The sequence below is a fragment of the Aggregatibacter sp. oral taxon 513 genome, from assembly GCF_018128305.1.
Classification (GTDB): domain Bacteria; phylum Pseudomonadota; class Gammaproteobacteria; order Enterobacterales; family Pasteurellaceae; genus Aggregatibacter; species Aggregatibacter segnis_A.
This window is the reverse complement of the sequence record NZ_CP072381.1, coordinates 1,324,195-1,439,537: the sequence shown is the minus strand read 5'-3', so window position 1 is coordinate 1,439,537 and position 115,343 is coordinate 1,324,195. Positions and strand designations below refer to the sequence as shown.

General features: G+C 42.7%; 102 protein-coding genes, 10 tRNA genes and 1 other annotated feature (2 of these 113 only partly in view). Of the genes, 63 read left to right on the top strand and 49 right to left on the bottom strand.

The window, feature by feature from the left end:
* Positions 1-817 carry the final stretch of a cation-translocating P-type ATPase gene (locus J5A60_RS06875; RefSeq protein ID WP_212509887.1) on the top strand. It extends 1,343 nt beyond the left edge of the window, so 817 of the gene's 2,160 nt are visible here — the last part of the coding sequence; its start codon lies off the left edge, out of view; the stop codon is at positions 815-817.
* Between the two features lie 44 nt (positions 818-861).
* On the opposite strand, the gene clpX is transcribed toward J5A60_RS06875, so the two are convergent.
* The 3 genes from clpX to J5A60_RS06860 all read right to left on the bottom strand — a co-directional run bounded on the left by clpX (position 862) and on the right by J5A60_RS06860 (position 4,533).
* Positions 862-2,109: an ATP-dependent protease ATP-binding subunit ClpX gene (clpX, locus tag J5A60_RS06870; RefSeq protein WP_212509886.1), complete on the bottom strand. Its 1,248-nt coding sequence runs from the start codon at positions 2,107-2,109 to the stop codon at positions 862-864.
* 9 nt (positions 2,110-2,118) lie between these two features.
* Positions 2,119-2,700: an ATP-dependent Clp endopeptidase proteolytic subunit ClpP gene (gene clpP / locus J5A60_RS06865; RefSeq protein WP_006719109.1), complete on the bottom strand. Its 582-nt coding sequence runs from the start codon at positions 2,698-2,700 to the stop codon at positions 2,119-2,121.
* A gap of 225 nt (positions 2,701-2,925) precedes the next feature.
* Positions 2,926-4,533 (bottom strand): phosphoethanolamine transferase, encoded by a 1,608-nt coding sequence (locus tag J5A60_RS06860; protein WP_212509885.1) that lies wholly within the window; start codon positions 4,531-4,533, stop codon positions 2,926-2,928.
* A 238-nt stretch (positions 4,534-4,771) separates the two neighbouring features.
* Here J5A60_RS06860 and gshAB point away from each other — a divergent pair, with 238 nt between their 5' ends.
* The 6 genes from gshAB to mfd all read left to right on the top strand — a co-directional run bounded on the left by gshAB (position 4,772) and on the right by mfd (position 14,586).
* Positions 4,772-7,045, top strand: a complete 2,274-nt coding sequence (gshAB, locus tag J5A60_RS06855) for a bifunctional glutamate--cysteine ligase GshA/glutathione synthetase GshB (protein WP_212509884.1) — start codon at positions 4,772-4,774, stop codon at positions 7,043-7,045.
* Positions 7,046-7,226: 181 nt separating this feature from the next.
* A complete protein-coding gene (locus J5A60_RS06850; protein ID WP_212509883.1) occupies positions 7,227-8,330 on the top strand; it encodes a PhoH family protein in 1,104 nt (367 codons plus the stop codon).
* Between the two features lie 55 nt (positions 8,331-8,385).
* Positions 8,386-8,850: an rRNA maturation RNase YbeY gene (ybeY, locus tag J5A60_RS06845; protein ID WP_212509882.1), complete on the top strand. Its 465-nt coding sequence runs from the start codon at positions 8,386-8,388 to the stop codon at positions 8,848-8,850.
* A complete protein-coding gene (locus J5A60_RS06840) occupies positions 8,847-10,784 on the top strand; it encodes a tRNA(Met) cytidine acetyltransferase TmcA (RefSeq protein ID WP_212509881.1) in 1,938 nt (645 codons plus the stop codon). The genes ybeY and J5A60_RS06840 overlap by 4 nt, the downstream gene beginning before the upstream one ends.
* A gap of 51 nt (positions 10,785-10,835) precedes the next feature.
* The gene (locus J5A60_RS06835) at positions 10,836-11,012 is read left to right on the top strand and encodes a DUF5363 domain-containing protein (RefSeq protein WP_005701444.1); all 177 of its coding nucleotides are present in this window, start codon (positions 10,836-10,838) and stop codon (positions 11,010-11,012) included.
* A gap of 124 nt (positions 11,013-11,136) precedes the next feature.
* Positions 11,137-14,586 carry a transcription-repair coupling factor gene (gene mfd, locus J5A60_RS06830; protein ID WP_212509880.1) on the top strand — a complete coding sequence of 1,150 codons (3,450 nt, stop codon included), beginning with the start codon at positions 11,137-11,139 and terminating at the stop codon, positions 14,584-14,586.
* 144 nt (positions 14,587-14,730) lie between these two features.
* Here mfd and J5A60_RS06825 read toward each other — a convergent pair.
* The 3 genes from J5A60_RS06825 to J5A60_RS06815 all read right to left on the bottom strand — a co-directional run bounded on the left by J5A60_RS06825 (position 14,731) and on the right by J5A60_RS06815 (position 17,904).
* A tRNA-Ser gene (locus J5A60_RS06825) sits at positions 14,731-14,820 on the bottom strand.
* Between the two features lie 92 nt (positions 14,821-14,912).
* Positions 14,913-17,771: a ribonuclease E gene (gene rne, locus J5A60_RS06820; protein WP_212509879.1), complete on the bottom strand. Its 2,859-nt coding sequence runs from the start codon at positions 17,769-17,771 to the stop codon at positions 14,913-14,915.
* A complete protein-coding gene (locus J5A60_RS06815; RefSeq protein WP_006719091.1) occupies positions 17,752-17,904 on the bottom strand; it encodes a hypothetical protein in 153 nt (50 codons plus the stop codon). Before J5A60_RS06815 ends, rne begins: the two co-directional genes overlap by 20 nt.
* A 333-nt stretch (positions 17,905-18,237) precedes the next feature.
* Here J5A60_RS06815 and rluC point away from each other — a divergent pair, with 333 nt between their 5' ends.
* Positions 18,238-19,197, top strand: a complete 960-nt coding sequence (gene rluC, locus J5A60_RS06810) for a 23S rRNA pseudouridine(955/2504/2580) synthase RluC (RefSeq protein ID WP_032998194.1) — start codon at positions 18,238-18,240, stop codon at positions 19,195-19,197.
* Between the two features lie 108 nt (positions 19,198-19,305).
* Here rluC and trxA read toward each other — a convergent pair whose 3' ends face one another.
* The 3 genes from trxA to J5A60_RS06795 all read right to left on the bottom strand — a co-directional run bounded on the left by trxA (position 19,306) and on the right by J5A60_RS06795 (position 21,854).
* Complete coding sequence (trxA, locus tag J5A60_RS06805) at positions 19,306-19,629, bottom strand: thioredoxin (RefSeq protein WP_006719089.1); 324 nt, start codon at positions 19,627-19,629, stop codon at positions 19,306-19,308.
* A gap of 96 nt (positions 19,630-19,725) precedes the next feature.
* Positions 19,726-20,721: a 2-hydroxyacid dehydrogenase gene (locus J5A60_RS06800; protein WP_006719088.1), complete on the bottom strand. Its 996-nt coding sequence runs from the start codon at positions 20,719-20,721 to the stop codon at positions 19,726-19,728.
* A 23-nt stretch (positions 20,722-20,744) separates the two neighbouring features.
* A complete protein-coding gene (locus J5A60_RS06795; RefSeq protein ID WP_006719087.1) occupies positions 20,745-21,854 on the bottom strand; it encodes a methionine biosynthesis PLP-dependent protein in 1,110 nt (369 codons plus the stop codon).
* A gap of 239 nt (positions 21,855-22,093) precedes the next feature.
* On the opposite strand from J5A60_RS06795, the gene J5A60_RS06790 reads away from it, so the two are divergent.
* The 3 genes from J5A60_RS06790 (at position 22,094) to J5A60_RS06780 (ending at position 22,368) form a co-directional block, all read left to right on the top strand.
* Positions 22,094-22,169, top strand: a tRNA-Gly gene (locus J5A60_RS06790).
* A 7-nt stretch (positions 22,170-22,176) separates the two neighbouring features.
* Positions 22,177-22,250: transfer RNA gene (locus tag J5A60_RS06785), tRNA-Cys, on the top strand.
* 31 nt (positions 22,251-22,281) lie between these two features.
* Positions 22,282-22,368, top strand: a tRNA-Leu gene (locus J5A60_RS06780).
* 163 nt (positions 22,369-22,531) lie between these two features.
* On the opposite strand, the gene lysC is transcribed toward J5A60_RS06780, so the two are convergent.
* The 3 genes from lysC to J5A60_RS06765 all read right to left on the bottom strand — a co-directional run bounded on the left by lysC (position 22,532) and on the right by J5A60_RS06765 (position 25,946).
* Positions 22,532-23,884, bottom strand: a complete 1,353-nt coding sequence (lysC, locus tag J5A60_RS06775; protein WP_212509878.1) for a lysine-sensitive aspartokinase 3 — start codon at positions 23,882-23,884, stop codon at positions 22,532-22,534.
* Between the two features lie 119 nt (positions 23,885-24,003).
* The gene (proA, locus tag J5A60_RS06770; protein WP_212509877.1) at positions 24,004-25,266 is read right to left on the bottom strand and encodes a glutamate-5-semialdehyde dehydrogenase; all 1,263 of its coding nucleotides are present in this window, start codon (positions 25,264-25,266) and stop codon (positions 24,004-24,006) included.
* Positions 25,267-25,274: 8 nt separating this feature from the next.
* Entirely contained in the window at positions 25,275-25,946 is a 672-nt protein-coding gene (locus J5A60_RS06765) for a trimeric intracellular cation channel family protein (RefSeq protein WP_212509876.1), read from the bottom strand.
* Between the two features lie 211 nt (positions 25,947-26,157).
* Here J5A60_RS06765 and J5A60_RS06760 point away from each other — a divergent pair, with 211 nt between their 5' ends.
* Positions 26,158-26,964: a hypothetical protein gene (locus J5A60_RS06760; RefSeq protein WP_212509875.1), complete on the top strand. Its 807-nt coding sequence runs from the start codon at positions 26,158-26,160 to the stop codon at positions 26,962-26,964.
* A gap of 73 nt (positions 26,965-27,037) precedes the next feature.
* Here J5A60_RS06760 and J5A60_RS06755 read toward each other — a convergent pair whose 3' ends face one another.
* Together J5A60_RS06755 and fbp are read right to left on the bottom strand one after the other, a co-directional pair.
* Positions 27,038-28,783 carry a YadA C-terminal domain-containing protein gene (locus J5A60_RS06755; protein ID WP_212509874.1) on the bottom strand — a complete coding sequence of 582 codons (1,746 nt, stop codon included), beginning with the start codon at positions 28,781-28,783 and terminating at the stop codon, positions 27,038-27,040.
* Positions 28,784-29,065: 282 nt separating this feature from the next.
* Positions 29,066-30,070 carry a class 1 fructose-bisphosphatase gene (gene fbp / locus J5A60_RS06750; protein ID WP_006719080.1) on the bottom strand — a complete coding sequence of 335 codons (1,005 nt, stop codon included), beginning with the start codon at positions 30,068-30,070 and terminating at the stop codon, positions 29,066-29,068.
* 154 nt (positions 30,071-30,224) lie between these two features.
* On the opposite strand from fbp, the gene mpl reads away from it, so the two are divergent.
* The gene (mpl, locus tag J5A60_RS06745; RefSeq protein ID WP_212509873.1) at positions 30,225-31,598 is read left to right on the top strand and encodes a UDP-N-acetylmuramate:L-alanyl-gamma-D-glutamyl-meso-diaminopimelate ligase; all 1,374 of its coding nucleotides are present in this window, start codon (positions 30,225-30,227) and stop codon (positions 31,596-31,598) included.
* Between the two features lie 50 nt (positions 31,599-31,648).
* Here the strand turns inward: mpl and J5A60_RS06740 are convergent.
* Positions 31,649-31,725, bottom strand: a tRNA-Met gene (locus tag J5A60_RS06740).
* Positions 31,726-31,985: 260 nt separating this feature from the next.
* Here J5A60_RS06740 and mltA point away from each other — a divergent pair.
* The 4 genes from mltA to J5A60_RS06720 all read left to right on the top strand — a co-directional run bounded on the left by mltA (position 31,986) and on the right by J5A60_RS06720 (position 35,934).
* The gene (gene mltA, locus J5A60_RS06735) at positions 31,986-33,092 is read left to right on the top strand and encodes a murein transglycosylase A (RefSeq protein WP_212509872.1); all 1,107 of its coding nucleotides are present in this window, start codon (positions 31,986-31,988) and stop codon (positions 33,090-33,092) included.
* Positions 33,092-33,862 carry a tRNA cyclic N6-threonylcarbamoyladenosine(37) synthase TcdA gene (gene tcdA / locus J5A60_RS06730; RefSeq protein ID WP_212509871.1) on the top strand — a complete coding sequence of 257 codons (771 nt, stop codon included), beginning with the start codon at positions 33,092-33,094 and terminating at the stop codon, positions 33,860-33,862. The genes mltA and tcdA overlap by 1 nt, the downstream gene beginning before the upstream one ends.
* A 100-nt stretch (positions 33,863-33,962) precedes the next feature.
* Complete coding sequence (gene znuA, locus J5A60_RS06725; RefSeq protein WP_212509870.1) at positions 33,963-34,991, top strand: zinc ABC transporter substrate-binding protein ZnuA; 1,029 nt, start codon at positions 33,963-33,965, stop codon at positions 34,989-34,991.
* Between the two features lie 130 nt (positions 34,992-35,121).
* Positions 35,122-35,934, top strand: a complete 813-nt coding sequence (locus J5A60_RS06720) for a 5'-nucleotidase, lipoprotein e(P4) family (protein ID WP_212509869.1) — start codon at positions 35,122-35,124, stop codon at positions 35,932-35,934.
* A gap of 133 nt (positions 35,935-36,067) precedes the next feature.
* On the opposite strand, the gene J5A60_RS06715 is transcribed toward J5A60_RS06720, so the two are convergent.
* Entirely contained in the window at positions 36,068-36,466 is a 399-nt protein-coding gene (locus tag J5A60_RS06715) for a DoxX family protein (RefSeq protein ID WP_212509868.1), read from the bottom strand.
* A gap of 105 nt (positions 36,467-36,571) precedes the next feature.
* The gene (locus tag J5A60_RS06710; protein ID WP_212509867.1) at positions 36,572-38,338 is read right to left on the bottom strand and encodes a protein-disulfide reductase DsbD; all 1,767 of its coding nucleotides are present in this window, start codon (positions 38,336-38,338) and stop codon (positions 36,572-36,574) included.
* Between the two features lie 153 nt (positions 38,339-38,491).
* Here J5A60_RS06710 and J5A60_RS06705 point away from each other — a divergent pair, with 153 nt between their 5' ends.
* From J5A60_RS06705 to smpB, 5 genes are all read left to right on the top strand, one after another.
* Positions 38,492-39,052: a TIGR00730 family Rossman fold protein gene (locus tag J5A60_RS06705; protein WP_212509866.1), complete on the top strand. Its 561-nt coding sequence runs from the start codon at positions 38,492-38,494 to the stop codon at positions 39,050-39,052.
* A gap of 218 nt (positions 39,053-39,270) precedes the next feature.
* A complete protein-coding gene (locus J5A60_RS06700) occupies positions 39,271-39,537 on the top strand; it encodes a type B 50S ribosomal protein L31 (protein ID WP_032997949.1) in 267 nt (88 codons plus the stop codon).
* 9 nt (positions 39,538-39,546) lie between these two features.
* Positions 39,547-39,687, top strand: a complete 141-nt coding sequence (gene ykgO / locus J5A60_RS06695; protein WP_006719061.1) for a type B 50S ribosomal protein L36 — start codon at positions 39,547-39,549, stop codon at positions 39,685-39,687.
* A 243-nt stretch (positions 39,688-39,930) separates the two neighbouring features.
* Complete coding sequence (gene arcA / locus J5A60_RS06690; protein WP_032997947.1) at positions 39,931-40,635, top strand: two-component system response regulator ArcA; 705 nt, start codon at positions 39,931-39,933, stop codon at positions 40,633-40,635.
* Positions 40,636-40,874: 239 nt separating this feature from the next.
* Positions 40,875-41,357, top strand: coding sequence for an SsrA-binding protein SmpB (gene smpB / locus J5A60_RS06685; protein ID WP_212509865.1), 483 nt, complete (start codon positions 40,875-40,877; stop codon positions 41,355-41,357).
* A 75-nt stretch (positions 41,358-41,432) separates the two neighbouring features.
* On the opposite strand, the gene cgtA is transcribed toward smpB, so the two are convergent.
* Genes cgtA through rplU form a run of 4 tightly spaced genes read right to left on the bottom strand, consistent with a single transcriptional unit; the run spans position 41,433 to position 44,206 of the window.
* On the bottom strand, positions 41,433-42,605 hold the full coding sequence (cgtA, locus tag J5A60_RS06680; protein WP_212509864.1) for an Obg family GTPase CgtA: 1,173 nt from the start codon (positions 42,603-42,605) through the stop codon (positions 41,433-41,435).
* Positions 42,606-42,632: 27 nt separating this feature from the next.
* Positions 42,633-43,559: a DMT family transporter gene (locus J5A60_RS06675; protein WP_212509863.1), complete on the bottom strand. Its 927-nt coding sequence runs from the start codon at positions 43,557-43,559 to the stop codon at positions 42,633-42,635.
* A 57-nt stretch (positions 43,560-43,616) separates the two neighbouring features.
* Positions 43,617-43,874 (bottom strand): 50S ribosomal protein L27, encoded by a 258-nt coding sequence (gene rpmA, locus J5A60_RS06670; RefSeq protein WP_005539872.1) that lies wholly within the window; start codon positions 43,872-43,874, stop codon positions 43,617-43,619.
* 20 nt (positions 43,875-43,894) lie between these two features.
* Positions 43,895-44,206 carry a 50S ribosomal protein L21 gene (gene rplU / locus J5A60_RS06665; RefSeq protein WP_006719042.1) on the bottom strand — a complete coding sequence of 104 codons (312 nt, stop codon included), beginning with the start codon at positions 44,204-44,206 and terminating at the stop codon, positions 43,895-43,897.
* Positions 44,207-44,464: 258 nt separating this feature from the next.
* Here rplU and ispB point away from each other — a divergent pair, with 258 nt between their 5' ends.
* From ispB to miaB, 4 genes are all read left to right on the top strand, one after another.
* Positions 44,465-45,436, top strand: coding sequence for an octaprenyl diphosphate synthase (gene ispB, locus J5A60_RS06660; RefSeq protein WP_371817624.1), 972 nt, complete (start codon positions 44,465-44,467; stop codon positions 45,434-45,436).
* On the top strand, positions 45,436-45,774 hold the full coding sequence (locus tag J5A60_RS06655) for a hypothetical protein (RefSeq protein ID WP_212509861.1): 339 nt from the start codon (positions 45,436-45,438) through the stop codon (positions 45,772-45,774). The genes ispB and J5A60_RS06655 overlap by 1 nt, the downstream gene beginning before the upstream one ends.
* A gap of 2 nt (positions 45,775-45,776) precedes the next feature.
* On the top strand, positions 45,777-46,505 hold the full coding sequence (locus J5A60_RS06650; RefSeq protein ID WP_048749023.1) for an epoxyqueuosine reductase QueH: 729 nt from the start codon (positions 45,777-45,779) through the stop codon (positions 46,503-46,505).
* 243 nt (positions 46,506-46,748) lie between these two features.
* Positions 46,749-48,173, top strand: a complete 1,425-nt coding sequence (gene miaB, locus J5A60_RS06645; protein ID WP_212509860.1) for a tRNA (N6-isopentenyl adenosine(37)-C2)-methylthiotransferase MiaB — start codon at positions 46,749-46,751, stop codon at positions 48,171-48,173.
* A gap of 56 nt (positions 48,174-48,229) precedes the next feature.
* Here the strand turns inward: miaB and priC are convergent, their stop codons facing one another.
* The 5 genes from priC to J5A60_RS06620 form a co-directional block, all read right to left on the bottom strand.
* Positions 48,230-48,796, bottom strand: coding sequence for a primosomal replication protein PriC (gene priC / locus J5A60_RS06640; RefSeq protein ID WP_212510756.1), 567 nt, complete (start codon positions 48,794-48,796; stop codon positions 48,230-48,232).
* A gap of 62 nt (positions 48,797-48,858) precedes the next feature.
* Entirely contained in the window at positions 48,859-50,208 is a 1,350-nt protein-coding gene (locus J5A60_RS06635; protein WP_109432053.1) for a Na+/H+ antiporter family protein, read from the bottom strand.
* A gap of 102 nt (positions 50,209-50,310) precedes the next feature.
* Positions 50,311-50,439 (bottom strand) — a sequence feature (His leader region).
* A 127-nt stretch (positions 50,440-50,566) separates the two neighbouring features.
* Positions 50,567-51,220, bottom strand: coding sequence for a ribonuclease T (rnt, locus tag J5A60_RS06630; protein ID WP_109860021.1), 654 nt, complete (start codon positions 51,218-51,220; stop codon positions 50,567-50,569).
* A gap of 87 nt (positions 51,221-51,307) precedes the next feature.
* The gene (gloA, locus tag J5A60_RS06625; protein WP_048749033.1) at positions 51,308-51,715 is read right to left on the bottom strand and encodes a lactoylglutathione lyase; all 408 of its coding nucleotides are present in this window, start codon (positions 51,713-51,715) and stop codon (positions 51,308-51,310) included.
* Between the two features lie 151 nt (positions 51,716-51,866).
* Positions 51,867-53,966 carry a TonB-dependent receptor domain-containing protein gene (locus J5A60_RS06620; RefSeq protein WP_212509859.1) on the bottom strand — a complete coding sequence of 700 codons (2,100 nt, stop codon included), beginning with the start codon at positions 53,964-53,966 and terminating at the stop codon, positions 51,867-51,869.
* A 299-nt stretch (positions 53,967-54,265) separates the two neighbouring features.
* On the opposite strand from J5A60_RS06620, the gene J5A60_RS06615 reads away from it, so the two are divergent.
* Positions 54,266-56,818, top strand: a complete 2,553-nt coding sequence (locus J5A60_RS06615; protein ID WP_212509858.1) for a GDYXXLXY domain-containing protein — start codon at positions 54,266-54,268, stop codon at positions 56,816-56,818.
* 94 nt (positions 56,819-56,912) lie between these two features.
* Here J5A60_RS06615 and cmoA read toward each other — a convergent pair whose 3' ends face one another.
* Positions 56,913-57,635, bottom strand: a complete 723-nt coding sequence (cmoA, locus tag J5A60_RS06610) for a carboxy-S-adenosyl-L-methionine synthase CmoA (RefSeq protein WP_212509857.1) — start codon at positions 57,633-57,635, stop codon at positions 56,913-56,915.
* A gap of 164 nt (positions 57,636-57,799) precedes the next feature.
* On the opposite strand from cmoA, the gene aspS reads away from it, so the two are divergent.
* The 8 genes from aspS (at position 57,800) to ruvB (ending at position 65,189) form a co-directional block, all read left to right on the top strand.
* Positions 57,800-59,566, top strand: a complete 1,767-nt coding sequence (gene aspS / locus J5A60_RS06605) for an aspartate--tRNA ligase (RefSeq protein WP_212509856.1) — start codon at positions 57,800-57,802, stop codon at positions 59,564-59,566.
* A 271-nt stretch (positions 59,567-59,837) separates the two neighbouring features.
* Positions 59,838-61,106: an NRAMP family divalent metal transporter gene (locus tag J5A60_RS06600; RefSeq protein WP_212509855.1), complete on the top strand. Its 1,269-nt coding sequence runs from the start codon at positions 59,838-59,840 to the stop codon at positions 61,104-61,106.
* A 111-nt stretch (positions 61,107-61,217) separates the two neighbouring features.
* Positions 61,218-61,664, top strand: a complete 447-nt coding sequence (nudB, locus tag J5A60_RS06595) for a dihydroneopterin triphosphate diphosphatase (RefSeq protein ID WP_212509854.1) — start codon at positions 61,218-61,220, stop codon at positions 61,662-61,664.
* Positions 61,665-61,676: 12 nt separating this feature from the next.
* Positions 61,677-62,417: a YebC/PmpR family DNA-binding transcriptional regulator gene (locus J5A60_RS06590; RefSeq protein ID WP_212509853.1), complete on the top strand. Its 741-nt coding sequence runs from the start codon at positions 61,677-61,679 to the stop codon at positions 62,415-62,417.
* A gap of 9 nt (positions 62,418-62,426) precedes the next feature.
* On the top strand, positions 62,427-62,852 hold the full coding sequence (locus tag J5A60_RS06585; protein WP_212509852.1) for a hypothetical protein: 426 nt from the start codon (positions 62,427-62,429) through the stop codon (positions 62,850-62,852).
* A 57-nt stretch (positions 62,853-62,909) separates the two neighbouring features.
* Entirely contained in the window at positions 62,910-63,482 is a 573-nt protein-coding gene (gene ruvC, locus J5A60_RS06580) for a crossover junction endodeoxyribonuclease RuvC (RefSeq protein WP_212509851.1), read from the top strand.
* Between the two features lie 63 nt (positions 63,483-63,545).
* Positions 63,546-64,160 (top strand): Holliday junction branch migration protein RuvA, encoded by a 615-nt coding sequence (gene ruvA / locus J5A60_RS06575; RefSeq protein WP_048749051.1) that lies wholly within the window; start codon positions 63,546-63,548, stop codon positions 64,158-64,160.
* Between the two features lie 15 nt (positions 64,161-64,175).
* Complete coding sequence (gene ruvB / locus J5A60_RS06570; RefSeq protein ID WP_212509850.1) at positions 64,176-65,189, top strand: Holliday junction branch migration DNA helicase RuvB; 1,014 nt, start codon at positions 64,176-64,178, stop codon at positions 65,187-65,189.
* Positions 65,190-65,240: 51 nt separating this feature from the next.
* Here ruvB and J5A60_RS06565 read toward each other — a convergent pair whose 3' ends face one another.
* On the bottom strand, positions 65,241-65,564 hold the full coding sequence (locus tag J5A60_RS06565) for a DUF5339 domain-containing protein (protein ID WP_109860032.1): 324 nt from the start codon (positions 65,562-65,564) through the stop codon (positions 65,241-65,243).
* Positions 65,565-66,008: 444 nt separating this feature from the next.
* Between J5A60_RS06565 and J5A60_RS06560 the strand changes: the two genes are divergently transcribed.
* The 17 genes from J5A60_RS06560 (at position 66,009) to recC (ending at position 80,137) form a co-directional block, all read left to right on the top strand.
* Positions 66,009-67,574, top strand: a complete 1,566-nt coding sequence (locus tag J5A60_RS06560) for a cytochrome ubiquinol oxidase subunit I (protein ID WP_212509849.1) — start codon at positions 66,009-66,011, stop codon at positions 67,572-67,574.
* Between the two features lie 14 nt (positions 67,575-67,588).
* Positions 67,589-68,728: a cytochrome d ubiquinol oxidase subunit II gene (cydB, locus tag J5A60_RS06555; RefSeq protein ID WP_212509848.1), complete on the top strand. Its 1,140-nt coding sequence runs from the start codon at positions 67,589-67,591 to the stop codon at positions 68,726-68,728.
* Between the two features lie 113 nt (positions 68,729-68,841).
* Complete coding sequence (gene ybgE, locus J5A60_RS06550; protein ID WP_006719001.1) at positions 68,842-69,129, top strand: cyd operon protein YbgE; 288 nt, start codon at positions 68,842-68,844, stop codon at positions 69,127-69,129.
* Positions 69,130-69,243: 114 nt separating this feature from the next.
* On the top strand, positions 69,244-69,648 hold the full coding sequence (ybgC, locus tag J5A60_RS06545; protein ID WP_006718999.1) for a tol-pal system-associated acyl-CoA thioesterase: 405 nt from the start codon (positions 69,244-69,246) through the stop codon (positions 69,646-69,648).
* A gap of 29 nt (positions 69,649-69,677) precedes the next feature.
* Positions 69,678-70,367 (top strand): protein TolQ, encoded by a 690-nt coding sequence (gene tolQ / locus J5A60_RS06540; protein WP_006718998.1) that lies wholly within the window; start codon positions 69,678-69,680, stop codon positions 70,365-70,367.
* Positions 70,368-70,452: 85 nt separating this feature from the next.
* Entirely contained in the window at positions 70,453-70,875 is a 423-nt protein-coding gene (gene tolR / locus J5A60_RS06535; protein ID WP_006718996.1) for a colicin uptake protein TolR, read from the top strand.
* A 17-nt stretch (positions 70,876-70,892) separates the two neighbouring features.
* On the top strand, positions 70,893-72,008 hold the full coding sequence (gene tolA, locus J5A60_RS06530) for a cell envelope integrity protein TolA (RefSeq protein ID WP_212509847.1): 1,116 nt from the start codon (positions 70,893-70,895) through the stop codon (positions 72,006-72,008).
* A gap of 33 nt (positions 72,009-72,041) precedes the next feature.
* The gene (gene tolB / locus J5A60_RS06525) at positions 72,042-73,322 is read left to right on the top strand and encodes a Tol-Pal system beta propeller repeat protein TolB (protein ID WP_212509846.1); all 1,281 of its coding nucleotides are present in this window, start codon (positions 72,042-72,044) and stop codon (positions 73,320-73,322) included.
* A gap of 14 nt (positions 73,323-73,336) precedes the next feature.
* Positions 73,337-73,789 carry a peptidoglycan-associated lipoprotein Pal gene (gene pal, locus J5A60_RS06520; protein ID WP_006718991.1) on the top strand — a complete coding sequence of 151 codons (453 nt, stop codon included), beginning with the start codon at positions 73,337-73,339 and terminating at the stop codon, positions 73,787-73,789.
* A 197-nt stretch (positions 73,790-73,986) separates the two neighbouring features.
* Positions 73,987-74,062, top strand: a tRNA-Lys gene (locus J5A60_RS06515).
* 24 nt (positions 74,063-74,086) lie between these two features.
* Positions 74,087-74,162 (top strand) — tRNA-Lys (locus tag J5A60_RS06510).
* Positions 74,163-74,187: 25 nt separating this feature from the next.
* A tRNA-Lys gene (locus tag J5A60_RS06505) sits at positions 74,188-74,264 on the top strand.
* 218 nt (positions 74,265-74,482) lie between these two features.
* Complete coding sequence (locus tag J5A60_RS06500; protein ID WP_212509845.1) at positions 74,483-75,004, top strand: prepilin-type N-terminal cleavage/methylation domain-containing protein; 522 nt, start codon at positions 74,483-74,485, stop codon at positions 75,002-75,004.
* Positions 74,991-75,734 carry a hypothetical protein gene (locus J5A60_RS06495; protein ID WP_371817614.1) on the top strand — a complete coding sequence of 248 codons (744 nt, stop codon included), beginning with the start codon at positions 74,991-74,993 and terminating at the stop codon, positions 75,732-75,734. The genes J5A60_RS06500 and J5A60_RS06495 overlap by 14 nt, the downstream gene beginning before the upstream one ends.
* Positions 75,731-76,426 carry a DUF2572 family protein gene (locus J5A60_RS06490; RefSeq protein ID WP_212509844.1) on the top strand — a complete coding sequence of 232 codons (696 nt, stop codon included), beginning with the start codon at positions 75,731-75,733 and terminating at the stop codon, positions 76,424-76,426. Before J5A60_RS06495 ends, J5A60_RS06490 begins: the two co-directional genes overlap by 4 nt.
* On the top strand, positions 76,401-76,703 hold the full coding sequence (locus J5A60_RS06485) for a DUF5374 domain-containing protein (protein ID WP_212509843.1): 303 nt from the start codon (positions 76,401-76,403) through the stop codon (positions 76,701-76,703). The genes J5A60_RS06490 and J5A60_RS06485 overlap by 26 nt, the downstream gene beginning before the upstream one ends.
* Before the next feature lie 38 nt (positions 76,704-76,741).
* A complete protein-coding gene (recC, locus tag J5A60_RS06480) occupies positions 76,742-80,137 on the top strand; it encodes an exodeoxyribonuclease V subunit gamma (RefSeq protein WP_212509842.1) in 3,396 nt (1,131 codons plus the stop codon).
* A 2-nt stretch (positions 80,138-80,139) separates the two neighbouring features.
* Here recC and rimI read toward each other — a convergent pair whose 3' ends face one another.
* Both rimI and J5A60_RS06470 read right to left on the bottom strand, forming a co-directional pair.
* Complete coding sequence (rimI, locus tag J5A60_RS06475; protein ID WP_212509841.1) at positions 80,140-80,583, bottom strand: ribosomal protein S18-alanine N-acetyltransferase; 444 nt, start codon at positions 80,581-80,583, stop codon at positions 80,140-80,142.
* Between the two features lie 12 nt (positions 80,584-80,595).
* Positions 80,596-81,036 carry a DNA polymerase III subunit psi gene (locus J5A60_RS06470; protein WP_212509840.1) on the bottom strand — a complete coding sequence of 147 codons (441 nt, stop codon included), beginning with the start codon at positions 81,034-81,036 and terminating at the stop codon, positions 80,596-80,598.
* Between the two features lie 67 nt (positions 81,037-81,103).
* Between J5A60_RS06470 and rsmC the strand changes: the two genes are divergently transcribed.
* The 5 genes from rsmC (at position 81,104) to glyA (ending at position 88,363) form a co-directional block, all read left to right on the top strand.
* Entirely contained in the window at positions 81,104-82,108 is a 1,005-nt protein-coding gene (gene rsmC / locus J5A60_RS06465; protein WP_212509839.1) for a 16S rRNA (guanine(1207)-N(2))-methyltransferase RsmC, read from the top strand.
* 85 nt (positions 82,109-82,193) lie between these two features.
* On the top strand, positions 82,194-83,615 hold the full coding sequence (locus J5A60_RS06460; RefSeq protein ID WP_212509838.1) for a sucrose-specific PTS transporter subunit IIBC: 1,422 nt from the start codon (positions 82,194-82,196) through the stop codon (positions 83,613-83,615).
* A 189-nt stretch (positions 83,616-83,804) separates the two neighbouring features.
* Positions 83,805-85,406, top strand: coding sequence for a bifunctional phosphoribosylaminoimidazolecarboxamide formyltransferase/IMP cyclohydrolase (gene purH, locus J5A60_RS06455; protein ID WP_212509837.1), 1,602 nt, complete (start codon positions 83,805-83,807; stop codon positions 85,404-85,406).
* Positions 85,407-85,597: 191 nt separating this feature from the next.
* A complete protein-coding gene (gene purD / locus J5A60_RS06450) occupies positions 85,598-86,887 on the top strand; it encodes a phosphoribosylamine--glycine ligase (RefSeq protein WP_212509836.1) in 1,290 nt (429 codons plus the stop codon).
* A 213-nt stretch (positions 86,888-87,100) separates the two neighbouring features.
* Positions 87,101-88,363, top strand: coding sequence for a serine hydroxymethyltransferase (gene glyA, locus J5A60_RS06445; protein ID WP_006718964.1), 1,263 nt, complete (start codon positions 87,101-87,103; stop codon positions 88,361-88,363).
* Between the two features lie 161 nt (positions 88,364-88,524).
* On the opposite strand, the gene secF is transcribed toward glyA, so the two are convergent.
* The 13 genes from secF to J5A60_RS06380 form a co-directional block, all read right to left on the bottom strand.
* A complete protein-coding gene (gene secF / locus J5A60_RS06440; protein WP_032997941.1) occupies positions 88,525-89,490 on the bottom strand; it encodes a protein translocase subunit SecF in 966 nt (321 codons plus the stop codon).
* 17 nt (positions 89,491-89,507) lie between these two features.
* Complete coding sequence (secD, locus tag J5A60_RS06435; protein WP_212509835.1) at positions 89,508-91,358, bottom strand: protein translocase subunit SecD; 1,851 nt, start codon at positions 91,356-91,358, stop codon at positions 89,508-89,510.
* 30 nt (positions 91,359-91,388) lie between these two features.
* A complete protein-coding gene (gene yajC, locus J5A60_RS06430; RefSeq protein WP_006718961.1) occupies positions 91,389-91,688 on the bottom strand; it encodes a preprotein translocase subunit YajC in 300 nt (99 codons plus the stop codon).
* 162 nt (positions 91,689-91,850) lie between these two features.
* Positions 91,851-92,072, bottom strand: coding sequence for a sulfurtransferase TusA family protein (locus J5A60_RS06425; RefSeq protein ID WP_212509834.1), 222 nt, complete (start codon positions 92,070-92,072; stop codon positions 91,851-91,853).
* A 19-nt stretch (positions 92,073-92,091) separates the two neighbouring features.
* On the bottom strand, positions 92,092-92,610 hold the full coding sequence (locus J5A60_RS06420; RefSeq protein WP_212509833.1) for a hemerythrin domain-containing protein: 519 nt from the start codon (positions 92,608-92,610) through the stop codon (positions 92,092-92,094).
* An 83-nt stretch (positions 92,611-92,693) separates the two neighbouring features.
* Complete coding sequence (gene tgt, locus J5A60_RS06415; RefSeq protein ID WP_212509832.1) at positions 92,694-93,845, bottom strand: tRNA guanosine(34) transglycosylase Tgt; 1,152 nt, start codon at positions 93,843-93,845, stop codon at positions 92,694-92,696.
* A gap of 109 nt (positions 93,846-93,954) precedes the next feature.
* Positions 93,955-95,046: a tRNA preQ1(34) S-adenosylmethionine ribosyltransferase-isomerase QueA gene (gene queA, locus J5A60_RS06410; protein ID WP_212509831.1), complete on the bottom strand. Its 1,092-nt coding sequence runs from the start codon at positions 95,044-95,046 to the stop codon at positions 93,955-93,957.
* A 282-nt stretch (positions 95,047-95,328) separates the two neighbouring features.
* Positions 95,329-96,717, bottom strand: a complete 1,389-nt coding sequence (gene yegQ, locus J5A60_RS06405) for a tRNA 5-hydroxyuridine modification protein YegQ (RefSeq protein ID WP_212509830.1) — start codon at positions 96,715-96,717, stop codon at positions 95,329-95,331.
* 178 nt (positions 96,718-96,895) lie between these two features.
* Positions 96,896-98,911, bottom strand: a complete 2,016-nt coding sequence (locus tag J5A60_RS06400) for a hypothetical protein (RefSeq protein WP_212509829.1) — start codon at positions 98,909-98,911, stop codon at positions 96,896-96,898.
* Positions 98,912-99,044: 133 nt separating this feature from the next.
* Positions 99,045-100,091: a ferric ABC transporter ATP-binding protein gene (fbpC, locus tag J5A60_RS06395; RefSeq protein ID WP_111305338.1), complete on the bottom strand. Its 1,047-nt coding sequence runs from the start codon at positions 100,089-100,091 to the stop codon at positions 99,045-99,047.
* 16 nt (positions 100,092-100,107) lie between these two features.
* Positions 100,108-102,165: an iron ABC transporter permease gene (locus J5A60_RS06390; protein WP_212509828.1), complete on the bottom strand. Its 2,058-nt coding sequence runs from the start codon at positions 102,163-102,165 to the stop codon at positions 100,108-100,110.
* Between the two features lie 24 nt (positions 102,166-102,189).
* Positions 102,190-103,233 (bottom strand): ABC transporter substrate-binding protein, encoded by a 1,044-nt coding sequence (locus J5A60_RS06385; protein ID WP_048749849.1) that lies wholly within the window; start codon positions 103,231-103,233, stop codon positions 102,190-102,192.
* 155 nt (positions 103,234-103,388) lie between these two features.
* Positions 103,389-104,429, bottom strand: coding sequence for an ABC transporter substrate-binding protein (locus tag J5A60_RS06380; protein ID WP_212509827.1), 1,041 nt, complete (start codon positions 104,427-104,429; stop codon positions 103,389-103,391).
* 264 nt (positions 104,430-104,693) lie between these two features.
* On the opposite strand from J5A60_RS06380, the gene udk reads away from it, so the two are divergent.
* From udk to J5A60_RS06355, 5 genes are read left to right on the top strand one after another with little or no spacing between them, the layout of a single operon-like run.
* A complete protein-coding gene (gene udk, locus J5A60_RS06375) occupies positions 104,694-105,344 on the top strand; it encodes a uridine kinase (protein ID WP_048749854.1) in 651 nt (216 codons plus the stop codon).
* 9 nt (positions 105,345-105,353) lie between these two features.
* Positions 105,354-105,938, top strand: a complete 585-nt coding sequence (gene dcd, locus J5A60_RS06370; RefSeq protein WP_212509826.1) for a dCTP deaminase — start codon at positions 105,354-105,356, stop codon at positions 105,936-105,938.
* Positions 105,939-107,141, top strand: coding sequence for an AsmA-like C-terminal region-containing protein (locus J5A60_RS06365; protein ID WP_212509825.1), 1,203 nt, complete (start codon positions 105,939-105,941; stop codon positions 107,139-107,141).
* Positions 107,142-107,143: 2 nt separating this feature from the next.
* The gene (locus tag J5A60_RS06360; protein ID WP_212509824.1) at positions 107,144-108,334 is read left to right on the top strand and encodes a sugar transporter; all 1,191 of its coding nucleotides are present in this window, start codon (positions 107,144-107,146) and stop codon (positions 108,332-108,334) included.
* Positions 108,335-108,352: 18 nt separating this feature from the next.
* The gene (locus J5A60_RS06355) at positions 108,353-110,176 is read left to right on the top strand and encodes a DUF4153 domain-containing protein (RefSeq protein WP_212509823.1); all 1,824 of its coding nucleotides are present in this window, start codon (positions 108,353-108,355) and stop codon (positions 110,174-110,176) included.
* Between the two features lie 40 nt (positions 110,177-110,216).
* On the opposite strand, the gene der is transcribed toward J5A60_RS06355, so the two are convergent.
* The 4 genes from der to dnaQ all read right to left on the bottom strand — a co-directional run bounded on the left by der (position 110,217) and on the right by dnaQ (position 112,989).
* A complete protein-coding gene (gene der / locus J5A60_RS06350) occupies positions 110,217-111,758 on the bottom strand; it encodes a ribosome biogenesis GTPase Der (protein ID WP_212509822.1) in 1,542 nt (513 codons plus the stop codon).
* Positions 111,759-111,961: 203 nt separating this feature from the next.
* Positions 111,962-112,038, bottom strand: a tRNA-Asp gene (locus J5A60_RS06345).
* Between the two features lie 19 nt (positions 112,039-112,057).
* Positions 112,058-112,134: transfer RNA gene (locus J5A60_RS06340), tRNA-Asp, on the bottom strand.
* A gap of 93 nt (positions 112,135-112,227) precedes the next feature.
* Complete coding sequence (dnaQ, locus tag J5A60_RS06335; protein ID WP_212509821.1) at positions 112,228-112,989, bottom strand: DNA polymerase III subunit epsilon; 762 nt, start codon at positions 112,987-112,989, stop codon at positions 112,228-112,230.
* Between the two features lie 67 nt (positions 112,990-113,056).
* On the opposite strand from dnaQ, the gene rnhA reads away from it, so the two are divergent.
* Positions 113,057-113,524, top strand: a complete 468-nt coding sequence (gene rnhA, locus J5A60_RS06330) for a ribonuclease HI (RefSeq protein ID WP_048750227.1) — start codon at positions 113,057-113,059, stop codon at positions 113,522-113,524.
* A 67-nt stretch (positions 113,525-113,591) separates the two neighbouring features.
* On the opposite strand, the gene aroA is transcribed toward rnhA, so the two are convergent.
* Together aroA and hisC are read right to left on the bottom strand one after the other, a co-directional pair.
* Positions 113,592-114,920 (bottom strand): 3-phosphoshikimate 1-carboxyvinyltransferase, encoded by a 1,329-nt coding sequence (gene aroA, locus J5A60_RS06325; RefSeq protein ID WP_212509820.1) that lies wholly within the window; start codon positions 114,918-114,920, stop codon positions 113,592-113,594.
* A gap of 10 nt (positions 114,921-114,930) precedes the next feature.
* Positions 114,931-115,343: the end of a histidinol-phosphate transaminase gene (hisC, locus tag J5A60_RS06320; protein ID WP_212509819.1), read on the bottom strand. Its footprint extends 685 nt past the window's final position; only the last 413 of its 1,098 coding nucleotides appear in the window; its start codon lies off the right edge, out of view; its stop codon occupies positions 114,931-114,933.

Below are 115,343 nucleotides of genomic sequence, written 5' to 3'. Positions count from 1 at the left end.
CTTAACCGCCGCCATTGAACAAAGCGCAACACATCCGCTGGCAAAAGCCCTTGTGCAAGCGGCAGAGGTGAGAGGCGTAGTGTTGCCTGAGGTGCAACATATTCAGGCAGAGGTGGGGCAAGGCATTCAAGGCGAGATTGAACATCTCGGCACGGTGAAAGTGGGGAAACCTGCCTATTGCGGTTTGATGTTACCGACCGATCTTGATCCCGTATGGCAAATCGCCAGCATTGTGGCGGTTGCCGTAAACGATCAGCCCATTGCTGCCTTTGCTCTAGCGGATACCTTAAAAGCGGATAGTCAAAAGGCGATTGAACGCTTAAAAGCAGACAATATCGACGTGTATATCATGAGCGGCGATAATCCAAATGTGGTGCAATACATTGCCGATCAGCTTGGGATTCAACATGCGCAGGGCAATATGTCGCCACGGGATAAAGCAAGTGCGATCAAACTTCTCCAAGAAAATGGCAACGTGGTCGCCATGGTTGGGGATGGCGTAAATGATGCACCGGCACTGACTGCGGCAAATGTGAGCTTCGCTATGCACGATGGTGCGGATGTGGCGCAACATAGTGCGTCTGCAACCCTGATGCAGCATTCAGTCAACCAGTTGGTGGATGCTTTATTGATTTCCCGCGCTACCTTGAAAAACATTAAACAAAATTTATTTTTTGCCTTTATTTATAACGTCTTGGGCATTCCGCTAGCCGCATTGGGGTTGCTCAGTCCGGTTGTAGCAGGCGCGGCGATGGCGATGAGTTCGATTTCCGTGTTAAGCAATGCGCTACGTTTAAAGAAAGTGAAAATTGAATAGTCGTGGAAAAGAAAAGTGCGGTTAAAATTAACCGCACTTTTTTATTAGTTCGAATAAATCAATTCCGGAGATTGGTTGTCGTTGATGACCTTTTCATTCACCACTACTTTTTCCAATCCTTCTAAAGAAGGCAAGTCGTACATGGTGTCAAGCAAGATGCCTTCGATGATCGAGCGTAAGCCACGGGCACCGGTTTTACGGACAAGGGCTTTTTTTGCCATGGCGATTAAGGCTTCTTTAGTGAATTCCAGTTTCACATTTTCCAAACCAAATAACGCTTGATATTGTTTACACAAGGCATTTTTCGGTTCGGTCAGAATACGCACGAGGGCTTCTTCATCTAATTCGCTTAACGGCGCAACCACCGGTAAACGTCCGATAAATTCCGGGATTAAGCCGTATTTCATTAAATCGTCCGGCTCTACCTGTTTGAATAAATCCGTCAATGTGGCTTTGTCTTTTTCGCTCTTAATTTCGGCGCCGAAACCAATCGCAGTGGCCACGCTGGTGCGTTTTTCAATGACTTTATCCAAACCGGCAAAAGCACCGCCGCAAATAAACAGAATTTTTGACGTATCGATTCGCAACATTTCCTGTTGCGGGTGTTTGCGTCCGCCTTGAGGAGGAATAGACGCAACCGTGCCTTCAATGAGTTTTAACAAGGCTTGTTGTACGCCTTCACCGGAAACATCACGGGTAATGGATGGATTCTCCGATTTGCGGGTAATTTTGTCGATTTCGTCGATATAAATAATGCCTTGTTCCGCACGTTCGATGTCGTAATCACAGTTTTGTAGTAATTTTTGTAACACGTTTTCCACGTCTTCGCCCACGTAACCGGCTTCCGTCAAGGTGGTGGCATCCGCCATAGCGAAAGGCACGTTTAACATACGCGCCATGGTTTCCGCTAAGAGGGTTTTACCGCTACCGGTCGGGCCGATCAGCAAAATATTACTTTTACCCAATTCCACATCGTTGGTTTGATGTTTGGTGCGTAGGCGTTTGTAGTGGTTATACACCGCCACTGCCAACACTTTTTTCGCGTAATCTTGGCCGATGACATAATCGTCTAAGTGGGCACGGATTTTGTGCGGTGTGGGTAATTCCTGTTCTTTTGTCACTTCTGCGTCTTCGCTTTCGGCTTCTTCGCCATGCTCTTCATTGAGCAACATATCGTGACACAATTCGATACATTCATTACAAATGTAACCGGAGGTGCCGGCGATAAGTTTATTGACTTCGTCTTGTTCTTTGCCACAGAAAGAACAATGTAATTCTTTATCTTTTGCCATGTTTATCTCTTAACGTTTGGTAAACACTTCATCGATTAAGCCGTAGTTTTTGGCTTCTTCGGCAGACATAAAGTTGTCGCGGTCAGTGTCTTTTTCGATGGTTTCAATGGGTTGTCCGGTGTGGAATGCCAAGCGTTCGTTTAACGTACCTTTGATTTTTAAAATCTCTTGGGCATGAATTTGAATATCCGATGCTTGTCCACGGAAACCGCCTAACGGTTGGTGAATCATCACACGAGCGTGAGGTAATGCGCCACGTTTGCCCGGTGCGCCGCCGGCCAATAAAAAGGCGCCCATAGAGCAAGCTTGTCCAACGCACAAAGTGCGCACATCGGGCTTAATGAATTGCATAGTGTCGTAAATTGCCATACCGGCAGTCACAGAACCGCCCGGTGAGTTGATATATAAATTGATGTCTTTATCGGGGTCTTCTGATTCTAGGAAAAGCAATTGTGCCACAATCAGATTGGCCATGTTGTCTTCCACTTCACCGCTTAGGAAAATCACACGATCTTTTAGTAAGCGAGAATAAATGTCATAGGCGCGTTCGCCGCGGGAAGTTTGGTCAACGACCATAGGAATTACACTCATATGTTCCTCGATTTAGTCAGGATAGGGTGAAAAGTGCGGTCAGAAAAAACGGAGTTTTTTGATATTGGACGAGCCAACAGCACCGCAAGAACAAAATTCTTTCATAAAAAACGGCGGCTATTTTACCTGAAAAATTGGGTTTGCTGAATGACTATTCCGGCAAAAATAAAAATGCGGTCATTCGTTTGAAAAAATGACCGCACTTTTAGGTGTTGGAGCCTGTTATTACGGTTCTTGTTTTGCCGGATCCTCTTTTAACGACTGATAGTCTACCAAGGCTCGCCAGTTAAAGACTTTGATCGGCTGCGGTTTCGGGTTGAAAAAATCTTCTTGGCTTAAATGACTTTCTTTAATGCCTAACCATTGGGCAAAGCCGTGAATAAAATTAAAAGCGCTTTGCGGGTTTTTAACGAGGGTTCTTTTGGTATCGTCACTGGAAAAACGAATAAACGGCACTTCGTAACTTTGTTTGTATTCTTTGTTATTTAGCATAGACAGATTTTTTCCTGCGCCTAAATGCGCCAAGCCATGATCTGAGAAATAAATGACGGAATAGCTTTGTCCTTGGTCTTTTAGAATTTGATTCACTTCAGACAATAAACTGTCCGTTTGTTTTAACGTATCTAAATAACAAGACATTTCTCGGCTAATTAAATGGAATTTCGGTTCTTCGCCATTTAAATGGGCGCAAAAGGTCGCGTGCGAACCAATTAAATGTAAAACGATTAATTTGGTTTGATCTTTATCTTTCGCCAAAAGTTGTTTTAATGGCTCCAATAATGCCGTGTCCGAGATATTGTCCGAATCATACCCGCCTTTTTTGGTAAAGAACGATTCATCTGCTTGAATGCCGATACGTGATGCCATGGTGTCCCATTCGCCCACTTTGCCTTGGTTAGACAGCCAATAAGTTTTGTAATGGGCAAGTTTGGCGAGTGAAATAATGTTATCGGTGTAAACCGTTTCTTCATTGTTATTAATGGAACGATACAGCGTGCGCTGTAAAGACGGTTGCGTATTTGGGCCAGCAGCCACATATAAATTGAAAATTAAGCCGTTCACTTGTTCTAAAAACGGCGTGGTTTTTTGTGGGTAGCCGTATAAAGAGGTGTAATCCCGTCGCATACTTTCGCCGATCACTAAGACATAGTTTTGATATTTTGGCTCCACGGAAAGGATTTGCCACTCCGGTGTTTTGGTCAAGGCATCATTTAATAATGCCCGTTGCGTTAAATAGGTGTTATTCACTTTGATGGCGTTGGAAAGAAAACTCACCGGATAAAATTTTGAGGCTTTAAAAAATTCGGAGAGCTTGAATTCTTTCTCGGGATCCGTATTTTTTACTTCTTTTGCAATGGGCTTATAAAGTGAAAAGGCGAGAAGAGCAAGGTAAACGGTAGCATAGATTTTCTTCTGAGATTTATTTGAGGTTTTATGTCGTTGAATCAATAAGATAACGATAAATAAAAGAAGATAGAAAAAGGTAAAAATATAAATAGAGAGCGGAATCGCTTTAAAAAAACCGATAGTTTCACTGAAATTGGTTTCATAAACCGAGGCAATTACCCCAATCGACACCGGACCATATAATAAGCCGGAAGGAAGATAGCCGAGAGAGAGGGCGAAAATAAAAAGAAAGCCAATTAAAAATAAGATCTTGCTGTGTTTCCGTAAGGTGAAAAGCAGCAAACCTAATGCAAAAATGCTCACCAGATTAGTCCGATAATTATCCAAAATGCCCAAAGCAATGTGGGAAAGAAAGGAAAAAATCAATAATGACAACGCAAAAGTGATATCATTATTGATGAGATTGTTTTTTTTGAATTGACTCATTTTATGTGCCTCAGGTGTTTTTCATGTGCTTTTCTAAGGGCGGAAATTTTAGACCCTTTATTTCCTAAAATGAAGTATTTTCGTTTCAATACATTAAGTTATAACCATTCCTTATGGGGGATGCGATTTTTTTATTTGCATTTAAGGGGATTAATTTTAATAATGTGGCAATTTTTGAAAAGGTATTGAGGCAGTAAGGCTTGAGCGAATTGAGCCTTACGCAAATAAAGGAAATTTTATGAATATTCAGCAGGTTATAAAAGAAAATCACTTGGAGCTGTTGTTCCAGCAAGGGTCATTTGGTCTTGAAAAAGAAAGCCAACGCGTGCATGCGGACGGGGCGGTTGTGGTGACGGAGCATCCAAAATGCTTCGGTAATCGTTCTTATCATCCTTATATCCAAACGGATTTTGCGGAAAGTCAGCTTGAGTTAATCACCCCGCCCAATAAAAAAATTGAAGATACATTACGTTGGTTATCCGCCATTCACGAAGTGGTGTTACGCTCTTTGCCGGAAGACGAATATGTCTTTCCGTTGAGTATGCCGGCCGGCTTGCCACCGGAGGATCAAATTAAAGTGGCACAACTGGACAATCCGGTGGATGTGGCGTACCGCGAGCATTTAGTGAAATCTTACGGTAAAAGCAAGCAAATGGTGAGTGGTATTCACTACAACTTCCAGCTTGAGCCAGCGTTCATTCAACAGCTGTTTGCGCGACAAAATGACTACCAAAGTGCGGTGGATTTTCAGAACGATTTATATTTGAAAATTGCCCGTAATTTTTTGCGTTATCAATGGATTCTCGTCTATTTATTAGCGGCCACGCCAACGGTTGACGCCAATTATTTTCGCCACGGCACGCCATTAAAAGCGGGGCAGTATGTACGTAGTTTACGTTCTGGTCAATATGGTTATGTGAATGACCCAAGTGTGAAAGTGTCCTATGACAGCCTGAACGATTATGTGACAACCTTGGAGCAGGCGGTCAACAGCGGACAGCTTATTGCCGAAAAAGAATTTTATTCTAACGTGCGTTTGCGTGGCGCGAAACAGGCGCGTGAATTGCTACAAAACGGCATTCAATATTTGGAATTCCGTCTGTTCGACCTAAACCCGTTTGAGGCTTATGGTATCGCCCTGAATGATGCCAAATTCGTGCATTATTTTATTTTGCTAATGGCGTGGCTAGATGAAGAATCCTTAGCAAGTGCAGTGGAATTAGGCAAAGAAAAATTAGCCCAAGTGGCATGGGAAAATCCGCTCTCGGCAACGGCTTTCCAAGCAGAAGGCGAACGTGTTTTACAGCAATTATTGGCGATGTTGTCGGAAATTCACGCCGACGCAGAGATGGCCGAGATCGTCAAAGAGAAACTGGCGCAGTTTGCTGATCCAAGCCAAACGCTTGGTGCGCGCTTAGTCAATGCTATCGAAGCCCATGGGGGTTATCAAAAACTGGGCGCGGAACTGGCGATTCGTTACAAAAAACAAGCCTTTGAACGTTTTTATGCGTTGTCAGCTTTCGACAACATGGAGCTTTCCACCCAAGCGCTGATGTTTGATGCCATTCAAAAAGGCTTAAAAATGGAGATTTTAGACGAGCGCGACCAGTTCTTAAGTCTGCAATTCGGTGATCATTTGGAATATGTCAAAAACGGCAACATGACCTCCCATGACAGCTACATTTCGCCACTCATCATGGAAAATAAAGTGGTGACCAAAAAAGTGTTGGCGAAAGCCGGCTTTAACGTGCCGCAAAGCGTGGAATTTACCAGTGTGGAACAAGCCGTGGCCAATTATGCTTTATTCGCAGGGCGTGCTGTGGTGATTAAACCGAAATCCACTAATTACGGTTTAGGCATCAGTATTTTCCAGCAGGGCGTGCATGATCCTGAGGATTTTGCCAAAGCCATTGAAATTGCTTTCCGTGAAGACAAAGAAGTGATGGTAGAAGATTACCTCACCGGCACGGAATACCGTTTCTTTGTGCTAGGTGATGAAACCCTTGCCGTGTTGTTGCGCGTGCCGGCAAATGTGATTGGCGATGGCGTGCATACGGTGGCGGAATTAGTGGCACAGAAAAATGATCATCCGTTGCGCGGTGATGGCAGTCGTACACCATTGAAGAAAATTGCGTTAGGTGATATCGAACAGTTACAGTTAAAAGAGCAGGGTTTAACCGTTGATAGCGTACCGGCGAAAGATCAGTTGGTGCAGCTGCGTGCCAATTCCAACATCAGCACCGGTGGTGATTCCATTGATATGACCGACCAAATGCACCCAAGCTACAAAGCCTTGGCGGTCGGTATCACCAAAGCTATGGGCGCCGCCGTATGTGGTGTGGATTTAATCATTCCCGATTTAACCAAACCCGCCGAGCCTAGCCTGCAATCTTGGGGCGTGATTGAAGCGAACTTCAATCCAATGATGATGATGCACATTTTCCCGTATGCAGGGAAATCCCGTCGAGTAACGCAAAACGTGCTGAACATGCTCTTTCCGGAACTGAAATAATGTTCCCATAGCGCAAAAGGCGAACTTAAAGGTTCGCCTTTTTGTTTACCTTAAGTGAGGTCGGTTTTACAACTGTTTTTTTGCCACATTCGATACTTGCGATCATGGCAAAAGACACACGTTTCAATGCAATTTATGCTATATTGTTCCTCACTTTTTGTGCATTTATTGAGGCTGAATTTTGACCGAACAAGTTACTCAAACCTTCACGTTGGAACCGCAAGATAACGAGCGTTTACGTTCGTTGTGTGGTGCAGGGGACGAACACCTTTCTTTAATCGAAAAATATTTCAATCTTTCCATTGCCCGCCGAGGTTTTACTTTTACATTGCAACCGCAAGGGGAAAATCCATCTGCACATGTTCAGCACCTTGTGCAAAGTGCGGTGGATTTAATTCGCGATTTATATGCGCAAACCGCGCCGGTGCGTGGGCAGATAAAAGAGTTAGATTTGGAAGATGTGCACATCGCGTTGGTGGAAAGCCGTATTTTAGAACAAGATACCGAACCAACCCGCTATGAAAGCAAGGTATACAGTACAACGATTAAAACCAAACGGGGCTTAATTAAGCCGCGCGGGCCAAATCAAATTCAGTATTTGCACAATATTTTGCGTTATGACATCAGTTTCGGTATCGGGCCTGCCGGGACGGGAAAAACCTTTTTAGGGGTTGCCGCCGCGGTAGAAGCCTTAGAACGGCAGGAAATTCGTCGCATATTATTGACCCGCCCTGCGGTGGAAGCCGGTGAAAAACTGGGTTTCCTGCCGGGTGATTTAGGGCAAAAGATCGAGCCGTATTTGCGCCCGCTCTATGATGCACTGTTTGAAATGTTAGGTTTTGAGCGTGTGCAAAAACTCATGGAACGCAATGTGATTGAAATTGCGCCGTTGGCATATATGCGCGGGCGCACTTTAAACGACAGCTTCATTATTTTGGACGAAAGTCAAAACACCACCGTGGAACAAATGAAAATGTTTTTGACCCGCATCGGCTTTAATTCGAAAGCGGTGATTACCGGCGACATTACGCAAATTGACCTGCCCCGTTCGCAAAAATCCGGTTTGCGTCATGCCATTGAAGTGTTGTCCGGCGTGGAAGAATTAAGTTTTAATTACTTCGACAGCAAAGACATTGTGCGCCATCCGGTGGTGGCGAAAGTGGTGCAGGCGTATGACGCTTGGGATGCGCAGGAAGAAATTCGTCGTCGCGAATTGGCGGAGCAACGTAAAGCAGAACGTGAAGAAAAAACGGAGCGCCAAGAAAAAGCCGAGCGCGAAGAATAAACTGAGAGAGAAGAAAAAGTGCGGTCAGAAATGACAATGAATTTAGGAGAGCAACATGGGTAAGATGATCATTGATTTACAAATCGCTTGTGAACAAGAAACCGGTTTGCCAACAGCAGAACAAATCGAACAATGGGCGACAGCCGCGGTACAACCGCAAAGTGACGAAGTGGAAATGACCGTGCGCATTGTAGATGAAGCGGAAAGCCATGAATTAAATTTGAATTATCGTGGCAAAGATCGTCCGACCAATGTGTTGTCTTTCCCTTTTGAATGCCCTGATGAAGTGGAACTGCCGTTACTCGGCGATTTGGTGATTTGCCGCCAAGTGGTAGAGCGTGAAGCGCAGGAACAAGACAAACCTCTCATGGCGCATTGGGCGCACATGGTAGTACATGGCAGCTTGCATTTACTTGGTTATGATCATATTGAAGATAATGAAGCGGAAGAAATGGAAAGCCTGGAAGCTCAAATCATGACGGGGCTGGGCTTTGCGGATCCGTATTTGAGCGAGAAATGAGCCGAGAACTCCTCATTTTAGTGGGCGAGGATGACTTCCTTGCCCACCAATTAAATCACAACCTTTCACTTAAAAGTGCGGTCTGGATTGGCGATGTTTCGCCGCACTTTGCCACCCAATCCTATTTTCCTTTTAGCAAAACGAAAAATCTGCTCGGCAGTGAATTTCTTGCCATCATTTATGACGCACGACAAGGCATTCACTTGGATGCCCTTGCTATTGCGGCAGGGACATTGCAGGACGGCGGTCAGCTATTATTGTTGTTGAATCATTGGGCAGATTTAGCCAACCAACCGGACTGCGACAGTCTGCGTTGGTCGGGTGAAAAATACGCCATAAACACACCGCACTTTATCGCCTTTTTACAGGAAAAAATCGCAAAATACGGTTTTCCTATTTATCAAAATACGCCGTTAAATCTTGCTCCACAGATGTCTCAAAAAGATCGTTCAACACATTGTCAGCCAACCTTAGAACAAGCCCGTTTATTGCAACAAATGGCGGAAGCCGAGGACGCGATTTTGATCATCACGGCAAAACGTGGGCGTGGAAAATCGGCGTTGGCGGGCCTCTTTGCCAAACAGCAAGTGGCACAAAACCAACCAGTGATTCTCACTGCGCCGAATAAAAGTGCGGTCAATATTTTCAATGCATTTGCCAGGGCGGAAATCACCTTTATGTCGCCTGATGAACTCAGTCAAAACCTCAGCGACGCGCCACAGCAATTTGCCAACCATTGGTTGTTTGTGGACGAAGTGGCGATAATTCCGTTAGACATCTTATTTCGTTTAACCAATGCTTTTAAACGGGTGGTGTTGACGACTACCATTCACAGCTACGAAGGCACGGGCAGAGGCTTCTTATTAAAATTCATGGCAAAAACCGACCGCACTTTGCGTCATTTTGAACTGTTTACGCCATTACGTTGGCAGACGGATGACAAACTGGAAGCGTTTATTGACGACCTGTTGCTGTGCGATTGCGAAGATCGTCTGCCACAGCCGCCTTGTGATAGGGTGCTTGCGGAGCAGATCCAAATTTCTTATTGTGAACGGATTCCTCATGATCAAATTGAATCTGTTTACGGCTTGCTGACCTTGGCGCATTATCGAACCTCGCCTTTGGATTTACGCCGTTTATTGGATGCACCACAGCAGCAATTTTACCTTGCTCAAGCACAGGATGCCTTGCTTGGTTGCGTATGGGCGGTGCCGGAAGGCGGGATAGAGGACAACATGTTAATTCACCAAATTCGACGTGGCGAACGTCGCCCACGTGGCAATTTGGTGGCGCAAATGCTGTGTTTCCAAGCTGGGGTGGAAGAGGCGTGTGCATTGCGTTCTTTGCGGATTTCCCGTATCGCCGTGCAACCCAACTGGCAACAACAGGGGCTTGGACAACGTTTAATTGCCAAGATGAAACAACAACAGATGAAACAACAGGGCGCGGTGGATTTTCTTTCCGTCAGTTTCGGTTATACGCCGGAACTTCTGGCATTCTGGCAAAAGTGCGGTTTTGTTTTGGTGCATTTTAGCGAAAGCAAAGAAGCTAGCAGCGGCTGTTATTCGGTGGTGGCGTTGTGTCCCTTGAGTGAGGAAGGGCGAGTATTCGTGCAACGGGCAGAAAAACAATTTCAACGCAATTTGCCCCTTTCTTTACATCCGCTCGCGACACAGTTTGCTCGGACAGAAATAGATTGGACGCTGGAGCGCTCGGATTGGCAATCGTTAAAAGATTTTGCCGATTTTTTCCTGCCGTTATCTTCTGTCTTGCCGTCGATTCGGCGTTTAATCACATCGGCAGGTGAAGCACCTTTTCCTTTGTTGGCAGATTATTGCAAACAGCCGAAAAAAAGACCGAATAAGAAAACATGGCTAGAAAATTGTCGTTTTGAAGTGAAGAAATGGTTGCAAAAAAATCCCGTCCTTTTATGATAACAACCTCTTAACAATTTAAAAGAAAAACGCAAAACCAAGGAGACAAAAATGAGCGAAGAAGGCAAAAAAAGTTGGGTGAAACGCGCGTGGGAAGCCTATTCTGATTTCTGTAAAGAAGCGGGTATTGAGCAAGGCACTTGCCGTGGCTGCGTGCCGGTGGTGAAGTTTGACGAAGACGCCGAACCGAAAGACAAAAAAGAACAGAAAGAGGAAAGCGCTCACTAAGATTTGCATGCCTGGGGGAGGCATTCCCCTAAGCATGACACTGTTTTTTTATACAGACTTTTATTGGAAATCCCCCCTGTTTGAGCTAAACTAGCGACAATTTTTTTTAATATATTGTCGTTTTATGCAAACTCCATTTTTTCACATCGAAATTCCAACCCAAGCACAAGATCATAAAATTTTAGCCAATATTCTGCCCGGCGCGGATAGCCTTGCCGTGAGTGAAATTGCGGCGCAGTTTAACGGGCTAACCGTCGTGGTGACGAACGATACCCGAAGTGCGGTGCGTTTAGAAAAAGAATTAGCGCAACTGAGCCTACTTAATGTCACCTTTTTCCCCGATTGGGAAACCTTGCCTTACGACAGTTTTTCGCCTCATCAAGATATTATTTCTGCCCGCTTGAGTGCCTTATTTCACTTACAGCAATGCAAGCAAGGCATTTTCATTTTGCCGATTGCCACCTTAATGCAACGCGTTTGCCCGCCCTCTTATTTACAACATCGGGTGTTACTGATTAACAAAGGCGACCGTTTTGTTATTGAAACGCTTCGTTTGCAATTGGAAAAATCGGGTTATCGTGCGGTGGAGCAAGTGTTGGAGCATGGCGAATATGCTGTGCGCGGCGCCTTGTTGGATCTTTTCCCAATGGGAAGTGCGGTGCCTTTTCGTTTAGATTTCTTTGATGATGAAATTGATTCCATTCGCACTTTTGATGTGGATACACAACGCACGTTGCAGGAAATCGATCAAATCAATTTATTGCCGGCGCACGAATTTCCAACGGATAACCAAGGCATTGAATTTTTCCGTAGTCAATTCCGCGCGGCGTTTGGTGAAATTCGACGGGATCCGGAACATATTTATCAACAAATCAGCAAAGGCACGTTGGCGGCAGGGATTGAATATTGGCAGCCCTTGTTCTTTGAAGAAATGGCGACCTTATTTGAGTATTTCCCGGCGAATACGCTGTTTATTACCGGCGAGCAAAATCAAATGCAGGGTGAGCGTTTTTACGCCGATGCAGAACAACGTTTTGAGAGCCGCCGTGTGGACCCGATGCGTCCGTTATTGTCACCCGATAAACTTTGGTTGCGCATTGACGAAGTGAATCGTCAGTTAAAAAATTACCCTGCCATTGCATTAAAAACGGAAAAAGTGCGGTCGTCCGCACGGCAGAAAAATTTGGCCATTACGCCCTTACCGCCACTGACCATTCAATCGCAACAAAAAGAACCGTTACATCAGTTACGCCAATTTATTGAGCATTTTAAAGGTAATATTTTACTTATCGTGGAAACGGAAGGTCGTCGTGAAACCTTGTTAAGCCTGCTTGCACCGCTAAAACTGAAACCAAAACAAATTCATACCTTGGCGCAAGCAATGGAAGAAAAATTGGCTTTAATGGTTAGCCCGTTGGAGCATGGTTTTATTATTGAGCAGGATGTGCCCCTTGCCATTATTTGTGAATCGGAATTGCTTGGCGAACGTGTGCAGCAACGGCAGCGGGATAAATCCCGCACGGTGAATCCTGATACCTTGATTCGCAATCTTGCCGAATTGCAAATCGGTCAGCCGGTTGTGCATTTGGATCATGGTGTGGGGCGCTATGGCGGCTTAGTCAGTTTAGAAAACGGCGGCATTGAAGCGGAATATTTGTTGCTCAATTATGCCAACGACTCGAAATTGTATGTGCCCGTAGCATCGTTACATTTAATCAGCCGTTATGTAGGCGGTGCCGATGAGACTGCGCCGTTGCACAAGTTAGGCTCCGAAGCCTGGGGCAAAGCGCGCAGTAAAGCGGCGGAGAAAATTCGTGATGTAGCAGCGGAGTTATTGGATGTGTATGCGCAACGTGAAGCGCAAAAAGGCTTTGCGTTCCGATATGATCGTGAGGAATTCCAACAATTCACTGCTACGTTCCCGTTTGAAGAAACCCATGACCAACTTATGGCAATTAATGCCGTGATTTCAGACATGACTCAACCGAAAGCCATGGATCGCCTTGTGTGTGGCGATGTGGGTTTTGGTAAAACGGAAGTGGCGATGCGTGCCGCCTTTTTAGCGGTGATGAACCACAAACAGGTTGCTGTGTTGGTGCCGACTACATTATTGGCGCAACAACATTTCGATAATTTCAAAGACCGCTTTGCTAACTTGCCGGTAAACGTGGAAATGTTATCTCGCTTTAAAACGGCAAAAGAGCAGAAACAGGTGATTCAGGATTTAGCCGAAGGTAAAGTTGATATTCTGATTGGCACCCATAAAATTATTCAAGGTGACGTGCAATTCCATGATCTGGGTTTGTTGATTATTGACGAAGAACACCGTTTTGGCGTGCGCCAAAAAGAAAAAATGAAACAGCTGCGCGCGAACATAGATATTCTTACTCTGACGGCAACGCCAATTCCACGTACCTTAAACATGGCGATGAATGGTATTCGCGATCTTTCCATTATTTCTACACCACCGGCACGCCGTTTAACCATTAAAACGTTTGTGCGTCAAACGGATGAGTTAGTGATTCGTGAAGCCATTTTGCGTGAAATTTTGCGTGGCGGGCAGGTGTATTATTTGCATAACGATGTGGCGAGCATCGAAAATACGGCAGAAAAACTGACCGCACTTGTGCCGGAAGCACGCGTGATTGTGGGACACGGGCAAATGCGCGAACGTGAATTGGAACGCGTGATGTCGGATTTTTATCATCAACGTTATAACGTGCTGGTGTGTTCTACGATTATTGAAACCGGTATCGATGTGCCGACGGCCAATACCATTATTATCGAGCGTGCCGATAATTTTGGTTTGGCACAGTTGCACCAGTTGCGCGGACGGATTGGGCGTTCTCACCATCAAGCCTATGCGTATTTGCTCACACCACCACCGAAACTGATGACGAAGGATGCGCAAAAACGCTTGGAAGCCCTGGAAAGCCTAGATAACCTCGGTGCCGGCTTTATTTTAGCCACCCACGATTTGGAAATTCGCGGCGCAGGGGAATTGCTAGGCAACGAGCAGAGCGGCCAAATTGAAAGCATCGGTTTTTCTCTTTACATGGAATTGTTAGAGCGTGCGGTGAAAGCCTTAAAAGAAGGTCGCGAGCCGTCATTGGACGAACTGACGCAACAACAAACTGAGATTGATTTACGGATGCCGTCGCTATTGCCGGAAGATTATTTGGGCGATGTGAATATGCGTTTGTCTTTCTATAAACGTATTGCCGGTGCGGAAAATACCGAGGCGTTGGATGAATTAAAAGTGGAGCTTATCGATCGTTTCGGAACCTTGCCACAAGCCACGCGGAATCTGTTGCAAATTGCGCAATTACGGCTGGATTTAAAACCGCTCAATGTCATTCGCTTGGATGCCAACGCGCAGGGTGGATTCATCGAATTTGCGCCGAACGCTGATTTAGACCCGATGATCTTTTTACAGCTAATCCAACGCAATCCGGCGGTTTATCGTTTTGACGGCCCACATAAATTCCGCTTTACCAAAGATTTAACGGACTACAAAGTGCGGTTAGAGTTTGTGACGGATTTGGTCAAAGAATTAATTAAGAAAGAAGGGTGATAAATTCATCTCGATGAGTTCTTATTATTGGCAAAGCGAAGGTTGAGTTTTGCCAATTTAAGAAGTAAATCTAACGCGAGATAAATGCTAAGTAAAAGACATGTAAAAAGGCGCTAAGTTTTCACTTAGCGCCTTTTCTGAATATGGCGGAGGAATAGGGATTCGAACCCTAGGAGGGCGTAAACCCTCGCCGGTTTTCAAGACCGGTGCCTTCAACCACTCGACCATTCCTCCGTGTTTTGAGCGAGGTGAATAATACGGACTTTGCTATATCAAGTCAAGCAGTTAAATAAAAGATTCTATTTAACTGCTTTATTTTCAAACGACTAGTTTTCAGACTCTGTTTTTGTTGGTTCTGCGTAGACATGGCTGATTGCCGTATGATGCCCAGCAGCGCCTTTCCCGTAGAAATAATAGCGGGATTCCTGCCATTCTTGAACCGGATATGTCTTGATTGGCTCATCCGAGGCTTTAGCTAACGTCGCGTCAGCTTTGGTATGAGTTACTGCAGAGAATGTCCCAATACGGCCATTGAACACATAAGTGCGGTCAATTTCGGCCATAAATTTCACATCATGCTCGGCTTTCGGTTCAAGCTGTTCTGCGATTGCCGCAGTTGGTTCTGATGTCACGTTATTGTTTAAACGTTCTAAAGACGCCTGAATTTTTTTCTCAACAGACTCATTTGCCGGTTGGGTAATAAATTCAGTTAACGGTTGAACTTCATTTTTGGCTTTCTCAACAATCATATCTAATGCCGGAACCGTAATGCTTTTCTCGGTTTCTGCAGTTGATTGATTTTGTTGCTCAAGCAATTCATCAACCGATAAGAACGGTGTTTCTTTCGGTTGATTTACTTGCGACATATCGATCCAAACTTTACCGCTGGCTAGCTCAGGAGAGGCTACCGCAGCAAATAACGGCATTGGTGATTTTTCCTGTTGGTTACGACGACGGCGTTGGTTATTCACACGTAAATGACGCGGTAAACGACGTTGACGAGAATTATCACGATTGCGTTCAGGTTCATTTGAGATTTCTGCTGCTTCTGCAGAAACAATGGATTCCTCTGGGGCATGAGCAACATTCGCGTTTTCAACAAATGAAACATTTTCTGCTTGGTCAGCTTGAATGTCATTTACCTCATCATAAACGCGGACTTTTTTGCGTAAGTCACGACGTTGACGACGTTGTGCAGGTTCAGCCTTTTCTTCGGTAACCGGGGTAGAAGATTCAGGTTTAATGATTTCTTCAATCACCTCAGGTTTACGATTACGTTTAGCGTTGCGATCTTGATGACGATTTCTAACCTCAGATTTATCCGCACTTTGTTCTTCAACAACGTTTTCCACGTTTTCGTTGCGAACACGACGGTTGTTACGACGATCTTGATTGCGACGATTACGGTTGTTACTGTTTCTGTTATTCGAACGTGCTTTTTTATTTTTTTCTTCTTGTTTTGGCTCAGAAGCAAATAAACCTTTTAACACGGCAAATAAACGGCTTAACAAAGAAGGTGCTTTCGGCACTTTACGTTCAACCGGCTCCGGTGCAGGCATTGTAATGGCCAAAGAAACCGCCGCACTTTCCACCGCCGGTGTTTCTGCCGGTGTCGCTTCAATATTACGAGAAACCAACGATTCCTCAGCGGCAAAGGTTTCATCTTGATCTTGATGTAATTTTGCTAAATTGTAGCTTAACTCATTCACTTCTTCGCCATCACGAACACGGAACACGCTGAAATTCGGGGTTTCCATCGCTTCGTTTGGTACCACGATAATATCGACATCATGGCGTTTTTCGATGCTATGAATGGCTTTACGTTTTTCGTTTAATAAGTAAGAAGCGATTTGTACCGGAACGATGGTGTGAACCTGTTTGGTATTTTCTTTTAATGCTTCTTCTTCCAATAAACGCAAGATAGAAAGTGAAAGTGATTCGTTATCACGGATTTTACCGGTCCCTTGGCAACGCGGGCAGACGTGATGAGAGGATTCACCTAATGACGGACTCAAACGTTGGCGTGACATTTCCAACAAACCGAAGCGGGAAATACGACTAATTTGAATACGCGCGCGATCTTGACGTACGGCATCGCGAATGCGGTTTTCCACTTCACGTTGATGGCGAACCGGTGTCATGTCGATGAAGTCGATAACGATCAAACCACCCAAGTCGCGTAAACGAAGTTGACGCGCAATTTCATCTGCGGCTTCAAGGTTAGTGTTTAATGCGGTTTCTTCGATATCGCCACCACGGGTAGAACGTGCGGAGTTAATATCAATGGCTGTTAAGGCTTCAGTGGCGTCAATGACGATAGAGCCACCGGAAGGTAAACGCACTTCACGTTGGAAAGCGGATTCAATTTGGGATTCGATTTGATAATGACTGAACAGCGGAACTTCGCCTTGATACAATTTCACTCGATTAATGAAATCCGGACGCACTAATTTGATGTGTGCTTTCGCTTTTTCATAGACTTTCGGGCTATCAATCAGAATTTCGCCGATATCACGACGCAAATAGTCGCGAATCGCACGCACGATAACATCACTTTCTTGGTGAATTAAGAACGGCGCAGGGCGGCTTTCTGAGGCTTGTTTGATCGCCTCCCAATGGTGCAATAGCACTTTTAAGTCCCATTGCAATTCTTCCGGTGATTTACCTACACCGGCGGTACGCACGATTAAACCGACACCTTCAGGCACATCCAAAGAACTCAAGGCATCTTTTAATTCCAAACGCTCATCACCCTCAATGCGACGAGAAATGCCCCCCGCACGCGGGTTGTTTGGCATGATCACCAAATAACTTCCCGCTAAGGAAACAAAGGTTGTCAACGCAGCACCTTTATTGCCGCGCTCTTCTTTGTTCACTTGAACAATAACTTCTTGTCCTTCAGAAATAATATCACGAATATTTGGGCGACCTTGATAGACATAATCCGCCGGGAAATATTCACGTGCAATTTCTTTTAACGGTAAAAAACCGTGACGTTCTGCGCCATAATCCACAAAAGCGGCTTCTAAACTCGGCTCAACGCGAGTGATTTTTCCTTTGTAAATATTGGCTTTTTTCTGTTCGTGACCAGGACTTTCAATGTCCAGGTCGAATAAGCGTTGTCCATCGACTAACGCAACGCGCAACTCTTCTTTTTGAGTTGCGTTAATTAACATTCTTTTCATTCGTTTTCTCTTTTATCGAAAGGGGTTTATGCCCTAAAAATACGTCATCAAAAATGACCGCACTTTGCTTAGTCGCCGACCTCGTGTCTGTCGCAGAATGTCCGTCTTCCCGACTGTCATCTGCTGGGTGCATTGGCAACCTTATTCACACTCATATCATCTTGATATGTGAATAAAAACAAAACCGGTTAAAAAATGGCTTGCAAGCTGTCGCTCATATTGATGGTTAAAAATCATTGCAATAACAACGTCTTATGCCGAATGCTGCATTGTATTCTATCAATGATAACCTGTTTATTTTAAAGCCTTTTTTATCACTCAAAAAGGCGCGTTATTATCGCTTGAATAGGGATTTTTAGCAAGGCGTTTCGCCCTTATGAGAAGATTCTTTGCGACATTCAAACTCATAACGCAATATGCTATGATGCGCGTCAATTTTTATGTAAAAGATCGTAATAAATACAAGATGAATGAAAAAATAGTTAACCCGAACGTGCAATTTCTCACTATAAGCGATGATGAAGCTGGTCAAAGATTAGATAATTTTCTCCTTGCGCGCTTAAAAGGCGTACCTAAAAGTCTGATTTATCGTATTGTACGCAAAGGCGAAGTGCGGGTGAATAAAGGCAGAAGTAAGCCGGAGTATAAATTACAAGCCGAGGATGTGGTGCGAATTCCGCCGGTGCGTGTGGCAGAAAAAGCACAGGAAACCGTTTCTCATAAACTCACCAAAGTTGCCCAACTAGAACAACACATTATTTTTGAAGACAATTACTTATTGGTGCTTAATAAGCCTTCCGGCATTGCCGTACATGGGGGCAGTGGACTTGATTTTGGGGTGATTGAGGCATTACGCGCACTTCGTCCGGAGGCGCGTTTCTTGGAATTGGTTCATCGTTTGGATCGCGATACTTCGGGGATTTTATTGGTAGCGAAAAAGCGCTCTGCATTGCGTCATTTGCATGAACAGTTGCGTGAAAAAACGATTCAAAAAGAGTATTTAGCGCTTGTGCGTGGGCAGTGGCAATCACACTGTAAAGTGGTGCAGGCACCGCTGTTGAAAAATGAGTTGTCGAGCGGCGAGCGCATTGTGAAAGTCAGTGAACAAGGTAAACCGTCAGAAACCCGTTTTTCTGTGGAAGAGCGTTACGTAAATGCTACGTTGGTGAAAGCTTCGCCAGTCACGGGGCGAACCCATCAAATCCGCGTGCATACGCAATATGCCGGACATCCTATTGCTTTAGATAGCAAATATGGCGACAAAGTATTCGATCAACAAATGGCAGAATTGGGTTTGAATCGTTTATTCTTGCATGCTTATTCTATTCGTTTTGAACATCCGCACAGTGGTGAAACCTTACGTTTAACGGCACAGTTGGATGAGAAAATGAAAGGGATCTTAAAACGGTTGCGTGAGATGAAGTAAAGTACGGTGGATTTTCCGTGTATTTTGAAAATACTGAAAAAAACGACCGCACTTTGTACGACAGAAAACAAAAACGCCAAGCAAAAGCTTGGCGTTTTTATGTTTAAATTAAATATTTTGGTTGATAAATGCAGCCAATTGATTTTTTGGTAATGCACCCACTTGAGTGGCAACCGGTTTACCGTCTTTAAACAAGAGTAATGTTGGGATGCTGCGCACACCGAATTGCATTGGGGTAGCTTGGTTGTCATCGATATTGATTTTCACAATTTTTACTTTACCATCAAATTCAGCGGCCAAATCGTCAAGGATTGGGGCAATCATTTTGCAAGGGCCACACCATGGTGCCCAGAAATCTAATAATACCGGCACGTCTGAATTTAATACGTCTGCAACGAAAGTCGCATCGCTGGAATGTAATACTTCACTCATATTCTTTCCTTAATTTGTTAATGTATTGTTATTTAAAACTCGCGCATAATAACATAGCGCATAGGGAATAACATGTATTAGTTTAATCGCTAAAAGCTAAGAAGGCAAAACTACATTATTACAAGGCTTGTCTTTTCCGATGGTGTAAATGTTCGATAAGGTGACATCAGCAATGCTAGTGAGCGCTTCTTCCGTTAAAAACGCTTGGTGTCCCGTCAACAATACGTTGTGACAGGAAGATAAACGACGGAAAACATCATCTTGAATTACTTCGTTCGATTTATCTTCAAAGAATAAATCCCGTTCATTTTCATAAACATCCATGCCCAAAGCGCCGATTTTTCGTTGTTTTAACGCATCAATAGCTGCTTGCGTGTCAATGAGCGTGCCACGACTGGTGTTGATGATCATCACGCCATCTTTCATTTTGGCGAAGGCGTCACGGTTGAGCAGATGGTAGTTTTCCGGTGTCGCCGGGCAATGTAATGTAATCACATGAGCGCGATGATAAAGTTCATCCAAGGTGACATATTCCGCGCCTAACTCCTCTGCTAGTGGATTTTTAAACGGATCGTAGGCCAAAATCTGCATGCCAAAACCTTTGAGAATGCGAATGACGGCAAGGCCGATTTTCCCAGTACCGACCACGCCAACGGTTCGCCCATGCATGTTAAAACCAATCAAACCTTCCAGAGAAAAGTTGGCTTCACGAGTGCGCTGGTAAGCACGATGGATGCGGCGATTTAATGTCATCATCAACCCAACAGTATGTTCTGCCACGGCTTCCGGGGAATATGCCGGCACGCGAACGACCGTTAAGCCAAGTTCTTGTGCGGCTTTCAAGTCCACGTTGTTAAACCCGGCGCAACGTAAGGCAATAATTTTTACCCCAAGTGCGGAGAGTTTTTCCAACACTTTTCGGCTGCCGTCATCATTCACGAAAATACATACGGCTTCACAGTGTTCCGCCATTTTGGCTGTGCGTTCACTGAGCATAAAATCGTAAAATTCCAACTCTAAACCATACTTAGCGTTAATTAACTCTAAATATTTTCGGTCGTAACTTTTCGTACTATATACTGCAACTTTCATTTTGCCCTCCCAATACGTTAAGTTTATTTAAATTGTGCGAATGCCTGTGTTAAATCTGCTTTGATATCTTCTATATTTTCTAAGCCAACGGAAAAACGTAACAGATCATTCGTAATCCCACGTGCAATGCGCTCTGCTTCCGGAATATCCATGTGTGTTTGGGTCGCTGGATAGGTGATGAAACTTTCTGTGCCACCAAGGCTTTCGGCAAAGGTGATGAGTTTAATTGCTTTTAAGAACGTATTTACCCAGGTTTCATTTTGCAAGCGAAAAGACAACATGCCGCCTTTGTTTGGGTACAACACATCTTTTACTTGTGGCTGTTGACGTAAAAAGTCGGCAACGGCGGTCGCATTTTCTTGATGACGTTGCATGCGCAGAGCCAAGGTTTTCATACCACGAATGGTTAGCCAAGAGTCAAACGGTGATAACACAGGGCCGGCACCGTTCTGAATATAAAACAGTCGATCGCAAAGTTCTTTTCCTTTGGCTACGATTAAACCGACTAAAACGTCATTATGTCCTGCAAGGTATTTTGTGCCGCTGTGAACCACAATATCCGCACCATGTTCCATCGGGCGGAACAGCATCGGTGTTAAAAATGTATTATCAACGATCAGTAATAAATTGTGGCGTTTGGCAACCTGTGCAATGGCATCCACATCGCATTCTTCCATTAATGGATTGGAGGGGGTTTCAATAAAAATCGCTTTTGTATTCGGGGTAATTGCGGCTTCAATAGCTTGTACGGAAGCCGTGTTCACATAAACCGGTTTAACACCGTGGGTGTTTTTATAGCAAAAATCCAATAAGCGATAAGTACCGCCATAGACATCACTGGAAACAATCCATTCATCCGGTGCGGTAAATAACGACATCAATAATTGAATAGCCGCCATGCCGGAAGAGCAGGCAAATCCGCGTTCACCTTTTTCTAACTGGGCAATGGTTTCTTCGAGTACGGCACGCGTTGGATTTTTGGTTCGGGTATAGTCAAATCCGGTGCTTTCACCAATGCCGTGATGGCCGTAGGCGGTAGAAAGAAAAATCGGGGTGGAAACAGCGCCTGTACGTTCGTCAGTGCGATTTCCCGCTTGGGCTAATAAGGTCTCAATTGCATATTTTTGTGTCATAAATCTCTCCGAGAAAATAAAAAAATTTTGCACCGCACTTTAAGAAAAAGCGGATTTCATTTTGGCATAAAGTTCTTTTTGATAAAAGGAGATTTCTAACACCTTGATTACAAAAATTAAAATGAAATGCCGTTAAATTTTAATATTTTGCAGTTTTTTTCAACAAACTCACTGATTTCTGAAATTGTTTGTTGACAGTTTTAGAGAAGTCAGTAAAATGCAGCGCACTAACAGCAGATGCGGGAATAGCTCAGTTGGTAGAGCACGACCTTGCCAAGGTCGGGGTCGCGAGTTCGAGCCTCGTTTCCCGCTCCAAACTAACGGCGTGTTAGCAAAGCGGTTATGCACTGGATTGCAAATCCATGTAGCTCGGTTCGACTCCGGGACACGCCTCCATAACCATCCAACGCAGTTAGTGAATCACTCAGCCCGAGTGGTGGAATCGGTAGACACAAGGGATTTAAAATCCCTCGCCTTTCGAGGCGTGCCAGTTCAAGTCTGGCCTCGGGCACCATTTTATGGTAGAGAAAATAACAGTAAGAAACAGTCGCGAAAGCGGCTTTTTTTGTGCCCGAAATTTGTTACCGTTCTAATTGTTGTAAAAAAATTCCTAAAAAAAAAACCGCACTTTAAGTTTTTATTGATACTTAAAAGTGCGGTCTGTTTTTCAACTGTTTTTATTCAAATAATGCCTTATGTAGCAAACAAACAATGTCATCAGCTTTATCGCTGTCTGCCAACAAGCAAATGTTGTTAGTGCTGGCACCGTAACTGATCATGCGGATATTGTACGCATCTAAGGTTTCAAAAATACGTTTGGCGACACCGGAAGCTGTGTGAAGTTCATTGCCGATTAAGGCGACCAAAGACAAGCCGGTATCCACTTTCACTGTGCAGAATTGGCTTAATTCGTCTATTAACTCCTGAGAGAGTAAGCCGGTGCCGGAAGAGGCTGAACCCATTTTATCCAAGGTTAAGGCAACGCTAACTTCTGATGTTGTGATGGTGTCTACGGAGATTTTGTGTTTGGCTAAAATCGTGAAAATATTCGCTAAAAAACCTTGTGCATACAGCATATTTAAGCTGGAGAGTGTGAGCAAGGTTTGGTCACGACGTAAGGCGATCGCACGGAATGTCGGGCGAGGTTGAGGATTGCGGGTCACCCAAGTACCGCCGTCTTGTGGCGCTTTGCTGGAACCGACATAGACCGGGATATTGCTACGCACTGCAGGGAGTAAGGTTGCCGGGTGCAACACTTTCGCACCGAAGGTTGCCATTTCCGCCGCTTCGGAAAAACTCATGGTATCAATGCGTTGTGCGTTTGACACGATGCGAGGATCGGTGGTGTAAATGCCGGCAACATCGGTCCAAATTAACACATCTTGCGCATTGAGTACTTCAGCGAGTAAAGCAGCAGAGTAGTCGCTTCCGCCACGTCCTAAGGTGGTCGTTTTACCTTGTTCATCACGGCCGATAAAACCTTGGGTAATGACTAACTCACCGCGTTCGATTAACGGTTTCAATACGTTATTGCAGTTTTGACGGGTTTGTTCATCGTTTGGTGCGGCTTTGCCGAAATGGCTGTTTGTGGCAACAATGGTACGCACATCCAACCAAGTGGCTTTAATTTGTAATTCACGCAACACTTCCACAAAAATCAAGGAAGACATCATTTCACCGTGGCTGATTAATTCATCGGTTAATGCCAAGGAGGTGGCTAAATTAGCAGCTTCCGCTAATGAGGTGATATTGGCTAATAAGGCTTCGATTTTTTGACGCACGCGACTGTCGTCTTTTAATTCTGTCAAAATGTTTTCTTGAATTTGACGCACTTCATTCAGCAATTTATTGCGTTCCGGTTCTTCACAACCGTTTGCTAAGGCGACCAATAAGTTGGTGATACCGGCGGAAGCAGACAGGACAACAACGCGAGTATTGGGATCGGCGATCACGATGTTGGCGCAAGATTGCATGGCGGGGTAGTTGGCGACACTTGTGCCACCGAATTTAGCGACTGAAAGATGAGACATAAAAAAACTCCGATAAATAAGTATGATTTGTGTATTTACTCTACAAATACTGATTTACCGGAGTTTTGTCAAACAATTAATTTTAATTTTTAAATAATATTTAAAAAATGCTCTCTTTTTTAAGAACGGATCGAATAGTCGCCTACGCACACCCATTTATAGGTGGTGAGTGCCTCTAATCCCATTGGGCCGCGTGCGTGTAATTTTTGTGTGCTTACCGCCACTTCGGCCCCTAAACCAAACTGTCCCCCGTCAGTAAAACGTGTGCTGGCATTGACATAAACCGCCGCTGAATCCACTTGCGCGATAAATTGCTGTGCCTGTTTTTGCGAAGAGGTCAAAATACTGTCGGAGTGTTGACTGCCATATTGACGAATATGGGCGACGGCTTGTGCTAAATCTTCCACGACAACCACATTTAAATCCAATGACAGCCATTCTTGTTTCAGCTCGGCTTCCACTAATGGCACCACATTGGCACCGGCTTTTTGCAATAAGAAAAGTGCGGTCGGATCTGCGTGTAATTTTACGTTTTTCTCTTTCAACGTTTCTGCCAGTTTAGGTAAAAAGTCATTTGCAATGCTACGTTGTACCAACAGCGTTTCCAAGGTGTTACAGGTGCTTGGGCGTTGTGTTTTTGCATTCAAAATCACCGGCAGTGCTTTTTCCAAATCGGCAGTTTCCTCAATGAACATATGGCAAACGCCGATACCACCGACAATCACCGGAATGGTTGAATGTTCTTTTGCCAATTGATGCAATGCTGCACCGCCACGAGGGATGATCATGTCGACATATTGGTCTAATTTCAGCAATTCCATGACCAGCGCACGATCGGGATCAGTAATGGCTTGAACCGTCGCTTTAGGTAAGCCGGCACGCGCTAAGGCGGTTTGCACCACGTCCACTAAGATTTTATTAGAATGTTGTGTTTCTTTGCCGCCGCGTAGAATGACGGCGTTGCCGGTTTTTAAGCAGAGACTTGCCACATCAATTGTCACATTCGGACGCGCTTCGTAGATCGTGCCGATAACTCCTAAAGGCACGCGAACACGTTCAATTTTGACGCCACTATCTAACACACCGCCGTCAATAAGTTGCCCAACGGGATCCGACAAAGAAATCACATGGCGCACGTCATTAGCGATGCCCTGTAAACGCTCAGGCGTTAACAATAAACGATCAATAATGGCGTCGGATAAACCGTTTTGTTTGGCGGCTTCAATGTCCTGTGCATTGGCGGCTAAGATACGAGCTTGTTCTTGTTCTAATTGCTCGGCGATAAACGCTAAGGCTTGATTTTTTTCGCGTTGGGAAAGTTGGGAAAGTACGAAAGCAGCTTCTTTCGCCTGTTTTCCCATTTCAATTAAATTGACGGACATCTTTTCTCCTATTTCGTTTTTTGCGGTAATTTGTCGTCTTTATGATGCGTTGAAATATCTTGTTCCTGATAATCAAAAATCGGTAGGCCCCATTCAAAGTAAATTGCCAGTAAGCGGGTAATAAAGCCGACAATCAAGGTAATGATAATGACGATGTTTTGATCTACCTGTAGATGTTGTAGACCGATGTAAATAGCCGTCGCCAATAATGCCACGCTGGCGTATAGCTCTTTTTGGAAAACGAGTGGAATACGATTACACAATAAATCACGCAATACCCCGCCGAATGCGCCGGTAATAATGGCGGCAATTACGGCAATTGTCGTGCCATGCCCCATATCTAACGCGATTTGGGCACCAATAATGGAAAACACAATAAGTCCGACAGCATCCAGCACCAAGAAAATGGTGTGAAAATAACGCATGAAATGGCGAATAAAAGGCGCGATAAATACGGTTAACACCGCGGCCGAGGCCACGATAATAAAATATTCGGGATGTTTTACCCACCCAAGCGGATAATGCCCTAAGAGCACATCGCGCACAGAGCCCCCACCGATAGCGGTCATGCTGGCAATAATAACGACGCCGAAAATATCCATTTTCTCTCGACCTGCGGCAAGGGCGCCGGTAATGGCTTCGGCGGTGATACCAATGATGTAAAGAATGCTGAGCAGCATAAGATTCCTTAAAGTGCGGTGAATTTTTGCGTTATTTTAGAGAGAGAAAGGGCAAAATGCCATGTTTTAGATCATAACTTTATTTTGCCTTGTGAGAATTGAAAAAACGTTGTGTTTTTCAACCGCACTTTTGCCCTAGCTTTTGACCGTTTTGGGGAATTCTTGCATAATGCACGGCAATTTTTGTCTTTGTTTATCACAAGGAAATCGTATGTCTGAAGAACAACCTAAATTTTTAACCGCACTTTCATCTTTTTTCCCCGTTTTTTTGTTACTCGTTATTGATCTTTTTGCCTTTTGGTTGCAGCTGCCGTCCAACGCAATGTCACATTTGGCGCTTGGTGTATTAACAGCACAGCTGATTTGTCTGATTGCTTTTATTAAAGGCGAAATTTGTAACGGCCAACGTTCCCGTTTAGGGTGGGTAAACCTTTATTTGGGGCTATTTTGGGTGGTGTGGCTGTTGTTCAGTTTAGGGACAAGTTATCACCATGTATTCATGGACTTGGTTTGCCTTTGTGGCTTGGCAATGGCCATCATCATATGGAAGCAACCGTTTGAGGTTAAATTACGTCATCTCTTATTAAAAATCGCCGGTTTTATCGGTATGTTGGGTGTCATTGGCTATGGCTTGATGCTGGCTGGTGAAGAAAACTTCATTCAATTTAATCCTGTGGCACAAATCCTGTTGGGCATCATTTTTGCGAATTTAGCTTTCGTTATTTCTCGCAACCGCCTAAAAGGATTTATCGCGTTGTTGATGTTGGCAGCGATTGCGTTCCTGGCACTGAATGCGCTTTTTGTGTTAGCGAATTTATTCATTCTTTCTCAACAAAGTGCGGTGGTTTTTAGCAACGAATTTGCTTTATTGCTTTATATCTTGTTGCATTTAGTGATGGCGGCAATCTTGGCACTACATGTTTTCAAAAAATGGGCGTTGTCTTACAACAGCCTTCTCATTCTTTTACTTATGACGGCCAGTTTGCCGTTGTGGGCGAGTTTTGCGTATTTGATGTAATGCATTATTTAGCTAAGAAAAAACCTCCTCAGAATTGAGGAGGTTTTTATTTTTTATGGTTGAGTAAAATTAATTACCATTGATAACCAGCACCAATAGAACCACCAATATCACCACGAGTATTCGCGTTACCGGTTAACTTGAACACGACTTTTCCGTCATTGGTAATATGTGATGCACCAACAGCTAATGCGCTTTGATCGCGGTAACCACCAACTGTAGCCGCAACCATGCTTTTACCCGGGGTATAAGCTTGTGGCAAGCCTGCGGTTGCAATTGCACCGGCGACACCCGCTCTCAATTCTTTTTTCACTGCATTCACATTACTGCGTAATTCATTGATTGCTGTGGTGTTTTGATTAATTACATTAGTATTTTGATTAATTTGTGCTGTGTGTTGATTAATCGTATTCGTATTTTGATTAATTTGTGCTGTGTGTTGATTAATCGTATTCGTATTTTGATTAATTTGCGCGGTATGTTGATTAATCGTATTAGTATTTTGAGTAATTTGTGTTGTGTGTCCTTCAATCGTTGCAGAATTGGATTTCACCACAGAAGCCACAGAATTTAACTGTGCCACGTTCACCGCATCGGTATCAGCAGAACCAGCAGCAAGATTAGTGATTTGTCTTGTCGCAGTAGATGAGCCGACAGAAACAGCAGCTAATTTGCCTTTAACGGTATCTTTTACCGCTTTTTTCTGAGCAGCTTCTGCTTTATCCATCGCATAAACTTTGTTGTTAGCGGCATCTACGTTATCTTCAGCTGTATCAACTGAATTTTCATCTAATGCAGCTCTGTCTGCAGTAGCAGAGGCACCTAACGCAACACCAGTGCTCACTTGTACATTTGAATGGTCCCCTAATGCCACTACTTTTTCAGCGTTGTCTTTGACAGTAATATTGTGACCGAACAAGACGGAATCTTTTACTTCATTGAGCGTTGCTTTATTACCGAATAAAATTGAACCATCAGATTTGGTGATGTTATTTTCATTACCCATGACTAACGTGTTAGAGGATTCGGTGACGGTATTTTTATAACCATTGACTGAAGTACGTGTTACAAGCGCCCCTTCTTTACCTTTTAATGTATTGCCGATACCGGTGGTTGAAGATGCATTGGCATAATCTACGGTATTGCCACCGCCGTTTACCATGACAGAACCGAGCTCTTTATTCGCTAGAACATCAAATTCTCCACCTCTTAGTTTTAGAAGATCTGAAAAACCAAGACTAGCTGCTTTATAAGAGTTGGTTACTTTATTGCCTACACCGGAAATCATGACACCATTTGATGCTTCAACGGTATTCGCAGAACCATTGACTAAAACACCAACACCATCAAACGTTTTATTGCTATTTGCCATTACTTTGTTATAGGCACCTGTTATTGTTGAGGCTGTACCTTGAACAGCTGCTTGACCAAAATATTTAACATTGGTATCTGTTTTAATGACGGATTCCATACCGACAATAGTTGATACAACTCCACCAGTCACAGAATTGGTACCAACAACGGTTGCGCCAGCACGAGCCACTTGAATGGAATCTTTATCATATACGTTACCAATATGGATTCCATTTTGGTTAGCAAAGGCATTTGTACCAATAGCAATACCGCCTTGACCATTAGGTAAGCGTGAATCTGTTTTTCTCATTGCTTGGGAATTTTGACCGATAGCAATTGCGGTATCATCCCATGCGTAAGCGTTTGAGCCAGGTAAACCAATTTCTATACCGGTTGAACTGGTTTTGAACTCACCTGCCGCTGAAGCATAAGGACTAAAAGACACCGCAACTAACGCAGATAACATTGTTAAATTAAATTTTTGATTTGAAAACATAATAAAACTCCAAGGTTGTAGGAAATATACTCAAATTTTATATTTCCACGTAACTAAAACGATAAAGCATTTTGTGGAAAATCTGAGCATAATATGACAATTATGTGACTTTTTAAAGGAAATATTGTCATTGTGCTTGATATAGAAGACTGTTTGTATGAAAGAAAATAAAAAAACGCTTGATTCAAGCGTTTTTTCAATGTGTTTACTTTGCGCTCAAAAAACATTTTTTTTCTGACCGCACTTAATGGATTACTCTTTAAAATCACGCATTAATTGTTCGGCTTTTTTCACCATTTCTCTGGAACCGATGAAAAGCGGAACGCGTTGGTGTAATGCAGTCGGTTGAATATCCAAAATGCGATTATAACCGTCACTTGCCACACCGCCGGCTTGTTCTGCCAAGAATGCCATTGGGTTGCCTTCATAGAGTAAACGCAATTTGCCGTTCGGGTAGTTTGTTGCGCTTGGATAAATATAGATGCCGCCTTTAAGCATGTTGCGGTGGAAGTCGGACACCAAAGAACCAATATAACGAGAAGTGTAAGGACGTTGGGTTTCTTTATCTTCTTCTTGGCAATATTTTAGGTATTTTTTCACGCCTACCGGGAATTTGAGGTATTGCCCTTCATTAATGGAATAAATTTTACCGGTTTTCGGAATTTGAATGTTTTCATGAGATAGGCAGAACACACCGAGTGATGGGTCGTAAGTAAAGCCGTTTACACCATTCCCCGTGGTATAAACCAACATGGTGGAGGAGCCATACACGATATAACCTGCTGCCACTTGGCGATTGCCCGGTTGCATGAAGTCTTCTAAGGTGACTGGCGTACCTACCGGTGAAATGCGGCGATAAATGGAGAAAATGGTACCGACGGCAACGTTAACATCAATATTGGAAGAACCGTCCAATGGGTCGGTTAAAATGACGTATTTCGCGTTGCGACCGCGCTCTGTATCAAAGGCAATGAAATTTTCCTCTTCTTCGGAAGCAAAACCGGCCACTTCTTCGCGGCTCATAAGGGCTTGTTTCATCGTGTTGTGAGCGAACAAGTCTAACTTCATTTGCGCTTCGCCTTGTACGTTTTCTACACCGGAATTACCGATAATATTGTTAGTTAAGCCGGCTTTGTTGATATCGCGGTGAATCACTTTTGCCACTAAGCGAATGGAGGACAAAATGCCACTTAATTCCCCTTTAGCATTTGGGTATTCCGCTTGTTTTTCTACAATAAATTCGCCTAACGTTTTCATACTTTTTCCTTATTTGATGAATAAATTTACTCAAATCGTAACTTGCCTTATTATAACATCCTCGTTTTCAGATGATTAAAAAGATTCCTATTTCTGTGATTCACAACACATTTTTCGCCTTTACATCAGAGATTGGAATGAATAAGGACTCCAAATGACAACCAAACATGTTCATATCTTAGGTATTTGCGGCACGTTTATGGGCGGTATTGCCATGATCGCCAAACAAATGGGCTATTACGTCACCGGCTCTGACACCAACGTTTATCCGCCGATGAGCACTTTCCTCGCAGAAAATAATATTGAAATCATACCGCACTTTGAACCAAGCCAACTGCAACCGGCACCGGATATGGTGATTGTGGGCAATGCCATGAAGCGCGGTAATCCTTGTATTGAATATATGTTGGCAAACAACCTTCCTTATACCTCCGGACCACAGTGGTTGCATGATCATCTATTGCGTGATCGTTGGGTTCTGGCTGTGTCAGGCACGCATGGGAAAACCACTACCACCGGGATGCTGACGTGGATTTTGGAACAAAACGATTTGCAACCGGGCTTTTTAATCGGTGGCATTGCAGGCAATTTCGGGATTTCCGCCCGTTTAGGTAAGAGCCCGTATTTCGTGATTGAAGCGGATGAATATGACACGGCATTTTTTGATAAACGTTCTAAATTTGTCCATTACAACCCGCGCACGTTGATTATTAATAATATTGGTTTTGACCATGCGGATATTTTTGATGATTTGAAAGCCATTCAACGTCAGTTCCACCACATGATTCGTACCATTCCAAACAATGGGCGAATTCTGTCTTTTGCAAACGAAGAAAGCGTGCAACAAACCTTGGCAATGGGGTGTTGGTCTGAATGCCAATATGTCGGTCGCGATCAGGAATGGTATGCGGAGCGCATTAAACACGATTGCACTGAATTTGCCGTGTTCCATAACGGTGAAAAAGTGGCAGAAGTGCATTGGAATATTGTAGGCAAGCACAATATGCGGAACGGCTTGATGGCGATTGCGGCGGCGCATCATGCGGGCGTGAGTATTGAAAATGCCTGTGCTGCACTTGGGACATTTATTAACGCAAAACGCCGTTTGGAAGTGAAAGGAAATGTTCAGGGTGTGACGGTTTACGATGATTTCGCCCATCATCCAACAGAAATACAAGCTACATTGACCGCACTTCGTGATAAAGTCGGACCACATGAGCGTATTTTCGCTGTGTTAGAGCCACGTTCTAACACCATGAAAATGGGCGTACATAAAGAGGATATCGCGCCGGCATTAGAGAAAGCGGACGCCGTATTTTTATTCCAACCGGACACCATTCCATGGAAAGTGGCGGACATTGCCGCGCATTTAACTCAGCCGGCGTATGACAGTGATAATTTGGATGATTTTGTTCGTCTCATTGTTGCAGAAGCCAAACCAACGGATCATATTTTGGTGATGTCGAACGGCAGCTTTGGTGGCATTCATCAGAAACTGTTAGATGCATTACAAAAGAAATCGGTTTAAGCGATAAGAAAAAAGGCATTCGTAAAAACGAATGCCTTTCTTTTAGAATCTGGTTGCGGGGGCCGGATTTGAACCGACGACCTTCGGGTTATGAGCCCGACGAGCTACCAAGCTGCTCCACCCCGCGTTAGAGGGCGCTAAATATACCTGTTTAAAAATGAATTGCAAGTTTAAACATAAAAATAATGTGTGTTTGTTATAAAAATAGCCGATATGTTGTTTTTTTAAACATGAAATGTATTTTTCTTCGGGTTAAATGTGAAAAAACATGTCGAAAATCTACCGCACTTTATTACTATCTCTCGCATAAGTCGCATATTCATTCAGCATAAATTGGTGTAAAATTCGCCCCTCATTTATTTTGTTCATTTTTATTTAGGACTTTGTATGCGCCTTAATCAAACTGTTTGGTCTAAATTGTTAACATTATCCGCCATTGTACTTTTGGCTTCTTGTTCCTCTAATGGTGGCAAAATGTCGCGCAACTCGGGAGCATCCGATGTTGATCCTCAAAAATTTGGGGCGGTTTATCAGGGCAGAAGCTATCAACAAGCGATTTTGGCGCCGGTAAATCAAGTGGAGAACAAAAGTGCGGTCATAAACCAAGGCGATTTTTTAGCGCAGTTATCTAATATTCATAGTTATTCCGGCAAATTAAGTAGCAACTTTGCACCAATTTACGACAAGGTTACCGCCTGGGTACTCGCCGGGGCAAACGTTAACGAATTGAATAATTTTGGGATTCATTCTCAAGTGATGAAAGGCTTTGACGGCTATCAAAACGTGTTAATGACGGGCTATTATTCCCCGGTGATTCATGCTCGCCGCACACAGCAAGGCAAATATAACCAACCAATTTATGCGCTTCCGTCACAAAAGCGTTTTTCTCGTGCTGAAATTTATGCCGGTGCATTGAAGGGCAAAGGATTAGAACTGGCGTATAGTGATTCCATGATTGATAACTTCTTGCTTGGCGTGCAGGGCAGTGGTTATGTCGATTTTGGTGAAGGCAATTTGAATTATTTTGCGTATGCCGGCCAAAATGGTTACCCGTATGCCGCCGTGGGGCGCTTGTTGGTAGAAGATGGTGAGATTCCGAAAGAAAAAATGTCTATTCAGGCGATTCGTGATTGGGCGAATGCAAATCCATCTCGGGTTCAAAGTTTGCTTGAACGCAATCCGTCTTATGTCTTCTTTAAAAATGACCCGCACGGCAAAGTGAAGGGCGCGGCAGGCGTGCCGTTAGTGCCAATGGCTTCTGTGGCCTCTGACCGTAGTGTGATTCCGTTAGGCAGCGTATTGCTTGTCGAAGTGCCACAAATTGATAATGAGGGTAATTGGACGGGTGAACATAAACTGCATTTGATGGTGGCATTAGATGTAGGCGGTGCGGTAAACGGACACCACTTCGATTTATATCGTGGTATCGGTGATCAAGCAGGACATATTGCCGGCTTGTCAAAACATTATGGTCGCGTTTGGGTGTTGCGTTAATGGCTCGCGTGGATAATTACGAACAACGTTTCGGCGGTATCGGTCGTTTATATGGCGCCGAGGCTTTAGCCCGTTTACGCCAAGCGCATATTTGTGTTATCGGCATCGGTGGTGTGGGTTCTTGGGCGGTGGAAGCGCTCGCTCGTTCAGGCGTGGGTAAAATTACGATGATTGATATGGATGATATTTGCGTAACGAATATTAACCGCCAAATTCATGCCTTGACGGGCAATATCGGTCAGCTCAAAACAGAGGTCATGCAACAACGGGTGAAATTGATTAACCCCGAATGCGATGTCAATGTGATTGATGATTTTATTTCTGCTGAGAATTTATCCCAATATCTTCATGCAGGCTACGATTATGTCATTGATGCTATTGATAATGTCAAAACAAAAGCGGCGTTAATTGCCTACTGTAAACGCCATAAAATCAAAATTATCACCGTGGGTGGTGCAGGTGGGCAAACGGATCCAAGCCAAATTCAAATTGCCGATTTAAGCCGCACCATTCAAGATCCACTGCTGGCAAAAGTGCGGTCGGTTTTACGCAAGGATTATCATTTCACGCAAAATCCAAAACGTAAATTTTCCATCGAGGCAGTCTTTTCTACTCAACCACTGATTTTTCCTCAAATGGGGGAAAACTGCTCTGCGTCAGCCTCCATGAATTGCGCCAATGGTTTTGGTGCAGCAACGATGATTACGGCGACGTTTGGATTTTTTGCAGTTTCCCGTGTCATTGACAAGTTATTACAGAAAAAAGGTTGACTTATTTTTTTTAATAAAAAAAGATGGTCATCTAAACAAAAAAAGAGTAACCTAGCTGCGTTTTGTTCAACTTACCTATCTCATCATAAAAGGAAATACAATGACTCAATTAGTACAAGGTTGGAAAAAAACGGCGATTGCCGCAGCGATTCTTTCTTTCTCTGCCGTGGCTTCCGCTACGATTGTCACTTCCATTAAACCGCTTGGGTTTATTGCTAGCGCGATTGCAAATGAGGTAACAGATGTGGATGTATTAGTGCCGACAGGCGCTTCTCCACACGATTACAATTTGAAACCCTCCGATGCACAAAAATTAAAATCTGCTGAAATGGTCGTTTGGATTGGCGAAGACGTAGATCTATTTTTGGATAAATCTATTGATGATCTGGATTATAAAAAAGTCTTAACCATCAAAGACATCGCAGCGATTGAACCTTTCCTCATGAAAGGCGAACATCACCATCATCACGGTGAAGGCGATGCCCATGAACACAGTCATGAAGGTCATCATCATGCGCACGAAGGGCATGACCACAAACATGCACACGGCGATCACGATCATAAACACGACCATGCACATGAAGGACATGAACATCATCATGACGATGACGCGTCAATTAACTGGCACGTATGGTATTCACCGGATATCAGTAAAGTTGTGGCACAACGTATTGCTTCGAAACTGGTAAAACAATATCCGGAGAAAAAAGCGCTGATTGAAAAAAACGTCGCGGAATTCGACCGCACTTTAGCTGAAACCAGTGTAAAAATTAAAGCGCAATTAGAAAGCGTAAAAGACAAAGGCTTCTATGTCTTCCACGATGCTTATGGCTATTTCAACCAGGCCTATGGTTTAAATCAAACCGGTTATTTCACCATTAATCCGTTGGTGGCGCCGGGAGCAAAAACCTTAGCAAAAATCAAAGAAGAAATTGCCGAACACAAAGTAAGCTGCTTATTTGCTGAGCCGCAGTTCACGCCAAAAGTGATTGAAAGTTTAAGCAAAGCGACACAAGTAAAAGTCGGACGCCTTGACCCGATGGGCGATAGCGTCAAAGCGGAAGGCAACCCTTATGCCGCTTTCTTGCAGTTTACCGCAGACAGCTATAGCCAATGTTTAGCGAAATAAATGTATCAATAAAAGGCATGTGTTAAACATGCCTTTTTTTGTTTTTATGGCTATTGAATAAAATAGTCCCCTGATTCAAAATAGGGGCGCTATTGTTTTTAGCGATTTATCAAACCCAAAGGAGAATTTCATGAAAAAAACATTAAAAATGACCGCACTTGCCGTGGTTTCTGCGTTTGTATTAGCCGGTTGTACTCATAATGCGACACAAGGTGATGCTCAATTACAACAACAAGCGGTGTTAGGCATTAACTGGATGCAAGAATCCGGTGAATACGATGCGTTGGCGTATCAAGCTTTTAATACGGCGAAAGTTGCATTTGATCACGCTAAAGTGAAAAAAGGCAAGAAAAAAGCGGTTGTAGTGGATTTGGATGAAACCATGATTGATAACAGCCCATATGCAGGTTGGCAAATTCAAAACAACAAACCATTTGATGGCAAAGATTGGACTCGCTGGGTTGATGCGAGAGAATCAGGCGCGATTGCCGGTGCGGTAGAATTTAATAATTACGTCAATTCACACAAAGGCAAAATGTTCTATGTGTCTAATCGTAAAGACAAAAATGAAAAAGCCGGCACCATTGATGACATGAAACGTTTAGGTTTTACGGGTGTTGATGAATCTTCTCTTTACCTCAAAAAAGATAAATCTGCCAAATCCGCTCGTTTTGCTGAAATCGAAAGCCAAGGCTATGACATCGTGCTTTATGTCGGTGATAACTTAGATGATTTCGGTGATGCAACACACGGTAAATTAAATGCAGATCGTCGTGATTTTGTGGCGAAAAACCAAGCAAAATTCGGCAAAACTTACATTGTGTTACCTAACCCGAACTATGGTGGCTGGGAAGGCGGTTTAGCCAAAGATTATTTCAAAGGTGATTCCCAAAGCAAAGTGAAAGCGCGTTTAGATGCTATTAAAGCATGGAGCGGTAAATAATTTCCTTGCGAAAAACGCCGATAAAAATCACCGCACTTGAAGTAAACCTCAAGTGCGGTTTTTTTATTGTTTCATTTGATATAGAAAAAAGGATGAGGTGTGTCCTCATCCTTTTTATCTTCCATCGGAGAGATTATTTTTTACTGATTTTGTTATCTAATGCGAATGCACCTGCACCGGCAAATACAAAGTATAAGAAGATAAAGCAGTATAAAAATGCGGTTTCACCGCCATTGGCTAATGGAAATAAGAAACCTTTAGGCGCATGGAACATGAAGTAAGCGACCGCCATTTGACCACTTAGTAAGAAAGCGGAGACGCGAGTAAATAAACCTAAAATTAAGAGAATACCCAATACAAGCTCAATGATGCCGCCTACGCCCATTAATGAAGCCAATTCCACAGCGCCATTGCCGCCAGTCATGGAAACAGGGAATTCCCAGAATTTTGCAGTTGCGTGCAACACAAAAGCATAGCCTGAAACGATACGTAATAAACCTAAAAAGTAGTTGCTGTATTTGTTTAAAAACATTTTTCCTTTCCTTAAATAGAAGTAATCAAAATTGAGGTTGTATATGCTAACAATCAATTTTGAAGAAAAAAACAACATAAAAGGAAAAGGATTTTTTCTTAACTGTTAATAATCGCTGTTTTTGGCCGCTTGGAGTGTTTGCAAAAATGTCTCACTTTCCATAAAACCGGTAATGCGCTGGGCTGCGATTTCTTTGCCTTCAGCATTAAAGAAAATCAGTGTCGGCAAGCCGGTTACCGATAACTGTTTCATTAAAGTGCGGTTATTTTCGCTGTTATTCGTCATATCGATTCTTAACAATAAAACGTCTTTTAACGCAGCCTGCACCTTTGAATCGGCAAAGGTTTTATGATCAAACTCTTTACAGGCGATACACCAATCTGCATAGAGATCCAGCATTGCCATGGCTTTGGGATTTTGTGCTAATGCTTGTTGAAGTTCGTCGTAGCTGTGTACTTGTTGAAATTCAAGTGAATTTTGAACCGCACTTTGGGTTTCTGCCGGTTGTGCATGATTCTGCCATAGCCATGTTTGTAACGGCTGAGCGAGTGCCATGGCTGCTATGAGGGATACAATGCGGAAGAATAATCCGATGCCGGTGGAACGCATTTGCATAGTAAGCCAGACAAAGAAACTGACACCAAGTAATGCCCACAAACGCGGTTCCCAAACGGCAGGAAGAATACGGGAAAGTAAAAACACCGGTAACGCTAGCATGACAAAACCAAATGCGGTTTTCACGTTTTCCATCCAAGCACCGGATTTCGGTAGGATTTTGTTACCGAATACGGTAATCAGAATGAGCGGTAACCCCATGCCAAGGGCTAATAAATACAAGGTTAATGCACCAATCACAAAATCCCCAGATTGAGCCACATACAGCAATGCTCCGGATAGTGGAGCGGAGGTGCAAGGGGATGCCACTAAACCGGCGATTGCGCCCATGGCGAATACACCGAAAAAGGCACCGCTCTTTTGTTGTTGACTCAGCTGAGTCAGCTTGGTTTGTAACGAGGAGGGCAGTTGTAAAGTAAAGACACCGAACATTGAAAGGGCCAGCAAGGTGAAAACAAGTGACAATCCAATTAAAACATAGGGGCTTTGTAACGCCACTTGGAACGGTAAACCGATGAGTACAACCAATAAACCCAATAAAGTATAAGTTAATGCCATGCCTTGCACATACACGAAACTTAACGCCACGGCTCGCCATGTATTACTCTGTTCTGTTCGACTACCGATTACAATGGCCGATAACAAAGGAAGCATTGGGAGTACGCAAGGCGTAAAGGCTAAACCGATACCAAGCACAAAAAACCACAACATGGCATACTTGCTCTGAAATAGGCTGTCAGCAAGTTGATTTTGTTGTGATGATAAAACATCTGAATTTCCTGCCGCACTTTGCTGTCTTTTGGCTTCCATTGGGGCTGTCATCGCATTTTGTGGGATGTCGCTGAGCGTAAATTGCTTGGTTTCCGGCGGATAGCAAAAGCCTTGGGTACAACCTTGGTAGGTAACGTCTAAAAGATCTTGCACGCCTTTATTTGGCAACGGTAACTTAAGGGCAAGCTGGTGTTTGAAAATATTTACTGTGCCGAAATAAGGATCTTGATACTGTTCCGCTGTAGTTAAAAATTGCGGTTGAACGTCAATTGGCTGACCGTTAAGTGAAAATTCCAGTTTGTCTTGGTAAAGATAGTAATTGTCGATAATTTGCCAATTCAACAAAATATTTTCATGCTGCTGTTCTGCATGTAGCTGAAATGCTTGATCCACCGGTAAAAATTTCGGTTTATTATTGAAGAGATCCGCAGCTTGTAGGCTCAATGTTGTGAGTAAACAGAACGCGAGAAGAAGATATTTTTTCATAAGATACAGTGATGATTTTCCATAAAATGGGGCACATTCTAGCACTACAGAAAACAAATTGCTGTAAAATATCATCCTTTATGGTCGCGTTTTTTGTGAAATAAATTCGCAGTGAGCCGACTTTATTAGAAGTCATATTATTGAGGGAATAAAATGAATATCACCGTTTATTGTGGTGCGGCATTGGGAAATGTACCGGCATATCAGCAGGCAACAATTGAGTTAGGTAAATGGCTTGCACAACATCATCATCGATTGATTTATGGTGGTGGCAAAGCAGGACTCATGGGATTGTTAGCAGATACCGTATTATCTCATGGTGGGGAAGTGATAGGCGTGATTCCCGCATTTTTACGAGAAAGGGAAGTTGCGCACAGTGGCTGTACAGAAATTATCGTGGTCAATTCTATGGCGGAACGGAAAGCAAAGATGTTGGCATTTGCTGATGCTTGTATTGCGTTGCCTGGTGGACCGGGAACACTAGAAGAAATCTGTGAAGTGTATTCTTGGTCGCGTATTGGACAAAATCCGCATCCTTGTATTTTATTTAACCAAAATGGTTTTTATGAACCGCTCAGAAACATGTATCAAAGCATGGTAAATGAGGGATTCTTGAGTCAAACACATTTTGACAAATTGTTATTCAGTACAGATCTTCTTGAAATAGAACAGTTTATTAAGTCCTATCAAGCACCTGAAATAAGAACTTATTAGGTTTTTATTAAAGTGCGGTCGAAAATAACATTGTTTTTTATAAAAATTAATTAGGCATCTTGGGTGTTTTTTTAAGTTATTTTTGCTTATGTAAAGCTTGATTCAACACTTTTTTCTACCCTCTTATTTTTTTAATTAAAATAAGTTTGCTTGGGTGGCGTTTTTTGTGTAACATGGTGCGCATTGTTATTTTTCATCAAGAAATAAGGTTGTATAAAATGAAAAAAGGGATTCATCCGGAAAATTATCGTACCGTTCTTTTTTATGATTCTAATGCTAAGCAAGGCTTTTTAATTCGCTCTTGTGCCAGAACCACAAACACCATGAAGTGGGAAGATGGCAAAGAATATCCGGTGTTTATGTGTGATACATCCTCGGCATCACATCCATTTTATACCGGTAAAGTTAGACAAGTTGCTAATGAAGGTCGTGCCAGCGATTTTGCTAATCGTTATGGCAAGTTCGGCATTTTCAAATCGAAATAAGGAATGTTTATGCAAGTTTTATCTTCATTAAAAACAGCAAAAACTCGCCATCCTGGTTGCAAAGTTGTGCGTCGTCATGGCGTCGTATATGTGATCTGTAAAGAAAACCCGCGTTTTAAAGCGCGTCAGGGTGGTAAGAAAAAACGTTGATTTCTCTCGTACTTTAGCTTTGTGTGTAACTTTAGCTAGTCCTTCAATAACGTTGTTTATTGAAGGATTTTTTATTTGTCGAATCCTGTTGATTTTGTGATATAGATCATAAAATCAAAGGCGAATAAATTCTCATTTAATTGTTTTTGTTGTTACAATAATGTTGCAATTATAAAATTCAGGTTATGTGTTGTCGAATAACTGAATACCGATGTAATAACTAAGAAAATGAAGGATTTGCTAATGCAAACACCACAAATTTTAATTGTTGAAGATGAAACGATTACCAGAAATACATTAAAAAGCATTTTTGAAGCCGAAGGATATGATGTTTTTGAAGCGGCTGACGGTTCCCAAATGCACCGAATTCTAGAAACAGAAGACATTAATTTGGTCATTATGGATATTAATTTGCCGGGGAAAAATGGTTTAATGCTTGCCCGCGAATTGCGTGAGAATGCAGACATCGCATTGATGTTTTTAACCGGTCGGGATAATGAAGTGGATAAAATTCTCGGCTTGGAAATTGGGGCTGATGATTACATTACTAAACCGTTTAATCCACGTGAATTAACGATTCGTGCACGTAATTTATTACAGCGTACAATGCAGGAAAATCAGCGTGCTCATCAAATTGAACAATATAAATTTAATGGTTGGACATTAGATTTAAATAGCCGTACTTTGGTTACGCCGGAAGGCGAAGAGCGTAAGCTACCGCGCAGTGAATTTCGTGCTATGTTGCATTTCTGCGAAAATCCGGGAAAAATTCAAACCCGTGAAGAATTGTTGAAAAAAATGACGGGGCGTGAGCTTAAGCCACAAGATCGTACTGTGGACGTCACGATTCGCCGTATTCGAAAACATTTTGAAGATCATCCGGATACACCGGAAATCATCACGACTATTCACGGAGAAGGTTATCGTTTCTGTGGTGAGTTAGAATAAAGAGAATCAGCGCATTAGGCGCTGATTTTTTTATCTCGAAAGAAAAAGTGCGGTGAGTTTTTCTGTCGTTTTACGTAAAAGGAAGTGATTAGATACATTTCATTTCCGAATGGTATCAAAATATCGACAAGTCGCCCTTATTGCTAAAGAGGAGCAAGTTATCCTTATTGTGCGCTTTTGCTATCTTTGCCTGGATTCGGTAGAATGTGCGCCAATTTGTATTTAATTTCCAATAATATATGACCAAGAAAAAAGTAAAACCCGGTTCTAATACGATTGCGCTAAATAAGCGTGCGAGACACGATTATTTTATTGAAGATGAAATTGAGGCAGGTCTTGAATTACAAGGCTGGGAAGTGAAATCTATGCGCGCCGGCAAAGCAAATTTAAGTGATAGCTATGTTATTTTCAAAAACGGTGAAGCTTTTTTATTTGGCGCGAGCATTCAACCTTTAAGTGTTGCATCAACCCATGTGGTGTGTGACCCAACCCGAACCCGTAAATTATTGCTGAAACAATGTGAATTGGATTCTTTGTTCGGCAAAGCAAACCGTGATGGATTTACGCTAATTGCCCTTTCTTTATATTGGAAAGGTGCATGGGCAAAAGTCAAAATTGGTTTAGCGAAGGGTAAGAAACAACAGGATAAGCGAGAAGATATTAAAGAACGTGAGTGGAAAGTAGCAAAAGAACGAATCATGAAAAATGCGCGAAAAGGCTAGTTTTCTCTGCGGTAATTCATAAAAAAGTGCGGTCAAAAAACACGTAGATTTTTGACCGCACTTTTTTATATCTGATTAAGGCTTGTAGATGATTTCTACGCCTTCCTCATCTTCTTCTGACCAGTCATCCCAGTCATCATCTTCATCATCAAAATCAGCATTTTCTAATTGCTCTTGATGGTAATCTTCCCACTTGAATTTCACTTCTTCATTTTCTACCAGCGTTTCTTCCGTTTCACGTGGATGCGCTTCTAGGAAATCCATGATGTCGCGACACAGTTGAGGAACATTTTTGCCAGCCGCAGCAGAGATCAAATAATAATCTTCTTCCCAGCCTAAGCGTTTAGCAATTTCTTCTGCACGTTCATGAGCTTCTTCGTCGCTCATCGTATCGATTTTGTTGAACACCAACCAACGTGGTTTATCCGCTAAGGATTCACTGTATTGGAATAGCTCAGATTCGATAATTGCTACGTTATCTGCAGGATCAGAATCGTCAATCGGGTTGATATCCACTAAGTGAATTAATACGCGACAACGTTCTAAGTGTTTCAAGAAACGAATACCTAATCCGGCACCTTCTGATGCCCCCTCAATTAACCCGGGAATATCCGCGATAACGAAACTGCGATTGTCATCTACTTTCACCACGCCAAGGCTTGGCACTAAGGTGGTAAACGGATAGTCAGCGACTTTCGGTTTAGCTGCAGAAACCGCACGGATAAAAGTAGATTTGCCGGCATTCGGCAGACCAAGCATCCCGACATCGGCGAGCAACATTAATTCTAATAATAAATCGCGTTTTTCTCCCGGTGTCCCCATGGTTTTTTGACGTGGCGCACGGTTAATGGAGGATTTGAAACGAGTATTACCTAATCCATGATAACCACCTTTGGCAACTAATAATCTCATGCCATTTTGGGTTAAATCACCGATAATTTCTTGAGTGTCGTTATCAATAGCGCGCGTTCCTACCGGTACACGTAAAGTAATATCTTTGCCTCGATGTCCGGTACAGTTTGCACTGCGTCCGTTTTCACCGCGTTCGGCGGCAAAGCGTTTTTCAAAACGGTAATCGATAAGCGTGTTGAGGTTTTCGTCAGCGATTAAATAAACGTCACCACCGTCACCACCATCACCCCCATCCGGACCGCCTTTGGGAATATATTTTTCACGACGGAAACTGGCACAACCGTTGCCCCCGTCACCGGCTTCGACACGAATCAAAGCTTCATCAATAAATTTCATTCAATTTCTCCAAAATACTGAAAATTACTACCGCACTTTTGGGCGAGCAGGGAATAACTTGTGCCCGATGGCGGATAAAATTGCCCCGCATACTACAATAAACGCACCGATATAGCTAATAGTATTTAGTTCAGGGGCGGCAAAATCTGTTGGGTCGATATAGTGGGCAAGGTGCGCAAATAAAATAGTAAACAACGGAACCAAGGTAATGACCACGCTGACTTTTGACACTTCCCAACGATTTAATGCTTCAGCATAAGCACCATAACCAAATAGCGTATTTAAACAACAGTAAATTAAGCAACCAAGGCTGATAGGCGTTAAGCCTTGTACTTGTGAAAATTTAGCAAAGGGCGTAAAGACAAGGGCGCAACCAAAATAGATCATCAGCAAAATTTGTTGTGAGCTGAATTTTCTTAGCATGAGTTTTTGTGCCATGCCGTAAGCAACCCATATTAAAGATGCGCTAATACTGAGAAAAACGCCGGTGGAGTAGGCATTTAGTCCGCTGAAGATTGCTAAGCGATCATTAAAAAAGAAGCCTAAGCCGATGGTTAATAAGACCAAACCGATTTTTTGGTGTAACCCTAATTTTTCTTTAAAAATCACAACACCGCAAATGAGCATACCAAAAGAGGATAAATGGATAAAAATTTGTGCAATGGAAGGTTCAATGTAATTGAGTGAGCTATTAAATAAGAAAAAGTTACCGGCTAATCCTAGTACGCCAATCATAACTAAACTGCTGTAGTAACCCAGTTTTGATGTGTTGGGCAATGCTTTTTTGTAGCCAAGGAGTAAAAATAAAACAATACTGGCAACAATAAAGCGATACCAAACAATGGTTTCCACATTCATGGCTGAAACCACTTGCTTTAACGCAATAGGCAAAGAGCCCCATGCCATTGCGGTAATGAGGGCAAAAAGAAAACCTAACATGGGTTGTTGTTTCATGATTTTACCTACAAAAAAGCCCTGCATGAGCAGGGCGTTTTATTCTGTTTTATAAAATTATTCAGTAACAATACTTACGTATTTACGGCTTTTCTCGCCTTTTACTTCAAATTTTACTTTACCATCGGCTGTCGCGAATAAGGTGTGGTCACGTCCCATTCCAACGTTGTTGCCCGCGTGGAATTTAGTACCACGTTGACGAACGATGATGCTACCTGCTAATACAGATTCACCACCGAAACGTTTAACACCAAGACGTTTAGCTTCAGAATCACGACCGTTACGAGTTGAACCACCAGCTTTTTTAGTTGCCATCTACTTGATCTCCTCTGAAATTATGCTTGAATCCCAGTGATTTTCACTTCTGTGAACCACTGACGATGACCTTGTTGTTTACGGCTGTGTTTGCGACGACGGAATTTAACGATTTTAATTTTATCGCCACGACCTTGCGCTACAACTTCAGCCACTACTTTTGCACCAGCAACTACTGGGGCACCGATTTTAACATCTTCACCATTAACGACCATCAACACTGAATCGAATTCAACTGTTGCGCCAGTTGCAAGTTCAAGTTTTTCTAAACGAACGACTTGACCTTCGCTTACTCGGTGTTGTTTACCGCCACTTTGGAAAACTGCGTACATAAATACTCCGCTATAAATTGTGCTCTAATGTTATTTCATTTCGCACATAAAATTCATATAAATAGGGCGCAAATTCTACGTAAAAATTTAGGGGATAGCAAGAACTTATTTACGATAAAATAAAAAAATTGGCAATTTAGGTAGTTTAATTTCAGAAAGGTGGAAAAATCGGGTAGAATCAACCGCACTTTCGTTTTCAATTTCATTTACTTCCTAATCTTAAGTGGCCTAATTATAGAAATGAATACAACAAACTTTATGGATATGAATGCAATCCAGGCGTTAAGCCAAGCGGATATGCAAAAAGTGAACGAATCGATTTTAGCCCAACTTAACTCAGATGTGGTGCTGATTAATCAATTAGGATTCTACATTGTGCAAGGCGGTGGCAAGCGCATTCGTCCCTTAATTGCTGTGTTGGCGGCAAGAGCTTTAGGTTTTGAAGGACAAAAAGCCATTACCTGTGCCACCTTTGTGGAATTTATTCATACAGCGTCTTTGCTGCACGATGATGTTGTGGATGAATCAGATATGCGTCGTGGGCGTGCTACGGCAAATGCAGAATTTGGTAATGCCGCAAGCGTGTTGGTGGGGGATTTTATTTATACCCGCGCCTTCCAATTGGTTGCTCAGCTGGAATCCTTAAAAATTTTGCGCATTATGGCGGATGCCACTAATGTGTTGGCAGAAGGCGAAGTACAACAGCTAATGAACGTTAATGATCCGCAAACCAGTGAAGAGAATTACATGCGGGTGATTTACAGCAAAACCGCCCGTTTATTTGAAGTGGCAGCACAGGCAGCGGCAATTATTGCTGGCGGCAGTGAGGCGCAGGAACAGGTGCTGCAAAGTTATGGACGTTATCTCGGCACGGCATTCCAGTTAGTGGATGATGTGTTAGATTACAGCGCTAATGCTAAGGCCTTAGGGAAAAATGTGGGCGATGATTTAGCCGAAGGCAAACCGACCCTTCCTTTATTACATGCGATGCACCACGGCAATGAACAACAAGCCGCGTTAATTCGCGAAGCCATCGAACAAGGTGGGAAACGTGAGGCCATTGATGAGGTGTTAGCTATTATGGCAGAACATAAATCCCTTGATTACGCGATGGATCGCGCTAAACAAGAAGCACAAAAAGCCGTTGATGCGATTCAGATTCTGCCGGAAAGCGAGTATAAACAAGCGTTGATTTCCTTAGCGTATTTATCCGTGGATAGAGCATATTAATGAAAAAGCGACTCCTAACATGTTTGTTGTGCTTTTTTAACCAGTCAGTTTTATCAGCCGATTTTTCCTGCGCAGAACCAAATGGCGCATCTAAAATGGTGACGTTTTTCAACCAAATTGATAAGCATCATATGGAAAGCGGTTTGCTACCGCCCAACGAAAAACTCGTTCGAACCGATAATTCACAGATGTGGGAATATACAAATAAGGCGAATACAAAGGCTGTACTTGAAGTAAAGTCTGCCGATACGCCAAAGTTTTTTGTGTTTTCACTTTATAATCCAAAAGGTTCAACAATATTTGTTTATAAATGTATCGAAATTCTTCAAGCTAAATAGTTATGACAGAACAACAATCTCAAAGTGCGGTCGGTTTTCAACATAAAACGCGCAAACAAAAACTGCGCAAAGATCCGAACGCACCTTTTATTCGTGAAAAACTGGAATTGCCCGAAGGGCACAATAAACTGCTTTTGCATTCCTGTTGCGCTCCTTGCTCGGGTGAGGTAATGGAAGCCATTTTGGCGTCCGGTATTGAATTTACGATTTATTTCTACAACCCGAATATCCATCCGTTAAAAGAATATTTGATCCGCAAGGAAGAAAATATTCGTTTTGCACAGAAATTTGGTATCCCGTTTATTGATGCCGACTATGATCGTCAAGAATGGTTTGATCGAGCTAAGGGGATGGAATGGGAGCCGGAGCGCGGTATTCGTTGTACTATGTGTTTTGATATGCGTTTTGAAAAAGCCGCTGAATATGCTCATGAGCACGGTTTCCCAGTGTTCACCAGTTGCCTTGGCATTTCCCGCTGGAAAGACATGGAGCAAATTAACGGTTGTGGTCATCGTGCGGCAGAAAAATATGATGATGTAATCTATTGGGATTATAACTGGCGTAAAGAAGGTGGCTCACAACGGATGATTGAAATCAGTAAACGTGAGCGTTTTTATCAGCAAGAATATTGCGGTTGCGTTTATTCTTTGCGTGATAGTAATAAATGGCGCGAACAAACCGGCCGTCAAAAAATTGAAATCGGTAAACTTTATTACTCACCGAATCAGTAAGTCATTCCATGTATTGATTCATGGCAGATAAATTTCAGGCTAAATTTACTTGTCTACGGTGTTTTATCTGCCTTTTCTTTTTTCACCTTCTTTATCCATTTTTATGCACGTTAGGGCGCACTGTTCCTACCTCCAACAGGTAAAAATCTCCGAAAAATCTGCTTTTTTACTAGCGATGAAAAGCGCAACTCGGTAGAATAGCCAGTCAATTTTTATGAACCATTAGAGTAAATTTTAGCCAGTATGACGCAAAAACTACATATTAAAACTTGGGGCTGCCAGATGAATGAATACGATTCATCTAAAATGGCGGATTTATTACACAGTACGCACGGTTTAGAACTTACCGAGGTGCCGGAAGAAGCGGATGTTCTATTGTTGAATACCTGTTCCATTCGTGAAAAAGCACAGGAAAAAGTCTTCCATCAATTAGGTCGTTGGAAAGAATTAAAGAAAAATAACCCGAATTTATTGATTGGTGTCGGTGGTTGTGTGGCATCGCAGGAAGGCGAGCATATTCGCACCCGGGCACCTTATGTGGACATTGTTTTTGGGCCGCAAACGTTGCATCGCTTGCCGGAAATGATTAACCAAATCCGTGGCGGCAAAAGCTCCGTCGTGGACATTAGTTTCCCGGAAATCGAAAAATTTGACTGTCTGCCGGAGCCTCGTGCAGAGGGACCAACTGCCTTCGTTTCTATTATGGAAGGCTGTAATAAATATTGTACTTATTGTGTGGTGCCTTATACCCGTGGTGAGGAAGTAAGCCGTCCGGTAGATGATATTTTATTTGAAATTGCGCAGTTAGCCGCACAGGGCGTGCGTGAAGTGAACTTGCTTGGTCAGAACGTGAACGCTTATCGTGGGCCGACATTTGACGGTGAAATTTGTACTTTTGCAGAATTATTGCGTTTAGTCGCCGCCATTGATGGTATTGACCGTTTACGTTTTACCACGAGTCATCCGATCGAATTCACCGACGATATTATCGATGTCTATCGTGATACGCCGGAGCTCGTGAGTTTCCTTCATTTGCCGGTGCAATCCGGTTCAGACCGTGTGTTAACCATGATGAAACGCGGACATACAGCGCTTGAATACAAATCCATTATTCGCAAACTAAAAGCGGTACGTCCGAATATTCAAATCAGTTCTGACTTCATTGTGGGCTTCCCGGGGGAAACCAATGAAGATTTCGAGCAGACCATGAATTTGATCGCTCAAGTGAATTTCGACATGAGTTTCAGCTTTATTTATTCTGCCCGTCCTGGTACACCGGCGGCAGATTACCCAGATGATGTGACTGAAGACGAGAAAAAACAACGTTTGTATTTGTTGCAACAACGCATCAACAATCAAGCGGCTCAATTCAGTCGCGCGATGTTAGGTACGGAGCAACGCGTGTTGGTAGAAGGCCCATCGAAGAAAGATATTATGGAATTAACCGGTCGTACGGAAACCAACCGTATTGTGAATTTCCAAGGTACGCCGGAAATGATCGGGAAATTTGTCGATATTAAAATCACCGACGTATTCACAAACTCCCTACGTGGTGAAGTGGTACGCACCGAAGCCCAAATGGGCTTGCGTGTGTTGCAATCGCCACAAATGGTAATTAACCGCACCCGTAAAGAAGATGAACTGGGTGTAGGCCGTTACACCGGCTAATTTATCGGATAAACATGAAAAAAACCTCGCGATGTTTGCGAGGTTTTTTATTGCGACTATTTCTGCTTTTCGAGGAAAATTAAATATTCCTCTAACATTTCGATGGCTTCCAAACAACGGGCGCGACGTTGTTCTAGTTGTTCCAGTTTTAATCGGTTAAATGGAAGTCCCTCTCTCTGCGCTTCACTTAAACTGTCTTGCTCATGCTGAATTTTTTCATTAAAAGACGCTAAATATTCATAATATTTTGCCAAGCGTTCGCGCGGTGGCAGGCTGTGTACGGGATGCTGACGTTTATTTTGCGGTTTATTTTCTTCTTTATCTTTAACGGGAAAGAATTGAGCATTTTGCTGTTGACGCGTTAAGGCATCCGAAAGTGCGGTGCATTGTGCGGATAGTTTTTGCGTGTAAAACTGCCATGCTCCAATGTTATTGCTTTCAATCTGTTCAAGCTGTACGAGAGTGAGCGCTATTTGCTCAAAATAAAATGCCGTTTTTTGCCAATTTTCCGTAAACAGATTGGGGGAAAATTTGGCGTAAACAATCTCTTCTTTTTGCGTGGCGTAACGCGCGAAGAAATCCTGGAGACTTTGTTTTAGGCGTTGAGTGGAAATGTTGTTCATAGACATAAAAAAGCAAAAGTGCGGTGGAAAATTTAGGTGTTTTTCCGACCGCACTTTTAGGATTAGAGAGTCATTGCTGCAAGCCAACCGAAGGCTAACAACGGAATGTTATAGTGAATGAAGGTGGGTACAACAGAATCCCAAATGTGGTCGTGTTTACCATCCATATTCAAACCGGATGTCGGCCCTAAGGTTGAGTCGGAAGCCGGTGAGCCCGCATCACCTAATGCTGCAGCAACGCCCACGATAGACACGGTGGCAAGTGGGGAGAAGCCGAAAGACAAACAAAGCGGTACGTAAATCGAGGTGATGATTGGCACCGTAGAGAAGGAAGAACCGATCCCCATGGTGATCAACAAGCCGACGAATAACATTAAGAACGCTGCAAGTCCTTTACTTTGTAAGCCTTGCCCTAAGGTTTGCACTAAGTCAGTTACACCGGTAGTTGTGTTAATCACATTGGCGAAACCGGAGGCAGCGATCATCACAAAGCCGATCATGGCCATTAGGCGTAAGCCTTGTTGGAAAATGTCGTTGCTTTCTTTGAGCTTGAAGATACCGAACACGGCAAAAATGACTAAACCGACTAAACCACCGATGATAGTAGAGCTTGTCACTAATTGCGTGGTGAAGGTTGCTACAATCGCGACAAGGCTTGCGGTGATTTGTTTTGGTGTAATGTTAGCAATGTGTTGCTCAATGTCTTGCGTTGTTGGTTCTGCTGTGGTGACGGCATATTCACGCGGTTTGCGATAAGTGATAAATACGGCAGTCAATAAACCTAAAATCATCCCGGTTACCGGAATCATCATAGCGAGAGAGACTTCACCTACTGTTGTTTGTAACCCTAATGATGCACCGACATTATTAATATTTTTCACTAAAATGCTTTCGATAAAGATTTTACCGAAACCCACCGGCAATAACATATAGGTGGCGGTTAAACCGAAAGTGAGGACGCAAGCAACGGCGCGACGGTCAATTTTTAGTTTGTTGAACACAGCAAGTAGCGGTGGAACAACAATTGGAATAAACGCAATGTGCACCGGTAACAAGTTTTGTGAGGAAATCGAGAACAAGACCAAAATCCCCAATAAGGCATATTTGAACATGGCAATCCCATTGGCAGAGGGGGTTTTATTCATGCGGGTAATCACTTTATAGGCGAGCAAATCGGTGATACCCGATTTGGAGATGGCAATGGCAAATGCACCGAGCATGGCGTAGTTCATTGCCACTTCAGCACCGCCGCCGAGGCCGCCGGTAAAGGCTTCAATAGTTTTTGTTAGGCCTAAATCACCGATTAAACCTGCTGTGAGGGCAGAAATAACCAAGGCAACGACCACGTTAATTCGCAGCAAGCTGAGAATCAGCAAGACCGCGATGGAAATAACAACTGGATTGGTTAGCATTTTTTTGTCCTTATGAGTTAAGTGATTGATAATTTACTAGAGAAATAAAATTTGTCTAATAAAATCATCGGCTAATTTCTGAGGAATTTATTTTTACGTAAAAAAACAAACCCCTCGAAAGTCAACTTCCGAGGGGTTTTAAAGGATAACGTTTTATTCGTGCCTGCTCGGAAGTCATCTTCCAAGCACACCAAATACCTGAAAGATCATTCAGTTACGTGGTGATGATGGTGACGACGAATAAAGCGCATTTGGGAATCTCCTATGTGAATTGCTTTTTAAACTACTGGAAAATATTTTTTATCGCAAGTGTTTTTTCAAAAAAAATGTAAAGTGCGGTCGATATTCTTGATGTTTTTTAATTTTCCGCCACGATGTGCGGAAATCCGCCCAAATGTTTTAAATGATTCACCATATAACAAAATAGCTCTGCTGTACGTTCCGTATCATATAGCGCAGAATGGGCTTGTTGGTTGTCAAAAGGAATTTTTGCCGCTTGGCAGGCTTTAACTAATACCGTTTGCCCGAACATAAAACCGCTTAATGTGGCGGTGTCAAAAGTGGAAAACGGATGGAAAGGGTTGCGTTTGGCATTCATGCGTTGTGCCGCAGCCATCACAAATCCATGATCGAATGCTGCATTATGCGCCACGATGATTGAACGTTGGCAGTCTGCGTCCTTTTGTGCCTTGCGTACCATTTTAAACATCTCGCTGATGGCGATATTTTCACTCACGGCTCCACGTAATGGGTTGTCGATGTCGATGCCGTTAAATTTGATGGACTCAGGATCTATATTGGCGCCTTCAAAAGGTTGAATGTGAAAATGGCATTTCTGATCCGGAATTAAATTGCCTGCGTCATCCATTTTTAGGGTAATGGCTGCCAGTTCTAATAGCGCATCGGTTTTGGCGTTCAAGCCGGCGGTTTCTACATCGATTACCACCGGTAAATAACCGCGAAATCGGTGTTTTAGTAAGTTGTAATTAATTGCTTCTTGGGCTTCAGACATAGCTTATCCTAAAAATAAAACGTGGATTATCGCTCATAATCCACGTTAAAAAATCTTTGAATTTCCTACCGCACTTGAGAGGTGAATTTAGTTACCTAAGCCGGCTTGTGCGCTTTGGTTTTCGATGAATTCAATTTTGTAACCGTCCGGATCTTCTACAAAAGCAATCACGGTTTTGCCACCTTTTACAGGGCCCGGTTCGCGAGTAACATTACCACCGGCTTGACGAACCGCTTCGCAAGTAGCGTAAATATCATCCACACCAATGGCGATATGGCCGTAAGCGTTACCTAAATCGTATTTTTCTACACCCCAGTTATAAGTTAATTCTAACACAGAGGCGCGGTCTTCATCATCGTAACCTAAAAAAGCCAGAGAATATTTGTATTCAGGGTTTTCACTGGTGCGCAATAGACGCATGCCCAACACATCTTGATAAAACTGAATAGAACGTTGTAAATCGCCTACGCGCAACATGGTATGTAAAATTCGCATGATATTCTCCATCAAATAAATAAAATCGCACTAATTATGCCACAGAATCATGGCGTTTTCTTTGGAAAATAAAAAGGATTAAGCTCGATTGAACTTAATCCTTCAAAATGAATTTAAAAAACGCAGTAAAATCTTACCGCACTTTTCAGGTTTAGAACGTGTAGTTTACACTTAAACGAACGTCACGACCCGGCTCAGGCAAGGTGGATACGCCTGCGCGTTGGCTGTGGCTGCGATAGTATTTGTTGAACGCATTGTTTAACGCTAAGTTAATGTTTACGTTTTTAACCGGTTTCCAAGTCACATAGAAATCGTTCACGCCATAGCCCGGACGTTTTGTGGTAGTTGCACCGCCGCCACGGTTTTGGGTGGTGGAATCGTAGCTGGTATGTTGTACAAAACGGCCTTTCCAACCGATTTCAACGTCAGGTTGTTCGAAGTGGTAAGACACACCTGTAGTCCAAGTACGACCGATCGGAATGGCGGTTACAGTGCTATCCACGGTTCTGCCGTTTAATTCCGGTTTACTGTAAGCCACGCCGGCGCGCAAGGTTAAGCCTTCGTATTTATAGGCTGCACCTAATTCATAACCATGATTTCTTAATTTGCCTGCATTTTGGATTTCATAATAACCTGGTCTGATTTGCGTAAAGGCGTGCGTATCTTGGATCGTTTGCCAGAAATAACTTCCGTTCAAAGAAAGGCTGTCAGCTAATTTATAGTTGAAACCCACTTCAGCGTTGCGCGATCTTTCCGGTTTAATGTTATTGGCAATGGAATACACTGCTGTTTTTCCTCGAGTCGATCCTGAAGAAAGCATGACTTCAAAGAAACGAGGACTTCGGGTAGCGTAGTTTAAGCTGGTATTTAAACTTAAATCATTGGTCACTTCATAAATTAAGCCGACACTTGGGTTTAGGTTTCCTTTACTGGATTTTGATCCATCCATTGCACGGAATGAGAAATGATCATAACGTAAGCCGGTGGTTAAGGTGAATGCGCCTAAGCCCCAGATACCTTCCGTATAAATACCCACATCACGTTTCTTTTGGGTCTTCATTTGGACGCCGTTTTGAACGGTGAGTGAGTTAGGCTTACCTTCTTGATCGCGGTAGTTAATACCGTATTTGATTAAGTGAGATTCACCGATGGGAGAATCCAAGTTTACGTTTGCGCCATTAGCAATTAAACGGGTTCTGGAATGTTCGCTCGGCTCTTCACGGCTAATCACACTACGCCATACATTAGCCTTAGCATTGCTAATAAAGCCCATGTTTTTTCCGATCCATTCAATCTTGCTAGTATCGTTTGTGGTGATGCGATAGCGAGGGGCATTATTGGCAGTGTTTATAATTTTGTTTCCATTACGATCTAAAACATACCAAGTATTCCCTTCTTGGCTTAATGTATAGCCGTTTGCACGCTGTTCTCTTGTTAGAGTCGGTGGATTGCCGTTTTGCGCACTGGCGGTTAACCAATCTTGCGAAAAGTCAAACTCTTCACGAAGTGCGCGAACGCCGTAATGACGCTCTTGACGGTGGCTTAATTCGATACGTTGATCTTCAGTAATATCAACCCCAACTTTGGCGAGTAAACCACGTTGATGTAATGAACTGTTTTGAACTTTTGTACCACCTTCCAAATTACGGAAATTATGGCCGCTTTTATAGTCGCTTTCATTTACCCAATTGCCGGAAAGTAATACGTCCATCGCTTGGGCGCGTGAATAAACGGTTGCACCTTTGCTCCAACCTTTGTTTGAGCTAACACCTGCATTTACCTTAAAACCAATGTCTTGACCTTCTTTCAGAAGATCTTTTGCGCTCACGGTTTCCGCAACGATAGCTCCGCTGGTTGCACCAATGCCGGCACTGGCTGACCCAGTCCCTTTTTGCACGCTCACTTTCTTGAATAGTGCCGGGTCAAACATGAAACGTCCTTGGTGGTGGAAGAGTTGGGCATCGGTATAAGCATCATCCACTTTTACATCCACTTGATCTTGCCCCATCCCGCGAATGGTAAACCATTGTGATGTTCCGCGACCACCACCGAAGTTAATCGCCGGTTCGTCTTTTAATAAACCCTTTAATTCAGTTTCCGTGCTGCGATTAATCGATTCAGTTGTAATTACATTGGTTTTACTTTTGGCACCGGTATTTTCAGACACCACGTTAATGATCTCTAAATTTTCTGCATAAACTGCAGTGGTAACTAACATTGCGAGGGGAAGCAATGAAAAATGTTTGCGCATAAATGCTCCTCTAAAGGTTGATGAAAGGTGAAATTTACAGCGTGGCAATTTAACGTATTTGCTTAATTTATGCAAATGATAATTATTATTAATTCTAGATTGTTTCTAATGGCATTTTATGGATGAAAATGTATGTGGTTTTTGTTAAAAGAGACGGAAACCGTAAGCACGATTAGTATGAGGAAAAAATGAATGTGAGAAGGAAAATACCGCAAAATCTCACCGCACTTTTGCTTTTTCTCCTAAAAATTGACTAAAATTCTTTAACTTTTCACTGCTTATTGAAAGGAAATGAAAATATGAATCGAACAGGATTATTCAATTTATCTTGGGAACGTTATCTTAATTTATTGTTTCTCTTGTTAACGGTTGGTTTTCTTAGTAGCGGCATCGTCACATTCATTGCCGCTAACTGGGATTATCTTTCCGATTTAACGAAGATTTACGGGTTGCAAACGTTGTTCGTTTTTTCCGTGATTACAGGCGGTTATTTTTTTATGCGCGAAAGTCGTCAGTTGGCAGCGGAGAAATTAAAACTCGTGTCGGTTGCGTTCTTCTTTTGCATTGCCGTGCTGATTGGCGCTACCTTAGCCCTCGTCGGACAAACTTATCAAACAGGCGCGAATACATGGGAATTATTTGCTATTTGGTCGGTGTGCCAAATTCCATGGTTGCTCTTGTTGCCTAATGTTGCGTCTGCCTTATTGCTGATTGTTACGGCAAATTTAACGTTGTATTTACTTCAGATAGCTGGTTATGACTATGCTGCTGTTTATGGCGCATTTCTCAACGCTGTTGGCTTGGTATTGAGTGAGGTTTTTACACGACGATTGCATGATGAACGTTGGCGAATCTTACCCAAAATCTTGCTTGGTTTTGTGGTAATACAGCTCTTCGGCATTCGTTTTATAGTCGATGACGCGATATTTGATACCGATTTTGGTTGGTTTACGGTGCTAAATTTCTTGACCGTGAGTGTGCCTTCTGCCGCATTATTTTATTTTTATAAGCAATATCGTTTTGATTTCACCAATTTAATTGCAAGTGCATTGGGGATAATTGTTGCTTTTAGCATGTTGCTCTTTTCTCATATCAATTCTGCGGATGCCGTTTTTTCGAGTGGTTTGTTGATTTTTGTGCTGACGATCTTGGCAATGAAATATCTGTACAAGCTTTATCAAGCCCGTTATCCGCAACATAAGAAAATGCCTTGGGCATTATCTGTTCTGTTTATTTTTGCCATTCTCATCGGTATGGTCATCGCCATTATTTGGGCGGCGTTTATTCTTGATATATCAGACCCGTTGCCCTCTGTGCTTGCTTTGGCAATCGCAATGTTGCTTACCGCACTGGGATTACATCGTGCTTATCCGCAAGCAAGTAATGAAATGTCGCTAGTGGTCGGTATTTGTTTTTTGATGGGATATGGCTTACTTGGTGGCTATTTATGGTTTGATCATTTGGGTGAGTCTAGCGAAACGACGCAGGTTTTTGTGCCGTTGTTGTTTTCTTGTGTAGTCGGTGCTTTTTATTTCGTCCGTAAAGAAGTTTGGCTACAAACTTTAACGGTAGTGAGTATCTTAAGCATGTGGCACCTCAGTTACTTGGAGGACATTGCATCCGGTTCCTTGTCTTTGACTTATCTTTCTATGTTGTGCTGTATTTGTGTTTTTGTAGGGCAGTTCTTATGGATGATAAAACACCAACAGAGCGAGGCAGTGACACCGCTTGCTTGGGGGCTTTTATTTTTTAGTCTCGGCTCTTGGAGCTATTCCGCATCCCAAACCTTCTTTCCTTGGTTTCATCATTTCAGCGAGGTCGCCGATGAGTTACCGTCCATTGACACGTTCTCAGACTTTTTCAGCGTCATTACCTATGGCATTTTTTCACGAGCGACATTGACATTTTCATGGTGGGTGCCGTTTTTTGTTTGTCTTACACCTTTCTGTGTTTATTGGGTTATCAGCTTCTTTTTTAAATCTGCGCCGGCGGAAAAGTGGTTTATTGCCATTGTTTTCACGCTCTTTACGATTGGTTTTGTGGCTCAACCGTCTATTTTGTTTTTTGTTGCCCTGTGGTTGATTGCCTATGTTTCGGCAAGCCGAACTTTATTTTTTATCGCTTTATTGGCGCTCATCACGAATTTGGCGCTTTACTATTATATGCTCTTTATCCCATTGCTTTATAAGTCGTTTTTACTCTTATGCTTTGGCGCATTATTTTCCTTTGTTGTATTTTTCTTGCATCGGAAATCTAAAGTGACGACACAAAGTGCGGTGGATTTTTCCGGTGTTTCTAAAAGAAAACCGTTGATAGCACTGCTTATCGCGTTACTGATGTTATCGCCATTAAATTATAAGGTATGGCAATTTGAGAATGTGTTGGCGACCGGCAAACCGGTCGTGCTAAAAATTGCGCCGATGGATCCGCGTTCGTTAATGCAAGGGGATTACATGTCCTTGAATTACGCCATTTTGCAGGATATTGAAGCGCAACTTAATGATGAGCCCGACCAACTAAATGACGAGCAAGCCAGTGAAAATGACATTTGGCAGACAACGAGCAAACGACAACCTAAATGGGTTTATGCCTTAATTCATCAAAATGAGCAGGGCGTTGCTACCTTGTGTCGCGTGGAAAAAACTAAACCGACGGATTTCACGGGGTGCGAACCAAACCTGTATTTACCGATTAATAACACAGGCTGGTCGCCCGCATTGCCAAGCCAAGAATATTTCTTTGCGGAGGGGAAAGGGCAATATTATGCGCAGGCAGAGTATGCCGAATATCGTTTTAAAGACGGCATTTTATTGCTTGCCCGTTTGCTGGATCAGGATTTAAAACCGTTATAAAAGCAAGAATAAGATCGTTGATAGATAAGAAAAAAGTGCGGTGGATTTTTAAAACGTTTTATATCCACCGCACTTTTTGTTTTGAGCTTTGCGTTTATTTCATCGCAATCATGGAGCCGAAGTTAAAGCATTGGAACCACAGTTCTACATGAGAAAAACCGACATTTTTTAACCGTGCTTTATGGGTTTCAATGCTGTCTGTACGCATCACATTTTCAAGTGCGGTGCGTTTTTGGCTCACCTCTAATTCGCTATAACCGTTGGCGCGTTTAAATTGATGGTGGAGATCAATCAGTAAGTCGTTGGTGTGTTCGTCTTCAAAACGGAATTTTTCTGACAGCACCAATACGCCGTTTGGATTTAATCCTTGATGAATTTTTTCCAACAACGCCACGCGATCTTGTGGTGGCAGAAATTGCAGGGTGAAATTCAAAATCACCATCGATGCGTTTTTGATCTCAATGTGGCGAATGTCATCACAGAGAATCTCGACCGGAATGTCACTGTGGTAGGCGGAAACATGTTGGCGACAACGTTCCACCATCGGTTGGGAATTGTCTACCCCGATAATTTTCACATTCGGTTGGTTAATATGACGACGAGCGGAAAGGGTTGCTGCCCCACGGGAACAACCTAAATCATAAATGTTGCTGTTTGCCGTCACAAAACGTTCGGCAAGCATACCGATGGCAGTGATGATGTTGGAATAGCCCGGCACGGAGCGCTGGATCATGTCGGGAAACACTTCCGCGACGCTTTCGTCAAAGGTAAAATCGCCCAATTTTTCAATAGGCGCAGAGAATAGGGTGTCTTTCATGTTTTTGCGATGCAATGATTTGAAATAAAAAGTGCGGTTATTTTAGAGAAAGTTTTTAACGGCGCAAATAAATTTCGCTTTCCAATTCAAAAGGCCAGGCAATTTACGTATAATCGCACGGTTAATTTATCTTTAATGACTCAGATTATAAAAAGGAATAGAAAATGATGCGTTCACATTATTGCGGTGCGTTAAACCGCGCAAATATCGGTCAGGAAGTGACATTAAGCGGTTGGGTTCATCGCCGCCGCGATTTAGGTGGGTTGATCTTTATTGATATGCGCGATCGGGATGGCATCGTGCAAGTGTGTTTCGACCCGAAATACCAAGACGCCTTGACCGCGGCTGCCGGTTTGCGTAACGAATTTTGTATTCAAATCAAAGGTGAAGTGATTGCTCGCCCGGATAACCAAATCAATAAAAACATGGCAACCGGTGAAGTGGAAGTATTGGCGAAAGCATTGAAAATTTACAACGCTTCCGATGTGTTGCCGTTAGACTTCAACCAAAACAATACGGAAGAACAACGCTTAAAATACCGTTATTTGGATTTACGCCGTCCGGAAATGGCGCAACGTTTGAAAACACGTGCGAAAATCACCAGTTTTGTACGTCGTTTCATGGATGACAATGGTTTCTTAGATATTGAAACGCCAATGCTAACCAAAGCCACACCGGAAGGTGCGCGCGACTATTTAGTACCGAGTCGCGTGCATAAAGGCAAATTCTATGCATTGCCACAATCACCACAGCTTTTCAAACAGTTACTCATGATGTCCGGTTTTGATCGTTATTATCAAATCGTGAAATGTTTCCGTGATGAAGATTTGCGTGCGGATCGTCAACCGGAATTTACCCAAATCGATGTAGAAACCTCTTTCCTGACAGCGCCTGAAGTGCGTGAGATTATGGAACGCATGGTGCACGGTTTATGGCAAAACATCATTGGTGTGGATTTAGGCAAATTCCCGGTGATGACTTGGCATGAAGCGATGAATCGCTTTGGTTCCGATAAGCCGGATTTGCGTAACCCGCTTGAACTAGTCGATGTGGCAGATCTCGTTAAAGAGGTGGATTTCAAAGTGTTCCAAGGCCCGGCCAATGATTCGAACGGTCGTGTGGCGGTCATTCGCGTACCAAATGGCAGCGAAATTACGCGTAAACAAATTGATGAATACACCCAATTTGTGGGCATTTACGGTGCGAAAGGTTTAGCTTGGGCGAAAGTTAATGATATCAATGCCGGCCTTGAAGGCGTTCAAAGCCCGATTGCGAAATTCTTAAATGAAGACGTATGGAAAGCGTTAGCAGAACGTGTAAAAGCACAAAACGGCGATATCTTGTTCTTCGGCGCAGACAAATGGCAAACCACCACCGATGCTATGGGTGCATTGCGTTTGAAACTGGGTCGTGATCTCGGCTTAACCCGTTTAGACGAATGGCAACCGCTTTGGGTCATTGATTTCCCAATGTTTGAACGTGATGATGAAGGCAATTTGGCGGCAATGCACCACCCATTCACATCTCCACGTGATTTCACACCGGAACAATTGGAAGCGGATCCAACAATCGCTGTGGCAAATGCTTACGATATGGTGATCAATGGTTACGAGGTTGGCGGCGGTTCTGTGCGTATTTTCGATCCGAAAATGCAACAAACCGTATTCCGCATTCTTGGTATCAACGAACAAGAACAACGCGAGAAATTTGGTTTCTTGTTGGATGCATTGAAATTCGGCACACCGCCACACGCAGGTTTAGCGTTCGGTTTAGACCGCTTAACCATGCTCTTAACCGGTACTGAAAATATCCGTGATGTTATCGCCTTCCCGAAAACGACGGCAGCGGCTTGTTTAATGACAGAGGCGCCAAGTTTTGCGAATCTGCAGGCATTAGGTGAGTTGAGCATTCAGGTTGTAAAAGCTGAGTAATGTTGAAATTTGGATAATAAAGTGCGGTCAAAATTGACCGCACTTTCTTTTTTAGATAAAAAATTTTATCTACTAAAATAAATTGCTTTTTTGGTGTGATAACTTGCCTTACTTCTTAGTTTTGAAGTTATTAACTAAAATTTTCAATAAATCGAAATTTTATTCTTTTATTTCTTCTTGGATAGAATTTTATTTTCTTTACTGGGTTGTGAAATTCTATTATAAATGAGTCCTTTCCCGCATTTATGGTCAATTTATAAGAGAGAATTTTATGAGTGAAGTTTCAAATTCAGTAGAAAAATCCACGTGGGCGACTAAATTCGCTGCGTTAGGTCCGGGCATCGTCATGGCATCGGCTGCCGTTGGTGGTTCGCATATTATCGCTTCCACCCAAGCCGGTGCGATTTATGGCTGGGAGTTAGTGAGCATTGTGATACTCGCTAATTTATTTAAATACCCGTTTTTCCGTTTTGGCGTGCAATATACCTTAGATACCGGCAATACCTTGTTGGAAGGTTATCGCCAAAAAGGGCAATTCTATTTGTGGTTGTTCCTTGCGTTGAACGTCTTTGCTACGGTGATTAATACGGCAGCGGTGGGCTTATTAACCGCCGCGATCTTAACCTTTATTATCCCTATTCCGTTGCCAATGCCGGTGTTGAGTTCATTGGTGATTGTGGTGATTACCGGCATTTTATTGTTAGGGAAATACCGCTTATTAGACAGCTTATCCAAAATCATCATGATCGCGTTAACCGTGACAACAGTCAGTGCCGTGGTGATTGCGTTTATGCGTAATGGCATGCAAGGTGTCGCACCGGCAGATTTCGTTGCGCCTTCCCCGTGGGAATTAAGCAAATTGGCATTTTTGGTGGCATTAATGGGCTGGATGCCGGCACCGATTGAAATTTCTGCCATTAACTCCATGTGGGTGGTGGCAAAACGTCGCTTGACCAAAGTGTCTTATCAAGACGGTTTGTTTGACTTCAACGTAGGTTACATTGGTACGGCGATTTTAGCGGTTGTATTCTTGGCGCTTGGCGCATTGGTACAATTCGGTTCACCTGAAACTGTAGAAATGGTGGGCGGTAAATATATCGCGCAATTAATCAATATGTATGCCAGCACCATCGGTGAATGGGCGCGTTTATTGATCGCGGTGATCGCTTTCATGTGTATGTTCGGCACGACCATTACCGTTATCGACGGTTATTCCCGTACCAACGTTGAGTCCTTGCGTTTATTACTTGGTAAACGCGAAAGCTCGGTAAGAACCTTGAACATTGCCATGGTGCTTGCCGCCGCCTCCGGTTTGGCGATTATTTTCTACTTTAATAACGCCGTTGGTCCGATGTTGAAATTCGCAATGATCGCTTCCTTTGTTTCTGCGCCGGTCTTTGCATGGTTGAACTTGTCCTTAACCATGAAAGCGAAACACAGCGTGAAAGGCGGATTATTATGGTTGTCCTTTATCGGCTTATTTTATTTAACCGCGTTTGCCGCACTCTTTATTGCACAGCAAGCCGGTTGGTTAGGCTAAAAATTTCTCTAAAAACGACCGCACTTTAAAGGTTTCTTTAAAGTGCGGTTCTTTTTTACGTTATTTTGCGTGAAAATACATGGCGAACTTTTTATTTGCGTGGATATCCAATTGAAATACAAAAACAACCAATCTGTCCTTGTTGTCATTTATGCCAAAGAGAGCGGCAGAGTACTCATGCTACAACGGGGAGACGATGCGGATTTCTGGCAATCTGTAACCGGTTCCCTCGAGGAAAATGAAACGCCGTATGAGGCAGCAGTACGTGAAATTTGGGAAGAAGTGCGGTTAAAAACGCCGTCAAAAAGCACCGCACTTTTGGATTGTCATGAAAGCGTAGCATTTGAAATTTTTCCGCATTTCCGCTATAAATACGCACCGAATGTTACCCACTGCCGAGAGCACTGGTTTTTGTTGGCTGTGGAGCAGGAATTTACCCCTGAATTAACCGAACATCTCGCTTTTCAATGGGTTTCGCCGGCACAAGCGATTCAAATGACGAAATCCCCTAATAACGCAGAAGCGATAAGAAAATATTTATTTGATTTGACAAAATAGAAGGAAAACAACATGGCAGGCCATAGTAAGTGGGCAAATATTAAACACCGTAAAGCGGCACAAGATGCGCAACGTGGCAAAATTTTTACTAAATTAATTCGTGAATTGGTGACCGCAGCAAAAATCGGTGGTGGTGACGTGAGTGCTAACCCGCGTTTACGTGCAGCGGTAGATAAAGCCTTAAGTAATAATATGACCCGCGATACCATTAACCGTGCCATTGAGCGTGGTGTCGGTGGTGGCGATGATACTAATATGGAAACCAAAATCTATGAAGGTTATGGTCCGGGCGGTACGGCTGTCATGGTGGAATGTTTGAGCGATAACGCCAACCGTACCATTTCCCAAGTTCGTCCAAGTTTTACCAAATGTGGCGGTAACTTAGGCACAGAAGGCTCTGTTGGTTATTTGTTCAGTAAAAAAGGATTGATTTTAGTGCTCCAAGCGGATGAAGATGCGTTAATGGAAGCGGCAATCGAAGCGGGCGCAGATGATGTTCAACCACAAGATGACGGTTCTTTTGAAATTTATACCGCTTGGGAAGACTTAGGTGCAGTGCGTGACGGTATTGAAGCTGCAGGTTTTAAAATTGAAAGCGCCGAAGTGACAATGATTCCATCAACAACCGTAGATTTGGATGCGGAAAATGCACCGAAACTATTGCGTTTAATTGATATGTTGGAAGACTGTGATGACGTACAAAACGTTTATCACAACGGTGAAATCAGCGATGAAGTCGCTGCAATGCTATAAGGAGCATTTATGAAATTTGTTAAAGTATTATCCGCGGTTGCAACCGTTGCTATTTTGAGCGCTTGCTCTACTACAACGGCAAAAATGGAAGATAAAGGACCTGCGCTTAGCATTACGGATAAAACCGTAGTGTATTCTTGCAACAAGAAAACCGTGACTGCCGTGTATCAATTTGAAGGTCAAGAACCTACTGGTGCAATGGTGATGGTCGGCAATAAAGTGATCGCTAAAGACTTTGCTCGTGATGCCGCTCAAAAAGATTTTACCGCATTTACTTCCGGCAACTATGTGTGGAATGTTGACAGCGGTTTAACCTTGGATAAATTTGATTCTGTCGTGCCGGTAAATCTTTTGCAAAAAGGCAAAAAATCCGACAAGATTATTGTGAAAAACTGTGATGTGAACGCGAAAGCGACCGCAAAAGCAAATCAATAAACTTTCACTTCAAATAAAAACGGCTAGGTCTTCTAGCCGTTTGTTTTATACCTGATTATGACAATTATTTTAGGCATTGATCCCGGTTCTCGCGTGACAGGTTATGGTGTTATCCGACAAAACGGACGACAGTTGGAATACCTTGGCAGTGGCGCCATTCGCACTCAAGTAGATGATTTGCCAACCCGTTTAAAACGTATTTATGCCGGTGTGACGGAAATCATCACGCAATTTCAACCGGATATGTTTGCGATTGAACAAGTGTTTATGGCGAAAAATGCGGATTCGGCGTTGAAACTTGGTCAGGCGCGTGGCACGGCGATTGTTGCAGCGGTGAATCATGATTTGCCGGTGTTTGAATATGCCGCGCGTTTAGTCAAACAAACCGTGGTCGGTATTGGTTCGGCAGATAAGGTTCAGGTGCAAGAGATGGTGACCCGAATTCTGAAACTTTCCAATAAGCCACAAGCCGATGCGGCGGATGCTTTAGCGATCGCCATTACGCATGCTCATTCCATACAACACTCTTTCCATGTGGCAGATGCCGTGGGTCAAAACGAAACGCAGGAAAAATTGACCGCACTTTTACGCACGCGATATAGTCGAGGCCGTTTCCGTTTAAAAATTTAACTGGATATTTATCCAGTTTTATTTTATGCTACGCACAATTTTTTACAGTTAACGAGAATTGCTATGATTGGTCATCTCACCGGTATTTTAATGGAAAAACAGCCGCCGGAAATTTTGTTGGATGTGCAAGGTGTCGGCTATGAATTGTTGTTGCCGATGACAAGTTTTTATCATCTGCCGGAAGTGGGCAAACAAACCAGCTTATTTACCCATTTGGTCGTTCGTGAAGATGCTCATTTACTCTTTGGATTTGCGCAAAAAACGGACCGCACTTTATTTCGTGAATTGATTAAAACTAATGGTGTTGGGCCTAAATTGGCGTTGGCGATTTTATCTGCTATGTCGGTGGATGAGTTTGCTTATGCCATTGAACGAGAAGAATTGTCAAAATTAGTGAAGATTCCTGGTGTTGGTAAAAAAACGGCTGAAAGGCTCTTAGTTGAACTCAAAGGCAAATTTAAAGGCGTAAAAAATAACGACTTCTTTATGCAAGCGGATCATTTGCCAAGTTTTAGCATGGAAACCGTTGTAACCGCCGAGCCTTCTAATGAGGCTGTGGCAGCATTGATCGCTTTGGGTTATAAGCCGGTTGATGCAGAGAAAATGGTGAAAAAAGTCTCTAAACCGGAGCTTTCCAGTGAACAGTTAATTCGTGAAGCTTTAAAAGCCGCATTGTAATTTGAGATAGACAAGATGATTGAAGCAGACAGAATTATCAGTGCTACGGCAAAATTAGACGAAGATGTCATTGATCGTGCCATTCGCCCAAAATTGCTGGCGGATTATGTGGGGCAACCACAAGTTTGCGAACAAATGGAAATTTTCATCAAAGCGGCACAATTACGTCAGGATGCATTGGATCATTTATTGATTTTTGGCCCGCCGGGATTAGGAAAAACCACACTGGCTAATATTGTCGCCAACGAGATGGGGGTAAATATTCGCACGACATCCGGTCCGGTTTTAGAAAAAGCGGGTGATTTAGCCGCAATGCTGACGAATCTTGAACCTCATGATGTGTTGTTTATTGATGAAATTCATCGCCTTTCCCCTGCTATTGAAGAAGTATTGTATCCGGCAATGGAAGATTATCAGTTGGACATCATGATTGGTGAAGGTCCGGCTGCCCGTTCCATTAAATTGGATTTACCGCCTTTTACGCTTATCGGTGCGACGACTCGAGCGGGTTCTTTAACCTCCCCATTACGTGATCGTTTTGGCATTGTGCAACGTCTAGAGTTTTATTCCGTGCCGGATTTAACGTCTATTGTGTCAAGAAGTGCGGTCTGTTTGCAGCTTAAAATTGATGATTCGGCAGCCTATGAGATTGCTCGCCGTTCTCGCGGAACACCGCGGATTGCGAATCGCTTATTACGTCGAGTGCGAGATTATGCTGATGTGCGTAATAACGGTGTGATTACCGAAGCGATTGCGAAAGCGGCGCTGTCTATGTTGGATATTGATGATGCCGGTTTTGATTATTTGGATAGAAAGTTGCTGACGGCTGTTTTAGAGCGTTTTGATGGTGGTCCGGTGGGATTAGACAATTTAGCGGCAGCCATCGGAGAGGAGCGGGATACCATTGAAGATGTGTTGGAGCCTTATTTAATTCAGCAGGGGTTCTTACAACGAACACCGCGAGGAAGAATGGCGACCTCAACGACTTATCGCCATTTTGGCATTGAAAAACTTTCCCGAGAAGACTAAAAAATAAAAGGCTTATTGATTTTCAATAAGCCTTTTATTTTTATCTTGTGATTATTGTTGCTGTTGTTTCATGCTGTTGAGTTTCGCTAATGCTACATCGCAACTTTTGATTTGTGTTGCCAATTCCATTTCAAGAATTTGCTGTTTGCTCTGATTGAGTTTGCTTCGAATCTTATTTACTTGAGTATGTGTGCCCGGTTGTTTTTCTGCTTCAGCAATCAGGTCTTCAGTTTCGTTGAATAAATCCTTGCATTGCTGTGGCATTTCTGATGATTTCTTCGCGCTATTTTCAGCGGCATTTACTACATTTGAAAAACTCATCACGGCGGTAGCCATGCAAAGTGCGGTCAAAATTCGTGTTGTTTTTGTTGCCATTTGAAATACCCTTGAACCATTCAAGTAAAAACTAATATGAATAAACTGGCAGGGAAACTATCAAAATATTGGTTAAAAGTCCAGAATTTCTTTCTAAATTTGTGATCTGGCGAATTTTGATTTGATAAATGTTGCAAGTTTGTTTAGAAAACATATAATTTGATGCAGATCAATTTTGCTTGAAATGCTTATTTTTAGTTATTGTTGATTTAGTTCGAAAAATGTGAGCTAGGCAACATTTCTACTATTCTTTATCCCTATGTTTAGTAGTAGAATGTGTCACTCATTTGGGTTATCTGTGTAATAATCGACTTAAAAAACTGCAACTAGCGGTCATTATAAAGATAATCTTACATGAAAAATTCAAAAGATATTTTGAGTTTGTGGGGTGATTACGAAGTAATCATAGAATTTAAAAACTTGTAGCTTTTACAAGGAGCCGAGATGTTAGACGTTGTTGAACTCTCAAGATTACAGTTTGCTTTAACCGCGCTGTATCACTTCATTTTTGTACCGCTGACACTTGGATTGTCTTTCGTGCTTGTCATCATGGAAACAATCTATGTCGCAACGGGTAAAGAAGTATATAAAGATATGACAAAATTTTGGGGTAAGTTATTTGGTATTAACTTTGCCCTAGGCGTAACGACCGGTATCATTATGGAATTCCAATTTGGTACAAACTGGTCTTACTATTCTCATTATGTGGGTGATATTTTTGGTGCGCCATTGGCGATCGAAGCATTACTTGCATTCTTCTTAGAATCCACTTTCGTGGGGCTATTCTTTTTCGGTTGGGATCGTTTAACTAAAGGTAAACACTTACTCGCAACTTACTGCGTAGCCTTTGGTTCAAACCTTTCTGCGATGTGGATTTTAGTCGCGAATGGTTGGATGCAACATCCGGTAGCGGCAGAATTTAACTTTGAAACTGTTCGTATGGAGATGACCAGTTTCCTAGATCTTTGGTTAAACCCGGTTGCTCAAAGTAAATTCTTACACACGTTAACGGCAGGTTATTCAACTGGTGCAATGTTTGTATTAGGAATCAGTGCATTCTATTTATTAAAAGGTCGTGATATTGGTTTCGCTAAACGTTCATTCTCTGTGGCGGCAACTTTTGGTTTTATCGCTGCATCAGCGGTATTAATTATGGGTGATGAATCAGGTTACGACATCGGTAAAGCACAACCTGTGAAATTAGCTGCAATGGAAGCTGAGTTTGAAACTCATCCTGCACCGGCGCCATTCCATCCAGTTGCGATTCCAAATACTGCAGAAATGAAAAATGATTTTGCGGTTGAAATCCCATATTTAGGTGGTTTAATTGCAACGCGTTCTTTAGACACTGAAATTGTTGGTTTGAAAGAGATTCAAGCGAAAAATGAAGGTCGTGTTCGTAACGGTATGGTTGCTTACGATTTATTCACACAATTAAAAGCAGAGAAAAAATCAGCAGGTCACGTAAATCCAGAAACTAAAGCAAAATTTGATGAAGTAAAAGGCGATTTAGGTTTTGGTTTATTATTAAAACGTTACACAGATAAAGTTGTTGATGCAACAGATGAACAAATTAAACAAGCGGCTCGTGATACTATTCCAAACGTAGGTCCTAACTTCTGGGCATTCCGTGGTATGTTAGCGGCAGGTGGCTTAATTATTTTATTGACCTTCGGTGCATTTGTTCAGAATTTACGTAATAAAGTCACTTCTTCTCGCTTATTACTTAAAGCATTGCTTTGGGGTATCCCATTGCCAATCTTAGCGATTGAATTTGGTTGGTTCTTAGCTGAATTTGGTCGTCAACCATGGGCGATTTATGAAGTATTACCGGTAGGTGTGTCTGCCTCTAACTTGAGTGTAGGTGACTTATGGTTCTCTATCGGTTTAATTTGTGTACTTTACTTCTTCTTCATTATTGCGGAAATGTATTTGATGTTTAAATATGCACGTTTAGGTCCAAGTGCATTGAAAACCGGCAAATACTATTTTGAGCAATCATCTAAATAAGCAGGAGATGGATTATGCTTGATTATGAAATTCTACGTATTATTTGGTGGGTGCTAGTTGTTGTATTGCTTATCGGTTTCTCTGTAACAGATGGATTCGATATGGGCGTGACCGCACTTTTACCCGTAGCAGGTAAGAAAGAAGTAGAAAGACGTATTATGATTAACTCTATTGCTCCACACTGGGATGGTAACCAAGTTTGGTTATTAACTGCTGGTGGTGCAATCTTCGCGGCATGGCCGATTGTTTATTCTGTAGCGTTTTCAGGATTCTATATTGCCTTATTCCTCGTGTTAGCCGCGTTATTCTTCCGTCCAATCGGTTTTGAATATCGTGCAAAAATTGATAATCCAACATGGCGTGCTGTGTGGGATTGGGGCTTGTTTGCCGGTGGTTTTGTACCTGCATTAGTATTCGGTGTAGCATTTGGTAATTTATTACAAGGTGTACCATTCGAATTAAATGAGCTTTCACAAGCAACTTACACAGGTTCTTTCTTTGCATTATTAAACCCATTTGCATTACTTTGTGGTGTGTTAAGTCTTGCAATGTTAGTGACTCACGGTGCGAACTGGTTACAAATGAAAACCACGGCAGCATTGCGTGATCGTGCAAGAGCAATTACACAAATCGGTGCATTAGTGACATTAATTACTTTTGTACTTGCGGGCGTGTGGCTTTCTTTCAAAGAAGGTTATGTTGTTACTAGCGTGTTAGATCACTTTGCGCCATCTTCACCTGCAGTAGGTAAAGAGGTGGCTGTTGAAGTCGGTGCATGGTTTAAGAACTTCAATGAGACTCCTGCTTTGTGGGCATTCCCAGCATTGGCTGTTGTGGGCGCATTATTGAATGTGATTGCATCTAAAGCAAATCGTTGTGGTTTTGCCTTCTTCTTCTCTGTATTAACAATGGCTGGTGTGATTATTACTGCGGCAGTATCAATGTTCCCATTTGTAATGCCTTCAAGTACCCACCCTGCACAAAGCTTGTTAATGTGGGATGCGACTTCAAGTGAATTAACATTAACCTTAATGTTCTACCTTGCATTAGTATTCGTCACCATCTCATTGCTTTACACTATTTGGTCATACTACAAAATGTTTGGTCGTTTGGATGAAAGCTTTGTTGAAGAGAACAAAAACTCATTATACTAGGGAGAATAATATGTTATATGCAATTTGGGTCGTAGGCGTTTTATTCGCTGTAGGCGTGAGTGCAAAGATTACAATGAACAAAGAACGTTCAGATAAATTTGACGAGTAATTGAATGATTAATTCATTGTATCAATTAGTAAATAAGGGTTCATTACGAACCCTTTCATTTATTTTAGCGCTGACTTTAACGGCGTTTTTCTTTTTTAATATTAATCAATTTTCAACGCAATTAAGAGCGGTCGAATTTTATTATGTTTTTATTTTGATCTGGAGCGTTGGGATTTTATGGATTCATGGTTTAGGCTTTGAGATCAGAGCAACGCTATGGCGTCTGATTTTCATGCCATGGATTGGTTATCTCGCAGCAATCATAAGTTTGTTGCATAATCTATTAACTTAGAATCAACGAGTTAATTTTTTTAATAAGTGTAATTTCAAGCTTGCTAATCATTTTGCGGCACTCTAAAATAACCGACCTCCTGCTTTCTAAATTTCATTAAATGGGGAAGAAAAGTTGGAACAGAACGTTTTTCATTATTCTGCTCGAGTTTATTACGAAGATACAGATGCAGGTGGTGTGGTTTATCATGCACGCTATTTACATTTTTTTGAGCGGGCAAGGACAGAATATTTAAGAACATTTAATTTTTCCCAACAAGAATTGTTAGCAGAAAATAAAGGGGCTTTTGTCGTTAAATCAATGAATATTGATTACTGTTTTCCGGCAAAATTAGATGACTTGCTACAAATAGAAACGCTTGTCACAGAAATAAAAGGCGCGTCAATTATTTTCTCTCAAATTATTAAACGGAATGAATTAACGTTATGTCGGGCTACTGTAAAGGTAGCCTATGTTGATCTTGGTAAAATGAAACCGGTGGCAATTCCATCGCAAATCAAGGCAACACTAGTCAATTAACTATTAGTGAGTTGTTTTCGGAGTATCCAATGACCTCAGAATTAAACTTTTTAGATCTCTTTTTAAAAGCCAGTATTGTGGTTCAATTAGTAATTCTCATTTTAGTGAGTTTTTCTATTATTTCTTGGGCGATTATTATTCAACGTAGCCGAGTATTAACGAAGGCATTAAAAGAATCTATGGCATTTGAAGACCGTTTTTGGTCCGGTGAAGATTTAAATAAATTATATGAAGGATTATCTAATCGTCGTGATGGTTTAACTGGGAGCGAACAGATTTTTTATGTTGGTTTTAAAGAGTTTACTCGTTTAAAACAAGCAAACCCAGATGCACCGGAAGCGATTATTAAAGGTAGTACCCGTGCCATGAATTTATCTATGAATCGTGAAATTGAAGATATTGAAACTCGTGTTCCGTTCTTGGCAACCGTAGCATCCATTAGCCCATATATCGGTCTTTTTGGTACGGTTTGGGGAATCATGCACGCTTTCATGTCCTTGAGTGGTGCAAAACAAGCTACATTACAAATGGTTGCGCCGGGGATTGCGGAAGCGCTAATTGCGACAGCAATCGGCTTATTTGCGGCAATTCCGGCGGTAATGGCTTATAACCGTTTAAGTTTACGCGTGAATAAACTTGAACAAAATTATGGTAATTTTATTGATGAATTTACGACGATCTTGCATCGCCAGGTTTTCGGTAAAAATCACCATAGTTAATTAATCATATTTTCAGCCGCACTTTGTGTTAAAAGTGCGGTCACTATTTTAGATGTTTTTTCGATTATAAGTTTAGAAGGTTGATATGTCTTATCGTCGTCAGCGCCGCGATATCAAATCTGAAATCAATATTGTTCCGTTTTTGGACGTGCTTTTAGTATTGGTTTTGATTTTTATGGCTACTGCGCCAATCATTAGCCAGAGCGTAGAGGTTGAATTGCCGGATGCTGTGCAAAGCCAAAACGTGTCTGCAGAAGACAGAACACCGGTTATTTTAGAAGTTTCCGGTGTTGGTCAATATGCGATTTCAATTGGAGGAAATCGTACGGAAAATTTAACTGAAGATATGGTTACCCAGTTATCTAAACAAGAGTTTGATAAAGATAACAATACAATGTTCTTAGTTGGTGGCGCGAAAGACGTACCTTATGAAGAAGTGATTAAAGCACTTAATTTGCTTCATCTCGCCGGAATTAAGTCAGTTGGGTTAATGACAAATCCAATTTAATGAGATAGGTAACCATTGTGCAGAAAAAGCGACAAAAAGGTGATGTTGATGCAGTTGTGATTTCGGTCATAATGCACTTGATTTTGTTTGGTTTGCTTATCCTCAGTTCTTTGTACCACAATATTGATATTATGGGTGGTGGTGAAGGTGAGGATGGCGAAGTGATTGGTGCTGTGATGGTGGATACCGGTTCTGCGGCTCAGGAATGGGGACGAATTCAGCAGCAGAAAAAAGGCCAAGCGGACAAACAAAAGAAACAAGAATTGGAAGATAAAAAACAAGAAGAACAGCAACGTCAACAAGAGCTCGAGAAGAAAAAAGAGCAAGAAAAACAAAAACAACTTGCTGAGCAAAAGAAACAGCAAGAGGAAAAAGCTCGTTTAGAGGCATTAGAGAAACAAAAAGAAGCAGAAGAAGCAAAAGCCAAACAAGCCGCAGAAGCCGCTAAATTGAAAGCTGATGCGGAAGCTAAGCGCTTAGCCGCTGCAGCTAAACAAGCGGAAGAAGAGGCGAAAGCAAAAGCCGCAGCAGTAGAAAAAGCAAAACAAGAAGCTAAAGCGAAAGCAGAGGCTGAAGCGAAGGCAAAAGCGGATGCCGAAGCTAAAGCAAAAGCTGAAGCGGAGGCTAAAGCCAAGGCTAAGGCAGAAGCAGATGCTAAAGCGAAAGCCGAGGCGAAAGCGAAAGCTGATGCCAAGGCAAAAGCAGACGCAGCGAAGCGTAAGGCTGATCAAAATGCATTAGATGATTTCTTTAATGGCGGTGATCTTGGTGGCGGAAGTGCAATCAAAGGTGGAAATGCGAATAAGCAAGGTAGTCAAGGTGCCGGAGCATCAATGGGGGCTGGTGATGGCGGTAAAACAGGTTCTGCATATGCGGGCGTTGTTTACTCTTCGATAAAACCTTATTTCCGTGGAGATACACGCTTTATAGGTAAAGTTTGCGATATTAAGATGGAAATTGCCAGTGATGGAACTATTTTATCGTATGAGAAAAAATCCGGGCCTAATGATTTGTGTGCAGCTGCATTAAATGCGATTGAGCAAGCTAAAAAAATGCGTAGAGCACCTACTCCGGAAGAGTATGAAATGTTTAAGAGCTTTACTCTTGGGTTTGACCCAAGAAAAGTGCGGTAATTTTTCACCGCACTTTGAACAATAGGAGAAAAAATGAAAAGAGTTATTCAAGTATTTAGCTTATTTATTATGCTATTAGGATTGACTTCACTAGCTCGTGCAGAGGTTCGCATCGTTATTGATGAGGTTATGGATTCTGCGCGACCTATTGCTGTTGTTCCGTTTAAGTGGAATGGTCCAGGCAGTGCGCCGGCAGATATTGCAGATATCATTGCATCAGACTTACGTAATAGTGGAAAATTTAATCCACTTTCTGTCAGTAAAATGCCTCAGCAGCCGACTACAGCTGCAGAAGTTAACCCTAGTGCATGGTCTGCATTGGGTATTGAGGCAGTAATTGTTGGACAAGTAACTCCATCTAATGGTGGGTTTGATATTGCTTACCAATTAGTCGATACCATGGGTAGTGCTGGTTCAATTTTGTCTCAAAACCAATATACGGTAACTCAAAAATGGGTTCGTTACGGGGCGCATACTGTGAGTGATGAAACCTTTGAGAAACTAACAGGGATTCGTGGCGCATTTCGGACTCGTATTGCTTATGTCGTGCAAAAAAATGGTGGATCACAACCTTATGAGGTCCGCGTAGCCGACTATGATGGTTTTAACCAATTTATTATTAATAAGAGCTCTCAGCCTTTTATGTCTCCGGCATGGTCTCCGGATGGCAAAAAATTAGCGTATGTTTCTTTTGAAAATAAAAAAGCGCAAATTATTCTGCAAGATCTTGGTTCAATGGCACGTAAAGTGATTGCTTCATTCCCAGGACACAACGGAGCTCCGGCCTTCTCGCCAGATGGCTCAAGATTAGCATTTGCCTCTTCAAAAGACGGCGTATTGAATATTTATGTAATAAATTTGGGTAGTGGACAGGTTTCTCAGTTAACCAGTGGCTCAGGTAATAACACTGAACCTTCTTGGTCGCCTGATGGGCAGTCAATCGTGTTCACATCCGATAGAGGCGGCTCTCCGCAAGTTTATCGCATGAGTGCATCCGGTGGTGGAGTATCTCTTGTTGGTGGACGTGGTAGTGGTCAAATCAGCTCAGATGGTAGTACGTTAGTAATGATCGATGGAAGTAATAACATTGTGAAACAAGATTTGGTTTCAGGTGGTTCTGAGGTACTAAGTTCAACTTTCTTAGATGAAAGTCCGAGTATTTCACCAAATGGTATTATGATTATTTATAGCTCTACCCAAGGCTTGGGAAAGGTGCTACAATTAGTGTCCACAGACGGACGCTTTAAGGCACGTTTACCAGGGAATGATGGACAAGTTAAATTTCCAGCTTGGTCACCATACTTAACTAAATAAACAAGGAGAAATCAATGAATAAATTTACTAAAGCATTGTTAGTTGCTGGTTCAGTAGCTGTATTAGCTGCTTGTGGATCATCAAAAAATGAAAGCGCAAACGGCCAAACTTTTGGTGGTTACTCTGTTCAAGACTTACAACAACGCTACAACACTGTATATTTCGGTTTCGACAAATACAATGTTGAAGGTGAATATGCTCAAATCTTAGATGCTCACGCTGCATACTTAAATGCAACTCCAGCAACTAATGTACGTATTGAAGGTAATACTGACGAACGCGGTACTCCGGAATACAACATGGCATTAGGTGAACGTCGTGCTCACGCAGTACAAAGTTTCTTAACTGCTAAAGGTGTACAAGCAGGTCAAATCTCTACCGTTTCTTACGGTGAAGAGAAACCAGCAGTATTAGGTCATGACGAAGCAGCTTACGCGAAAAACCGTCGCGCTGTGTTAGCATACTAATTTTTTGCTATTTCAAATAAAAAGCCGGGTTAATACCCGGTTTTTTATTTTTTACTGTGGTGTACGATTCTGCTTTTTAGTTAGAATTACGCATATTTGATTGCTTTTATTTTGATGCATATTCAAGCGAATAAATAAAAAAACAAAATTTTTTATTGATTCTTGAAATAAAATCAGTATTATAAGCCCTCGTCGTTGGGTCGTTAGCTCAGTCGGTAGAGCAGCGGACTTTTAATCCGTTGGTCGAAGGTTCGAATCCTTCACGACCCACCAATCAATAAAATACCCCTTTCTCGAGGGTCGTTAGCTCAGTCGGTAGAGCAGCGGACTTTTAATCCGTTGGTCGAAGGTTCGAATCCTTCACGACCCACCAATTTAAAGCTGTATTTCCCAAACATGGGTCGTTAGCTTAGTCTGGTAGAGCAGTGGACTCTTAATCCATTGGTCATAGGTTCGAATCCTATACGACCCACCATTGAAACTCTTTGTGCATCATATAAATTTATAATTCTGAATTAATGTTCAGATACGACATCTTTTTTATTTATGTCGTAAATGTGACGTAGTTTTTTGTCCCCTTGTTAATTTTTCTCCAAATTAATTTTACTTTGCGATCTTGCTCGCAAAATTCTTCTTCCTGCATGTTTTAGTCCTGGTTATTCCCTTAAAGTGCGGTCAAAAAAAGGAACGTTTATGCAAAAGGGATTTACTTTGTTGGAAATGTTAATCGCACTTTTCATTCTTAGTTTATTGTTGATGCTTGCTTTGCCTACATGGCAGCAATCTTCACAGCAGAATATCTTACAAAAAGAGCAACAAAAACTTTATGCGTTTTTACGTCAAATTCAGGCACGCGTAGAAAATTCTTCTGATATCTGGTTTCTCATGGCAAGTCGCGATTTGTCAGGAAAACGTTGGTGTTTAACTGCGCAGATTAAAAATCATCATCTATGTGATTGTTTGGCCCTCCAAGGTTGTCCTCCTCATGTTTCTGCACATTTTTATTATCCTGCTTTCTCGGACACCATGTTGATTAGCAAGCGTTATTATCCTCTGGAACTCACGCGGTTAAGTGGCATTCGTAACACCGCGTCCACAGCCTGTTTTGTGTTGCAAGCCAATCATCAACGAACCCTCTTTTCGTTTTTTAATGTGGGCAGTTTGAAATTAAAAGATAACCAATCCTTAAGTGCTTGTGTAAATGATGAAGAATAGAATGAGGTTAAAACAAAAATGCCTTTCAGGGCAAAGTTTAGTGAGTTTAATGCTTTCGGTGTCGCTTTCTTCGTTTTTACTTTTAGTGATTTTGCAGTTTTATAACCAACATCAGCAGCAAAATCGGGAAATGCTTTTGCGTTTGCAGTTACAAACGGAGCTGCAGCGTGTGATTCAGCTCATCGGAAAAGATTTGGCGCGTGCCGGTTTTCGCGCGGTGAGCGAGAAATTAACCCGAAACAATTTATCCTTATTTGAACAACCGAATCCGCCCTCGGCAATGACTATTGCGCAAATGAATGGTGAAAAAAGCAACAGTTGCGTTCTCTTTTTCTATGATCTGAATGTGAACGGCTGTATAGGCGGACAATACAAAGGCAATACCTGTCTTGCAAACGAGAAAAATGCCACCAAAGAAATTGAACGTGAATTATTCGGTTATCGACTCAATAAGAAAATGGTAGAAACCCGTTTAACCTATAAAAGTGCGGTCAAACAAAATTGCAGTTTTGAAGATTGCCAACGTTATACCCAACAATCTGCCTGTAATCACGGTGGCTGGGTGGATTTGTTAGATGAAAAAGAATATGAAATTTCTGATTTCACTTTTACTTGGTTAGCGGAACAAAAAGGCGTTGAAGTGCGTTTAATGGGAAATTTAAAGCAGAATAAAGAAATTACCTACGAAACCGCCATTGTTGTGCCCTTATTAAACCGAGAAGAACCATGACAACACCCCAACGCGGCATCATGACCCTCACCTTACTGATATTACTCAGCGGATTTTTACTTCTTACCATGCTGTTTAATGATGATTTACTTCGTTTGTATTCATCTATTGCCGCTCAGCGGCATAGGTATGTGGAACAACAACTCACCTTGCAACAACTTAGCGTGAATGAGAAAAAGCCGCGCTGTGAGCAGCTTTCCACGCAGGAAAACGGTGATACCTTTCTCTTAACATTTCGGCTGGAGAATAATCCATTTGCTGATGGCTTAAGCCATTATGCTTGGTGTCAACGGGATAAGTTATTTCAAAAACAACCGGTGCGAAACCAACATGAAAAATTGTTTGATCAGTTTATTTCCAAAGAAGGGCTTGCGCTTTTTCGTTCACAATTGCCGTCGCCTCCGCTCATGTTAGGCTCATCATCGCCCGCGGCATTGTATTGGTTCACAGCGGAAGAAACCGAATGGGAGATTCACAAAAATGTGAATGCGGTGATTGTCGCCGAAGGCGATTTACACATTCGAGGGCAAGGTAAAATTAGCGGTTCGATCATTACTAAAGGGCGATTGACGTTAGATGAAAATATTAAAGTGACTTATTCCAAAAGTACGGTTACTCAGATCGTGCAACAATATAGTCGTTGGCGATTAGCAGAGAAGAGTTGGTATGATTTTGTCGTTCCCAAAAATTAATCAGAAAGGCATGAGCTTGGTGTCCTTGTTGGTGGCTTTATCTGTATTTAGCGGGCTTTTCCTCACGTTTAACCAATGGGGAAATTTACAACGCAAAAGTGCGGTGGAAATTTATCAACGTTTTCAAGCTATTCAAATTGTTGAGAATCAACATCAACGGCGTTTTCTTGGGTTACCTTGTGAATCGAACGTGCTACAGAATCAAATTCGTTTTCGCGTTACGTGCACGCAAAATCAGGTCACGGTGAAATATCCTCGCGGTGAAATTAGTTTATAATAGCGCAAATTATAGTTAGGCTTATTTCCGGAGGCGGCGTGTTTACTGTTTATCATTCGAATCAACTTGAGGTGCAAAAGGACATTCTCGTTGAATTAATTCAACGTCAACCGCTGAGCAATCCATTACAGCCGGAAACCGTGCTGGTGCAAAGTCCGGGCATGGCACAATGGTTACAGTTACAAATCGCAGAGCAAAAAGGCATTGCAGCAAATTTTGCGTTTCCAATGCCCGCCAGCTTTATTTGGCAGCTTTATGCAGAAAATTTGCCCGATGTGGCGCAAAGCAATCAATTTAATAAAAATGCCATGATGTGGCGTTTGATGCGCTTAATTCCTCAATATTTAGAACAAGAGGCTTTTCATCCTTTACGCCATTATCTGGCGCATTCTGTTCAATCGGAGCAATTTAAACTCTACCAACTTGCCGGCAAGATCGCGGATTTATTCGACCAATATTTGGTTTACCGCCCGAACTGGATTGCCGCTTGGGAAGCGCACCAAGAGGCAGATATTCATCATCAAATTGAAGCTCAATCCAATTTCAATAATGATCGTTTATCGGCACAGATTGAACAAAATATTGCCTGGCAGGCGAGCCTGTGGCGGGCTTTGGTACAGGCAGTAAAAACCGAAACCGGATTGGATTTAGTACAACACCGAGCGCATTTACACCAGTTGCTGTTAGAAAAACTCCGTGAAAATCGACCGCTCTTTTTACCGGAACGTCTTTTCATTTTCGGTATTCCTGCCTTGCCAAAAGCCTATTTAGAAATTTTTCAAGTCATTAGCGCATATTGTGATGTGCATTTGTTCTTCAATAATCCTTGCGAGGAATATTGGGGCGACATTGTGGATCCAACATTTGTTGAAAAATTAGCACTACGCACTCGTACCGATTATTTCAACCAAGTCAATAGACCTTTGTTATCCGCAGAACAAAGAGAGCAGGTAGAGCGGCAATGGGAGGTGACTTACGCACAAGAAAAATTGCAAGTCGGTAATCCCTTGTTGGCTTCATGGGGAAAATTGGGACGCGATTTTTCTTATTTATTAACGCAGTTGGAACCGAATGAGATTTCTGCCTATGCGGAGATTGAACCGAAGAATTTATTGAGTCAAATTCAGCATCAGATTTTGCATCTTATGCCGAGTGGCAGCGAGCCGTTAAACTATCAGGAAAATGACCGCACTTTAACCTTCCATGCTTGCCACAGCACGATGCGGGAAGTGGAAGTCTTGCAGGATTATCTGCTGCATTTATTACAAGAAAATCCACATTTGACCCCAAAAGACATCATCGTGATGGTGGCGGATATTGATAAATACACCCCTTATATTCTCGCGGTTTTCGGGCAACATGCTACGCCGCAAACTGCCATTCCATTTTCTATTTCGGATAACAAATTATCGGAAAATGATGTAGTTATTGCCGGTTTCCTTTCTTTATTGCATCTCAAAGAAAGTCTTTTCAGTGCAGAAGACGTGTTGGCGCTGTTAGATGTACCAGCAATACGCCAACGCTTTAATATTGAATTGCAGGATTTGGCGCAAATTCGAGATTGGGTGAAAAATGCCGGCGTGCGTTTTGGTTTAGATAAACAAAGTGCAGAGAATCATGATGAGACGCAAAACAACTACAATTCCTGGCAAGCCGGTTTGGAACGTATGTTGTTGGGGTATGCCTTACGGGAAGAAAATGGTATTTGGCAAGACAGCCTTGGATTGGACAACAGTTTCGGCTTAAAAGGTCAGCTGGCAGGGCAACTGGCTGAGTTTATCGCCGCATTATCAGATTGGTTCCAAACGTTGCAACAGCGCTATTCCGTGGCGCAATGGCAACAACATTTGTTGACCTTAACGGATAGTTTCTTTGCTGCGACAACGGAAACCGAAGAAACCTTGTTTTATATTAAAGACGTGATTCAGCAATTTGCAGAACAGTTACAGGACGTGCATTTTGACGAGCTCTTGGCCGTTGATGTTGTGGCGGATGTCATGAGTGGTGCGTTAGAAGAAAACCCGAATCATTACCGTTTTTTAGCCGGCAAAGTGAATTTTTGCACGTTGCTGCCGATGCGTTCTATTCCGTTTAAAGTGGTCTGCCTGCTCGGTATGAATGACGGTGAATACCCACGTCAACAGCCGCCAAATAGTTTTGACTTAATGCAGTATCACCGCATTAAAGGCGATCGTGCGCGCCGTGATGATGATCGTTACTTGTTCCTTGAGGCTTTGCTGTCTGCGCAAGAATATTTGTACATCAGCTATATCGGTCGTTCTATTTCGGATAATCAAGAACGTGAGCCGTCGGTGTTGGTGAGCCAGTTGTTGGATTACATCGTGGAAAATCTGCCGAATGAAGGCAAAGATTGGCGGGCATTACTGGTGCAACAACACGGCATGACGGCATTTAGTCGAAAAAACTTTGAAAAAAACGACCGCACTTTTAGCCAATCTTTTGCGCAACAATGGTTGCCTTTGGTGAATTCGCAATCCAATCAGGCATTGTCGAATTTCATTCAACCGACGATAGCGCAGGATGGTTTCGAACAAGAAACGGAGATTGAATTTTCTCGTTTGGTGGCGTTTGTGAAAAATCCGGTGAAATTTTTCTTTGAGCGCCGCCTCGGTGTGAATTTTTCCGAGCAGGAAGAAAGTATCGCCGACAGTGAAAATTTCGTTTTGAATAATGGCTTAGAGAAATACCTGATTCATGCGGACTTAGTCGATGTCGATGAACACCAAATCGACGCGTTTTTTGATCATTTGAAGGTGAAAGGTGTCTTGCCAAGAGGCGAATTTGCGACACTCTACGCCAATAAATTATTGGATGAAGTGGCGGAATTTAAACACTATATTGCCGATTATGTGGAACAAACGCCACAAAACCGTTTTGTACAAATGACCTTGCCGACGGCATTCGGTAATATCACCTTATCAGGCAATATCTCCCACTTATATGGCGACCCGTTACAGCGTGTGACTTGGCGCATGGCAACTATCAAAGACAAAGATCGTATTGAAGCTTGGTTATATCATTTATTGTTGTGTGCCACGCAGCCGCAGCCGACGGAATCCATTTTCCAAGGCAAGGACAAACGCGAGATCTTTCAAGTGGTGTCTCAACAGGATGCCCTTGCGCAACTGCAAATTTATGTAGAAAGCTATTTAGCCGGGCAGTCGCAATTGCAGCTGATTCCAACACAGGGCATTGAGGCATACCTAAAACAGATTGCTAACGAAGAGACAGTTGAGGATGATAAGTGCTTTGCACAGTTAATAAAAATTGCCGAAGGGGATGATTATTCCCGTGGCGATTTATATTGGCAACGTGTGTTGGGACAAACGCAGGAATTGGACTTGGCGTGGATAAATCAGCAGGTGAAAGCGTGGTTTGTGCCGATGTTGCAAGCAATTAAGAGGGAAAAATAGTCTTATAAATAGGCTGCCATGACCACGGCATCTTCCCGTTTGCCATCAGGGGTAGGGTAATAATTTTTACGGATATCCACTTGATTAAAGCCCAGCGAATCATAAAGCGCTTGGGCTTTTTTATTGGATTCGCGCACTTCTAGCCACAATGTCAAAATACCTTTTTGTCTGAGTTGGGTGATGAGCTCGTTTAAGAGTTGTCGTCCGAGTCCCAAGCCTTGTTTTTGCGGATCGATAGCAATATTAAACAGGGTGGCTTCATCTAGTACGGTCTGACAAATAGCAAATCCATAAATCTGATGGCCTTCGGCGATCTTTAAATTGAGATAACGCTCGCCTTGGTTATTTTTCAACGTGCCTAAACTCCAAGGCACGGCGTGAGCTGCCTGCTCAATGGCATAAAGTGCGTCAAAGTCTTGTTCTTCAATCAGCGAAATGGTTATCACGACAGTTCCTTGTTATTCGGCATTGATGGAAGGGGATTGTTGAATGGTTTGCCAAAATTGACGTTTTGCCTGCGGATTTTGTTTAAATTCCTCAAGATCATCAGACTGCCACACATTTAACGGTTGTGGGAGAGATAAAGTGCGGTCATTTTCCGAGGTGTTTTGAGAAAGCAACCAATAACTGACTTTATGGTTAACTTGCAAATAAGCAAGCTGTTCAAAGGTGATGTTTAATACTTGCTCGCTATCCAGTGTCAGGCTGCGTAACACATCCTGCACAACAGGTTGTTGCAATAGATTTTGCTGACTGATGATAATCAAACGAATATGCTCGGCGACAGTGATATTCATTGCGCCTTTCAACGCTTCCGGGCGCACTAACTGCCATTGGCTAATGCCCATTTGTTGCAGTAATACATCTCGACGGGAGTAAGGTTGGCGCGTTTCTTGCATATCTAAAATCAATTCAATCCAGTATAATGGGCGCCCATTTTAACCAATAAGGCAGAGGATTAATAGCGTGATTTGTGCAGAAAGCGAAGTGTTGGAACGGCATTTAGATTTTTTAACAGGGAAGTCGTTATTGCTTACGGGAGCCGTGAACGATGAATTTCTTTCCGATTTACGACGCCAAGGTTTTAACGCCCGCGCTTGGAGTTGGTATTTTGATTACGCCAACCGAGAAAATCAAAAGCAACAAAGTGCGGTGGATTTTTCCCTCGAATTTCAACGCCAAGCCGATTTGATCCTGTTTTATTGGACGAAGAACAAGCAGGAATGTCATTTTCAATTAATGCAAATGCTTGCCAAAAGCCCGGTGGGACAAGAAATTCTCATTGTCGGCGAAAATCGAAGCGGCGTACGTTCTGCCGAAAATATGCTTGCGGACTTCGGCGATATTCACAAAATCGACTCTGCCCGCCGTTGTAGTCTTTATCATTTTCAGCTAAAAAATCCACCGCACTTTGAGCTGAATTTCTTCTGGAAATCCTACCAATCACCACAACTTGCCGATGTCACCGTGTATGCCTTGCCGGGCGTCTTCAGCGCCGCCGAACTGGATGGCGGCACGGCATTGTTGTTGTCCACGTTAAAAAATGTGTCGGGCGATGTACTGGATATCGGTTGTGGCGCCGGCGTGATTGGCAGTTACATTCAAAAACAATATCCGAAAACCAAGCTGGTGATGACGGATATTCACGCCATGGCGCTTGAATCGGCACAGCGAACGTTGCGAGAAAATCAGTTGCAAGGCACAGTATTGGCAAGCGATGTGTTCTCTCATGTGGAAGGAAAATTTGACCTGATCATTTCCAACCCGCCGTTTCATGATGGCATTGATACCGCCTATACCGCCGTTAATGAATTGATTAAACAAGCCAAATGGCATCTTAAAACCGGCGGTGAATTGCGTATTGTAGCGAATGCCTTTTTGCCTTATGCCGACTGGCTGGATCAACATTTCGGCAGCCATGAGGTATTGGCGAAAAATAACAAATTTAAGGTATATTCAGTGCGCGGATGAGTGAATAGTGCATTAAATTTCGCTAGTCTGACAAAAACCTTTTAGCTAGAATTCTACCTATTATTTACTACTTTGGGAGAAGACTATGAACTTTCCTAATATCGCCCAACAAGTCATTGAAAAACTTGGCGGCAAAGAAAATATTGTCACAGCGGCTCACTGTGCTACCCGTTTGCGTATTGTGCTAAATGATGAAAGCAAAGTGGACAAGGGAGGCATCGACAATATTGAGGGGGTAAAAGGGCAGTTTGCTGTTGCCGGGCAATATCAAATTATTTTTGGTTCCGGCACAGTGAATAAAGTCCACGCTGAATTAACCAAATTACTGGGTATCGGCGATGTGAGTAAAGCGGAAGTGGCAGAAGCGGCAGGCGGTAATCAAAGTTTGTTGCAACGTTTGGTGAAAGGTTTAGCGGATATCTTCGTACCGATCATTCCGGCCATTGTGGCAGGCGGTTTGTTGATGGGTATTTACAGCATGCTCACCGCCAAAGGGTTCTTTGTGGATGAACTCAGCGTCATCGACATGCATCCTGAACTCAAAGATTTAGTAGATTTCATTAACACCATTGCAAACGCACCATTTGTGTTCTTGCCGGTATTGCTTGGTTTCTCTGCCACCCGTAAGTTTGGTGGTAACCCATTCCTTGGGGCCGCATTAGGGATGTTATTGGTTCACCCGGCACTGGCTGACGGTTGGAACTATGCTTTAACTCTGGCAGAAGGCAAAATCCAATATTGGAATGTGTTTGGTTTGGAAATTGAACGAGTAGGTTACCAAGGCACTGTGATCCCAACCTTAATTTCCGCTTGGGTGTTGGCAACGTTAGAAAAAACGTTCCGTAAATTTGTGCCGTCTTATTTGGATAACCTGATTACACCGTTATTTTCCTTATTTATCGCAGGTTTCTTGGCGTTTACCCTCATCGGCCCAATCGGACGTGAAGCAGGTTCATTAATTGCCGCAGGGTTGACCTGGTTATATGACACATTAGGTTTCATCGGCGGTGCGATTTTCGGTACTTTCTACGCCCCCATCGTGATTACAGGTATGCATCAAACCTTTATTGCGGTGGAAACCCAATTATTAGCGGAAATGGCTCGTACCGGCGGTACCTTTATTTTCCCAATTGCGGCAATGTCTAACATTGCGCAGGGCGCCGCCTGTTTGGGCGTGGCATTTGCCTTAAAAGATCCAAAAGTACGCGGCTTGGCCATTCCTTCCGGTATTTCTGCGTTGCTGGGTATTACCGAGCCCGCCATGTTTGGGGTGAACTTGCGTTATCGTCAAGCCTTTATCGCAGCCATGATTGGCTCCGGTCTGGCGAGTGCCTTTATTGCCTTCTTTAACGTAAAAGCCATTGCCCTTGGTGCGGCAGGTTTCTTAGGTATTCCATCTATTAAACCGGACAGCCTTGCCATGTACAGCATTGGCATGGCCATTTCCTTTATTGTGGCATTCAGCCTTTCCACGATTTTAGTGAAACGGGCACAAGCCAAAGCATAGTTTGCCAACCTTGAGAAAGCACGAATTTGTGAAAGCGGATTCGTGCTTTTTCTTTTGCACAAATATAAAAATGCCTTTAAAAACGACCGCACTTTTTTACAAATTTTTCGTGCATTTCTACATAAACGCAAACGTTTGCGTTATAATACGCCACCTCAAATTTACTTCAGAAATCAAAGGAAATTATTCATGCAATCAACTCGTCCCATTCGCCAAGCATTGCTTAGCGTGTCCGATAAATCCGGTATTGTGGAATTTGCCCAAGGCCTCGTAAAGCGCGGTGTTAAACTGCTTTCTACCGGTGGTACGGCAAAACTGTTAGAACAAAACGGCTTGCCGGTAACCGAAGTGTCCGATTACACCGGTTTTCCGGAAATGATGGACGGTCGCGTGAAAACCTTACATCCGAAAGTGCACGGTGGGATTTTAGGTCGTCGTGGTACGGACGATGCCATTATGCAGCAACATGGCATTGAAGGCATTGATATGGTGGTGGTGAATTTATATCCTTTTGCCGCAACCGTGGCTAAGCCAAATTGCACGTTAGAAGATGCCGTAGAAAATATTGATATTGGCGGCCCAACCATGGTGCGTTCCGCTGCGAAAAACCATAAAGATGTGGCGATTGTCGTGAACAATCAGGATTTTGATGCCATTCTTGCCGAAATGGATCAACATCAAAACAGCTTAACGCTTGAAACTCGTTTTGATCTTGCCATCAAAGCATTTGAACACACCGCGCAATACGATTCCATGATCGCGAACTATTTCGGTCAATTGGTGAAACCTTATCATGTTGCTTCTGAAGAAGATGCGGAGGCGAAGTGCGGTCAATTCCCGCGGACTTTAAATTTGAATTTCGTGCGTAAACAAACCATGCGTTACGGCGAAAATGCCCATCAAAATGCCGCGTTTTATGTGGATCTCAATGTAAAAGAAGCGAGTGTGGCGACGGCAAACCAACTACAAGGTAAGGCTTTGTCTTATAACAATATTGCCGACACCGACGCAGCCCTCGAATGCGTAAAAGAATTTGATGAACCGGCTTGTGTGATTGTGAAACACGCCAATCCGTGCGGCGTGGCCTTAGGCAAAGATATTTTAGAGGCCTATAATCGCGCCTATCAAACAGACCCAACCTCAGCCTTTGGCGGTATCATTGCGTTTAACCGTGAATTAGACGAAAAAACGGCAAATGAAATTGTAGAACGTCAATTTGTGGAAGTGATTATCGCACCGAAAGTGTCTGCAGAAGCTGTTGAAGTGGTGAAACGTAAGAAAAATGTCCGTTTGCTTGAATGTGGAGAATGGCAAGCGCGTACCCAACGTTTAGATTTCAAACGTGTGAACGGTGGCTTGTTGGTGCAAGATGCGGATTTAGGCATGGTGGACTTGGATGATTTAAAAGTGGTCAGCAAACGTCAACCAACGGAACAAGAATTGAAAGATTTATTGTTCTGCTGGAAAGTGGCGAAATTCGTGAAATCCAATGCGATTGTTTACGCCAAAGATAACCAAACCATCGGCATTGGTGCAGGCCAAATGAGCCGCGTGTATTCGGCTAAAATCGCCGGTATTAAAGCGCAAGATGAAGGCTTGGAAGTAGCCGGTTGTGTGATGGCATCTGATGCGTTCTTCCCATTCCGTGACGGCATTGATGCGGCGGCGAAAGTAGGCATTCAATGCGTGATTCATCCGGGCGGCTCAATGCGCGATCAGGAAGTGATTGATGCGGTAGATGAGCATAATATGGTGATGGTATTGACCGGAATGCGGCATTTTAGACATTAATTTATGTTATAACTTCGCTCAATGAGCGACTTACTTTTTTACTTATCCCCTCTCTTTCGTAAAGAGGGGGCTGGGGGGAGATTTAAAACGATGCTAAATGTACTATGAGGTTGAAATAACTTCTGCCAAATCTCCCCTACCCCTCTTTGCTAAAGAGGGGATTAAATTCAAAAAGACACAAGGACTACAACATGAATATCCTTATCATCGGAAACGGCGGCCGTGAACACGCCCTCGCTTGGAAAGCGGCGCAATCTCCATTAGCGGATAAAATTTTCGTTGCACCGGGCAATGCGGGGACGGCGTTAGAACAAAAAGTCGAGAACGTGAATATCGCTGCAACGGATGTTCCTGCGTTGGTTAAATTTGCCCAAGATAACCACATTGGTTTAACGATCGTGGGGCCTGAAGCGCCACTTGTGATTGGGGTGGTGGATGCGTTTCGTGCAGTCGGTTTAAACATTTTCGGACCAACGCAAGCAGCAGCGCAATTGGAAGGTTCAAAAGCTTTTACCAAAGATTTTTTAGCGCGTCATAAAATCCCAACAGCGGAATATCAAAACTTCACTGAAGTCGAGCCGGCATTGGCTTACTTGCGTGAAAAAGGCGCACCAATTGTCGTTAAAGCGGATGGTTTGGCTGCAGGCAAAGGCGTGATTGTGGCGATGACGTTGCAAGAAGCGGAAGACGCGGTGCGGGATATGCTGTCCGGTAATGCCTTTGGTGAAGCTGGCAGTCGGGTGGTCATTGAAGAATTTTTAGATGGCGAAGAGGCGAGTTTTATCGTTATGGTGGATGGCAAAAACGTCGAACCTATGGCGACCAGTCAAGACCATAAACGTGTGGGCGAAAAAGACACGGGCTTGAATACCGGCGGCATGGGGGCTTATTCTCCTGCGCCTGTGGTGACACCTGAAATTCATGAACGCGTGATGCGTGAAGTTATCTATCCAACGGTCAACGGCATGGCGGCAGAAGGCAATGTTTACACCGGTTTCTTGTATGCCGGTTTGATGATCATGCCAAATGGTCAGCCGAAAGTGATCGAATTTAACTGTCGTTTCGGTGATCCGGAAACCCAACCGATCATGTTGCGTTTAGAATCGGATTTGGTGGAACTTTGTCTTAAAGCCTGTGATGGCAAATTGGACGAAGTGAAATCCCAATGGAATCCGAAGGCTTCTTTGGGTATCGTATTGGCTGCAGAAGGCTATCCGGGGGATTATCGTAAAGGCGCTGAAATCAGCGGTTTGCCTCAAAGTGCGGTCGAAAATGAGAAAGTTTTCTTGGCGGGCGTAGAAGCGAAAGCGGGCAAGTTAGTTACTAATGGAGGCCGCGTGCTTTGTGCTACGGCATTGGGTGAAAGCGTATTTGAGGCACAACAGAAAGCGCTGAAACTGGCTGAACAAATCCAATGGAACGGACGTTTTTATCGTCGTGATATCGGCTATCGCGCCGTGGCACGTGAGCAGAAAAAATAGCAAAAAAAATGATTCGTAAGTTCGTCTAAGTACTTGCGAACCAGATGGCGGTGCCGGCAAAGGCGACGTTAAAAATCTAATGGATTTTTTGACCGCACTTTTATGAATAGTTTTCATTGATTTGATGAAAATTTAGGACTTAATTTTTAATTAAATTTCAATCCATAAACAGTTAAACTATACCACTCAAAATTACATAACGAGGAAAACACAATGTTTAAAAAGAGCATGAACATCGCTGATTACGATCCGGTTTTATGGCAAGCCATTCAAGATGAGAATCGTCGTCAAGAAGAACATATTGAATTAATCGCTTCTGAAAACTATGCCAGCCCGCGCGTAATGCAAGCGCAAGGTTCTCAATTCACCAATAAATATGCGGAAGGCTATCCGGGCAAACGCTATTATGGTGGTTGTGAGTACGCTGACATTGTGGAGCAGTTAGCGATTGATCGTGCGAAAGAATTATTTGGCGCAGATTATGTGAACGTGCAACCGCACTCTGGTTCACAAGCGAATGCAGCCGTTTATATGGCATTATTAAATCCGGGCGATACCATTTTAGGCATGAGCTTGGCACATGGTGGCCACTTAACCCACGGTGCTTCCGTGAGCTTCTCCGGTAAAATCTATCATGCAGAACAATATGGTATTACGGATGAAGGTTTGATTGACTACGATGCTTTGCGTAAACAAGCCCATGAAGTGAAACCGAAAATGATTGTGGGCGGTTTCTCTGCTTATTCTCAAGTGGTTGATTGGAAAAAAATGCGTGAAATCGCAGATGAAGTAGGCGCCTATTTATTCGTGGATATGGCGCACGTTGCCGGTTTAATTGCGGCGGGCGTCTATCCGAATCCACTTCCGTATGCTCATGTTGTTACAACAACAACGCATAAAACCTTAGGTGGTCCACGTGGCGGTTTAATTTTATCTGCCAGCGGCGATGAAGAAATGTATAAAAAACTTCAATCTGCAGTCTTCCCGGCTGGTCAAGGTGGTCCATTAGTTCACATTATTGCGGCAAAAGCGGTATGTTTCAAAGAGGCGTTAGAGCCGGAATATAAAATCTACCAACAAAATGTCTTGAAAAATGCAAAAGCCATGGTGGAGGTGTTTAAACAACGCGGTTACAAAGTGGTTTCAAACAGCACCGAAAATCACTTGTTCTTGGTGGATTTAGTTCAACAAGGTTTAACCGGTAAAGCGGCGGATGCGGCACTTGGTAAAGCAAACATTACCGTGAATAAAAACTCGGTACCAAATGATCCACAAAAACCATTTGTGACTTCCGGTATTCGTGTAGGTACACCTTCCGTTACCCGTCGTGGCTTTAACGAGCAAGACTGTCGTGAACTTGCCGGCTGGATGTGTGATGTGTTAGACGCACTCGGTAAAGACAATGAAGAACAAGTGATTGCGGCGACAAAAGAAAAAGTATTGGCAATCTGTAAACGTCTTCCGGTTTACGCCTAATTATTCAGGCATTTCTCTTTAAGCGGCGAATTTCGCCGCTTTTTTATTGCTTAAAGTGCGGTCGAAAAATAAAACGTTTTTATGGCGTTATTCGGAAAATGTGATGAGCCTTGGAAATAAAAAAGGTCGTTAAAAAACGACCTTTTTTGTTTTAGTGATTTTTATGGTAACTCTTCAATATCATCTTTATTCACTTTCGGTTGAACCATGTGTTCACGGGTTAAACCTAAGTCATAGGCGATAGCAATCGCAATGAAGATGGAAGAATAGGTACCGAATCCAATCCCGATGAGCAAGGCTAGTGAGAAACTGTGAATGGTCGGCCCCCCGAAGATGAAGAGGGCGATAACGACAATTAACGTGGTGAGCGATGTCATAATGGTACGGGATAGGGTTTGGGTTAAGGAAATATCGATGATGTCGATGGCAGAAATCCGTCTGATTTTACGGAAGTTTTCACGCACACGGTCGAATACCACGATACTGTCGTTTAACGAGTAACCTACCACGGAAAGGATCGCCGCAATAAAGGTTAAATCCATTTCGATTTGTAAGTAAGAGAATGCACCAAGGGTGACAATCACGTCGTGCGCTAAAGAAAGCACACCACCGGTTGCTAAACGCCATTCAAAACGCATGCCCACATAAAGCAAGAGCATAATGAGGGTGGCTAAGGTGGCGTAAATTGCCCCTTGGGTCAATTCTTCACCTACGTTAGGTCCGACAAACTCAATGGAGCGGATTTGAATATCACTATCCAAGGTGTTCAGCATTTTTTTGACATGATCGCCGATTTGTGCATCATCGGTTGCCGGTAGGCGAATCATCACATCGCGGACCCCACCGGTGGTTTGCACGAGTGGACTCTCAATGCCGTTTTGTACTAACGTAGAACGGATTTTTTCCAAATCTGCCGGTTGAGAGAAGTGGGTATCAACCACCACGCCACCGGTGAAATCTAAGCCCCAGTTGAAACCTTTGGTAAATACAAAGAATAATGAAACCGCGATAATCACAACGGAAGCAAGGTAGCCCCATAGACGGAATTTCATGAATTCCACTAAACGGAAAGGGAGTTTAATGCCTTGAATTTCTTTAATTGGCTGACTTCTATTTTCTAAATTCACAATATATTTCCTCACCGTTAAATTGATAATTTATCAATTCGTTTGCCGCCGTATAAGAAATTCACGATTGCGCGTGTTCCGGTGATTGCGGTAAACATGGAGATAGCAATCCCTAAAGATAAGGTGATTGCGAAGCCTTTGATCGGACCCGTCCCTACAGCATAAAGTGCTACCGCAGTCAAAATGGTGGTTAAGTTCGCATCGAAGATAGAACTGAATGCACCGCTATAACCTTCGCTAATAGCTTGTTGAACAGGGCGACCGTTGCGAATTTCTTCTTTTATTCGCTCAAAGATTAACACGTTTGCGTCCACGGACATCCCTACTGCCAATACGATACCGGCAATCCCGGGCATGGTGAGCGTGGCGCCCGGTAATAAGGACATCAAGCCGACCAATAAAATGATATTGGCGATTAAGGCGACATTGGCAATAAGACCGAATTTACGATAGTAAATGACCATAAAGGCGACGACGATCATTAAGCCCCAAAAACTTGCTTGCAAACCTTGTTCGACGTTTTGCGCACCAAGAGATGGACCAATGGTGCGTTCTTCCACGATTTGAATCGGCGCAATTAACGCACCGGAACGAAGTAACACCGCAAGGTTTTGTGCTTCTGCCGGAGAGTCAATGCCGGTAATTTGGAATTGACTACCGAAACGGCCTTGAATGGTGGCAACGTTAATCACTTCTTCGTGTTTTTGTAAAATGGTTTTGCCATTTTCGTCTTTTTTGCCGCTATCTTTATATTCCACATACAACGTCGCCATTGGTTTTTGGATGTTGGCGCGTGTAGTTTGTGACATGATTTCGCCGCCTTCGCTATCCAAGGTGACGCTTACTTGCGGTCTAGAGGTATTTTGATCCACACCGGAACTGGCGTTCGTAATGTGCTCACCACCTAATACGGCACGTTTATATAGCACGATAGGGCGATTGTTTCTGTCATATTTTACTTCAGAATCAGAAGTCACCATGCCGCGAGCGGCTGCCTCTAAGTTTGCATTACCATTGACTAAGCGGAATTCAAGGGTCGCCGTAGCACCCAGAATTTCTTTCGCGCGAGCCGTATCTTGTACCCCCGGCAATTCAACCACGATACGTTCTGCGCCTTGGCGTTGAATTACGGCTTCTGCGACACCAAGTTCGGTGACACGTTTACGCAAAATACTTAAGTTTTGTTCAATCGCACTTTCGCGAGCTTCGTTTAATGCCGCATCAGATAACGCCAAAGACAGGGTATTATCAGAAATCGCACGAATGTCTAAGGTCGGATGCTGTTTGCGCAAATAACGTTGTACATCAGATAACTGTTCCGGATTAACCAAACTTACGATTGTGGAAAAATTCTCCGCTGACTTAATAGCGCTGTATTGATATTTTTCTTTGCGCAATTCGGCACGTAAGGAATCTTGTAATTGCTCTTGACGTTTGGTGAGCGCAGAATTCATATCCACTTCCATCAGGAAGCGTACACCACCACGCAAATCCAAGCCCCATTTCATCGGATTGCCGCCAATGCTACTTAGCCATTTTGGCGTTGCCGGTGCAAGGTTTAGGGCGATAGAGTAGTTATTGCCTAATTTTTCAGTGATTTTATCTTTGGCGAGTAATTGGTTATCGGTATTGTTAAAACGTACAAGAATAGAGCCGTTTTCTAACACGATGGATTTAGTTGCCAGATTATTTTCTTTTAGGACAGTTTGAACTTCGCTTAGCACGCTGGAATTAGCTTCCTGACCACGAGTTCCTGAGATTTGTACGGCAGGATCTTCACCGTAAAGATTTGGAAGAGCGTATAAAATACCAATGGCGACCAAAAAGATCACCATTAGATTCTTCCATAAAGGGTAACGATTTAACATAGATTTCCTGTTCCCTTGAGGAATGTAAGATTAAAGGGTTTTAATTGTGCCTTTCGGTAATACCGCTGCAATGTAGTTGCGGTTGATGGTCACTTCAGTGCTGTCGTTTAACGCGATAACGATGCTGTCGCTGTTTTCAACTACTTTGGTGATTTTACCAATGATACCGCCGGCGGTTAATACTTCGGTGCCTTTGGTTAATTCGGACATTAATTTTTTGTGTTCTTTATTTCTTTTTGCTTGCGGACGATAAATCATGAAATAGAAAATCAATCCGAAGATGATGAAAATAAATAACATTGACATTGGGCTGCCTTGTTGAGCTTCCATTCAAATTTCCTTTTAGTTAATGAAAAGAGAAGACGCTATGGAGCGTCCGTAAACTGATTAAAATCGGCTGTTAAAATACCATAAATTCGCTTAAATGTGAAAATGATATTGTAAAAATGACGGCAAAAATGACCGCACTTTTTAAGGCTGAAAATAGGGCGGTTACTTATTGATTTTAGTGATTTGAATGGTACGTTGAGATTGACTTATTACAGCAAAAGACAACTGCTGTACTTCGCAAAATAAACGAAAATCTTCGATGTCACTTTCCGCAGCAAGCCACACCGTCAATACATCATTTGGGGCTAATGTGTTGACGGCATTTTTCGTCATCAATAACGGCAGAGGACAACGATACTCACGAGTATCAAGTTGATATTCCATAATTTAAATCAACGATAGCTTAAGCTTGTACGCGACGACGGGCGCTCATGATGTTGCCGATTTCGCGTAATTCCGATTCCGACAAATGTTGTTTACCAAGCTTAAATAACGGCTCTTCCAAGGCGATATGTTTGTCGTAGCCTGAGACCACATTGTTGATCAACGCCATATCGACATTCTCCCGCTCGCCATTCAACAAGGCTTGCAACTGTTCAGATAATTTTGCCCAGTTATCATGCAAGGTCACGTGCTGTCTCTCTAATTCATCAATGTCTTTTTGCGCCTCCGGCACATATTTCACCAACAGTGGGAAAAAATCTTTTTCCTCATCATCATGGTGCAACGGGGCTGACTGATTGAAATAATTGAGAATTTGCTGAACGTCATTTTTCACCGCCTGATTACAACCGTTTTTTGCCAAATAATCAGGCAAAATCGTTAATTGCCGACAAAAGCGTTTCACTTTGCTATGGCAGGCATACAACATTTCAATGGGTTCATTCCAACTGGCGAATTTTTGAGGTTCAAGGATTTGCATAAGAACTCCTGTGAGAGATGAAAGTGCGGTGGAAAAAACACTTAAATTTTTCACCGCACTTTTTACTAATAATTTTTAGCTGATTATTTTTCTGTTTCTGCAAGTTGTAACGGCGGAACAGGCTTACCGATTCTCGCATAAAATTCCACCACGAAATCATCGAAGCGATCTTCTTCAATGGCTTGGCGGATTTCCGCCATTAAACGTTGGTAATAACGCAAGTTGTGGATGGTGTTTAGGCGCGCCCCGAGGATTTCGCCGCATTTATCCAAATGATATAAATAGGCTTTGGTGTAATTCTTACAGGTGTAGCAATCACAGTGCGGATCTAACGGGCTGGTGTCGTCTTTGTATTTGGCGTTGCGGATTTTCACGATGCCGTCAGTGACGAATAAATGACCGTTACGTGCATTACGGGTCGGCATGACACAGTCGAACATATCGATACCGCGGCGTACCCCTTCCACTAAGTCTTCCGGTTTACCCACGCCCATTAAATAGCGTGGTTTGTCGGCAGGGATTTGCGGGCAAATGTATTCCAAAATGCGGTGCATATCTTCTTTCGGTTCACCTACGGCCAAGCCGCCCACGGCGTAGCCGTCGAAGCCGATGTTCACCAAACCTTCTAAGGATACTTTGCGTAATTCTTCAAAGGTGCCGCCTTGGATAATACCGAATAAGGCGTTTTTGTTGCCCAACTCATCAAAACGGTTGCGACTGCGTTGTGCCCAACGTAAAGACATTTCCATGGATTTTTTAGCGTAGTCAAACGTTGCTGGGTAAGGCGTACATTCATCGAAAATCATCACGATGTCGGAACCCAAATCATATTGGATTTCCATGGATTTTTCCGGTGATAAGAAAATACGTTCGCCGTTGATTGGGTTTTGGAATTTCACGCCTTCTTCGGTAATTTTGCGTAATTTGCCTAAACTGAACACTTGGAAGCCACCGGAATCGGTAAGGATCGGGCGATGCCATTGCATAAAATCGTGCAAATCGCCGTGTTTACGCATCACTTCTTGCCCCGGACGAAGCCATAAATGGAAGGTGTTTCCAAGGAGAATTTCTGCACCGGTCGCACGTACTTCTTCCGGTGTCATGCCTTTTACCGTGCCATAAGTACCGACAGGCATAAACGCCGGGGTTTCAACGGTAAAATTGCCTTGTGGGCGTTCAAATACCAAGCGACCACGACGGGCGTTGCCACTGGTTTTATCTAATTCATACTTCATTTTATTTCCTCAACGAATAAACAGTTCGAAGGTTTTTAGTCAATAAAAAAGCCTGAGTAACAGGCTTGAGTTGTAGGATTTTAGGTGGAGAACCTAAATAAGTCAATTTCTATTCCATTCCCTTCACATGGGGATTTTTGCTGATAAACATGGCATCGCCATAACTGAAAAAGCGATAGCGATTTTCCACCGCACTTTTATACGCATTCATCGTATGGCGAAATCCGGCGAACGCAGAAACCAACATAATCAATGTGCTTTCCGGCAAATGGAAATTGGTAATTAAACAATCTACCACGCGGAATTTTTTACCCGGATAAATGAAAATAGACGTATCGGAAAAATACGGCTCAATTAACACCGCAGCTTGTTTTTCTTCTGCCGCTAATGCCGCACTTTCAATGGAACGCACGGAGGTTGTTCCCACGGCAATCACGCGCTTGCCGGCTTTCTTGGTGGCTAAAATAGCATCACAAACCTCTTGCGGCACCTCCACGTATTCTGCGTGCATAACATGATCTTCAATATTTTCGACACGCACCGGTTGGAAGGTTCCCGCGCCCACATGCAAGGTGACAAAAGCGAAATTGACGCCTTTCTCTTTTAGTTTTGCCAAAAGTTCATCATCAAAATGCAAACCGGCTGTCGGTGCGGCAACCGCCCCCGGCACTTTGTTATAAACGGTTTGATAACGCTCTTGATCCGCTTCTTCGTCAGGACGATCAATATAAGGCGGTAAAGGCATATGCCCGATTTGTTGTAAAACGTCAAAAAGTGCGGTCTGTTTTTCGGCGATTTCAATTTCAAATAAACTGCCTTGGCGACCGATCATGGTGGCTTTTACACCGTTGCCTTCCCCTAATTTATCTTCCCCTAAAATCAGTTCAGCGCCTTCTTTCGGCGCTTTAGAGGCGCGAACATGGGCAAGAAAACGGGATTCGCTTAACACGCGCTCCACCAAGACTTCTATTTTTCCGCCACTAATTTTGCGCCCGAACATCCGCGCAGGAATAACACGGGTATTATTGAAGATCATCAAATCGCCCGGATGAATCAATTCCAACACATCGGCAAAAGTGCGGTGGAAAATGTCCCCGTTTTCGCCATTCAACTGCAATAAACGGCTGGCAGTTCGTTCTGTTTTGGGATAACGGGCAATCAACTCATCTGGTAAATCAAAATAAAAATCAGCAACACGCATAATGGAATATCTGGTTTGAAAAAGAGGGCGGTAGTCTAGTGCGAATTGGGGAGAATCTCAAGGAAATAAAAGAAATCACGCTAATTTCTTTTGGCGAATATGTAGAAGAAAGTATTTGTACGGCCTAATTCATCCTTTAATCTATGTTTTATTTTTCTCAAGGCAAAAAAAAGCCCTTTCAAGGGGGTAAGGGCTAAAAGTATTTGGAGTCATATTTTTTTTAGGGTACGAGTTGCATTATATGCTTCCAAATTAATAATGCAACATTTATTTAACAATAAATTAACTTTTCTTTTCGTGCGGATTGCGCGTGTTGGTATCAACCAAATTTCGCATGAGCAACGCATAGTCCAAATGAATGTCTTGCGGCACGTCTAAGAAGACAAAATGCCCGTCGCCCAAAGCGGCATCGATTTCCGCATTTTTACGGTTGAGCATTTTGTTGATTTTAAACACGATGTTGCCTTGTGGCGTCATCATTTCCACTTCATCGCCGAGCAAGAATTTATTCTTCACTGCCACTTCTGCCATGCCAAGTTCATTACGTTTACCGGTGAATTCGCCGACAAATTGTTGACGATCGGAAATGGAGTAGCCGTAGTCATAATTTTGGTATTCATCGTGGGTGTGGCGACGTAGGAAACCTTCGGTATAACCACGGTGAGCAAGGGACTCTAAGGTGTCCATCAAGCTTTCATCAAACGGTTTGCCGGCAGCCGCATCGTCAATGGCTTTGCGATACACTTGGGCGGTACGGGCACAGTAATAGAAGGATTTGGTACGACCTTCGATTTTTAAAGAATGCACGCCAAGTGCGGTGAGTTTTTCCACATGTTGCACGGCGCGTAAATCTTTCGAGTTCATGAAGTAAGTGCCGTGTTCGTCTTCAAAGGCGGTCATTTGCTCGTTAGGATTTTGCGCTTCGGTATAAAGGAACACTTTATCGGTCACTGCGCCTTCGCCTAGGGTTGGGGCGACATTTTTTACCTCAATCTGTTGGCTTGGGTCGAATTTCGGCACGATATTGCCTACGTCATCCACTTTGCCTTCTTCCATTTTGTATTCCCAGCGGCAGGCGTTCGTGCAGGTGCCTTGGTTTGGATCGCGTTTGTTGATATAGCCTGAAAGCAGGCAACGGCCGGAATACGCCATGCAAAGTGCGCCATGCACGAAAATTTCCAGTTCAATATCCGGTACTTGTTGGCGGATTTCGGCGATTTCATCAAGAGAAAGTTCGCGAGATAAAATCACGCGGGTTAAGCCCATTTGCTTCCAGAATTTCACAGTCGCCCAGTTCACCGCATTGGCTTGCACGGAAAGGTGAATATCAATGTCAGGGAAGTGTTCGCGTACCAGCATAATCAAACCGGGATCGGACATGATAAGCGCATCCGGCCCCATGTCGATAACCGGTTGTAAATCCTTAATAAAAGTTTTGAGCTTGGAATTGTGCGGCGCAATGTTCACGACGACATAGAACTTTTTGCCGAGCGCATGGGCTTCATCGATACCGATTTTTAAATTAGCGTGATTAAATTCATTATTGCGTACGCGCAAGCTGTAACGCGGTTGGCCGGCATACACGGCGTCTGCGCCATAAGCAAAGGCATAACGCATATTTTTTAAGGAGCCGGCGGGGGAGAGTAATTCAGGTTTAAATGAGGTTGTCATAGTTGTCTCTTATGGTCTGATTTCAAGTCAGGAATTTGCGCAAGGCAAATCGTAAAGAGGGGTATTTTAGGCGGATTTTGCTTTTTGTAAAGGATAAGTGCGGTGGAAAAATAAAATGTTTTTTAGTCGAAACTGAATGAAAAAAGTGGGCGTGTAGCCCACTTTCTTGTGATGGTATTTAGTCTTTACTTTCCGGCTGAGAAGAATCCATCAGTTCATGTTGCTTCAGAAGTTCTTCTACGGTTTTTCCGTTAATTAGAAAACGGTTATTGTCTCTTTCTAATGTCAGAACATAGTTATCGCCTTCTTCGATAAATATCGGAAATAGTCGTTCTTCCGGTTTAAGCTCAGTCAACAAGGCTTGCCAAAATGGTGAGACTTTTTTGATTTTTAAACTTTCTTCATCAGAAGTCTCCGCGAGCCCTTTGCTTAGAATAATATTGGTCGTGCTTTGCATATTTTCGATGAACATATCTGCGATGGACTGTTTATCTTTAGTTGTTTTTAACGCGCCTTTCAGGTGGATACTCACCGGATAGGCTTTTGTGGTTGGATAGGTATTTAAATTGAAGGTGAGGGTTGTGTTATCACTGGCTAAATCTAGATCTTTCCATTGATTTCCAAGGAGTTTTTGTGTGGTTTCCGTTGTGAAATAAGCTGAACACAATGATGCAGTCAACCCAAAGCAAAACTGATTTTCTGCAAATTGAGCAATATTATTCACGGTGAGCGGTAGATTGAAAGCAAGATCTTCCATTTGCGCTTGTGCTTCAGACAACGTCAGTTTTTTTAGTGAAAGTGTGGAATTTCCACGATATTGGTTGTTTTCCTCTGAGCCTTGATGTTTTAACGCTAATGTTTCCAAAGAGACATTTTGGTAATTAAATGCTTGTAATGAGATTTCTGCATTGCTGTTTCCAGCCATTGTGTTTGCCCATTGTTTCTTCAGCTTTAATAAGCTCTTGTTATCTTCTTTGGGGGCATTTTTGATGGAAAGGGCATCTAAATAGAGTGGAATAAATGCCAATTTGTTTTCCAAGTTATAGCCATCAAGTTGATAGACGATTTGAGCCCCTTTGGCTTCCCATTGTTTGCTTTGATCTTCCGGCGTCTGCTTGATGCTAGCAGCATTTAATTGCAAAGTCAGATTGGCTTTGGCGAGATCTGCATTTGCCATCGTTAAATTGAGTTTCGCCTCATTTAAATTAAAGTAAGGCTTTTGATTTTTAGGTGCATCCACGGATTTGACGGAAAGGGTTCCGTTAAATATGTGGTTTTGCGTGAGGACGGCGGATAAAAAATTGGCTACCTGTTTAATATTTTGCTCACCGTTTAGCTGTTTCTTAAATTCATTGGCAAAATCCACCGCACTTGTTACACCTTGCTGTTGTACATTTAGCATTATGCCGTTAATCACGGTTTGGCTTTCTTCTGTCGTACGTTCTTTGTTGGCAATGCGTAAGGTGTCGCTACTCAATTGGGTGGAAAGATCGCGCAAGTCTGTATCAGCCGATTTTTTTACAACAAATTGATAACGGGCGTTTTTCAGTTGGATTTTGGTGTTTTCGCCATTTAACAAATCCCATTCGGCATTTTTAGCATTGAGTTCAAGGGTTGAAATGTCGTATTGGTTTTCGCCAACGGGCACCAGTTTAATCTGGGCACCAATTTGTTCTAATTTGCTGTTTTTATCATAGTTAAAGCCGCTTAAATTGGCATTAAGCTCTACGTTTTTTGTACCCGCATTAAAGTCTAGAGTGACTGAAAGCGTTTGCGCTTTGTTCGTAAAATCACGGAAGTCGGTGAGGACGTTTGATTGCAGGTAATCACCTACCGGTGAAAATTTGCTGTTAATGGTGTTTTTATCAATGGTGATATTGAGATCTTTGTTTAATTGACGTACCAATTGTTCGGAAAGTTTAGATTCCGCCGTAATGAAAAAAGGCAACGCCGTCAGTTTGGTAGAAATAATATTGGTTTTTTGGCCATCATTATTTTCTAAACTAAAGGTAAGCTCACGACTGAAAAAGTTCTTGGCACTTTCTGTCACATTGAGGCTGAGTTGATTATCTAAAGAATAAGGGAATTTTTGTAAAACCTGATCCACTTGCTGATTGGTATAAAACTGCGCGCCTCCGCCAAGTACAATGATAATAGCAGCAAGGGTTAAAGTGACTTTTCTTTTTTTACTCATGTGATTCTCAAACTTAGGTTAAGGTTGTTTCGATGACGATACGGAACGCCAACGTTAAAAATGCCGTAAATAATAACCGCACTTTACTCTCTTGAATATAAAGTGCGGTTAAAATTTTAATTATTTTTGATTTTTATTGGTTTTTTAACAGGAAAACGCCTTGTTCGGAAAGATGCACATAGGCTTCTTGCGATGCCGGGTTGAACTGTTCCGGACGGCAGTTAATCAACAAATCTTGACCATGCCATAACGCTACGACTTCCCAATGGTTGCCCATGTACACCGCACTTTTAATCGTGCAACGTTGGGCTTCTGTGCCGGTTTCATGGAGATAAACAGCTTCCGGGCGAACGCCTGCCAAGCAATCCCCGTCCGGTAAATTGAATTGAGCGGCATTATTTAAGGCAAGTTCATAGCCATGAATGTTAACGGTATTTCCTTGCAATTTCGCCGGGAAAATACTGGATTCGCCCATGAAGTTAGCTAAGAATAAGGAGTTCGGGCGTTGATACAGATCTTTTGCCGGCGCCTTTTGCATGATTTTCCCTTTATTCATCACGATAACTTCATCGGATACCGCAAAGGCTTCTGTTTGGTCGTGGGTCACGTATAGAGACGTGATGCCAAGGCTTTGTTGTAATTCACGGATTTTTTCCCGCATTGCGCGACGTAAGTTAGCATCGAGGTTACTTAAGGGTTCATCGAACAGTAACACTTTCGGCTTGAGAACAAGCGCACGAGCAAGCGCCACACGTTGTTGTTGACCACCGGAGATTTGGTCCACATAACGATCTTCAAACCCAGCCAAATCCACCAATTCCAAGGCTTCTTTAACGCGCTGTTTACGCTCTTCCTTGCTCACGTTTTGCATGCGTAAGCCGTAGCCCACGTTATCACCGATACTCATGTGTGGGAACAACGCATAGGATTGGAACACGATACAAATATCACGGTTTTGAATGGACGATTTGGTTACGTCTTCACCGTCAATGAAAATTTGTCCGGAGGTTGGATTTTCAAGACCGGCAACTAAACGCAAGATGGTCGTTTTACCGCAACCGGATGGACCAAGCAACGTCACCATGGTGCCGCGTTTAATGGTTAAATCCAAATCATCAATTACCACAGATTTGCCAAAGGCTTTCGTGACATTTTTTAATACTAAGAAATCATTACTCATATTTTTTACCTACAACTTAATTCATTTTTTTCGCTTTGGAACGGGAAATGCGGGTGTCACCGACAATCCAGTCGAAGAATAAAATAATCGCCATCATCACCACAATTAAGATAGAGCCGTATGCAATGGCAATCCCATACTCGCCGTCTTCGACACGGTTTAGGATGTATGATGTAGCAACCCTCGTATCAGCAGTAACTAAGAATACAATGGCACTGACGGTGGTCATTGCACGAACAAAGCTCGTTACTAAAGCTGATAATAAGGCGGGTTTTAACAGTGGAAATACAATGAAACAAATTGTTTTAAATGAACTGCCTTTAAGTGAAAGAGAGGCTTCATCTAGAGATTTGTCCAACTGACCTAGCCCGGCTATAGCTGCGCGCATACCTATAGGCATATTACGCATAACCATTGATAAGATAACAATTAGGCCCGTTCCTGTAATATAAATAGGCGCATCATTAAATGCGAGAATATAAGATACCCCTGCAACAGTACCAGGCACAGCAAAGCAAAGTAAGGTTAGAAATTCTAGAGTCTTCTTACCCTTGAATTCACGACGCACGGTAATATAGGCAATTAATAAACCAAATAATGCCGTTATAGGTGCAGCAGTTGCGGCAAAAATAACAGTTTGAATTAATGATGGCCAAGCTCCATCACTGAATCCCTGACCAAATAGGGTAATATAATTTTTCAATGTTAACGTGTAATTTACGCCCCAGTTTACGGTGAAACTACCATAGAAAATACTGCCGTAAAGTAATACGTTGAATACTACCCAAAATCCCAAAATAAAGGTAATTGTATACTTCATTGTGGTTGGTAACTCTTGTACGTCACCGCGGTAAGATTTACCGGATACTGTTGTGTAAGAGCGATTACCTATCCACCAATATTGGATAATGAAAATACCTAAAGAGAAAATTAACAATATTGTTCCTAGAGTACTTGCGGACGCGTAATCTAACTGAGAACCTGCTATGTAGAAGTAGATTTGTGATGAAATTACGTCAAAGCTTCCACCTAAAACTAATGGTGTACTAAAGTCTGCAATAGATTGGATAGCAACAACTAAAAATGAATTTGCTAACGCAGGTTTCAACAATGGAAAAATAATATTGAAAAAGGTTTGGTAGCGATTTGCTCTTAAAGTATAAGAAGCCTCTTCAATTGATGGATGGATTGATTTTAATGCCCCTTCTAAAATCATAAAAGACATTGGTGTTAAGGCAAGTGTATGTGCGATAACGATACCTGTGAAGCCATATAGCCAGTTACTATCAAATCCTAAATATTCAACTAAATATTGGGTGATATAACCAGAGCGACCTAACATTAAGGTCACACCTAATCCCACTACAAAAGGTGGGGTTACGATAGGCAGTATGGAAAAGATTTTACCTATTACAGCACTTCGTTTAGCAATTCTTGTTGTATATAGTGCAAATACTAAACCAAAGACTGTAGCTAGTACCCCAATTGTTCCTGCAACAGAAAGAGAATTTAGAATAATTCTAACGACATAAGGCTGTTTCACTATATCAATGACTTGTCCAGGAATAAACTCTGAACCCTTGTAAAACATTGATACAAAGATTGTCAATGTTGGATAAACAATAAAAAAGAATATGAGCAAGATAATACTAATTAAAGAACCGATAATAAATTTATCGCTTTGCATCACCTTCATTTTTGCAAGAGCATTAGTAGAAATTGCAATTAATGCTAGAGTCAGAATAAAAATAGAATATCCTAAGCTTATCTTAGCAAGTGTGGCTGAAATCATCACAAATGCAAAAATGATACAGGATAAAATAAATTCAATTTTCCCTTGAGATACGGCACCTTTCTTTTTCCATAAAATAGAAAATAGAGGAATAAGGAATAAGGATCCAAACCATGCCCATGTTAAATTAGGTTGATTCCATCCCATTGCAGCAATGACTTCATCTGAAGTAGAGTCAAAAATGCCGTAATATAACGCCAATGATGGTAGGCAAAGAAAGCCTACCATCGCGAACATTACCCAAAAGAGATTGGAATTGAGAAAATTATACAGCTTTCTCATAAAGCCTCCATTTTTGGTTATAAATTATTTATTTAATTTGACTTCACGTACCCAACGATCAATTAAACCACTGCGAATATCAGAAGATCCAAATTTATCAAAATCATATTTAATTAAATTTAGCTCATTTGATTTTAATGCGTAAGGAGAACCTTTAGCATGAACATTAGTTAAGATATGGTGAGATTGCCCTTTTTCCCAAGATAGTTCTTGAGACTCTTTGGACATTGCCCAATCGACAAATAATTGAGCATTTTTTAAATTTCTAGCATTCTTGATAATACTTACTCCACCTAATTCATAACCTGTTCCTTCACAAGGAACAATGACCTCAATTGGTGCTCCATTTTGTTTTTCAAAAGAATAGTTTTGTAGGAAACCAATACCGATAGTTGTCTCTCCTCGTGCTAAATTATGTGCTGGTGCAGTCCCCGCTTTAGGGTATTGTGAAATGTTTTTATCAAGCTCTTTTAGATATTTAAAAGCCTCATCTTCTCCCCAAAGTTGTACAAAAGTGGCTATTGCAGTATAGGCAGTACCGGCACTTTGTGGATCTGAAATTTGGATTTCATTTTTGAATTTTGGATCTAATAAATCTTTCCAGCATTTTGGGGTTTCAGTAATACCTAGCTTTTTCAATTTTTCGGTGTTTACACCAAAACCTAACACTCCCATATAAACAACAGAACTGTAGTTACCTTTACGGCGACCAGGATCTTTAAATTCTGGCATAACTTCATTGAGCATTGGTGATTGATATGCAGTTAATAAATCCATTTCGGCAGCTTGTGAATGAGTATCAAACGTTCCACCGTACCATACATCTGCTTGTGGATTGTTTGTTTCAGCTTTCATTTTTGCTAAGGTGCTTCCAGAGCTGTTACGGACAAATGTTGTATTAACGTCATATTTTTTAGAAAAAGCTTGGACTTGAGTTTCACAGACTGAATTTTGTGCGCTGCAGTACACAACTAATCGCCCTTCTGCAACTGCTTGACTAGAAAAGAATACGCTACTGAATAAAGTTGCTGATGTGGATACGGCTAACGCAATTTTTGAGAGTTTCATTTCAACACTCCTGTGTTTTTGATGTCGAGGTAACGCACTTTTGTTGATGTGCGTTCTGATGATAGTGATAGGCTCGCGTCGTAAGGACACGAGCCATCAATATAAGAAAAGTGCGGTGAGAAAAATACAAGAATTTTCGACCGCACTTTAGCGTGTTATTTCGCTAATTTAACGTCTTGAACCCATTTTTCAATTAAGGCTTTGCGTTGTTCGGCAGCGCCGTATTTTTCAAAGTCATAATTGATAAGGTTCAATTTGTTTGGATCGAATGCCGTTGGAGATTGCTCTGCCGTTGTGTTGGTTAAGATTTGTAAGGATTCACCTTGTTTCCATGCCAATTCTTGACCTTCTTTAGATAACGCCCAATCCACGAATAATTTTGCGTTGTCGATATTACGTGCGCCTTTTAAGATGCTCACGCCGCCTAACTCATAGCCGGTGCCTTCACATGGCACCACGAGTTCCAATGGCGCACCATTGCGTTTTTCAAGGGCGTAATCGTGTAAGAAACCGATACCGACAACCGCTTCACCGCGGGCGGCATTACGGGATGGGGTGACACCGGATTTGGTGTATTGGGAAACATTCGGATGTAAAGCTTTTAAGAAATCAAAGGCTTTGTCTTCGCCCCAAAGTTGTACGAACGTGGCAAGCGCAGTATAGGCTGTACCGGCACTTTGTGGGTCAGCAATTTGTACTTCGCCTTTCAAACGTGGATCCGTTAAGTCTTTCCAGCATTTTGGCACTTCTTTGATGCCTAATTTTTCAAGACGTTCTGTGTTCACGCCGAAACCTAAAATCCCCATGTAAATGGCGGATACGTAGTTGCCTTTAGTTTTTGCTGGATCACGGAAACGTTCTACGATTTGATCAATGTGTTTAGATTTGTAAGGTTCGATTAAACCCAATTCAGCGGCTTGCGCTTGTGGGTCGAATGTACCGCCGAACCACACGTCTGCTTGCGGGTTATTTTTTTCTGCTTCTACTTTGGCAAAGGTACTGCCTGAGCCGTTACGAATAAAGGAGGTTTTAACATCATATTTTTCACCGAAGGCTTTCGTAGTGGTTTCGCATAAAATGTTCGTCGCACTACAATACACGACTAAACGTCCTTGTGCCGTTGCGGCTTGTGATACGAATAACCCACTGGCCAAAAGTGCGGTTGAAATTGCAAGAGAAAGTGATTTTAGTTTCATGTTGTACCTCTTTATTGTTCATAAAATGAAAATGTAATATGAAATGCGCTCAAGCAAGTGCTTTCAAGGTTTGCATGTTACATAAAATACCCCTTAATTAATGTGAGAAGTCTCACAAAACGAAGAATTTTATGAGCGAATATGTTGCGTAAAAAATTAATTGTAGAAAAATTGTTTGTAAATGGATCTATTTATGTCAAAAAAAGGCTTTTTTCTTTATAATTTCGCCAATTTATTTACCTTAATGAGAGAAAGGGAAACGGTATGTCAGATCATCAAATATCATCTTGTATTATTATCGCCATTGCAGGCGCTTCGGCTTCAGGAAAAAGTTCTATTGCCTCTACGGTGCACAAAGAGCTTTGTCATGAATTAGGCTGTGAAGAAATCGGTATTATTGCAGAAGATAGTTATTACAAAGATCAAAGCCACTTAGAGATGTCTGAACGGGTTAAAACGAATTATGACCACCCAAATTCTATGGACCGTGATTTGCTCATTACCCATTTGAAAGCCTTAAAAGCCGGCAACGCCGTTGATATTCCCGTGTATAGTTATGTGGAGCATACCCGAACCGATGAAGTGACCCATTTCACGCCAAAACGTATTGTGATTTTAGAGGGGATTTTATTACTCACAGACGAGCGTGTACGCCAGTTGGCAGATATTTCCGTGTTTGTGGATACGCCGTTAGATATTTGCTTTATTCGTCGTTTACAGCGTGATATGGAAGAACGTGGTCGCACCTTGCAATCCGTCATTGATCAATATCGTGCTACTGTTCGTCCGATGTTCTTGCAATTTATCGAACCCTCTAAACAACACGCTGACATTGTGATCCCTCGCGGTGGTAAAAACCGTATTGCTATCAATATGTTAAAAGCGCAAATTATGCAATTATTAAGCCAAAAATAGGAGCCTGGCATGAGATTATGTGATACTGACATTGAACGTTATCTGGATGAAGGCTTGATTTCTCTGAGTCCGCGCCCGTCTAACGATAAAATTAACGGGGCGACCATTGATGTTCGCTTGGGGAATTCTTTTCGCGTGTTTCGTGAGCATTCCGCACCTTACATTGATTTAAGCGGCCCGAAAGAAGAAGTGTCCGCACAGTTGGAATTGGTCATGAGCGATGAAATTATTATTGCTGATGATGAAGCCTTCTTTTTGCACCCAGGCATGCTTGCATTGGCGACAACCTTGGAGTCTGTGAAATTACCGGCCAACATTATCGGTTGGTTGGACGGACGTTCTTCTTTAGCGCGTTTGGGTTTAATGGTGCATGTGACGGCACACCGTATCGATCCAGGTTGGGAAGGCAAAATTGTGTTGGAGTTTTATAATTCCGGTAAATTGCCGTTGGCGTTGCGTCCGAATATGGTAATTGGCGCTTTGAGTTTTGAAGTGTTAAGTGGCGCGGCGGCACGTCCGTATAACAGCCGCAAAGACGCTAAATACAAAAATCAACAAAACGCGGTTGCCAGTCGCATCGATGAGGATAAATAAATGAAAAAGATCGCCTTGATGACATTGGTCGTGTTGTTGGCGATCTTGGCTTTTTTTTATGTTCAACTTAACAAACTCGAAAGCGCGGTGACAGCCAAATTGGCACAATATGAAACTGCATTTCACGCGTTTAATCTAGGTATTCTCCCGCAACCTTATATTTCCTTCGATAAAGTCCGGCATAACCGAATCAGTATTGAAAAACTGACAGGCAAGTTCCCCTTATCGGTACTGTTGTTCGGTGATGTCAAATTGCAGGAAATCGACATTCAAAATCTCAAACTCTCTGAAAATGCACAAAACGCGGCAACTATTCAAATGCGTTTTTCTGATTTTTCCTTGGATAATATTACTACCGACAACATTGCATTGAGTGGCGATAGTCAAATTGCGGTGGAATTAGCAAAACCACTGTACGGCAACAATCGCATTTTTAATTTTCATTTTATGAAAGGCGGTATTCAGCGCAGTGATGAGAGAAAGCTTGTCGCCTATTTTGATCATGTTGTTTTAAATGAAGAAAAGGTAGGCTTTGTTAAAACGACATTGGATTTATCCCAATACACCAAACATCTCACTGCAGATATTGATTCTTATTGTACGGCGCATTCACCTTGCCTCGCGCACGTGGATTATGTGAGCGAGCTGGAACAAAGTGCGGTCGCTTTTTCCGCTAAAAATTACCCTATCGAACGTCTATTAACTTGGCTTGCTTTCCCCAAAACCATGACGGGGTCCGCTGATGTGGAAATTGCCGTGCAATTTGCCCATTCTCAAATTATTAACGGCGAATTCTTTTTCGATGCCCAAAACGGCGAATTATTAGGTTTGAATCTGCTAGACTTGGCAGGACGGTATTTGCCGATCAATTGGAATGATTCGGAACTGAAAGATAAAACTGACTTAAACACCAAATATGACCATGTCGCCAGTCTTTTCAAACTTAATGGGCATCAACTGGACATTGAAAAAATATCGTTAAAAACCACCGCACTTTTAGGTGAAGGTTCGGGCATTGTGGATTTACAATCTATGCAATGTAACGTTGATTTAAATCTGCAGCCGACCGATAAAAAGTATGCGGAGTTCGTTTTGCCAATTCGCTTTTTTGATAGCTGCTATTCACCACAATATGAAGTGCGATTTGACAAAGACTTGCGCAATCAAATTAAACATCTGATTAAACGTAAATTAGGACAGTAATAATGGCGACTTTAGAAATCGTTCGGCGTCTGAAATTTTTTCGTGTCATTTTGCTGGCATTTGCTGGATTTGTCTTTAATACCACAGAGTTCTTGCCGGTCGCTTTATTGTCAGATATTGCCAACAGTTTTCACATTCCGGTGGAACAAGCCGGCTTGATGATCACGCTCTATGCTTGGATTGTGTCGCTCATGTCGTTGCCTTTTATGCTCATGACAGCAAAACTGGAGCGACGCAGTTTACTCATTAAATTATTGATTGTTTTTGTAGCAAGCCATGTGCTTTCTGTGTTGGCGTGGGACTTTTGGGTATTACTGCTTTCTCGCATCGGTATTGCTTTTACGCATGCGATCTTTTGGTCCATCACTACCTCACTTGCTGTTCGCGTTGCGCCAAAAGATAAAAAAGCGCAGGCTATAGGGTTATTGGCGATTGGCAGTGCTTTGGCGATGGTGCTTGGGTTGCCCCTTGGGCGGGTTATCGGGCAATATTTCGGCTGGCGCGAGGCGTTTGCCATTATTGCCGTGTTAGCGTTTACGATTTTAATTTTGTTTTATCGTTTCTTACCACATTTGGAAAGTCGTAATGCCGGCTCGTTGCGCAGTCTTCCGTTACTGATCAAACGCCCTTTATTACTTGGGCTTTATGCTTTAACCATATTGATTATTTCAGCACACTTCACGGCGTATAGTTATATAGAGCCTTTTATGGTGCGTATCGGTGAAATGAGCGATGCTGCCGCTACGGCGATTCTCTTGATTTTCGGGTTATCGGGCATTATAGCCAGTTTGCTGTTTAATCGCTTTTATCAACGTTCGCCTACCGTTTTTTTATTGGCTTCTATGGGCATTTTAATGCTTTCTCTTGTCTTATTGTTGCCGCTAAGCGAGAACCAATTTTCGATGTTTTTACTCGCATTTATTTGGGGGATTGGTATTTCGGGCATCGGTTTAAGTTTACAAGTGCGCGTGTTACAACTGGCATCCGATGCAACTGATGTGGCCATGGCCATTTATTCGGGGCTATATAACATTGGTATAGGAGGAGGTGCGTTGTTTGGAAATCAAGTGATGCAACATCTTGGTTTAGCCAATATCGGTTTTTCCGGGGCGGCCTTTGCAGCTATGGGGTTACTGCTGTTTATTTATATTCATTTTCGCTATGGAAAAGCCAATAGCGGAAATAATCTCTAATAAAAAGAAGGAAATTTTATGAAAAAATGGCTCTTGCAATTTGTTCAACTTGCGAAGCAGGCTTTGATTCGACACCCGGTTGAGCTTTTATTGGTGGCAATTTGTGGTGCAATCCCGATTTTTGCCCCTGAACCCAAGGCGATGATGGAGCGTTATGCCGACTTTTTGCTATGGGCGCCAATGGCGTTTATGTTGGTTAATTTGACCCATGGAAATAAATATTATCGTTTGAGTATTTTTATTCCTATCGCGTTTGGAGTGTTGGCGACATTGGTTGATCTTAACGATTTCACACAAAGTGCGCGTTTCGGTATTTTAAACCTTGCCGTATTAGTAATTTTCTTGTGTAAAAACGTGGCAAAAAACAACCGCACTTTTATGAGCATCTTGCTCAATAATATGCTCAATGCTGTGATTGCCACATTGTTTGCGCTGATCATCGGTGGAATAGGCAACGGATTGGCAGCAGCCATTCAAGCATTATTCCATGTGGATATGTATGCCTTGTCGATGTATTCTCGGATTTGGTTAGTGACGTGGTGGTGGATTTTCCCACTGGCATATTTAAGTTTGTCGCAACGAGAAAATCTCTTTAGCGGGCGTTTTAATGAATTAAGCAAGATTCTGCTAAACTGGATTTTATCCCCTGCGTTGGTGATTTATACTCTGATTATTTACGCTTATGCAGTGTCGATTTTGATCCAAGGTAAAATGCCGGAAGGCATGATCGCCAATGTGGCATTTCCTTATTTGATGTTTGGCATTGTGCTTTATACCTTGCAAATCCTGTTGGATAACGAAAAATGGCAGAAGTTTTATCGTCTGTTGCCGTGGCTCAATTTATTGCCGTTGGTGATGTTGTGGTATGCCATGTCTATTCGCATTCAGTATTATGGCTTGACCCAAGATCGCGTGTATTTACTCATGGGGGCTGTGGTTCTTGCATTATGGAACTTCATTTTGCTCGTGCCGAAAATTAGACAATATCGTCTTCTTGCCGGCGTGCTGTTGCTAGCGTTATTAAGTAATGCTTTTGTGATTGACGCAAACCAAATCGCTTACGAAGATCAATTGGCTCGTTTTGATAATTTTGTAAAAACTCAACAATTATTAGATAGCAATGGCAAATTAACTGAAGAGCACATTAAACAATGGACAGCGACTCGAGGAAATGATGCTAAATTGTCTGATGAATTTCGCAATAGAACTTATGCAGTGTTGTTACGAGCAGATGAACAATGGGTTGAGGAATTCAAACAACATTATGGTATTCCGAAAGAAAAATCGCTTTATGAATGGTTGCCTGAATCGAATGGTTATCAAGAGGAATTAGTGTCTTATTTTGAGATTGAAAATAAACAAGAGCAGTTTATGGACATTCAGAATTACAACCGTTTCCTGTGGCTTAACGGTGAAGTAGCAGATCGTCGATTTACCATTAGTGAGCTTAATTCAAAAGAAGATGATTGTCAGATTGGATTGGAAGCGGTTTTAGATTCGCACGGCAAATTAAATGGTGCTTATGTCAAATGCGGAGATTTCTTGCGCAACAATAACCCGCCGGATTTTTTGTTAAAAATACAACGAAAAGAGGGTGGAGAATACGTTACATGGAATCTTGATGCCTATTTGCGTGATTTGTTTGCCCGACACAATTTGGATATTCACAAAAAATACACTAAAAATGAGTTGGCCATCTTAACAAAAGACGCTAAACCTTATGTAGTACTAGGTGACGTAGTGGTCTTTTTTGATTATTTAACTATTGAATATGACGAAAGAGGTGACTACAAAGGTTATGCCGCACAACGGCTATCCATTAACGGCGTATTCTATAAATAGAAGATAAAAAAGTGCGGTGATTTTTCACCGCACTTTTTGTTTATCGTTTTGCTTTCTTAATAAACTTCATCAAACGTTTACGTTTACGTAATTGGTTCGGCGTGAGTTTATTGCGTCTGCCGGCAAACGGATTGTTGCCTTCTTGGAATTGCAGACGAATCGGCGAGCCGATAATTTTCAAGCTACGACGGAAATGGTTGGATAAATAACGCTTGTAGGAATCCGGCAGTTTATCCACTTGGTTGCCGTGAATCACGATAATCGGCGGGTTGTAACCACCCGGGTGGGCATATTTCAATTTCACCCGACGACCGCCAATCATCGGCGGTTGATGCTCATCCACCGCAATTTGCAGAATGCGGGTAAGCATGGATGTGGTCATTTTCTGCGTCGCACATTCGTAGGCTTCTTTGACCGAATCAAATAAATTACCAACACCGCTGCCGTGTAAGGCTGAAATAAAGTGCACGCGGGCAAAATCAATAAAATCTAAACGACGATCGAGTTCGGATTTCACGCGATCTTTGACATCGGTGTCTAATCCATCCCATTTGTTCACCACAATTACCAGAGAACGGCCGGCATTTAAAATAAAGCCGAGGAGGGACAAGTCTTGGTCGGAGATGTTCTCACGGGCGTCAATAACCAATAGCACTACGTTGGCGTCTTGAATGGCTTGTAATGTTTTGATTACAGAGAATTTTTCTACCGCTAAATGCACTTTACCGCGTTTACGCACACCGGCTGTGTCGATTAACGTGTAATTTTGGCCATCACGCTCCATTGGGATGTAAATACTGTCGCGGGTGGTGCCTGGCATATCGTAAACCACCACGCGATCTTCACCTAAAATGCGGTTAGTCAAAGTGGATTTGCCTACATTCGGGCGACCTACAATGGCGATTTTAATGTTTTGTTTATCCGGTGTTTGTTCTTGCGCCAGTTCTTCATCTAAAAGTGCGGTGTCTTCTTCGTTTGAAAAATCGAAATCTTCATCCCATTCGTCAAATTCAGTCGTTTCAGAAGAAACATCCGTGGTTTCGACCGAACTTTCTTCTGTTTTTTCTGCGTCTTCTGCCATTTTTTCTGCTAATGGGGTAAGCACTTGCTCCATTAAGCTCGCGATACCACGGCCTTGAGAGGCGGCAATTTGCGCAATTTCACCTAAGCCTAATTGATAGAACTCTGCGCAGTGGGAATCAGCATCAATGCCGTCCACTTTGTTGGCAACCACCACGGTGGTTTTGTTTTGGCGTTGGCGCAAATAGTTTGCAATGCCGATATCTGCTGACGTTAAGCCGGCACGGGCATCCACTAAGAATAAAACGATGTCTGCTTCTTCAATGGCAAGCAACGATTGCTCCGCCATTTTTTCTTCTACGCCTTCTTCCGTGCCGTCGATACCGCCGGTGTCAATGACGATGAAATCGTGTCCGGCAAGATGCGCTTGGCCATATTTACGGTCGCGCGTCAGACCGGGAAAATCAGCGACTAATGCATCACGGGTGCGGGTGAGACGATTGAATAGGGTTGATTTGCCCACATTTGGGCGACCCACCAAGGCAACTACGGGAGTTGTCATAAAAACCTCTTATAAATGAATGTGCCATGGGATCATTGATATCGGCACTTGAAAAATGACCGGCATTATAGCGGATTTTGCTCATGATGAGAAATGACACGGCTTTTGCGGAGGTATTTATTTTTAAAAGTGTCTTGAAAAATTCTACGGAAGAATGTGAATTCAAAGATAAATGCAGGTAAGAATGATTTTATTGATAAAATTGGCGGAACGGACGGGACTCGAACCCGCGACCCCCTGCGTGACAGGCAGGTATTCTAACCAGCTGAACTACCGCTCCGAATTAGAATAGATAAAATTGGCGGAATGGACGGGACTCGAACCCGCGACCCCCTGCGTGACAGGCAGGTATTCTAACCAGCTGAACTACCACTCCGCACAGGTGAGGTGCATAATAATGGCGACGGAGCATTCCGTCAACTTTTTTTTTCTCTTTGGGGCTCACTTGTTTAATCGGTGAACGATTTGTTTAGTGCAAGGTTTCTTCTTGAGATTGGCGCGTCCACAAGCAATTATCTTTGCTCTTTTTATTGATTAATTTGAGGTATTCCAAATGCGCCTGCAACTCGTCTTCAGTGGGGGTAAGTAAGCGTAAATTGTGTGAAAAAGCCACCGCACTTTGTATCTGCTGTTCGTTAACCTGTTGAATAATTTCTGATTCGTTTTCATCAAAAAGACTGGTTTGCCCGCCTGTCATGGCAAGGTAAACGTCTGCTAGAATTTCCGCATCCAGTAACGCGCCGTGCAGGGTTCGTTTACTGTTATCAATGCCTAAACGGTTACATAGTGCATCCAAGTTATTTTTCTTACCCGGATACATTTGACGCGCCATCGTGAGGGTATCGGTCACTTGGCAAATATCGTTGGTTTTTATCGGTAAATTGAGTTTGGCAAATTCATAATCCATGAACCCTACGTCGAAGGGCGCGTTGTGAATCAACAACTCAGCACCTTTAATATACTCAATAAATTCATTGGCAATTTGACTGAAATCCGGTTTATCCGCAAGCATTTCATCGGTGATGCCGTGTACTTTAATCGCTTCAGGATCAACGGGACGATTTGGCTTGATGTAAATATGAAAATTATTACCGGTGTAACGACGATTGATCATTTCCACCGCGCCGATTTCAATAATGCAATGGCCTTCATAGTGGGCGCCTAACTGGTTCATACCGGTGGTTTCCGTATCCAGTACAATCTGGCGATTCGGGTTAATTTGAATACTCATAACTTGACTTTTTATCCGCAAAAATTTCGGGTATTATCGCCCCATTTAAAATAAATTAGTAGTCAATATGCGCAAACAAATTGAAATTTTCACCGATGGATCTTGCCTTGGCAATCCTGGCCCGGGCGGCATTGGCATTCTGTTACGTTACAAACAACATGAAAAACAACTGTCCAAAGGTTTCTTGTTAACCACCAATAACCGCATGGAATTATTGGCCGTGGTGGAAGCGTTAAATAGTTTGAAAGAACCTTGCGACATTCATTTATACAGTGATAGTCAATACATGAAAAACGGCATCACACAATGGATTTTCAACTGGAAGAAAAACAATTGGAAGGCGAGTAGTGGCAAACCGGTCAAAAATCAAGATTTATGGATTGCGTTAGATCAGGCTATTGCTCGCCACAATGTGGATTGGCGCTGGGTAAAAGGGCACGCGGGACATCGTGAAAATGAAATTTGTGATCAACTGGCAAAACAAGGCGCCGAAAATCCGACATTGAATGATGAGGGCTATCAGCCGGAAACGTAAATCTTCTTAAAAACAGACCGCACTTTATACGATAAAATATAAAGTGCGGTTTGTTTTTTCTGTGTTTTTAATTATTGTCGTTGGACGTATGTGCGATAGCTAAAAATTCCTCAAAAAACGTTGGGAATGTTTTGGCTGTACAGTCCGGATCCAAAATGGTGACCGGCGTGTCAGATAACGCCACCAAGGCGAAACACATTGCCATGCGGTGATCGTTATAGGTTTCGATTTCTGCGGCCTTAAAATCTGTTAATTTTAAGGGTTGAATACGAATAAAATCTTCGCCTTCTTCCACGTCAGCACCCACTTTGCGTAGTTCGGTTGCCATGGCGGTTAAGCGATCCGTTTCTTTCACCCGCCAGTTGTAAATGTTACGAATCACGGTTTCCCCGTCGGCAAACAACGCAGTCGTGGCAATGGTCATGGCCGCATCAGGAATATGGTTCATGTCCATATCCACACCGTGTAACAGAGCTTGTTCTGCTTCAATGAAATCCTCGCCCCAGGTGATTTTTGCCCCCATTTTTTCTAACACATCAGCAAATAAACGGTCGCCTTGAATACTGTTTTTGCCGATGCCTGTGACTTTCACTTTGCCTTTAATGGCACCTGCCGCCAAGAAATAGGACGCAGAGGAGGCATCGCCTTCTACCAAGAAAGTACCGGGTGATAGATAAGATTGTTTGCCTTTCACGATAAAGCGTTGATAGTTTTGGTTTTCAACTGCCACACCGAAGATTTTCATCATGTTAAGGGTGATGTCGATGTACGGTTTGGAAACTAAATCACCAACAATTTCAATTTCACTGTCGCCTTCTGCAAGGGGAGCTGCCATTAAAAGTGCGGTTAAAAATTGCGATGAAATGGAGCCGTCGATTTTAATCGAGGCACCACGCAAACCGGTGTTACGAATGGCAATCGGTGGGAACCCCTCGTTTTCTAAATAACGAATGTCGGCACCAGCCTGTAACAGCGCGTCGACTAAGTGCTGAATCGGGCGCTCTTTCATGCGCGGCTCGCCGGTTAAAATCACTTCATTTTGTGCGGAAGCGCCTTCACGCGCCAAACAAAGTGCCGCTGCTAACGGGCGCATGGCGGTGCCGGCGTTACCTAAAAATAACGCTAAACCGTCATGCCATTGAAAGGCGCCACCTAAGCCCTGTACCTCGCAGACGGATTTATCGTCAGACAGCGAATATTGCACGCCGAGGTGTTTTAAGGCGTTGAGCATATGGCGGATATCATCGCTGTCTAATAAATTCGTGACGTTGGTCGTGCCTTGAGCCAACGCAGCCAATAATAAGGCACGGTTGGACAGACTTTTCGAGCCGGGTAGGTTGATCGTGCCTTCCACATGATGGATCGGCTTAAGCGTAATGGAAGTGGCGTGTTGCATAAATCGTCCGTTATAAGCCTAAAATATCACTAAGTGCGGTTAAAAAACGCTGATTTTCTTCCGGCAAGCCGATGCTGATACGCAAATGGTTTGGCAAACCGTATCCAGCTAGCGGGCGCACGATCACGCCTTTGCGTAACAGTGCTTGATAAATCGGTGCGGCAGGTTGCTGCAAATCCAACATTACAAAATTGCCTTTGGACGGCACATAACGCAAGCCTTTTTCATCAAAGAAGTTTTGCAATAATTGCAAGCCGATTCGATTATTTTCTGCCACTTTGGCGACAAATTCATCGTCTTGAATGGCTGCGGTGGCTGCGGCAAGGGCAAGACTGTTGCAGTTAAAGGGTTGGCGTACACGATTTAACAAGCCCGCAATTTCTGTCGAGGAAACGGCATAACCGATGCGTGAACCGGCTAATC

What these genes read in the sequence shown, in the direction of transcription:
- clpX (WP_212509886.1), bottom strand. Translation starts at nt 2,109, where the DNA reads ATGGCAAAAGATAAAGAATTACATTGTTCTTTCTGTGGCAAAGAACAA.
- clpP (WP_006719109.1), bottom strand. Translation starts at nt 2,700, where the DNA reads ATGAGTGTAATTCCTATGGTCGTTGACCAAACTTCCCGCGGCGAACGC.
- J5A60_RS06860 (WP_212509885.1), bottom strand. Translation starts at nt 4,533, where the DNA reads ATGAGTCAATTCAAAAAAAACAATCTCATCAATAATGATATCACTTTT.
- gshAB (WP_212509884.1), top strand. Translation starts at nt 4,772, where the DNA reads ATGAATATTCAGCAGGTTATAAAAGAAAATCACTTGGAGCTGTTGTTC.
- ybeY (WP_212509882.1), top strand. Translation starts at nt 8,386, where the DNA reads ATGGGTAAGATGATCATTGATTTACAAATCGCTTGTGAACAAGAAACC.
- J5A60_RS06840 (WP_212509881.1), top strand. Translation starts at nt 8,847, where the DNA reads ATGAGCCGAGAACTCCTCATTTTAGTGGGCGAGGATGACTTCCTTGCC.
- J5A60_RS06835 (WP_005701444.1), top strand. Translation starts at nt 10,836, where the DNA reads ATGAGCGAAGAAGGCAAAAAAAGTTGGGTGAAACGCGCGTGGGAAGCC.
- mfd (WP_212509880.1), top strand. Translation starts at nt 11,137, where the DNA reads ATGCAAACTCCATTTTTTCACATCGAAATTCCAACCCAAGCACAAGAT.
- rne (WP_212509879.1), bottom strand. Translation starts at nt 17,771, where the DNA reads ATGAAAAGAATGTTAATTAACGCAACTCAAAAAGAAGAGTTGCGCGTT.
- J5A60_RS06815 (WP_006719091.1), bottom strand. Translation starts at nt 17,904, where the DNA reads ATGCACCCAGCAGATGACAGTCGGGAAGACGGACATTCTGCGACAGAC.
- rluC (WP_032998194.1), top strand. Translation starts at nt 18,238, where the DNA reads ATGAATGAAAAAATAGTTAACCCGAACGTGCAATTTCTCACTATAAGC.
- trxA (WP_006719089.1), bottom strand. Translation starts at nt 19,629, where the DNA reads ATGAGTGAAGTATTACATTCCAGCGATGCGACTTTCGTTGCAGACGTA.
- J5A60_RS06800 (WP_006719088.1), bottom strand. Translation starts at nt 20,721, where the DNA reads ATGAAAGTTGCAGTATATAGTACGAAAAGTTACGACCGAAAATATTTA.
- J5A60_RS06795 (WP_006719087.1), bottom strand. Translation starts at nt 21,854, where the DNA reads ATGACACAAAAATATGCAATTGAGACCTTATTAGCCCAAGCGGGAAAT.
- lysC (WP_212509878.1), bottom strand. Translation starts at nt 23,884, where the DNA reads ATGTCTCATCTTTCAGTCGCTAAATTCGGTGGCACAAGTGTCGCCAAC.
- proA (WP_212509877.1), bottom strand. Translation starts at nt 25,266, where the DNA reads ATGTCCGTCAATTTAATTGAAATGGGAAAACAGGCGAAAGAAGCTGCT.
- J5A60_RS06765 (WP_212509876.1), bottom strand. Translation starts at nt 25,946, where the DNA reads ATGCTGCTCAGCATTCTTTACATCATTGGTATCACCGCCGAAGCCATT.
- J5A60_RS06760 (WP_212509875.1), top strand. Translation starts at nt 26,158, where the DNA reads ATGTCTGAAGAACAACCTAAATTTTTAACCGCACTTTCATCTTTTTTC.
- J5A60_RS06755 (WP_212509874.1), bottom strand. Translation starts at nt 28,783, where the DNA reads ATGTTATCTGCGTTAGTTGCGGTGTCTTTTAGTCCTTATGCTTCAGCG.
- fbp (WP_006719080.1), bottom strand. Translation starts at nt 30,070, where the DNA reads ATGAAAACGTTAGGCGAATTTATTGTAGAAAAACAAGCGGAATACCCA.
- mpl (WP_212509873.1), top strand. Translation starts at nt 30,225, where the DNA reads ATGACAACCAAACATGTTCATATCTTAGGTATTTGCGGCACGTTTATG.
- mltA (WP_212509872.1), top strand. Translation starts at nt 31,986, where the DNA reads ATGCGCCTTAATCAAACTGTTTGGTCTAAATTGTTAACATTATCCGCC.
- tcdA (WP_212509871.1), top strand. Translation starts at nt 33,092, where the DNA reads ATGGCTCGCGTGGATAATTACGAACAACGTTTCGGCGGTATCGGTCGT.
- znuA (WP_212509870.1), top strand. Translation starts at nt 33,963, where the DNA reads ATGACTCAATTAGTACAAGGTTGGAAAAAAACGGCGATTGCCGCAGCG.
- J5A60_RS06720 (WP_212509869.1), top strand. Translation starts at nt 35,122, where the DNA reads ATGAAAAAAACATTAAAAATGACCGCACTTGCCGTGGTTTCTGCGTTT.
- J5A60_RS06715 (WP_212509868.1), bottom strand. Translation starts at nt 36,466, where the DNA reads ATGTTTTTAAACAAATACAGCAACTACTTTTTAGGTTTATTACGTATC.
- J5A60_RS06710 (WP_212509867.1), bottom strand. Translation starts at nt 38,338, where the DNA reads ATGAAAAAATATCTTCTTCTCGCGTTCTGTTTACTCACAACATTGAGC.
- J5A60_RS06705 (WP_212509866.1), top strand. Translation starts at nt 38,492, where the DNA reads ATGAATATCACCGTTTATTGTGGTGCGGCATTGGGAAATGTACCGGCA.
- J5A60_RS06700 (WP_032997949.1), top strand. Translation starts at nt 39,271, where the DNA reads ATGAAAAAAGGGATTCATCCGGAAAATTATCGTACCGTTCTTTTTTAT.
- ykgO (WP_006719061.1), top strand. Translation starts at nt 39,547, where the DNA reads ATGCAAGTTTTATCTTCATTAAAAACAGCAAAAACTCGCCATCCTGGT.
- arcA (WP_032997947.1), top strand. Translation starts at nt 39,931, where the DNA reads ATGCAAACACCACAAATTTTAATTGTTGAAGATGAAACGATTACCAGA.
- smpB (WP_212509865.1), top strand. Translation starts at nt 40,875, where the DNA reads ATGACCAAGAAAAAAGTAAAACCCGGTTCTAATACGATTGCGCTAAAT.
- cgtA (WP_212509864.1), bottom strand. Translation starts at nt 42,605, where the DNA reads ATGAAATTTATTGATGAAGCTTTGATTCGTGTCGAAGCCGGTGACGGG.
- J5A60_RS06675 (WP_212509863.1), bottom strand. Translation starts at nt 43,559, where the DNA reads ATGAAACAACAACCCATGTTAGGTTTTCTTTTTGCCCTCATTACCGCA.
- rpmA (WP_005539872.1), bottom strand. Translation starts at nt 43,874, where the DNA reads ATGGCAACTAAAAAAGCTGGTGGTTCAACTCGTAACGGTCGTGATTCT.
- rplU (WP_006719042.1), bottom strand. Translation starts at nt 44,206, where the DNA reads ATGTACGCAGTTTTCCAAAGTGGCGGTAAACAACACCGAGTAAGCGAA.
- ispB (WP_371817624.1), top strand. Translation starts at nt 44,465, where the DNA reads ATGGATATGAATGCAATCCAGGCGTTAAGCCAAGCGGATATGCAAAAA.
- J5A60_RS06655 (WP_212509861.1), top strand. Translation starts at nt 45,436, where the DNA reads ATGAAAAAGCGACTCCTAACATGTTTGTTGTGCTTTTTTAACCAGTCA.
- J5A60_RS06650 (WP_048749023.1), top strand. Translation starts at nt 45,777, where the DNA reads ATGACAGAACAACAATCTCAAAGTGCGGTCGGTTTTCAACATAAAACG.
- miaB (WP_212509860.1), top strand. Translation starts at nt 46,749, where the DNA reads ATGACGCAAAAACTACATATTAAAACTTGGGGCTGCCAGATGAATGAA.
- priC (WP_212510756.1), bottom strand. Translation starts at nt 48,796, where the DNA reads ATGAACAACATTTCCACTCAACGCCTAAAACAAAGTCTCCAGGATTTC.
- J5A60_RS06635 (WP_109432053.1), bottom strand. Translation starts at nt 50,208, where the DNA reads ATGCTAACCAATCCAGTTGTTATTTCCATCGCGGTCTTGCTGATTCTC.
- rnt (WP_109860021.1), bottom strand. Translation starts at nt 51,220, where the DNA reads ATGTCTGAAGCCCAAGAAGCAATTAATTACAACTTACTAAAACACCGA.
- gloA (WP_048749033.1), bottom strand. Translation starts at nt 51,715, where the DNA reads ATGCGAATTTTACATACCATGTTGCGCGTAGGCGATTTACAACGTTCT.
- J5A60_RS06620 (WP_212509859.1), bottom strand. Translation starts at nt 53,966, where the DNA reads ATGCGCAAACATTTTTCATTGCTTCCCCTCGCAATGTTAGTTACCACT.
- J5A60_RS06615 (WP_212509858.1), top strand. Translation starts at nt 54,266, where the DNA reads ATGAATCGAACAGGATTATTCAATTTATCTTGGGAACGTTATCTTAAT.
- cmoA (WP_212509857.1), bottom strand. Translation starts at nt 57,635, where the DNA reads ATGAAAGACACCCTATTCTCTGCGCCTATTGAAAAATTGGGCGATTTT.
- aspS (WP_212509856.1), top strand. Translation starts at nt 57,800, where the DNA reads ATGATGCGTTCACATTATTGCGGTGCGTTAAACCGCGCAAATATCGGT.
- J5A60_RS06600 (WP_212509855.1), top strand. Translation starts at nt 59,838, where the DNA reads ATGAGTGAAGTTTCAAATTCAGTAGAAAAATCCACGTGGGCGACTAAA.
- J5A60_RS06590 (WP_212509853.1), top strand. Translation starts at nt 61,677, where the DNA reads ATGGCAGGCCATAGTAAGTGGGCAAATATTAAACACCGTAAAGCGGCA.
- J5A60_RS06585 (WP_212509852.1), top strand. Translation starts at nt 62,427, where the DNA reads ATGAAATTTGTTAAAGTATTATCCGCGGTTGCAACCGTTGCTATTTTG.
- ruvC (WP_212509851.1), top strand. Translation starts at nt 62,910, where the DNA reads ATGACAATTATTTTAGGCATTGATCCCGGTTCTCGCGTGACAGGTTAT.
- ruvA (WP_048749051.1), top strand. Translation starts at nt 63,546, where the DNA reads ATGATTGGTCATCTCACCGGTATTTTAATGGAAAAACAGCCGCCGGAA.
- ruvB (WP_212509850.1), top strand. Translation starts at nt 64,176, where the DNA reads ATGATTGAAGCAGACAGAATTATCAGTGCTACGGCAAAATTAGACGAA.
- J5A60_RS06565 (WP_109860032.1), bottom strand. Translation starts at nt 65,564, where the DNA reads ATGGCAACAAAAACAACACGAATTTTGACCGCACTTTGCATGGCTACC.
- J5A60_RS06560 (WP_212509849.1), top strand. Translation starts at nt 66,009, where the DNA reads ATGTTAGACGTTGTTGAACTCTCAAGATTACAGTTTGCTTTAACCGCG.
- cydB (WP_212509848.1), top strand. Translation starts at nt 67,589, where the DNA reads ATGCTTGATTATGAAATTCTACGTATTATTTGGTGGGTGCTAGTTGTT.
- ybgE (WP_006719001.1), top strand. Translation starts at nt 68,842, where the DNA reads ATGATTAATTCATTGTATCAATTAGTAAATAAGGGTTCATTACGAACC.
- tolQ (WP_006718998.1), top strand. Translation starts at nt 69,678, where the DNA reads ATGACCTCAGAATTAAACTTTTTAGATCTCTTTTTAAAAGCCAGTATT.
- tolR (WP_006718996.1), top strand. Translation starts at nt 70,453, where the DNA reads ATGTCTTATCGTCGTCAGCGCCGCGATATCAAATCTGAAATCAATATT.
- tolB (WP_212509846.1), top strand. Translation starts at nt 72,042, where the DNA reads ATGAAAAGAGTTATTCAAGTATTTAGCTTATTTATTATGCTATTAGGA.
- pal (WP_006718991.1), top strand. Translation starts at nt 73,337, where the DNA reads ATGAATAAATTTACTAAAGCATTGTTAGTTGCTGGTTCAGTAGCTGTA.
- J5A60_RS06500 (WP_212509845.1), top strand. Translation starts at nt 74,483, where the DNA reads ATGCAAAAGGGATTTACTTTGTTGGAAATGTTAATCGCACTTTTCATT.
- J5A60_RS06495 (WP_371817614.1), top strand. Translation starts at nt 74,991, where the DNA reads ATGATGAAGAATAGAATGAGGTTAAAACAAAAATGCCTTTCAGGGCAA.
- J5A60_RS06490 (WP_212509844.1), top strand. Translation starts at nt 75,731, where the DNA reads ATGACAACACCCCAACGCGGCATCATGACCCTCACCTTACTGATATTA.
- J5A60_RS06485 (WP_212509843.1), top strand. Translation starts at nt 76,401, where the DNA reads ATGATTTTGTCGTTCCCAAAAATTAATCAGAAAGGCATGAGCTTGGTG.
- J5A60_RS06470 (WP_212509840.1), bottom strand. Translation starts at nt 81,036, where the DNA reads ATGCAAGAAACGCGCCAACCTTACTCCCGTCGAGATGTATTACTGCAA.
- J5A60_RS06460 (WP_212509838.1), top strand. Translation starts at nt 82,194, where the DNA reads ATGAACTTTCCTAATATCGCCCAACAAGTCATTGAAAAACTTGGCGGC.
- purH (WP_212509837.1), top strand. Translation starts at nt 83,805, where the DNA reads ATGCAATCAACTCGTCCCATTCGCCAAGCATTGCTTAGCGTGTCCGAT.
- purD (WP_212509836.1), top strand. Translation starts at nt 85,598, where the DNA reads ATGAATATCCTTATCATCGGAAACGGCGGCCGTGAACACGCCCTCGCT.
- glyA (WP_006718964.1), top strand. Translation starts at nt 87,101, where the DNA reads ATGTTTAAAAAGAGCATGAACATCGCTGATTACGATCCGGTTTTATGG.
- secD (WP_212509835.1), bottom strand. Translation starts at nt 91,358, where the DNA reads ATGTTAAATCGTTACCCTTTATGGAAGAATCTAATGGTGATCTTTTTG.
- yajC (WP_006718961.1), bottom strand. Translation starts at nt 91,688, where the DNA reads ATGGAAGCTCAACAAGGCAGCCCAATGTCAATGTTATTTATTTTCATC.
- J5A60_RS06425 (WP_212509834.1), bottom strand. Translation starts at nt 92,072, where the DNA reads ATGGAATATCAACTTGATACTCGTGAGTATCGTTGTCCTCTGCCGTTA.
- J5A60_RS06420 (WP_212509833.1), bottom strand. Translation starts at nt 92,610, where the DNA reads ATGCAAATCCTTGAACCTCAAAAATTCGCCAGTTGGAATGAACCCATT.
- tgt (WP_212509832.1), bottom strand. Translation starts at nt 93,845, where the DNA reads ATGAAGTATGAATTAGATAAAACCAGTGGCAACGCCCGTCGTGGTCGC.
- queA (WP_212509831.1), bottom strand. Translation starts at nt 95,046, where the DNA reads ATGCGTGTTGCTGATTTTTATTTTGATTTACCAGATGAGTTGATTGCC.
- yegQ (WP_212509830.1), bottom strand. Translation starts at nt 96,717, where the DNA reads ATGACAACCTCATTTAAACCTGAATTACTCTCCCCCGCCGGCTCCTTA.
- J5A60_RS06400 (WP_212509829.1), bottom strand. Translation starts at nt 98,911, where the DNA reads ATGAGTAAAAAAAGAAAAGTCACTTTAACCCTTGCTGCTATTATCATT.
- fbpC (WP_111305338.1), bottom strand. Translation starts at nt 100,091, where the DNA reads ATGAGTAATGATTTCTTAGTATTAAAAAATGTCACGAAAGCCTTTGGC.
- J5A60_RS06390 (WP_212509828.1), bottom strand. Translation starts at nt 102,165, where the DNA reads ATGAGAAAGCTGTATAATTTTCTCAATTCCAATCTCTTTTGGGTAATG.
- J5A60_RS06385 (WP_048749849.1), bottom strand. Translation starts at nt 103,233, where the DNA reads ATGAAACTCTCAAAAATTGCGTTAGCCGTATCCACATCAGCAACTTTA.
- J5A60_RS06380 (WP_212509827.1), bottom strand. Translation starts at nt 104,429, where the DNA reads ATGAAACTAAAATCACTTTCTCTTGCAATTTCAACCGCACTTTTGGCC.
- udk (WP_048749854.1), top strand. Translation starts at nt 104,694, where the DNA reads ATGTCAGATCATCAAATATCATCTTGTATTATTATCGCCATTGCAGGC.
- dcd (WP_212509826.1), top strand. Translation starts at nt 105,354, where the DNA reads ATGAGATTATGTGATACTGACATTGAACGTTATCTGGATGAAGGCTTG.
- J5A60_RS06365 (WP_212509825.1), top strand. Translation starts at nt 105,939, where the DNA reads ATGAAAAAGATCGCCTTGATGACATTGGTCGTGTTGTTGGCGATCTTG.
- J5A60_RS06360 (WP_212509824.1), top strand. Translation starts at nt 107,144, where the DNA reads ATGGCGACTTTAGAAATCGTTCGGCGTCTGAAATTTTTTCGTGTCATT.
- J5A60_RS06355 (WP_212509823.1), top strand. Translation starts at nt 108,353, where the DNA reads ATGAAAAAATGGCTCTTGCAATTTGTTCAACTTGCGAAGCAGGCTTTG.
- der (WP_212509822.1), bottom strand. Translation starts at nt 111,758, where the DNA reads ATGACAACTCCCGTAGTTGCCTTGGTGGGTCGCCCAAATGTGGGCAAA.
- dnaQ (WP_212509821.1), bottom strand. Translation starts at nt 112,989, where the DNA reads ATGAGTATTCAAATTAACCCGAATCGCCAGATTGTACTGGATACGGAA.
- rnhA (WP_048750227.1), top strand. Translation starts at nt 113,057, where the DNA reads ATGCGCAAACAAATTGAAATTTTCACCGATGGATCTTGCCTTGGCAAT.
- aroA (WP_212509820.1), bottom strand. Translation starts at nt 114,920, where the DNA reads ATGCAACACGCCACTTCCATTACGCTTAAGCCGATCCATCATGTGGAA.